Source organism: Streptomyces sp. NPDC092952 (genome assembly GCF_044754785.1).
Lineage (GTDB): Bacteria > Actinomycetota > Actinomycetes > Streptomycetales > Streptomycetaceae > Streptomyces.
Genome location: NZ_JBIVPT010000007.1, coordinates 57,469 through 149,871, shown reverse-complemented (window position 1 = coordinate 149,871; position 92,403 = coordinate 57,469). Strand labels below are relative to the sequence as shown.

The window sequence follows — 92,403 nt, the reverse complement described above, 5'->3', positions numbered from 1 at the left end:
GGCCGCGGGGGCCGGTCCCGGGCCCCCGGGGGGGGGCCCGGGGGGCCCCCCCCCGCCCCCCCCCCGCCCCCGGGGGGGGGGGGGGGGGGGGGGGGCCCGGGCCCCGGGCCCCCCCCCCCCCCGACGGCCCCCTATCGACGGGCGGGTCAGACCCGGGTCGGGCGGACCTGTTCCCCGTCCGGTTCGTCGTCGTCCTCGTCGAAGACGGCGCTGACGTCGAAGCGGCAGACCACCAGCTGCGGGTCGGCGTCGTCGAAGGGCGAGCCGAGCCACTCCCCCGCCTCGGGCAGTTCCTCGGCGGCCGTGACCCAGAGCGTGGAATCGCCTTCCTCCAGGCCGAATTCCGTGTGCCGGGAGGCGATCTCGTCCGGTTCGTACTCCCCGAAGAGCACCCCGAGCGCCGCGTGGACGCTGGAGCCGACCACCGCGGCGGTCCCCCCGCCGTCCCGGTCGGCATCGGCGATCCGCTGCGCCTGTGCGAGCAGCCTCGGCGGCTCCACCACCGCGTAGTCGCGCCGGATCATCACGCTGAGAGCGTTCGGCTCCTCGGGGCCGGTGTACGGCGGCAGCGAATCGTCCGCACCCGGGATCTCGAAGGGGGTGACTTCGTCGTAGCGGTCGTAGAGCAGTTCGTCGTAGAACTCGGCGGCAGCGGCCAGTGCGTTGAACGCGTCGTAGACGGCCGCGTCGTCGTCGCCGGTCCGGCGTTCGACGGCCGCGAGGTGGTGGTCGAGCGCGGCTTTGACCGCCTCGGCGGCGGCGCGTACCTCGGCAGCCGTGGGCTGCGCAGCATCAGACATAGTGCAGACGCTATCCGTACACGGGCTCTGCCCGCACAATAGATGCGATGCCGGAATACGAATTTGTCGATGTGTACGTGCCACGCGGGGTCTCCCGGAAGGAGACGGCCCGCCTGTTGACCGACCATGCCGAGTACGGTCACTGGGAGTTGGACCGGCTGACGCTGCGTCGCGACGGCAGCCGCAGGGTGCGGCTCCGTCGCAGGATCATCCGCCAGATCCGGGCCACCTGGTGAGTCGGGGCGGGCCCGCAGCCGCGGACCCGCCCCTTTCCTTCGTAACGGCGTCGCCGCCCGGCTTCCCGGCCTAGGCGGAGAGCCTCGCGCGGCGGTAGAGCACCGCGCCGGCGCCCGCGAGCAGCAGTCCCGCGCTCGCCGGGACCAGCAGGTCGAGCCCGCCCGCCCCGGTGTGGGCGAGCTGCGGCGCGGTCGGCTTCCCGGGCACCTCGGGAACCGGCGGCTTCTCCGGAACCGGAGGCTTGTGCTCGGTGACCGGGGTGACCGGCGGGTGGACCGGCGGTGCGACCGGCGGCGGGACGGCCTCCGAGTCGTTCCGGCAGTCGTTGCCGAAGGTGGGGTTGAGCAGACCGACGACGTCGACGCTGTTCCCGCAGACGTTCACGGGGACGTCGATGGGCGCGGAGATGGTGTTGCCGGACAGCACGCCCGGCGATCCCCCCGTGACGGCCTGGGCCGTCGAACCGCCGCCGCCGAGCGGAGCGCGGTGCTTGCCGCTCCCCGGCCGGCTCGCCTGGCTCAGGTCGCCGTCGACCTGGCTGCCGGAGGCGTGCTTGCCCTGGGAGTCCTGCGAACCGTTTCCGCAGGTGTTGCCGAACGCCGGGTTGAGCAGCGCCACGACGTCCACGGAGTTGCCGCAGAGGTTGACCGGTACATGGACCGGGATCTGCACCGAATTCCCTGACACCACCCCCGGGGAATTCGCCGCCTCGCCGGACGCTCCCGCGTCGGCGTGCGCGTAGCCGCCGCTCAGCGCGAGTACGCCGCCTGCGGCCGCCACGGTGATCAGGCCTTTACGCGTGACCTGTCGCATAGGTGTTTCCTGCCTTCTAGCCTTCCGGAATACCCCCGGACTCGATCGTGCGGGGGCGGAGCACCAGCGACCCCGGAGCGCATGGAGTGCACTCCGGGGCCGAACTGGCTCAGACCCTTACGGGTTGACGCACAACGTCAGGCGTTGACGCAGGTGTTGCCGAAGGCGGGGTTCAGCAGCCCGATCACGTTGATCGTGTTGCCACACACGTTCAGCGGGACGTGCACGGGCACCTGGATGACGTTGCCCGAGATGACGCCGGGGCTGCCGAAAGCGCCACCCTCGGCACCGGAGTCGGCGACGGCCATGCCCGCGCCCGCGAGCACCAGGCCACCAGTGACAGCCGCAGCAGCGACGACCTTCTTGATCATGATTCCTCCTAGTTTGGCAGTGCGGTCCCAGCCGCGGACCGCACCACCTGTAACGAGGAGGAAGTAATGGGGCTACGAGCACGCAGCCCCTTTCACCCGTTCCGGTCAGATCCGTACACGCTGACGATTGCGGGTGGGCAAAGTCGGCGGAATCAGGCAGGAAGTCAGCTGTTGTCGATGAAGCGGTCGAGCACCCGCACACCGAACTGCAGACCGTCCACCGGTACGCGCTCGTCCACGCCGTGGAACATGCCCGCGAAGTCCAGCTCCGGCGGCAGCTTCAGCGGGGCGAACCCGAAGCAGCGGATACCGAGGTCGTCGAAGGACTTGGCGTCGGTACCGCCGGAGAGCATGTACGGCACCGCACGGGCGATCGGGTCCTCGGCCTGCAGCGCGACCTGCATCGCGTCGACGAGCGCACCGTCGAAGCTCGTCTCCAGGGCCTTGTCGCCGTGCACGTCCTCGCGCTTCACCCGCGGGCCGAGGATACGGTCCAGATCGGCCAGGAACTCGTCCTCGAAGCCGGGCAGGAACCGGCCGTCGACGTGGGCGGTGGCCTGGCCGGGGATGACGTTCACCTTGTAGCCGGCGCCGAGCATGGTGGGCGCGGCGGAGTTGCGGAGCGTGGCGCCGACCATCTTGGCGATGCCGCCCAGCTTGGCGAGGGTCGTCTCCATGTCCTCCGGGTCGAGCGGGGTGCCGAGCGCGTCGGACAGCTCGTCCAGGAAGGACCGCACGGTCTTGGTCACCCGGACCGGCCACTGGTGCCGGCCGAGCCGGCCGACCGCCTCGCAGAGCTCTGTGATCGCGTTGTCGTCGTTGGTCATCGAGCCGTGCCCGGCGGTGCCGTCCACGGTCAGCCGCATCCAGTGCATGCCCTTCTGGGCCGTCTCCACGAGGTAGAGCCGCAGCTTCTCGTTCACCGTGAAGGAGAAACCGCCGACCTCGCCGATCGCCTCGGTGACGCCCTCGAAGAGGCCGGGGTGCTTGTCGACGAGGTAGCGGGCGCCGTACGTGCCGCCCGCCTCCTCGTCGGCGAGGAAGGCCAGCACGATGTCGCGCGGGGGCTTGCGGCCGCTGCGCATCCGGTCGCGGACGACCGCGAGGGTCATCGCGTCCATGTCCTTCATGTCGACCGCGCCCCGGCCCCACACGCAGCCGTCCGCGACCTCGCCCGAGAACGGGTGGTGCGTCCAGTCGTGGGCATTGGCCGGGACCACGTCGGTGTGGCCGTGGATCAGCAGCGCGGGCCGGGACGGGTCCTCGCCCTCGATCCGCGCCACGGTCGAGGCACGACCCTTGTGGGACTCGAAGATCTGCGGTTCCAGCCCGACCTCGGCGAGCTTCTCCGCGACGTACTCGGCCGCGCGCCGCTCCCCCGGTCCCGAGTGGTCCCCGTAGTTGCTGGTGTCGATCCGGATCAGCTCACGACAGAGGTCCACGACCTCGTCCTCGCCGGAGCCGGCCCGAGCCGTGTTGGTCTCGCTCACGCTGCTTCCTTCCACCGTCGCTGTGGTGCTCCCCCTCATCCTCCCGCGCCGCTCCCGGACACCCAAGGGCACCCACCCCTCGTCATGCGCCCTTCACACAGTCCGGGGCGTGATCGAGCACCCCCGGATGTTTGCTATTGTTTTCCACGTCGGAACGGGCACGAGCCCGCGAGACAGACACCTTGTCCGGGTGGCGGAATGGCAGACGCGCTAGCTTGAGGTGCTAGTGCCCTTTATCGGGCGTGGGGGTTCAAGTCCCCCCTCGGACACCAGCAGAAACCCCAGTTGATCTGGGGTTTTTCTGTTTTCCGGCCCCGGAGACGCCTCGGGCCGCCCGGTCCGCCCCCGGGGCGTGAGGGGCCACCCCGTACCATCGGCGCTTTACGCGATCTTGGTATTCGACGGGGGCATGCGGTGGACGGCAGGCGCAGGCGGCGCTGGGTGATGTCGGGCGGGGTGGTCCTCGGGGCGGTGGTCGCCTCCGGGGTCGGGTTGTGGGCGACGGACAGTCCGCCGTTCCGGGACAGCTACTGCTGGGGGGCGTGGCAGCAGGACAGCGGCCCGGACTTCCTGGGCGACGAGGGGCTCGCCAAGTCCGGATCCGGGCGGAGCGCCACCGAGTCCGCCGCGCCCTCGGCCGGCGGCCCTCTCGTCCGCTGCACGGTGACGGTGGGCTCCACCGTCCCGGACGACGACTCCGACGGGCCGCTCACCTTCAAGGAACAGGTCACCGCCGAGTACGGCCCGGTCCCGTCCGGGGCCGGGGAGCGCCACGACTGGATCGCCACGTACTTCGGCGGCTCGGGCGCCCGGCTGCCGGACGGGCTCGACGGGCTGGTGGCCCCCGACCGGGCGATGCTGGTGCTGCCGAAGGGGTGCGACGTGGACGGCAGGCCGTCCGCCGTGACGATCTACAGCGCGAGCACCGGCGACGGGCACCTGGGCAAGGTGGCCATGCCGTTCTCGATCGGTACCCGGTCCGAGGTGGTCCGGATGCTGGTGGACCTGGCCAACACCGGTATGCGGAAGGCCGGTTGTGCCCCGGCCGAGCCGCTGCGCACCTCGTCGCCCGTCGTGACGATCCCGGAGGACGACGAGGGCGCCCGGGACCCGCTGTGCCGGATCCCCGGGGTGCGGGTGAAGCTCGGCAAGGGCTCCGGGTACCAGCAGCAGGTGGGGGTGGTCGACGGCCGGCTCCAGACGTGTTCGGTGGTGTGGCGGGCGCGGGGGGTGCCGGACGAACCGGCGGCGCAGTACGTGATGACGTCCGAGCCCCGGCTGGCCGCGCTCTTCGACGGTCTTCCGGAAGGGGCCGGCGAGGGGCTGACCCGCACCGATTGCGCGGGGCGGCGGACGGTTTTCTACGCGCACCCCGGCACCTCGCTGGAGGGGGCGGGCGTGCCCGACGACCGGACGGTGTTCAGCCGGTTCGCCGCGTCGGTGGGCGACCGCATCGGCTGCGGGTCGGGTGAGGGCGCGTGAACGAGGAGAGCGGTACCGGGGAGGACGGGGTGGCGGCGGTGGAGGACCTGGACACGGCGGCCGCGCGGCAGGGGGCGTCCGCCGAGGGCGGTCCGGAGCGGGTGTCGGGGTTCCGGCGGCTGCTGCGGCACCGTACGGCGCTGGCCGTCACCGCCGCCGGGCTGGTCGGGGCGCTCCTCGGCGCGGGCGCGGTGGCCTGGCGCACGGACACGCTTCCGCTGGTCGGCCCCGCCCCGTGCTGGGACTCGCTGAGCGGCACCACGCTGTCAGGGCTCTTCGGCGACCGCCGGACGGAGGTCGAGGAGCAGGTGCTCCAGGCCGATCCGCGGGGCAACGGCGGCATGTACGGGCAGTGCCGGATCACGAGCTACCGGGACGACAGGGCCCGTCGGCAGGTCACGGTGCGGGTGCACCAGCTGGACGGGCTGCGGGGCACCGACGAGTGGGACTGGCCCCGGGAGTTCCTCACGGCGGGCATGGTGCCGCCGGGCAAGGGGCTGCCCGGCCTGGTCTCGCCCTCGCGCGCCTGGCTGGCGCTGCCGCAGAGCTGTGTCGGGCGCCACGAATTCACCGGGCCCACGGTGGTGGACGTCGCGATGGGCCCGGCCGGTTACGACGGTGCGACCGACTACGACCGGGAGGACCTCGCGGCGCTGACCCGGACCGTGGTGGAGGCCGCCAACGGGGTCGTCCGCGACTTCGGGTGCTCCGGCGCGTACCGGATGCCGGACCCACTGCCGGGCCCGGTGGCGCGGCAGGACACCCGGGCCGACGCCTTCTGCGGCATCGAGGGGTTCACGCTGCCCGCGGCGTACCGCAAGGAGCTGCCCCGGACGCGGGTCGGTGGCGACGGCGGGCCCGCCCGGGTCTGCGAGGCGGGCGGGTCCTACGATCCGGCGGTGCGGCTGACGACGGTGACGGACCCGGTGCTGTCCGAGGTCTTCGCCTCGCGGATGCTGAAGGCCGGGCGGACGGTCAAGGGCACCAAGGGGTCCGGCAGCGTGGACGGCTCCCGGGCGGTCTACCGGGCGCGCTGCCAGACCGGGCCGGTGGTCTTCGTGGTGGACCAGCTGGACCGGATCGAGCACGCCTCCGCGGACCTCGCCGGCCGGCTGCTGCCCGGCTACGTGGCCGCCGAGGCCGAGCGGATCGGCTGCGGTCCGGAGCGCGTGGGCGAGCCGGAGGCGTAGGGCCCGTCCTCGGAGTGCCGGTGGTCCGGTGTGCGCGGTCGCGGGGCGGCTCCGACCGCGCGGCGAGCGCGCCGGACCATCCGGCGGGCGGCGGTTCGCGGGCCGGGGCCACGGTCTTCGCTTCCCGGTCCGGCGTTACGCTGCGGGTCCGGGACGGCGGAGCGAGGGACGGAGAGTCATGGGCGGCGCGGCGGGCGGTGCGGGCCGGTGAGGGGGCGCGGGCGGCCCCCGGCGGCGCCGTTGCCCCAGCGGGCCGGGATCGACCCGGTCCGACTGCGGCTGCCCGAGGACCCGGACGGGGCCTGGGCGACGGTGCGGGACCATCTGGTGGCGCGGTTCGCGGGGGCGATCGGGGCGGCCCGGGTGGACGCCATGGTCGCCGAGGGCCGGTTCGTGTCGCTGCGGGGCCCGGTCGCGGCCGGTGACCGTTACGAGCCGGGCCGGTACGTCTGGTTCCACCGGGACTTCGCGCCGGAGGAGCCGGTGCCGTTCCCGGTCGGGGTGGTCCACCGCGACGAGCACCTCGTCGTCGCCGACAAGCCGCACTTCCTGGCGACGACCCCGCGCGGCCGGCACATCACCGAGACGGCGGTGGCCCGGCTCCGCCGGGAGCTGGACCTGCCGGAGCTCCAGCCCGCGCACCGGCTGGACCGGCTGACGGCGGGGCTCGTCCTGTTCGTGGTGCGGCCCGGGGAGCGGGGCGCGTACCAGACGATGTTCCGGGACCGCCGGGTGCGCAAGGAGTACGAGGCGGTGGCCCCGTACGATCCGGGGCTGGTGCTGCCGCGCACGGTGCGCAGCCGGATCGTCAAGGAGCGCGGGGTCGTCGCCGCCCGCGAGGAGCCCGGCGAGCCGAACAGCGAGAGCCGGATCGAGCTGCTGGAGCACCGGGCGGGCCTCGGCCGCTACCGGCTGCTGCCCGCGACCGGGCGGACCCATCAGCTGCGGGTCCACATGAACGCCCTGGGGCTGCCGCTGGTGAACGACCCGGTCTATCCGGTGGTCGAGGCGGAGGGGGCGCCGGACGACTTCTCGCGCCCGCTCCAACTGCTGGCCCGGGTACTGGAGTTCACCGATCCGGTCACGGGCGGGCCGCGCCGCTTCGAGAGCGGGCTGCGGCTCTCCGCGTGGCCGGACCGGTGAACCCCGGGGACGTGCTCAGTGGCCCCGGGCGATCCACTCGTCCAGGTGCGGGGCCTCCGCGCCGATGGTGGTGGAGTCGCCGTGCCCGGTGCGGACAGTGGTCTCCGGAGGGAGCGTCAGGAGCCGGTCCCGGATCGAGTCGACGATGGTCGGGAAGTGCGAGAAGGACCGTCCGGTGGCGCCGGGGCCGCCCTGGAAGAGGGTGTCCCCGGTGAAGACGGTGGACAGCCCGGGGGCGTAGAGGCAGACGGCGCCCGGGGCGTGGCCCGGGGTGTGCAGGACCTGGAGGGTCGTACCGGCGACCTCCAGCTTCCCGCCGTCGGCCAGTTCGCCGTCCGGGGTGCGGTCCGGGTGGGTCTGCCGCCACAGCGGCAGGTCGTCCGGGTGCAGCAGGACGGGGGCGCCGGTCGCGTCGGCGAGGGCCGGGGCGGCGTCGATGTGGTCGTTGTGCGCGTGGGTGCAGACGATGGCGCGCAGCGTGCGGCCGCCGAGAGCGGCCTCGATGGCGGCGGCGTCGTGGGCGGCGTCGATGACGATCGCCTCGGTGTCGTCGCCGACGATCCAGACGTTGTTGTCGACCTCCCACTCGCCGCCGTCGAGGGCGAAGGTGCCGGAGGTGACCAGGTGGTCGATGCGGGCGGCCATCAGAGGATCACCACCGAGCGCAGCACGTCGCCGTCGTGCATCCGGGCGAACGCCTGCTCGACGTCGCCGATTCCGATGGTCTCGGTGACGAAGGCGCCGAGGTCGAGCCGCCCCTGCTGGTGCAGGTCGATCAGCATCGGGAAGTCGCGCGAGGGCAGGCAGTCGCCGTACCAGGAGGACTTGAGCGAGCCGCCGCGGCCGAAGACGTCGATGAGCGGGAGCTCCAGCTTCATCTCCGGGGTGGGGACGCCGACCAGGACGACGGTGCCGGCGAGGTCACGGGCGTAGAAGGCCTGCTGGTACGTCTCCGGGCGGCCGACCGCGTCGATGACGACATCGGCGCCGTTGCCGCCGGTCAGGGCGCGGATCGCCTCGACCGGGTCGGTGGAGCGGGAGTTGACGGTGTGGGTGGCGCCCATGGTCTTCGCGGTCGCCAGCTTCCGGTCGTCGATGTCGACCGCGATGATCTTCGCCGCGCCGGCCAGCCGGGCCCCGGCGATGGCCGCGTCGCCGACGCCGCCGCAGCCGATCACGGCGACCGAGTCGCCCCGGCCGACCTGGCCGGTGTTGATGGCGGCGCCGATGCCCGCCATGACGCCGCAGCCGAGGAGTCCGGCGACGGCCGGGGAGACCTCGGGGTCGACCTTGGTGCACTGGCCGGCGGCGACCAGGGTCTTCTCGGCGAACGCGCCGATACCGAGGGCCGGGGACAGCTCCGTGCCGTCGAGGAGGGTCATCCGCTGCTTCGCGTTGTGGGTGTCGAAGCAGTACCAGGGGCGGCCGCGCAGACAGGCGCGGCACTGCCCGCACACGGCACGCCAGTTGAGGACGACGAAGTCGCCGGGGGCGACGTCGGTGACGCCCTCGCCGACGGACTCCACGACCCCGGCGGCCTCGTGGCCGAGGAGGAAGGGGAACTCGTCGTTGATGCCGCCCTGCTTGTAGTGGAGGTCCGTGTGGCAGACACCGCATGCCTGGATCTTGACCACGGCCTCGCCGGGCCCGGGATCCGGGATCACGATCGTCTCGACCCGTACCGGCTCGTTCTTCCCCGGTGCGATGACCCCTTGCACCTGCTGCGCCATACCGTGGTCTCCTGTTTCCGTCGTTTCGCGAAGATCGAACGCGAACAACCGTACGCCCCGCGAGGGTGTCACGGCGGCGCGCCGCGTTGGCGGGAAACGACTGCCGCTCCCCCGGCGGGATGTACCGGTTTCAGTCAGATGATGCGCGATGCAGAACCTTGCCGGATTCTCCGTGGTCCTTTGATACGTAGGGGGAGCTCGGCCGATACCTGCGGGGGCAGGGGTCGTTCTCCCCCGCAACAGGGGAATCACTGATCATGGGGGAAGTACCTTGACCGAGATCATCGAGGCCACGGAGAAGATCAGTCAATCGGGGGACGAGCCTGCCGCGCTGGCGGCACCGGTGGGCGGGCTCGTGCCGTACGTCGACGCGCTGCCCGTTCCGCCGGTGCTCCGCCCGCCGGGCGGCGATGTGCTGCGGGAGACCGAGATCGCCGTGTCACCCACCTGGGTGCGGCTGCACGCGCAGCTGCCGCCGACCCTGATGTGGGGGTACGACGGCATGGTGCCCGGACCCACCATCGAGGTGCGGCGGGGCGAACGGGTCAGGATCGCGTGGACCAACCGCGTCCCGAAGGGGAGCGAGTACCCGGTCACGGCGGTGGAGGTCGGCCCGGTCGCGCCGGGCGGGCCCGCCCCGCACAACAGTCCCGGCCGGGACGGGGTGGAGCCGAACCCGGACGTCGCCGCGCTGCCCGCCTGGACGGTGACGCATCTGCACGGCGCCCAGACCGGTGGCGGCAACGACGGCTGGGCGGACAACGCGGTCGGCTTCGGCGACGCGCAGTTGTCGGAGTACCCGAACGACCACCAGGCCGCCCAGTGGTGGTACCACGACCACGCGATGAACATCACCCGGTGGAACGTGTACGCCGGGCTGGTCGGCACGTACCTGGTCCGGGACGACGAGGAGGACGCGCTCGGCCTGCCGTCCGGCGACCGGGAGCTGCCGCTGATCCTCGCCGACCGCAACCTCGACACCGACGAGGACGGCCGGCTCAACGGGCGGCTGCTGCACAAGACGACGGTGCTCACCAAGGCCCACCCGGAGACCGGGAAGCCGGTGTCGCTGCCGTTCCTCGGCCCGTACACGACGGTCAACGGGCGGATCTGGCCGCATCTGGACGTGGACGACGCCTGGTACCGCTTCCGGCTGGTCAACGCGTCCAACGCGCGGATCTACGACCTGGTGCTGGTGGACGACGAGAACAACCCGGTGCCGGGGGTGATCCGGCAGATCGGCAGCGACGGCGGCCTGCTGCCGCGCCCGGTGCCGGTCGACTTCGACGCCTCGCTGCCGCAGTTGACGATCGCGCCGGCCGAGCGGATGGACCTGCTGGTCGACTTCTCGGCGCTGGCGGGCCGCCGGGTCCGGCTGGTCAACCGCGGCAAGCTCGCCCCCGGTGTCGCCGACCCGGCGTCGAACGTGCCGTTCCCGCAGGTGATGGAGTTCCGGGTGCGGGAGACCGGGCGGCGGGACACCTTCGAGCTGCCCGAGGTGCTGTCGGGTTCCTTCCGGCGGTACGAGCACGGCCTGGTGGAGCACGGGCACCGGCTCGTGGTGCTGACGGTGCCGGGGACGGTCGGCGGCGGCGGCCATCCGGAGATCTGGGAGATGGCGGAGGTCGAGGACCCGTCGACGGTGACGGTGCCCTCGGACGGGGTCCTCCAGGTCCGGGGCGAGGACGGCACGGTGCGTACGTACCGCAGGATCGCGCGGACCTTCAACGACGGTCTCGGCTTCACGATCGGCGAGGGCACCTTCGAGCAGTGGTCGTTCCTCAACCTGGGCGGCCCGACCCATCCGATGCACATCCATCTGACCGACTTCCAGGTGATGGGCCGGGAGGCGTACACGCTCGACGGCTTCGACCCGGCGCTCGGCGGGACCCGGTCCCCGGTGGAGTTCGACCACGGCACCAAGATCCCGGCCGCCCCCAACGAGCACGGCTGGAAGGACGTGTTCCGGGTGCCCGCCGGGCAGCTGGTGAAGGTGCTCGGGACGTTCGACGGGGCGTACGGGCGGTTCATGTACCACTGCCATCTGCTGGAGCACGAGGACATGGGCATGATGCGGCCGTTCGTCGTGATGCCGTCCGAGGCGATGAAGTTCGACCACGGCGCCGGGCACGGCGGCGGCCACCAGGGACACGGCGGCTGACCCGGACACGCCCGGCACACACACGGCGGCCCCCGCGGAGAGACTTCCGCGGGGGCCGTCGCACGTACGGGGCGGGGCTCAGGGGGCGAGGACGTCCAGTTCGTGCAGGGCGCCCACGGCGATCTCCCTGGTGAGCCGCTCCGCCGCCGCCGCGTCGCCCTCGCGGACCGCTTCGGCGAGCCGGACGTGCAGGGTGACGGCGGCCGGGTCGGGGTCCTCGAACATGACCTGGTGGTGCGTGCGGCCCGCCAGCACCTCGGCGACCACGTCACCGAGGCGCGCGAACATCTCGTTGCCGGAGGCGTCGAGCACGATCCGGTGGAACGCGGTGTCGTGCTCCAGATAGCCCTCCAGCTGCTGGCCGCGCGAGGTGGCGACCATGCCGAGGGCGCGCTCGGTGAGGGCGGCGCACTGCTCCGGGGTGGCGTTGCGGGCGGCGAGACCGGCCGCCACGGGCTCGATCGCCGAGCGCAGCACGGTCAGCGAGCGCAGCTGGCGCGGGCGGTCCGCCCCGGCCAGCCGCCACCGGATGACCTGCGGGTCGTACACGTTCCACGCCCCGGTCGGCCGTACGGTCACGCCGACCCGGCGCCGGGACTCGACCAGGTGCATGGACTCCAGGACCCGGATCACCTCGCGCACGACGGTGCGCGAGACGTCGAAGCGCCGGGCCAGCTCGTCGGTCCGCAGGACCGCCCCCGGCGGATGCGTGCCGGCGGCGATCTCCAGTCCCAGGGTGTCCAGCACATGGGTATGGAGCCCGGGGCCCTGTGTGGTCATGGACAAAGCCTACGGGGCATCCTTCGGCGACGAAAAGTACGACGTTTACGTCACAACATCTTGAATAAGTCGTACGTATGGGTTTCAGTAGCGCGACGGACCGATGTCGAGGAAGACATCGCGGAAGACTGCGAGGCACCCCCATGAGCACTCCCCACGTCGTCGTGGTGATGGGCGTTGCAGGGACCGGCAAGACCACGATCGGCCCCCTGCTCGCCGCCGGACTCGGCGTTCCGTACGCGGAGGGCGACGACTTCCACCCCGCGGCCAACATCGCCAAGATGTCGGCCGGCGTCCCGCTGGACGACGCGGACCGGTGGCCCTGGCTCGACGCGATCGGCCGCTGGGCACACGGCCGGGCGGGGCTCGGCGGGGTGGTGAGCAGCTCGGCGCTGAAGCGGTCGTACCGCGACCGGCTGCGCGCCGAGGCGCCCGGGGTCCTCTTCCTCCATCTGACCGGCGACCGGGCGCTGATCGAGGCCCGGATGGCGGGGCGTACGGGCCATTTCATGCCCACCGCCCTGCTCGACTCGCAGTTCGCCACCCTGCAGCCCCTGCGGGAGGACGAGGCCGGCGTCTCCGTCGACGTGTCCGGCACCCCTGAAGAAATCACCCAGCGAGCCGTCGCGGCCCTGCGCCGGCTCGACGACTAAGGACCTCCACCGTGACCAGTCTCAGCGTCGAGATGTTGGCAGCGGACGCCGTCGAACCGATCACCTCGGCCGGCAACGCGCAGTTGGGCATCGCCGTCCTGGCGGGCATCGCCGTCATCGTCCTGCTCATCACCAAGTTCAAGATGCACGCGTTCCTCGCGCTGACCATCGGGTCGCTGGCGCTCGGTTCGTTCGCCGGGGCGGCCCCGGCGAAGACGATCGCCAGCTTCACCGCCGGTCTCGGCTCGACCGTCGCGGGCGTCGGTGTGCTGATCGCGCTCGGCGCGATCCTCGGGAAGCTGCTGGCCGACTCCGGCGGCGCGGACCAGATCGTCGACACCATCCTCGCCCGGGCGAGCGGGCGCTCCATGCCGTGGGCGATGGTGCTGATCGCCTCGGTGATCGGCCTGCCGCTCTTCTTCGAGGTCGGCATCGTGCTGCTGATCCCAGTGGTGCTGCTGGTCGCCAAGCGCGGCAACCACTCGCTGATGCGGATCGGCATCCCGGCGCTGGCCGGTCTCTCCGTGATGCACGGGCTGATCCCGCCGCACCCCGGACCGCTGGTGGCGATCGACGCCCTCGGCGCCAATCTCGGGGTCACGCTGGCGCTGGGCGTCCTGGTGGCGATCCCCACCGTGGTCATCGCGGGGCCGCTCTTCTCGCGCTACGCGGCGCGCTGGGTGGACGTCCCGGTGCCGGAGCGGATGGTTCCGCAGCGGCCCTCGGAGGATCTCGACCGCCGTCCCGGCTTCGGCGCCACACTGGCGACGATCCTGCTGCCGGTGGTGCTGATGCTGGTCAAGGCCCTGGTCGACATCGTCGTGGACGATCCGGAACAGGGTCTCCAGAAGATCACCGACGTGATCGGCTCGCCGCTGATCGCGCTGCTGGCGGCGGTCGTGGTCGGCATGTTCACGCTGGGCCGGGCGGCCGGATTCTCCAAGGGCCGGCTCTCCACCACGGTCGAGAAGTCGCTCGCGCCGATCGCCGGTGTGCTGCTGATCGTGGGCGCGGGCGGCGGCTTCAAGCAGACCCTCATCGACGCGGGTGTGGGCCAGATGGTCCTGGACTTCTCCAGGAACTGGTCGATCCCGGCGCTGCTGCTGGGCTGGCTGATCGCGGTGGCGATCCGGCTGGCGACCGGTTCGGCGACGGTGGCCACCATCTCGGCGGCCGGTCTGGTCGCCCCGCTGGCGGCCGACATGTCGACCTCCCACGCCGCGCTGCTGGTGCTGGCGGTCGGCGCGGGCTCGCTCTTCTTCAGCCATGTCAACGACGCCGGGTTCTGGCTGGTGAAGGAGTACTTCGGGATGAGCGTCGGCCAGACGGTGAAGACCTGGTCGGTGATGGAGACGATCATCTCCGTGGTCTCGCTGGCCTTCGTCATGCTGCTGTCGCTGATCGTCTAGGGACCGTCCGGACCGCCTCCGTCGGCGTCCACCGGCCCGGGGTGCACCCGGGCCGGTGGGCGCCGTCGTCGTACCGGCCGGCCCGGTTTCCAACTGCCGCGCGATCGGACCCCGTTGGTGAATCGGTAGCCTTTCGCCCGTTTCGCCGCCGGCCCCGGCGGCGCGTGCCAGACTTGACCGCATGTCGAACCACGAGCCTCTTGACGAAACCCTCAGGGCGCCGCTCGAAGGCCCCGCCGGGGAACCCCTCAAGCCCTTCCTGCTGGCCTTCCCGGGGCCGCTGCGCGACCAGCTGGTCGAGGCGGTCCTCACCGGTGCGAAGGTCTCGACGACCGGGCTGCTCGCCGAGTACGAGGCGGAGGACGAGGAGCTGCCGCCGGTGGGCGAGCGGTCCGCGCTGATCGACTCGGACGGCCGGGAGGTCGCCGTACTGGAGGTGACGGAGGTACGGGTGCTGCGCCTGGGCGACGTCGGTCTCCAGCACGCGGTCGACGAGGGCGAGGGTTATTCCTCGGTGGCCGAGTGGCGTGCGGCGCACGAGCGGTTCTGGCACGGCGACGAGATGCGGGAGGCGCTCGGCGACCCGGGCTTCACCGTCGACGACGACACCATGGTCGTCGCCGAGCGGTTCCGCGTCGTCGAACGGCTGGACCCCGCCGCGGGAGCGCGGTAGCCGGGCGCCTCAGCCGACCGCCTTCGCGGCCGCCCGGCCCGCCGCCCGGCCGGAGAAGATGCAGCCGCCGAGGAAGGTCCCCTCCAGCGAGCGGTAGCCGTGCACCCCGCCGCCGCCGAAGCCGGCCGCCTCGCCCGCCGCGTACACCCCGGCCAGCGGGGTGCCGTCCTCGGTCAGCACCCGGGAGGACAGGTCCGTCTCCAGCCCGCCGAGCGACTTGCGGGTGAGGATGTTCAGCCGTACGGCGATCAGCGGACCGGCCTTGGGGTCGAGGATGCGGTGCGGTGCGGCGGTGCGGATCAGCTTGTCGCCGAGGTAGGCGCGGGCGCCGTGGATCGCGGTGATCTGGAGGTCCTTGGTGAAGGGGTTGGCGATCTCGCGGTCCCGGGCGACGATCTCGCGGCGCAGCTCGGCCTCGTCGATCAGCCCCTCGCCGGTCAGCTTGTTCATGCCCCTCACGAGCGCGGAGAGGTCCTTCTCCACGACGAAGTCGACCCCGTTGTCCATGAACGCCTTCACCGGGGCCGGCACGTCGGCGCGGGCCCGGCCGATCACGTCGCGGATCGACTTGCCGGTGAGGTCCGGGTTCTGCTCCGAGCCGGAGAGCGCGAACTCCTTGCCGATGATCTTCTGGTCGAGGACGAACCAGGTGTACTCGTGGCCGGACCGCATGATGTGTTCGAGGGTGCCGAGGGTGTCGAAGCCCGGGAAGAGCGGGACCGGGAGCCGCTTGCCGCGGGCGTCCAGCCAGAGCGAGGACGGTCCGGGCAGGATGCGGATGGCGTGCTTGGCCCAGATCGGGTTCCAGTTCTCGATGCCCTCGGTGTAGTGCCACATCCGGTCGCGGTTGATGTGGTGGGCGCCCGCCTCCTCGGCGATGCCGAGCATCAGTCCGTCGACGTGGGCGGGGACGCCGGAGAGCAGTTTCGCGGGCGGGGTGCCGAGCCGGGCGGGCCACTGCCGGCGCACCAGGTCGTGGTTGCCGCCGATGCCGCCGGAGGTGACGATCACCGCCTGGGCCCGCAGTTCGAAGGAGCCGGCCACCACCCGGCTGCTCGCGGTGCCCCGGGCCGCGGCACTCGGCTCCAGCACCTCGCCGGTCACGGTGTCGACGGTGCCCCCGGTGCGGCCGAGGCCGGTGACCCGGTGCCGGAACGCGAAGCGCACGAGGCCCTTGGCGACGCCCTCGCGGACCCGGCGCTCGAAGGGGGCGACGACGCCGGGGCCGGTGCCCCAGGTGATGTGGAAGCGGGGTACGGAGTTGCCGTGGCCCGTGGCGTCGTAGCCGCCGCGCTCGGCCCAGCCGACCACGGGGAAGAGCCGCAGCCCCTGGGCGCGCAGCCAGGAGCGCTTCTCACCGGCCGCGAAGTCGACGTACGCCTCGGCCCACTTGCGCGGCCAGTGGTCCTCCTCGCGGTCGAAGCCCGCCGTGCCGAACCAGTCCTGGAGCGCCAGCTCGTGGCTGTCCCTGACCCGCATCCGGCGCTGCTCAGGCGAGTCGACCAGGAAGAGGCCGCCGAAGGACCAGTGCGCCTGGCCGCCGATCGACTGCTCGGGCTCCTGGTCGAGCAGGATCACCGAGCGCCCCGCCTCGGCCAGTTCGGCGGTGGCCACCAGCCCGGCCAGCCCCGCCCCGATCACGATCACATCAGCGTCGTACGCCATGGGTTCCATCCTTGTCGGGGCGGTCCGGTACCGGGGCGTGCGGTCCTGCCGGGGCCGGAAGTTACTCGTGCGTCAGATCTTCTGCACCGGCCGCCACGGCGTCAACCGCCCGGTCGGCCCCGTTCCGGCCGCACCCGGGGCACACCGGCGCTATCGTCGGTACACATCACCCCATTTCCGGCCCTGTACGAGGTAGCGGCATGTCGGTGCTGGTCGTCGCGCTCGCCATGAGTGCCGCCTGCTGCCTGGGATTCGGCTTCGTCCTCCAGCAGGCCGCCGCCTCGCACGCCCCGAGGAGCGACTACCTCTCGCCCCGGCTGCTGCTCGACCTGATGCGGGTGCCGAGCTGGCTGGCCGGGGTCGGGCTGATGGTCTGCGGGATGGTGCTGGGCGCCCTGGCCCTGGCCAACGGCGAGGTCTCCGTCGTCGAACCGCTCCTGGCCACCAATCTGCTCTTCGCGATGACCCTGTCCCGCCACCGCACCGGCCAGCGGCTCGGCCGCCAGGGCTGGGCCGGCCTCTGGCTGCTGGCCGGCGGGGTCGCGGCCTTTCTGCTGGCGGGGCGGCCCGAGGGCGGCGAGGCGGTGACCAGTGCGGCGCGGCACTGGCTGGTGGTCGGGGTGGTGGTGGGGACCGCGCTGCTGCTGACCGCCGTCGCCAAACGCGCCGTCACCGCGGCCTCCCCCGCGCTGCTCGCGGTGGCGGCCGGGCTGCTCTACGGGCTCCAGGACGCGCTCACCCGGGTCAGCGGCCAGCTCATCACGGGCGGCGGGTGGACGGCGCTGCTCACGGCGTGGCAGCCGTACGCCGTCGTACTGCTGGGGGTGACGGGGCTGCTGCTGGTGCAGAGCGCGTTCGAGACCGGGCCGCTCAGGGTCTCGCTGCCCCCGCTGACCGCCGCCCAGCCGCTGGCCGGGATCGCCTGCGGGATCGGCTTCCTCGGCGACCGGCTGCGCACCGACGCCGGGGCGCTGGCCTGGCAGGCCGTCGGGCTCGCCGCGATCGTCGTCGGGATCGTGCTGCTCGGGCTCCATCCGGCGATGCCGGAGGGGCCGGTGGGCGGTCGGCGGGAGAAGAGCCTCCAGCCCAACTGAGCTGCTCGGGACGCCCCTCCACTGGTTTTTAATAATGGCCAGTATTAGAGTGCGGGTATGGCGCGAACGTCCGGTCCCGAGACCCGGGAGAAGCTGATCCGCGCGGCCGAGGAGATCTTCGCCGCCCAGGGTCCGGACGGCGCTCAGCTGCGTGACATCGTCCGGCTCGCCGGGCAGAGCAACCCCTCCGCCGTCCAGTACCACTTCGGCTCCCGGGCCGGGCTGCTGGACGCGGTGATGGCGGGCCGCCAGGACCGCACCGAGCGGGTGATGGCCCGGCTGCTGGACGCGCTGGACGCGGACTGCGGCGTACGGGAGCTGGTCGCCGCGCTGGTGACGGCCGAGGCGAGTCTGCTCGCCGACGACCGGGGCTGCCGCTGCCTGCGGATCTCGGTCCGGCTCACCCATGAGACCGGGCTGCGGACCGGCACCCCTCATCCCGTCCTGGACGACACCCACTACGGGCGGCTGATCGCCCTGCTCAAGGACCGCCTGGACGGTCTGCCCGCCCCGGTCCGCCTGGAGCGCCTGGACCTGGCGCTCACCCTGATCGGCGCGGCGTTCGCCGACCGCGCGCGCCAGCGGCTCGACGGGATCGAGCCGCTGACCGGCGAGGCGCTCTTCCTCGCCGATCTCGTCGAAACCACCACCGCGTTCCTGCGCGCCCCGGTGCCGGGCACCCCCTGAGGGGTCCGTACCGCCGGGGCCACCGCATCACGCACCCTTCCGTACCGCACAGAGGAAACACCATGACTGACACGAGCAACCTCAGCGACAAGACCGTCATCATCACCGGCGGCGCCCGGGGCCTGGGCGCCGAGGCCGCGCGCCTCGCGGTGGCGGGCGGCGCCAACGTGGTGATCACCGACCTGCTCGACGAGGAGGGTGCGGCCACCGCCGCCGAGCTGGGCGGGAAGGCCCGCTTCGTCCACCACGACGTGACCTCCGAGGAGGACTGGCAGCGGGTCGCCGAGTTCGCCGTCGCCGAGTTCGGCCGGATCGACGGTCTGGTCAACAACGCCGGGGTGTCGACCGGGATGCCGCTGGAGACCGAGAGCGTCGAGCACTTCCGCAAGGTCATCGACATCAACCTGACGGCCGTCTTCATCGGCATGAAGACGGTGATCCCGCTGATGAAGGAGAACGGCGGCGGCTCGATCGTCAACATCTCCTCGGCGGCCGGTCTGATGGGCCTCGCCCTGACGTCCAGCTACGGCGCCTCGAAGTGGGCCGTGCGCGGACTGACGAAGGTCGGCGCGGTGGAGCTCGGCACGTCCCGGATCCGGGTCAACTCGGTGCACCCGGGCATGACGTACACCCCGATGACCGCCTCCGTCGGCATCCAGCAGGGCGAGGGCAACTACCCGAACACCCCGATGGGCCGGGTCGGCGAGGCCCCGGAGATCGCCGCCGCGGTCACCTTCCTGCTCTCGGACGCCGCCTCGTACATCACCGGTGCCGAGCTGGCCGTGGACGGCGGCTGGACCACCGGTCCGACCGTCAAGTACGTCATGGGCCAGTGATCCCGCGGCGGTGTCCTGATGTTGGATGGGGAGCATGACTCCTTCTGACGAGATCCTGGACATCGTCGACGAGAACGACCAGGTCGTGGGGCAGGCCCCGCGCGGTGAGGCGACCGCGCGGGGCCTTCGCCATCGCTGCGTCTTCATCGAGGCCCGGGACGCGCAGGGGCGGCTCTTCGTCCACCGCAGGACCCCGGGGAAGCTGGTCTTCCCGTCCCACTACGACATGTTCGTCGGCGGGGTGGTCGGTGCCGGCGAGTCGTACGACGAGGCGGCGCTGCGGGAGGCGGAGGAGGAGCTGGGGGTGTCCGGACTCCCCCGGCCCGAGCCGCTCTTCAAGTTCCTCTACGAGAGCGCCGGGCACTCCTGGTGGTCGTACGTCTACCGGGTGCGGTGCGAACTGCCGGTCAGCCCGCAGGTGGAGGAGGTGGCCTGGCACACCTTCCTCACCGACGACGAGCTGGCCGCGCGGATCGACGACTGGCCGTGGGTGCCGGACGGGCTGGCGGCCTACCGGCGGCTGCGCTCCTTCCGGGCGGACGGGGCGGGCTCCTGAGTCCGGTCGGCGCCCGTCCCGGGGGAAGCGGCGGATAGGGTCCGGACGTGATCGAATTCGTGCGGGGCCTGCGGCTGTGGTTCGCGCCGGAACGCGTCCGCGAGGAGGGCGAGACGCCCGACTACCGGTTCTCGCTCGCCAACGAGCGCACCTTCCTCGCCTGGATCCGGACGGCCCTGGCGCTGATCGGCGGCGGTTTCGCGGTCGACCAGTTCCTGCCGGAGCTGGCCTGGGGCGTGCGCGCGGGGCTGGCGCTGGCCCTGCTGGCGGCCGGGGTGCTGTGCGCGCTGCGGGCCGTCAACCACTGGGTGCGGTGCGAGCGGGCGATGCGGCGCGGGGAGGACCTGCCGGTCTCGCGGTTCCCGGCGCTGCTCGGTCTGGCGGTCGCCGTGGTGGCGGTGGCGATGGTGGTGGTGGTCCTCTTCGGCTGGGAGGGCCGGTGAACGGTGTGGCGCGCGATCCCGGGCTCCAGCCCGAGCGGACCCGGCTGGCCTGGCGGCGTACGACGCTGTCCTGCACGGTGGTGCTGGCGCTGGCGGCGAAGCAGGCGCTGCACGCCGGGGCGGGCCCGGCCGCGGTGGTGGCGGTGTCGCTGAGCGCGCTGGCCTGGCTGGCGATGCTGGTGGTGGCGCACCGGCGGGTGCTCCGGATGGGGAGTGCCCGGCCCCGGCCGCTGACGGTGCGCGGCGCGCTGGCGGTGGCCGGGTGCGCGGTGGTGCTCGCGGGGTGCGCCACGGCCATGCTGTTCTGAGCCGCCGCGCGTACGGGGTGCGGGGCCCGGGCGGGCCGCCGCACTCCTAGGGGGTGTCTGATAAATGAGTGCGGGTGAAGGAGCGGGGGCCGGTGCGTGCGGTCGCAAGGCGCCGGGGCGTCTGCGTGGCGGAGCCACGTGGGCGGTTCGGCAACGCCGCGAGCGTGCGTGCCGGCCCCCGCGACGCCGCAGGCATTTGTCAGACACCCCCTAGCGCGCCGGTCACCAGCGGGGGATCGCCGGGGTCCGCCACTCCGGTTCGGCCTTGCGCATCGCGGCCGCGTCGTCGCGCTCGCGCATCGTGCCGTCGTCGTCGAGCCAGCGCCGGTGCAGCGCGGCGAGCCGCTCGCGGTCGAGTTCGACGCCGAGGCCGGGGGCGTCGGAGACGGTGAGGTGTCCGTTCTCGAAGACATGGCGGGTGGTGATGACGTCCTCGGTCTGCCAGGGGTAGTGGCTGTCGCAGGCGTAGTCGAGGTTGGCGACAGTGGCGGCGACGTGGGTCATCGCGGCGAGGCTGATGCCGAGGTGGGTGTTGGAGTGCATGGAGAGGCCGACGCCGAAGGTGCGGCAGATCGCGGCCAGTTCCCGGGTCCGGTGCAGCCCGCCCCAGTAGTGGTGGTCGGAGAGGACGACCTGCACGGCGCCCCGGGCGAAGGCCTCCGGCACCTCGGCGAGGGTGGTCACGCACATGTTGGTGGCCAGCGGTACGTCGGTGCCCGCGGCGACCTCGGCCATCGGCCCCGTACCGGTCGCCGGGTCCTCCAGGTACTCCAGTACGTCCTTGAGCTGGTCGGCGACGTACAGCGAGGTCTCCACGGACCAGGCACCGTTGGGGTCCAGGCGCAGCGGCCGGCCGGGGAACTCCTCGGCCAGGGCGCGGATCGCGGCGATCTCCCGGTCGGGCTCGAAGACGCCGCCCTTCAGCTTGAAGGACGAGAAGCCGTACTCGCGGGCGAAGCGGCGGGCCTGGGCGACGACGCCGGCCGGGTCGAGGGCGGCGCCCCAGTCGTCCCGTTCGCCGCCCTCGGGGTGGGCGGCCCAGCGGTGGAAGAGGTAGGCGCTGTACTCGACGCGGTCGCGGACCTTTCCGCCGAGCAGGGCGTGCACGGGCAGGCCGAGGGACTTGCCCAGCGCGTCCAGGCAGGCGACCTCGAAGCCGGAGACGACGGAGAGCCGGAGCTTGTCGGCGGTCTGGACGCCGCGCAGGCCGCCCGCCTCGACCCGGTCGTCGGCCGCGCCCGAATCGCCGCACACCGCGTCGGCCAGTGCGAAGAGGCCGTTCAGATCGCTGACCGGGCGGCCCCGGAGCGCCTCGGCGAGCGGCCGGGCGAGCTCCAGGTACTTCCCGTCCCCGTACGTCTCACCGACACCGGTGACCCCACCACGGGTGACGACCTCCACGACGAGCCGCGGGGTGTACGGCTGGTGGACTCCCTGGGTGTTGAGCAGGGGCGGGTCGGCGATCAGGATCGGGGTCAGCCGGACGTCGTCGATCAGCAGCTCTGTATTCATACGTGAACTCTATTCAGGGATACGACTGAGCACCAGACTCCTGAGGGATCGAGAAACGCCGCCCCGCCCCGGGGGGCACGGACGACCCGCCGCCGGACACTGGACGACATACCGACTGGTCGGCATGATGGTTCCCGTCTTTCTTCCCCTCCGGAGGTGCGCACGATGAGCTCAGTCCCCCCGCCGGGCACCGGCCCCGACGTCTCCCCGCCCGGTCTCGACCTCGACCGGCTGCGCGGGCATCTCGACCGGGAGCGGCCGGGGCTGGTGGGCGGACCGCTGCGGGCCCGGCTGATCGAGGGCGGCCGCTCGAACCTCACGTACGCCGTCACGGACGGCACCGGCCGGTGGGTGGTCCGCAGGCCCCCGCTGGGCCATGTGCTGGCCACCGCGCACGACATGCGGCGCGAGCACCGGGTGATCAGCGCCCTGCACCCGACGGGTGTGCCGGTGCCCGAGCCGGTGCTGCTCTGCGAGGACGAGTCGGTGAACGGTGCGCCGTTCTACGTCATGGAGTACGTGGCGGGCACCCCGTACCGCACGGTCGAGCAGCTCGCCCCGCTGGGCCCCGGGCGCACCCGGGAGGCGGTCCTCGGGCTCGTCGACACCCTGGTCGACCTGCACGCGGTGGACCCGCAGGCCGTCGGGCTCGGCGACTTCGGGCGTCCCGAGGGCTTCCTGGAGCGGCAGCTGCGCCGCTGGGGCAAGCAGCTGGACGCCTCGCGCAACCGCGAACTGCCCGGCATCGACGCGCTGCACACCGCGCTCGGCCGCGCGCTGCCCGCCTCGCCCGCGCCCACCGTCGTGCACGGCGACTACCGGCTGGACAACGTGCTGATCGGTGACGACGACCGGATCAAGGCCGTGCTGGACTGGGAGATGTCCACGCTCGGCGACCCGCTCACCGACCTCGGCCTGCTGGTCATGTACAGCTCGGACCTCGGCCTGGCCGAGTCACCGGTCTCCACCACCAGCGGCGCCCCCGGCCACCCCTCCCCCGCCGAGCTGATCGAGCGCTACGCCGCCCGCTCCGGCCGGGACACCTCCGCCCTCTCCTGGTACACCGCGTTCGCCTGGTTCAAGCTGGCCGTGATCCTGGAGGGCATCCACTACCGCTACACCCTGGGCCAGACCGTCGGCGCCGGCTTCGACCGGATCGGCGACCTCGTCCCCGTCTTCATCGAGCACGGCCTCACCACCCTCCAGGAAGGCTGACCCATGGACTTCGCGTTCGACGCCCGCACCGAGGAGCTGCGCGCCCGGCTGCTCGCCTTCATGGACGAGCACGTGTACCCCGCCGAGGCGGCGGCCGAGGAGCAGCGCGCGCTGCTGGCCTCGCCCTGGGACACCCCGCGGGTCGTGGAGGAGCTGAAGGCCGAGGCCCGGCGGCAGGGGCTGTGGAACCTCTTCCTCCCCGATCCGGCGTACGGGGCCGGACTGACCAATCTCCAGTACGCCCCGCTGGCCGAGATCACCGGCCGCTCCCCGCAGCTGGCGCCCACGGCGCTCAACTGCGCCGCCCCGGACACCGGGAACATGGAGGTGCTCCACCAGTTCGGCACCGACGAGCAGAAGAAGCGGTGGCTGGAGCCGCTGCTCGCCGGGGAGATCCGCTCGGCGTTCGCGATGACGGAGCCCGAGGTGGCCTCCTCGGACGCGACGAACATCGAGACCCGGATCGCGCGCGAGGGCGACGAGTACGTCATCAACGGGCGCAAGTGGTACATCTCCGGGGCGATGAACCCGGACTGCGCGGTCTTCATCGTGATGGGCAAGACCGATCCTGCTGGCGCCGACATCCGGCGCCAGCAGTCGATGGTCCTGGTCCCGCGCGACACCCCCGGCGTCGAGGTCCGCCGCGCCATGCGGGTGTACGGGTACGAGGACCACTACCACGGCGGCCACGCCGAGGTGGTCCTCACCGATGTGCGGGTGCCCGTCACGAACCTGGTCGGCGAGGAGGGCGGCGGCTTCGCCATCGCCCAGGCGCGGCTGGGTCCGGGCCGCATCCACCACTGCATGCGGCTGATCGGCATGGCGGAGCGGGCGATCGAGCTGATGTGCCGGCGGGCGGTGTCCCGTACCGCCTTCGGCAAGCCGCTCGCCCAGCAGGGCGTCGTGCAGAACTGGATCGCGGACGCCCGGGTCACGGTGGAGCAGCTGCGGCTGCTGGTGCTGAAGACCGCGTGGCTGATGGACACGGTGGGCAACCGGGGCGCGCACACCGAGATCCAGGCCATCAAGATCGCCACCCCGCGTGCCGTGGTCGCCATCCTCGACCAGGCCGTGCAGCTGCACGGGGCGGGCGGCGTCGGCCAGGACCTCCCGCTGGCCGAGCTGTGGGCGGCGGCCCGGACGCTGCGGCTGGCGGACGGCCCGGACGAGGTGCACCAGCGGTCGCTGGCCCGGCGCGAGATCAAGCGGTACGTGTAAGGCGGATCGGGGCCGTGCCGGGAGCGGCGCCCGGTGCGCCCCGCCGTGTCGGTGGAGGAGCCGTCGTCGCGCGCCCGCCGGGGATCACCGGACGTCTCCCGGCGTACGGGGTCGGCTCCCGCCCGCCCCGATCCGGTCCAGTACGTCGGTGTAGCGGGCGCGCCGGTCGGGGCGGGCGCGGGCGGCCGCGGCGCGCAGGGCGGGGACGGCCGTCGTGCCCAGGGCGGCCAGCCCCTCGGCCGCCGCGTCGCGGACCGCCGGGTGCGGATGGCCGAGCAGCCCGGTCACGGCGGGGAGGGCGGGGGTCCAGGCCGCCCGGCAGAGGGTGCGGACCGCCATGCGCACCACGTCCGGGCTGGGGTCGTCCAGCAGGGTCCGGGTGTGGTCGAGGTGGGCCGGCCGGTCGAGCATCGCCCGTGAGGTGCGGTGGGCGCGCAGCCGGACCCGGGCGCGGGGGTGGGTGAGCAGCCCGGCCAGCAGGCCGGACAGGCGCGGGTCGTCGTCGGGTGCGGGGCCGGGGTGCGCCTCGGCCAGCGCGGTGAGTGCCCGGCAGATCTGTTCCGGTGTGCCGGTGGCGGCCAGCTCCAGCAGCTCCTGGCGGGACGGGCCGGCGCCGGTCGCGGCGGGTGCGGGTTCCCGGCGCTCGCGGAGCGCCGCCAGGGCGGCAGCGTCGTGCCGGGCCGCGTCCGGGCCGCGCAGGGGGCCCTCGACGAGCAGCAGCCGGTCCGCCAGGTCGCCGTGGCCCTCCTCGCGCAGCCGTCGCCGGGCCCGCTCCAGGGCCGGGGTGCGCAGCAGCGGGCGGCCGGCGAGCAGTTCCAGGGAGCCCCGGTCGCCACCGCCCGGCCGGTCGGCGAGGAGCGTGGCGAGGGCGTCGGCCGGGCAGGCGCGCAGGGCGTCGCGGATCGCCCCGGCCTCGGCGGGCGGAGCCGTTCGCCACCACTCCAGCAACAGCGGCACCAGCCGCTCCAGTTCCCGGGGTCCGAGCCGGGCGGCGGTGTGCGCGACCCGGTCGCGCAGGACGTCCCCGGCGCGCAGTTCGGCCGGGTCGAGCAGGGGCAGCGCACGGGCCAGGCCGGTGTCGACGGGCAGGTCGACCCGGCCGCGCAGATACGCGCGGAGCACCGGCAGCCGGGCCTCCGGCTCGGGCCAGCGGGCCAGGGCCAGGGCGGCGGTGCGGCGGCGGTCCTCCCCGGGCCCGTCCAGCAGGGTCAGCAGCCGCTCCCGCTGGGCGGCCGAGCGGGGCTGGTCGAGGTCGTCCCCGCGTACCCGGCGTGGGGGCGGGGCCGGGGTACGGGCGGTCTCGGCGAGGGTCCAGGGCGGTGCGTCGAGGGGCTGGAGGTGTGCCATCCAGTCGACGAGCGCGGTGCGGGCCCCGGGGGCGGCGGTCTCGTGGGCCCCGGCGAGCGCGGCCAGCCGGTCCCTGGAGGGGACCGTTCCGTCGTCCCGGGCGCGGAACCGGGCCAGCGCCTCCGGGGTGCGGGCCGCCTCCTCCAGCGCCCCGCGCCAGGCCCGGGCCCCGGCCGGGAGCGGCGTGCCGTGCTCCGGTACGGCGAAGGCGGCCCGGAGCACGGTGGTCGCGCCCCGCCAGGGGTCGGCGCCGAGCCGGGCGGCGGCGAGGTCCCGGTCGAGGTCTGCGCGGACCGGGACCGCGCCGAGCAGCCGCAGCAGCGGCACCGTGGAGCGGGCGGGGGCGACCGGGGCGGGGCGCAGGGCACGGACGGCGGTGGTGGCGGCGGTCCGGGCGGAGGCCGTCAGCAGCGGGGCGGCGGATTCGAGTACGGCGACGAGGTCGTGCCGGTCCCGGTCGCGGGCGTCGGCCAGCGCGGCCAGCAGGACCGGGGCGGAGCGGGCGTACGCGCCGAGTTCCGCCGCGCTCCGGGGCCCGGGGCAGGTCCGCAGCGCGTACCGCACCACCCGGCTCCGCAGCGCCGGGTCCCGGCGCACCGGTGGCGACGCGGCGAGCCGGAGCCAGTCGGCCAGCAGCGGTCGCAGCGCCTCGGTCCGGTCCGGGGCGGGCATATCGTCCCGCCCGGCCAGGCGCAGCGCGACGGCCGCGTCCCAGCCGTCGGCCAGCAGGGTTCCGGCATCCCGGTCGGCCGCGCGGGGCGCGGGCGGGGGCGGCCCGGCGGAGGGGACGGCGATGCCGTGGCGGGCCAGGGGTGCGGCGAGGTCGTCCAGGGTGCCGGTGGCCGGGCGGACCCGGCCGGACGCCAGCAGGGCGAGCAGCGGGGCCGCCACCGGTGACTCCTGTTCGGCCAGGGCGCGGACCGCGCGGGTGCCGAGGGCGCCGGACAGGCCGAGCAGGAGGCGCTCGCGGACGGCGGTGGGGCGGGCGTGCTCGGCGGCGGCCAGCAGGGTGGCGGCGTGGGCCTCGCCGAGTACCGTGCGCAGGGCTTCGACGAGGGTGTCGCGCAGGGCGGGGTTGTCCTCGCGGCCGAGCCGGTCGAGGAGCCCGGGGACCGCCGCCCGGCCGCCGGTGCGGACCAGGGCCGCGGCCGCCGTCTTGCGGATGTTCGTGTTCGGGTGGTCCAGGCGGTCGGCGATCGCGGCGCTCGCCCAGTGGGCCCGGGCGTGGCCCAGGGCGAGCAGGGCCTGCCGTACGGTCTGGACGTCCCGGGCCCGGGTCAGCGCGATCAGGGTCGCCGAGAGGGCCTGGGCGTCCTCTCCCGCGGCGTCGCGGGCGAGGAGGGCGATGGCGTGCTTGCGGACGTGCCGGTCCCGGTGGCGGGTCAGCCGGTGCACCCGGGCCCGGGTGCCCGTCCAGGGGGCCCTGAGCAGCAGTTCGAGCAGGATCACCCGCTCGTGGTCGAGGAGTCCGGAGCGGTCCAGCAGCTCCAGGGCGAGGCTCGCGACGAGGGCGTGCCCGGCTGCGTCGGCGTCCGTGGCGGTGAGCAGGCAGACCGGTCTGATCGCGCCCCGCCCGTGGAGCCGGCGGCCGAGGCCGTGCAGGGCGTCCAGGATCTCCTGGGGCACCACGGGCTCCCCGGCGGGCTGCCCGTGCTCGCCGGTCCGGTCGGGGGCGCCCGGTTCCCGCGCGGTGGCCAGTGCGGAGACGACGCGCAGCAGCAGGTCGGCGAGGGCCGGGAGGGTGTCCGCGTCGCCGTGGGCCGCCAGCCGGCACAGCGCGGCGTCCGGCCGGTCCGGGTCGAGGTGGGAGCGGAGCAGGGCCAGCTCCCCGGGATCCGGGCGGCCGAGGCCGGCCGCGATGCGCGGGGGCAGGTCGGCGGGGTCGAGCCGGGCGAGCAGGGCGCGGCGGCGCTCCGGGTCACGGTCGAGCCGCCAGAGCAGTTCGAGGGCGCGGTGGCGTACCGGGCGCAGATGGGGCGCCACCTGGTCTCCGGTCGCCGTGCCGAGGCCCAGTCCTTCGCCCAGGGCCAGGACCGTCCGGTCGCCGCCGATCGCCTCCAGGGTCTCCAGGGCCGCGTCCGGCGCCGAGGGCAGCAGGGCGAGCACCGCCTCCTCGGCGTCCGTGTGGCGCAGTTCCCGGATCGCGTCGAGGAACGGGCCGGGTGCGGGGGCGGCGGGCAGCAGCCGGGTGACGGCGGCCCCGACCGGGAGGTCCCCGGCGCCCTGGGCGGCGAGGGCGGTCAGCAGGGCGAGCCGGCGCGGCCAGTCCGGGTCCGCGGCGGGGGCGTCGGTGAGGACCCGGAGCGCGTCCTGGCGGACGGTGAAGAGGACCGTCGCCACGTCGTGGGGTGCGATGGAGTGGTCCGCGAGGGCCAGGCCGACGACGACGGGGACGTCCGGCCCGTCCGGGAAGTGCCCGCGCCGGTGGAGGCCGCGCAGGCAGGCCACGGCCGGGGCGCCGAGCAGCAGCGGATCGCGCGCGGCGAGGGCGGTCAGCCCGCCGATGTCCGCGCGTCCGGCGAGATCTCCGAGGAGTTCCATCGCCCGCCGCCGCAGCACGGGCGCCAGGTCCGGGTCCTCGGCGGCCCCGCGCAGCAGGTCCCGGTGGCCGTGGCGGGCGGCGACCGTGAGCGCGGCACCGGCCACGGAGGCGGGTACGGGCTCCGCGGCGGACCCGGCCGGGCCGGTACGGAGGAACGGGGCGAGGAGGCCGGGCGGCAGCGGGTCGAGCGCCGCCCACGGCTCCGCCAGCCCGTCCAGCGCGGCAGTGACGGCCTCGGTGCCGCCGGTGCCGCCGGTGTCCAGCAGTCCGGTCAGGGCAGCCCGGGCCTGGGCGGGGGCCAGCAGTCCGGCGTACAGCCCCTGCCGGGCCAGCCGTACCGCCTCGGCCCGGAGCACCGGGTCGGCGCCGCCCGCCAGCTCCGCCACCAGCCGGGCCGGGCGGCGGGCGGCGGTGGTGTCCACGCCCCGGACCGCCTGGTACAGCGGCTCGCCCGGGGGTTCCTCGCGCAGCGCCGCCGCCGGGTCGTGCAGCAGATCGGCGCGCAGCCAGGCGGTCCGTACCGAGGCGGGCAGCGTTCCGGCCGTGCGCCACGGCGGGCGGGGGCGGTCGTCCAGGGCGCGGGCGAACCGTTCGTCGTGCCCGGCCCTTCCGTGGAGTCCGGCCAGGAGGAGGTCCGCCTCCGGCGGTCCGGTGAGCGTCGTGGGCAGCAGCGCGGCGAGTCCGGCCGCCTCCGCGTCGTCCGACGGCGGGCGGGCGGCGAGGTGCTCGGTGAGCAGGGCGAGGCCCAGGTGGCGCGAGGCGGGGTCGTGGTGGCGGATCAGCCGCCCCAGCTCCCGGGGCGGGAGCTCCCCGGGGTCCGTGGTGGTGTGGAGCTGTTCGCCGGCCGGGGTCCGCATCGTCGGATGCTAACCGGGCGGGCACCGGCCCGACCAGCGGATTCGGTCCCGGCAGTGGTGCGGGCGCTCAGTAGCCGCCGGAGCCCGCGTGGTCCGCCAGCGCCAGTTCGCGGGCGAAGGCGCGGACCCGCAGCAGGCAGCGGGCGAACAGCCGGACGGCCGCCGGGTGGTGCGGTCCGTGGGCCGCCGTCCACAGCACGGGGACCTGCGCGGGCCGCTGGGGCGCGGACTGCTGGATCTGCGTCATGGGACCAGCTTCGGACCACCCGCGCGATCGGTCCAACAGATGATTCAGCTGGCTCCCATCGTTATCGTGGATGGATGGAGCTTCGCCAACTCCGCCACTTCATGGCGGTGGTCACGCACGGCAGTTTCACCGCCGCCGCCCGTGCCGAGCCGATCGCGCAGTCCGCGCTGAGCACCTCCGTACGGAATCTGGAGCGGGAGCTGGGGGCCGAGCTGTTCGACCGGACCGGCCGCCGGGTGGTGCTGACCGAGGCGGGCCGGGCGCTGCTGCCGTCGGCCCGGTCGGTGCTGGCCGGTACGGAGGCGGCGCGGGACGCGGTGGCGGCCGTGTCGGGGCTGGTGACCGGCCGGGTCAGGGTCGGCACGATCCAGACGCTGACCTGCGTGGACCTGGCGGCCGGACTGGCCGCGTACCACCGCGCCTGGCCGGGGGTGCAGATCTCGCTGCGCGAGGCGACGACGCCGGAGCTGGTGGCGGGGCTGCGCGCCGGCGAGCTGGACCTGGCCTTCCTCGCCCCGGACGCCGCCGAACTCCCGGACGGCATCGCCGCCTTCGCGACCTGGCACGAGGACCTGGTGCTGATCACCGCGCCGGACCACCGGCTGGCGAATGCCGGGCGCACCCTGATCAAGGACCTCGCGGACGAGCCGTTCGTGGACTTCCGGGCGGGTACGGGCCTGGAGACCGCGGTGCGCAGGCTGGCCGCGCACTGCGGTCTGGAACGCCGGATCACCTGCGACGTCACCCAGATCCGGCTGCTCGTCGATCTCGTACGGGCCGGGATCGGGGTGGCGATCGTGCCCCGGCGGATCGGCACGGAGGCGGGGCTGCCGTGCGTGAGCATCCGTCAGCCGGAGCCCGGCCGAACGGTGGTCCTCGCCGGCCGGGCGCCCCGGCCGCGCAACCCGGCCGCCACGGCGCTCCTCGACCGGCTGACGGCCGCTGGGGGTGTCTGATGAATGAGTGCGGGTGAAGGAGCGGGGTCCGGTGCGTGCGATCGCAAGGCGCCGGAGCGTCTGCGGACGGGGTCTCCCCTGCTCGAACGGAGTCGAGAGCTCGGGGAAGGAGCCACCTGGGCGGTTCGGCGACGCCGCGAGCAGTGGGGTGTCCCCTGCTCGGGCGAAGCCGAGAGCCTGGGGACGTGCCGGACCCCGCGACGCCGCAGGCTTGTGTCGGACACCCCCTACGGGCGCAGGGCCCGCAGCAGCAGATCGGCCAGGTGGTCGGCGACCTCCTGCTGGCTGAGCGGGCCGTCCGGCCGGTACCAGGTGGACAGGTGGTGGACCGAGCCGAAGTGGTAGTCGACGATCAGGTCGGCCGGGGTGGCGGTGGAGAACACCCCGCTGCGCTGCCCCTCCTCCACCAGCGCCCGGAAGCGCTCGTGGTAGCGGCGGCGCTCCGCCCGGACCCGCTTGTTCTTCTCCGGGCTGAGGTGGTGCATCGACCGGAAGAAGATCGAGGCGTCGTCCAGGTTCTCGATGGTGGTGACGACCACGTCGGCCGCCGCGTCGCGCAGCCGCTGCTCGACGGGGGCGTCCGCGCCGGCGAAGGCGTCCAGGCGCTCCTGCTGGAGGCGGAGCACCCGGGCGTAGACCTCCTGGAGGAGGTCCTCCTTGGAGCCGAAGTAGTGGTAGAGCGCGCCCTTGGTGACGCCCGCGGCCTCGACGATGTCCTGGACCGAGGTGCGGTCGTAGCCCCGCTCGGCGAAGAGCCGGGTGGCCGCGGCCAGCAGTCGCCGGGGGACGGGGGCCTGCTCCCCGTCCGTCGCCTTGGCCATTGCCGTTACCTGCCTTCCGCATGGATCCGTCATCGGGGGGAACGCAGTTCCCTCCGGAGGATCTTCCCACTCGCCGTCTTCGGCAGTTCCGCGAGGATCTCGACCTCCCGGGGGTATTTGTACGCCGCGAGCCGCTCGGCGCAGTACGCCGTCAACTCCTCGGGCGCCACCGTGGCTCCGGGACGGAGGCTGACGCAGGCGCGGACGGTCTCGCCCCGGTAGGGGTCGGGGACGCCGACGACGGCCGCCTCGCGGACCGCCGGGTGGGTGTAGAGGACGTCCTCCACCTCACGGGGCCAGACCTTGAAGCCGGAGGCGTTGATCATGTCCTTCTTGCGGTCGACGACGTAGAGCCAGCCCGCCTCGTCCATGAATCCGATGTCGCCGGTGCGCAGTTCGCCGTCCGGGAAGGCGGCGGCGGTGGCCTCGGGCAGCCCCCAGTAGCCGGTGACCACCTGCGGGCCCCGCACGGCGATCTCGCCGTGCGTGCCGAAGGGGACCTCCGCGCCGTTCTCGTCGAGGATCCTGACCACCGTGTCCGGGCCGGGGACGCCGACGGACAGCGTCCCGGAGGCCGGGTCCACGGGTGCCTCGCGCTCCGGCGGTACGGCGGCGCAGGGGGCGGTGCACTCGGTGAGCCCGTAGCCGTTGTGGAGGTAGGGGCCGAACTCCGCGCGGAACTTCTCGATCAGGGCGGGCGGTACCGGTGCGCCGCCCGAGGAGATGATCCGGAAGGAGGCGAAGTGCCCGGGGGTGGCGCCGGGGTGGGCGGCCAGCGCCATGAAGGCGGTGGACGGGCCGACGGTGTAGGCGGGGCGGTGCTCGGCGAAGGCGTCGAGGACGACGCCGGGGTGGAAGCGGTGGGCGAGGACGAGGGTGCCCGCGTTGGCGAGGCAGGCGGCGAGCTGGCACACCACGCCGGTGATGTGGAAGAGCGGGGCGAGCGCGAAGTAGGCGGAGCCCTCGGGGACCGGGTGGCCGGTGCGCTGGCGCTCGGCGTTGACCATGATGTTGCGGTGCGCGTTCATGGCGCCCTTGGGGGTGCCGCTGGTCCCGGAGGTGTAGCTGATCAGCGCCACGTCGTCGGCGCCGGGCACCCGCCCCTCGGGGGCCCCGCCGCCCCGGCGGGCGACGGCGACCAGGTCCTCGGTGTCCCGGGGCACCGGCAGCCGTTCGAAGGCGAGGACCCGTTCGTCGTTCCGGGTCTGGAGGTCGAGCTCGCTGGTGGTGAGGACGATCCGTACGGACGGGGCCCCGGCCGCGGTCTCCCGCAGGAACGCCTCCCAGATCCGGTCCGCGCAGATCACCGCCGTGACCCCGGCGTCCTTCAGGACGTGGCCGACCTCGGCCGATTTGTACATCGGGTTGAGCGGGACGACGACGGCCCCGGCCTTCCAGGCGCCGAGCAGCGCGAGGACGAACTGCGGGCTGTTCTGGAGCATGAGCGCGACCCGGTCGCCGGGCTCCAGCCCCTTCGCGGCGAGGTGGCCGGCGACCGCGTCGGAGAGCGCGTCGGTCTCGCGGTAGCCCAGGCGGCCGTCGAAGTAGGCGAGGGCGGCGCGGTCGGGGGTGCGGGCGGCGGACTCCCGGAAGGCGTGGACCAGGGTCGGGGCGGGGTGGACGGGGGCCCGCTGGGCCTCGCCGAGGAGGGCGAGCCAGGGCCGGGCGGCGTAGATCGATCCGGTCATGCGCCGGTCCCCTCCCAGGTGCGCTGGAGGTGGTTCATGCCGTCGAGCCAGTGGTCGGTGTCCTTGGCGCGGGCCCGGTAGTAGCCGGCGACCTCGGGGTGCGGCAGGACCAGGAAGCGGTCCTGGGCCATGGCGTCGAGGAGGGCGTCGGCGACCGCCTCCGGCTCGATGGCGCTGGGGGCGAGGACCAGCTCCCCGGCCGATCCGGCGGCGGTGAGCATGTCCGTACGCACCCCCTGCGGGCAGATGGCGTGCACCTTGATGCCGCGGTGGCGGTAGGTGAGCGAGAGCCACTCGGCGAAGGCGACGGCCCCGTGCTTGGTGACGCTGTACGGGGCGGCGCCGATCATCGTGAGCAGCCCGGCGGCGGAGGCGGTCGAGACGAACCGGCCGCTGCCGCGCTCCAGCCAGCCGGGCAGCAGCTCCCTGGCCGCGCGGACGTGGGCCATCACGTTCACGTCCCAGGCCGCGGCCCAGACCTCTTCGCCGGCGAGGGCGTCGCCGGGCGAGGCCAGTCCGGCGTTGGCGCAGTAGATGTCGACGGTGCCGTCCAGCGCGTCGCGCGCCTCGGCCACGATCCCGGAGGCGTCACCGGCGACGGCGGTGGCACCGATCTCCCCGGCCAGCGCCTCGATCCGCGCCCCGTCGAGGTCGTTGACCACAACCCGGGCGCCCTCGGCGGCGAACCGGCGGGCCAGTGCGGCCCCGATCCCGCCGCCGGCCCCGGTGACCACCACTCCCGCACCCTTGACCACGCCCATCGGTTCCGCCTCTCTCAGCCGACTCCACCGGCAGACTAACCAGTCGGTATGCCGGAGCGGAAGGGACGGGACCCAGGTGGCGGACACTCCTGTCGCACCAGTCCCGTCCGGCTCGTTCCGTACGGCCGGAACCCGCGCTACCGTGCGTGGCCATGACATGCTTCGCGATCATGGAGGTTGCCGGATGAGCCTGTCCAGACGTGGTTTGCTGGCCGCGGGCGGTGCGGTGGGGGCCCTCGCCGCGACGGCCGCCGGGGCCGGGACGGCGGCCGCCTCGCCCGCTCCGGGCAAGGGGCGCAGGGTCCGTACCGGCTTCGACCGGCTGGCGGCGGACGGCTACGCCCTGCTGAAGGGCGAGAAGGTCGGCATCGTCACCAACCCGACCGGGATCACCTCCGACGTACGCCACATCGTCGATGTGATGCACCCGGACGAACGGGTGGACCTGATCGCCGTCTTCGGCCCGGAGCACGGTTTCCGCGGCACCGCGCAGGCGGGCGGCTCGGAGGGCCGGTACGACGACCCGGCGACCGGACTCCCGGTCTACGACACGTATCTGAAGAGCGGTCAACCGCTCGCCGACGTCTTCACCGCCTCCGGCGTCGACACGGTCGTCTTCGACATCCAGGACGCGGGCGCCCGCTTCTACACGTACATCTGGACGCTGTACGACTGCATGGAGGCCGCGGCGCTCGCGGGCAAGCGGTTCGTCGTCCTGGACCGGCCGAACCCGGTGACCGGGCGGGCGGCGCTCGGCCCGGTCCTCGACCCGGCCTTCGGCACCTTCGTGGGCCGCCGGGAGATCGCCCAGGCGCACGGCATGACCGTCACCGAGCTGGCGCTGCTCTTCAACGCGCGCTTCCTGGCCGACCGTCCGGTCGACCTGCGCATCGTGAAGATGTCCGGCTGGAAGCGCACGGACTTCTTCGACGCGACCGGGCTGCCGTGGGTGCCGCCGAGCCCCAACATGCCGACCCCGGACACCGCGCTGGTCTACTCGGGCACCTGCCTGTTCGAGGGCACCAACCTCTCCGAGGGGCGCGGCACCACCCGCCCGTTCGAGCTGCTGGGCGCGGAGGGCATCGGCCCGCGGTGGGCGGAGGCGGCGAACGCGCTCGGCCTGCCCGGGGTCGCGTTCCGGGAGGCGTACTTCGCGCCGACGTTCTCCAAGTTCCAGGGGAGGACGGTCGGCGGGGTGCAGCTGCACGTCCAGGACCGCGAGGTCTTCGACCCGGTGCGCACCGGCATCGGGCTGCTGGTGACGGCGAAGCGGAGCTGGGACGGCTTCGCCTGGCGCTCGGACAACTGGATCGACAAGCTCACCGGCAACACCCGGGTCCGCACCATGATCGACGCGGGCGCGGACACCGACGAGGTGGTCGGGGCGTGGTCGGCCGACCTCGCCGCGTTCCGGGCGGTCCGCAAGCGGTATCTCCAGTACTGACGGAGCCGGGCGGGTCCGCGCGTGCGGACCCGCCCGGTTCGCGGCCTACCGGTGGGCGGAGAACTCCACCACCTGCTGGTAGGTCGGGCGGTTCTGCCAGTGGATCGCCTTCTGGGTGATCCCGCCGAGCGCCCGGTGGATGATCGAGTCGGTGCACCACTGGTCGCCGGCCTTGCACGTGCCGTCGCCCGGGTAGACCGCGGTGGCCGGTTCGGCCACGGCCTGCTTCAGGGCGCCGAGCAGGGCGTCGCGGCAGCCGTCCGCGTCACCGCCGCCGCAGTACGTCCGGGCCAGCGGCCCCTTGACCGACTGGCCCAGGACCTGGCGCAGGTCCTTGTCGACAAAGCCCCACCAGCCGTACTGGAAGGCGGAGCCGCTGTGCGCCCCGCTCGGCCCGTGGCTGGCGGCCGGGGACTCGTCGGTGGCCAGGCTCGTGGTCAGCGCCCCGTACAGGTCGTCGCCGAGCCCCGGCCGGAACTCGGCCTCGACCAGCTTCGGCCACCACGCGTCCATGATCCGCACCGCGTCGGCGTGGGTGTAGGTGTGCGAGCCCGGGCTGGTCTCCTTGCGCTGCGAACCGGCCGCCCGCCAGGAGTCCAGCTGCTGGACGGCGGCGTTCAGCGCGGGGTCGGTGACCGGTTTGGCGCGGATCACCTTCAGCAGTTCGGGCAGCAGCTGCTCGCCCCGCAGATCGGTGACGGCCGCCTCGGCCATGGCACGGGTCAGCGACGCCCGGGTCACCCCGCCGTCCTCGACCAGCTTCGCCACCCGCTGGTCCAGCAGATCGCCCCGGTGCACGGCGCTGAGGCCGAAGCCCGCCGCCGCGTACCCCTTGGCCTGCCGGTTGTTCCAGGAGATGTAGTAGTCCTGGCCGCTGGAGTTCGGGTGCGCGGCGAAGGCGGTGTACGCGGCGGTGTTGGCCGCCGGGTCGAAGTCCTGCCACTCGTAGGCCCGTTCGGCCCTGATCGGCAGTGCCGGGTCGACGTCCGCCGGGCGCACCGGGTTCAGCCCGCTGTTGTAGTACGCGGCGGTGCGGGAGTCGGCGTAGAACCAGTTGAAGGCGTAGTCGATGCTGCTCGCCGCCCGCTGGAAGGAAGCGGCGTCCGTAACGTACGAGGGGTCGTTGAGCATCTGGAAGCCGATGATCGAGTCCGCCTCGTGGCGGTAGGTGGAGCGCAGCGAGGTGTACGCGACGGGCCTGCCGTCCACCGTGGCGCGGTGGGTGACGATGCCGTAGTTCGTGCGCCGCGCCTGCATCCGGTAGGAGCCGGCCGCGGTGGAGTCGGCGACGGTCGGCTTCCAGGAGTTGGTGCGCTCCAGCGTCTCCATGGCGGTGCAGGTGCCCCGGTAGAGGTAGTGCGTGGAGTCCTTGGTGGGCGTGGATCCGTCGGGTTCGCACAGGTCGACGGTGTAGGTGTCGGTGATGTCCTGGGCGGCCGAGGTGGCGCTCCAGGCGTAGTCCTGGCCCCGCCCCATCTGGATGTACATGCCGACCCCGGCGAAGGAGACGCCGCGGGCGCTGATCCCGGGCCCCTGGAGCTCCTGGAGCATCATCAGCTGCGGGGCGAAGTAGCCGGTCTGCGGGCCGAAGACGGCGATCGGGTTGCCGCTCGCGGTGTGCTTGCCGGAGACCAGCAGGGCGTTGGACATGCCGCGCTTCTGGGCGCCGGAGCCGGAGCCGGGCAGCGAGCCCTCGGGGATGACGCCGTCGTCGTAGATGCCCTGGGCCTTCTTGAGCCGGGCCGGGGCCTTGACGGGGGCCTTGCGGTCGGTGCCCGCGGAGCCGGTGCGGTCGTAGATCAGGGGTTCTGCGGTGACGGAGCCGGGGTCGGGCAGTGCGGTGCCGTGCGCCTGGCCGGGCTTGCCGGCGTAGGGGAAGGCGGTGCCGTCGTGGATCGTCAGCACGGCCTCGGGGTCCTCCCGCTGGCGGAAGGACTCCCAGACCTTCGTGCCCTCGGCGACCCCGTACTTCTGCTGGGCGGCCAGCAGCGAGAGCGCCGCCTGCACCTCGCCGCCACCGCCGCCGCCGAACTGGCCGCCGACGACCGAGGCGATGGAGATCAGGTCGGTCAGCTTGAAGGGCTGGATCTCACCGATGTTGGTGATGGCGTCGATCTTTCCGGTGAGCACGTACTCGCCGGGGAAGTAGCGGCCGTTCTTGGACTTCTCGCGGTAGGCGTTGATGCCGTCGACGTACGCCTGCGCGTCCGCCATGGCCTGCTCTCCGCGCTCACCCTCGTGGGTCCGGATGTATTCGACCTGGGCTTCGAGATCAGCCTCGGTGTACGGGGCCTGTGGCCAGAACTGTTGCTCCAGTCCCTGGTTGGCCAGCGCGCCGCCGGCGAACGAGGTCAGCTCGCCGCGCCCGATGTGCCGGAAGAGGTCCATCAGCCAGAGCCGGTCCTGCCCGGCCGCGTATCCGGCGCCGAACTCGGTGCCGTAGCGGGTGGTGCCCTTGATGTGCGGGACGCCGGAGGCCTTGTCGCGGGTGATGGTGACGTCGTCGCGCGGCGAGGTCACGGACTCGACCTGGTCCGCGGGGACCCCGAAGGAGGCGTCGTTGAAGAAGTCGGTCAGCTTCTGGTCGGTGAGGCCGGAGTACCCGGCCACCAGCCCGTTGTAGCGGTCGAGTTGGTCGTCGCTGTGGGCGGGGTGCGTGCCGACCGTCTTGTTGCCGAGGATCTCGACGAGGGTGGCGTTGCCGTTCTCGCCGGGCGGCAGGATGTCGTCGCACTGCCCTTGGCAGTAGTCGGTGACGGGGGCGGGTTCCGCCGCCGCGGCGGTGGACGCCTGCGGCGCGGCCGCCAGCAGGGTGGCGCCGAGCGCGAGGACCGCCGCCGCGGCGGCGGCTCTGGACATGACGGTGCGTGGGGGCATGGATGCTCCTCGGGGAGGCCGATGCGCCGGAGGTTACTGGCGGTACGACCCACCGGTAAGATGAACATCCGTCACTTTTTCCGAATCATCACATGAGCAGGTTCGCGACGGCCGTACCGACCGGCGGACGGTCTAATTCCGGACAACGTCACGCCCCACGGGATCCTCTGGAGGCGGCCGTACGTCCCTTTCATGACGCCGAAGTACGAGCGACGGAGGTGACGGAGCGGTGGCAGGATTCCGGAGTCTTGCGAGACAGGTGCGCGATCCGCGGAACGATCTGGCGCTGCGGCGGTATTCGCTGCGCAAGTGTTTGGAGAGGTTCGCCCCCTACGGCCATCGGGCGACCTGGGACCATCTGTGCGTCCGGCACGGGATGGACCCCGAGGACCGGTCCCCCGACCCGGCGCGCCTGGTGCGCGCACTGGAGGAACTGGAGGCGGGACGGGCGGTCTGGCTCGGTTACGAGGCCGGGTTCGCCGAGCGCCGCAGGCGGGAGAAGCACGGCGGCCGGCGCCGCCCCGGCAGCTTCGACGACTGGCACCGGCTCACCTGGGGCGGCAACGGGGTGGCCCGGTGCGAGGACCCGGCGGTACATCCGTCGGCCCCGCTCGCCGAGGTGCTGCACCGGCTGATCACGGCACTGGAGTCGGCGCCCGGCACGGTCTGCCCGGTGTGCGCGGGCGCCGAGGTCCACTGGCGGCGGGACCTCTCGCACGAACCCTGGACGGGGCCGGTCTGCGCGGAGTGCGGGATCGTGGTGCCCCGCCCGGTGCTCACCCCGGAGGCGCTGGCCAGGGCGCGGGGAGCACGGCGGCGGGACCTCGCCCCGGTGGCCTGAGCGGCGCCGCCCCCGGCGCCGCCCGCGCGGACCGGGCCGCCGCGGCTACGGGCGTCCGGGCCCCGGCCGCTCCGGCATCAGGCGCGAACCGCTGATCCGCCGGCCGGAGACGTCGTCAGGGTTGGAGAGCACGCAGGTCTCCAGCGAGAGGCAGCCGCAGCCGATGCAGTCGGTGAGGTGGTCCCGCAGCCGCCCCAACTGCTCGATGCGCTCGTCGAGTTCGGAGCGCCAGGCGGCGGAGAGCCGCGCCCAGTCCTCCCGGTTCGGGGTGCGTTCCTCGGGCAGTTCCGCGAGGGCCTCCCGGATGGTGGCGAGCGGGATGCCGACCCGCTGCGCCGCACGGACGAAGGCGACCCTGCGCAGCGCGTCCCTGGTGTAGCGGCGCTGGTTGCCGCTGGTGCGACGGCTGCTGATCAGGCCCTTGGCCTCGTAGAAGTGCAGGGCCGAGACCGCGGCGCCACTGCGCGCGGAGAGCTGCCCGACCGTGAGCTCGTGGAGTGTCTGTGGGATCTGGGGCACCTCTCCAACCCTACTGGCCCACGCACCGGCCGATCCATCGTTGACAGGAACCGCACCGCCGACCATCCTGAGCAAGCGCTTAGACAGTGCGCCGAGACGGCCCGGAGCGGAAGGCAGGGACCAGGGACATGGCGGAGCCGAGGATCTTCACGTCCGCGCAGGAGCTGCGCGACGGAGTGGGCGAGCAGCTGGGGCACAGTGACTGGCTGGAGGTCGAGCAGAAGCGGATCGACCTGTTCGCGGAGGCCACCGGCGACCACCAGTGGATCCATGTGGACCCGGAGCGGGCCGCCGCCGGACCCTTCGGCACGACGATCGCGCACGGCTATCTGACGCTCTCGCTGCTGCCCACGTTCGTGCCGCAGATCATGCGGGTCGAGGGCATGCGGATGGGCATCAACTACGGGACGAACAAGGTGCGTTTCCCCGCCACCGTGCCGGTGGGCTCGCGGCTGCGGGCGACGGCCGTGCTGAGGAGCGTCGAGGAGGCCGGGGGCGGCGTGCAGGTCACCGCCGTCGTCACCGTCGAGCGGGAGGGCGGCGACAAGCCGGTGTGCGTGGCGGAGTCGGTGTCGCGCTACTACTTCTGACGGTCAGCGGCTCCCCGGGGCCCGCTACTTCCGCGGGTCCGCCCCGACCATGCGCAGGACGAGGCCGGCGTAGAGCTCGCCGACCTCGTCCGGCGTCCGGCTGCCCCGGGTGTTGAACCAGCGCGCCACGTCGATGCAGAGCGAGAGCACCGCGAGCGTGGTGCCCGGGACGTCGGGCACGTCGAACTCCCCGGCCCGCACCCCTTCGCCGATGATCCGCCGGACCACCGCGTCGCTCCGGCGGCGCAGTTCGACGATCTCGGCGCGGTGCTCCTCGCCGAGGGCGTCGAGCTCGTACTGGACCACGCGGGCGGTGGTGTGCCGCTCGGCGTGCCAGCGGACGAAGGACCGGACGGCCTCGGCCAGCCGCTCCCCCGCCGTGCCGTCGCCGTCGGCGGCCGCCTCCAGGACGGACAGGGCGCGGTCGTGGCCGATCCGGCTGATCCGGTGGAGCAGCTCTTCCTTCGTCTTGTAGTGGATGTAGAGGGCGGCGGGGCTCATGCCCGCCCGGCCCGCGATGTCACGGGTGGTGGTGGCGTGGTAGCCCCGCTCGGCGAAGGCGTCGACGGCGGCGACGAGCAGCCGCCGGGCGGCCTCGGGCGTCACCTCGGCCCACGGCGCGCCGTCGTCGCTCTCCTCCGCCGTGCTCATCGTCGCTCGCCCCTCTCATCGGCAGGACGAACACCATACCCCGAACCTGAGCAAGCGCTTAGGGCGCGTCCGTCGGATCGGGCCGGGGCCGTCAGAGCTTCTGGAAGGGGTCGTGCTCGGCCAGGATCTTCTCCAGTCTGGCCTGGTCGACCCGGCTGACGAGCTGCCCGGCCTCCTGCCGGTCGCGGACGACCTTGGCCAGGGTGAAGCAGGAGGTGACGAGGTAGAGGACGCCGATCGCGAGGAATCCGCGGACCCAGGCGTCGGCGTCCAGGAAGTAGATGCCGAGGGTCACCGCGCCGATCGCCACCCCGAAGGAGGCGACGGCCTGGCCGTAGAAGGCCGCGGTGCCCTGCTGCTTGACCGATGGTGTCTCACTCATGGCGCCCAGCATCGCGGAGACGTGGCGCACGCCACATCCGTTCGCATACTCAGCAGGTACTCATACACCCGTTCGAGCAACACCGCGCCGTCCGGGCTCAGAAGGCGGAGACCCCCGTCAGCGCGCGGCCGATGATCAGCTTCTGGATCTGGCTGGTGCCCTCGTAGAGCGTCATCACCCGGGCGTCCCGCAGCAGCTTGCCGACCGGGTACTCGTCGATGTAGCCGTAGCCGCCGAAGACCTGGAGGGCGTTGTTGGCGGCACGGACGGCGGCCTCGGAGGCGAAGAGCTTCGCCTGGGAGGCGGCGGTGGCGAAGTCCCGGCCCCGGTCGATCAGGTCCGCCACCCGCCAGGTCAGCAGCCGGGCGGCGTCGACGTCCACGGCGATGTCGCTGATCAGCTCCTGGACGAGCTGGTGGCCCGCGATGGGCCTGCCGAACTGTTCGCGCTCGGTCGCGTGGCCCACGGCGGCGTCCAGCGCGGCCTGGGCGATGCCGACACAGCCGGCCGCGACCGACATCCGTCCCTTGGCCAGGGCGGACATGGCGACGGAGAAACCCTTGCCGGGCGGGCCCATGAGGGCCGACGCGGGCACCCGGACGCCCTGGAGGACCAGCTCGGCGGTGGCCTGGCCGCGCAGGCCGAGCTTGCCGTGGATGGCGCGGCGGCCGAGACCGGGAGTGTCGGCGGGGACCAGGAAGGCCGATATGCCCCGGTGGCCCGGGGCCTCGCCGGTGCGGGCGAAGAGGAGCACCACATCGGCCCAGGTGCCGTTGGTGATGAACATCTTGCTGCCGTCGATGACGTACTCATCGCCGTCGCGGACCGCCCTCGTCGTCAGGCTCCCGGCGTCCGAGCCGGTGCCGGGCTCGGTGAGGCCGAAGCAGCCGACCGCCTCACCCGAGGTGAGCGCGGGCAGCCAGCGCCGCTTCTGCCGCTCGTCGCCCCAGGCGGCGATGGTCTTGGCGACCAGGCCGAGGGAGACGGAGACGATGCCTCGGACCGAGGAGTCGCCGCGCCCCAGCTCCTCGGTGACCAGGCAGTACGCGAGGTGGTCGCCGCCCGAGCCGCCGTACTCCTCGTCGACGGTCAGTCCGAGGAACCCGACGGATCCGAGCTTCTTCACGATCGACCGGTCGACGCTCTCCGCCCGGTCCCAGGCCACCACGTGCGGGGCGATCTCCCGGGCGACGAAGTCCCTGGCGAGCCGCCGGACGGCTTCCTGCTCCTCGCCGAGTTCCAGGTTCATCCTTCGACCCCCCACGTTAATTAGCACTGCTAGTTTTCAGTTCGCAGGCCCTACTATGTGCCGCATGGCCCGACCGCGCAAGCCCCTCCTCAGCAGAGACCGCATCGTCGGGGCGGCGGGCGCGCTCGTGGACGCCGAGGGACTCGGCGCCGTCTCCACCCGCCGTCTCGCGGCCGAGCTCGGGGTCAGCGGCCCCTCCCTCTACAACCACTTCCGCAACAAGGACGAGATCCTGGACGCGGTCGCGGACACGGTCTCCGCCCAGGTCGACCTGTCGATGTTCGAGGAGTCGGACACCCGGGACTGGCGGGCCGCCCTGCACGACTGGGCCGTCTCCTACCGTGCGGCACTCACCGAGCACCCGCACATCGTCCCGGTGCTGGCCCAGGGGCCGGGCCGCAGACCGGCCGGGCTCCGGGTCGCCGACGCGGTGTTCGGCGCGATGGTCCGGGCCGGCTGGCCGCCCGCCCAGGCGACGTACATCGGGGCCCTGATGCGGTACTTCATCACCGGTTCGGCGCTGGGCTCCTTCGCCCGCGGCTTCGTGGACGACGAGACGGCGTACAACCCCGCCGACTACCCCCATCTCGGCCAGGCCCATCTGCTGGCCGAGCGCGGGCGGCGGATCGACGACGGGGCCTTCGAGACCGGGCTGCGGGCCCTGGTGGACGGCCTGTCGGCCCAGTACGAGCTGCTGGCGTCCGACCGGACGGTTCGGCGGGGACCGAACCGTCCCTGACGCATCCTGGGTGCATGGCACGCATGGCACATCCCGATCCGGCCGCGCCCCGGCTGGCCGCCCTGGCGGCGCTCCTCGCCGACGAGACCCGCGCCACCTTCTGCCTGGCCCTGCTCGACGGCCGCGCCTGGACCGCCGGGGAGCTGGCCCGGTACGCCTCCGTGGCCCCGTCGACCGCCAGCGAGCATCTGGGCAGGCTCGTCGCCGGCGGGCTGCTCGCCGAGGAGCGGCAGGGCCGCCACCGCTATCTGCGGCTCGCCGACGCACGGGCCGCGCAGCTGGTCGAGGACCTGGCGGCGCACGCCGTCCCCGGCCCCGTACCGGTGCGCCCCCGGAGCCTGGGCGCGTCGGGCGCCGACCGCGCGACGGCCCGCGGCCGCACCTGCTACGACCACCTCGCCGGGCGGCTCGGCCTGGCCGTCACCGACGCGATGACCGCGCGGGGACTGCTCCGCCAGGACACCGGATTCGCCCTGACCGAGGACGGGCTGAGCTGGTTCGCCGGGCTGGGCATCGCCCTGGAGCCGTCGTCCCGGCGTCCGCTGGCGCGGGGCTGCCTGGACTGGACGGAACGCCGGCCGCATCTGGCGGGCACGGCGGGCGCCGCGCTGTGCCGGCACGTGCTGGAGGCGGGGTGGTGCGTGCGGATCGGCTCCGGGCGCGCGGTGAAGGCGACCGGGGAGGGCGAACGGGAGCTGCGCGCGCACCTCGGCATCGAGCCGGAGGCCCTGCGCTGACCGGGACCGTTCGGCGGGCGCCGAACGGTCCCGGCCCTACGGTCGGCGCATGACGACGACACCCGCCCCCGCGGCGCCCCGTGACTGGCGGACACCCGCCGCGGCCTGCACCAGCGTCCTGCTGTGGGCCTCCGCCTTCGTGTCCATCCGCAGTGCCGGGGACGCCTACTCGCCCGGGGCGCTCGCCCTCGGCCGGCTGCTGGCGGGCGGCCTGGCCCTGGGCACCCTGCTGGTGCTGCGGCGCGAGGGGCTGCCGCCGCGGGCCGCGTGGCCGGGCATCCTGTGGTCCGGGCTGCTCTGGTTCGGCCTCTACATGGTGGTCCTCAACTGGGGCGAGCGGGAGGTGGACGCGGGTACGGCCGCGATGGTGGTGAACATCGGCCCCCTGCTGATCGCGCTGCTCGGGGCCCGGGTGCTGGGCGAGGTGCTGCCCGGCCGGCTGGTCGCGGGGATGGCGGTGTCGTTCGCGGGCGCCGTCGTGGTGGGGCTCTCGCTGTCGGGGCACGGGGGCGCCTCGGGGCTCGGGGTGGCGCTGTGCGTGCTGGCCGCGGCAGCGTACGCGGCGGGGGTGGTCGCCCAGAAGCCGGCACTGCGGCACGGCTCGGCCCTCCAGGTCACGGCCTTCGGCTGCCTGATCGGCGCGGCGGCCTGCCTGCCGTTCGCCGGAACGCTGGTCTCCGAGGCCGCCGAGGCACCCCTGTCCGCCACCCTGAACATGGTCTACCTGGGGCTCTTCCCGACCGCGCTGGCCTTCACCACCTGGGCCTACGCGCTCGCCCGGACGACCGCCGGGCGGCTGGGGGCCACCACGTACGCCGTGCCCGCGCTGGTCGTGGTGATGTCCTGGCTGCTCCTGGACGAGGTGCCCGCGCCGCTCGCGGTGGGCGGTGGGCTGCTCTGCCTGGCCGGGGTGGCGGTCTCCCGGTCGGGTGAGCAGACTGGGCGGACACGCGGGGGTCGGGCACAGCCGGTGGAAGGACGCCGAGATGACACGGAGCGCCAGGCGGGCGAGCGGTCGCGGTAGCACGAAGCGGGCGGCGACCGGGGCCGACGCGTCCGGACTCGAAGGGTTCCGCGTGACCGACAGCGGCGACGACGACCCGGTCCTGGTGACGCCCGAGGGGCGGCCCCGGGACGCCTGGCGCGAGGACTACCCGTACTCCGTCAAGCTCGGCCGGCGGTCCTACGAGAAGTCCAAGCGCTCCCTCCAGATCGAGCTGCTCAAGCTCCAGTACTGGGTGAAGGAGCACGGCGAGCGCCTCGTGATCCTCTTCGAGGGGCGCGACGCCGCAGGCAAGGGCGGAACGATCAAGCGGTTCACCGAGCACCTCAACCCCCGTGGCGCGCGGGTGGTGGCCCTGGAGAAGCCCACCGAACGCGAGCGCACCCAGTGGTACTTCCAGCGGTACACGGCCCATCTGCCGTCCGCCGGGGAGATCGTGCTGTTCGACCGGTCCTGGTACAACCGGGCGGGCGTGGAGCGGGTGATGGGCTTCTGCACCACCCGCGAGTACCTCGAATTCATGCACCAGGCGCCGGGGTTCGAGCGGATGCTGGCCCGGGACGGCATCCACCTGGTGAAGTTCTGGTTCTCGGTCTCGCGCAACGAGCAGCGCAACCGGTTCATGATCCGGCAGATCGACCCGGTGCGGCAGTGGAAGCTGAGCCCGGTGGACCTCGCCTCGCTCGACAAGTGGGACGCGTACACCGAGGCCAAGGAGCTGATGCTGTTCCACACCGACACGGCGGACGCGCCCTGGACGGTGGTGAAGAGCAACGACAAGAAGCGGGCCCGGCTGGAGGCGATCCGGCACGTGCTGCACCGCTTCGACTACCCGGACAAGGACATGGACGTGGTGGGCGAGCCCGACCCGCTGATCGTCGGCCCGGCCTCCCGGCTCTTCGAGCAGGGCGAGATGGACGCCCGGCTGCTCACCACGGAGCGGGCGGAGCCGGGGCCGACGACGCGCTGAGGGGCCGTAAGGAGGTCAGTCGAAGACGACGAGCGCGCGGCCGCCCCGGCCCGCGAGCATGGCGTCGAAGGCGGCCGGGATGTCCTCCAGACCGATCCGCCCGGTGACCATCGCGGAGAGGTCGAACGCGCCGGAGCGGATGTGTCCGGCGATGACCGGGAGGTCCCGGGCGGGGTCGCTGTTGCCGTAGACGCAGCCGGTCAGCGAGCGGCCCCAGTGGAAGATCTCCAGGGCGTTGAAGGAGACCGTCTGGTCCTTGCCGCCGATGCCGACGACCGTGGTGCGGCCGCCGCGGCGGGTGGACTCCCAGGCGCCCCGGATGGTGACCGGCCGGCCGACGCACTCGATCGCCACGTCGGCGCCCTGGCCGCCGGTGAGCCTGCGGACCGCGCGCGGGGTGGTGTCGGAGGCGACGACGTAGTCCGTGGCACCGGCCCGCCGGGCCAGCTCCTCCTTCTCCGGCGACACGTCCACCGCGATGACCTTTCCGGCGCCCGCGATCCGGGCCGACTGGAGCACCGCGAGGCCGACGCCCCCGACGCCGAACACGACGACGGACTCCCCGGCGCGCACCCGGGCGCTGTGGTGGACCGCGCCGTATCCGGTGAGGACGGCGCAGCCGAGCAGGGCGGCGTCGGTGAGCGGGATGCCGTCCGGGGCGGGCAGGACGCAGTTCGCGGGGACGACGGTCTCCTCGGCGAAGGCGGCCACGTTCAGCCCGGGGTGGAGCTCGGTGCCGTCGTCCGCGCGCCGGGCGTGCACGGATCCCGCGCCGGTCAGCGCGTTGGCGCACAGCCAGACCTCACCGATCCCGCAGTGGTGGCAACTGCCGCAGGAGGGCGCCCAGTTGAGCACGACCCCGTCGCCGGGTGCGACATGGCCGACGCCCTCGCCGACCGCGAGGACGGTGCCCGCGCCCTCGTGGCCGAGGACGGCCGGTACGGGCACCCGCATGGTGCCGTCGCTGAGCGAGAGGTCGGAGTGGCAGACCCCGGCGGCGGCGAGGGCGACCCGCACCCGGCCGGGGCCGGGCTCGGGAAGCTCGATGCCGGTGATCTCCAGCGGGGCTCCGACGGCGGGCAGTACGGCGGCGCGGACCACGAGCGGACTCCTTGACGGACGACGGCGGGGGCGGGGCGGGGCAGGGCGTGGGGCTTCGGAGGGGGAAGCGGGGTTCAGAACTGGAGGGACTTGGTCTGGAGGTACTCCGCGAGCCCGTGCGCGCCGAGTTCACGGCCGACGCCGGACCGCTTGTAGCCGCCGAACGGGGCGAGCGGGTTGAACCGGCCGCCGTTGATGTCGACCTGGCCGGTCTCCATCCGCCGGGCGAACGCCACCGCCTCCGCCTCGTCGCCCGCCCAGACCGCCCCGGCCAGGCCGTACACGGTGCCGTTGGCGATGCGCAGGGCGTCCTCCTCGTCCTCGTAGCGGAGGATCGAGAGGACCGGGCCGAAGATCTCCTCCTGGGCGACGGTCATCTCCGGGGTGACGTCGGCGAGGACCGTGGGGCTGACGAAGTAGCCGTGTTCGCGCGGGGCCCCGGGGCCGCCCGCGACGAGCCGGGCGCCCTCGGCGATCCCCCGCTCGATGTATCCGCGCACCCGGTCCCGCTGCCTGGCGCTGACCAGCGGGCCGATGCGGTCGGCGTACTTGGCGGCGGCCTCGGCGGCGAGCGCGACCGCCTCGTCGTACCGGGAGGTGTGCACCAGCATCCGGGTCCAGGCGCTGCATGTCTGGCCGGAGTTGCCCATCACGTTGGCCACGCCGACCGCGACGGCCCTGGCCAGGTCCGCGCTCTCCAGGATGACGTTGGCGGACTTGCCGCCCAGTTCGAGGGCGACGCGCTTGACGGCCGCCCCGGCCACGGCGCCGATCCGGCTGCCGACGGCGGTGGAGCCGGTGAACGAGACCAGGTCGACGCCCTCGTGCTCGGCCAGGGCCTGCCCGGCGACCGGCCCGAGACCGGTCACCAGGTTGAAGACGCCCGCGGGGACGCCCGCCGCGTGGACCGCCTCGGCGAAGAGCTGGGCGGTCAGCGGGGTGTCCTCGGCGGGCTTGAGGACGACGGTGCAGCCCGCCGCGAGGGCCGGGGCGACCTTCGCGACGATCTGGTGCAGCGGGTAGTTCCACGGGGTGATCGCGCCGACGACGCCGACCGGCTCGGCGTACACCGTGGAGTTGCCGACCCGCTCCTCGAAGGGGTGGCTCGCGGCCAGTTCGGCGTACGAGCCCGCGACGACGATCGGCATGCCCGTGTGCACCGCCCGGGCGAAGGGCGGCGGCGCGCCGAGCTCGGCGGTGACGGTCCCGGCGATCTCGTCCTCGCGGGCCGCCAGCGCGTCGCGCAGGGCGGCGATCCTGGCCGCCCGCCCGGCGGGGGCGGTGGCGGCCCAGCCGGGGAGGGCGGCGCGGGCGGCCCGTACCGCGGCGTCGACGTCCTCGGCGGTGCCCGCCGGGACCTCGGCGATGACCTGCTCGTCCACCGGGTTCACGACCGCGATCGTGTCCTTCCCGACGGCGGGCCGCCAGGCCCCGTCGAGGTACATGCCGTCGTGCGCCTTCATCGCTGTTCCTCCCGGACGCGGTTGCGGACGGGGTTTCGCCGCCGCCCGCGACCAAACTAGCGCTGTTAGTTTTCGGGCGCCAGGGAGACCCGTCACACCAGGGGCCGCGGGTCGGGTTCCGCCCCCTCCGGGTCCGCGAACTGGGTGCGGTACAGCTCCTCGTACCGGCCGCCGGCGGCGAGGAGTTCGTCGTGGGTGCCGCGCTGGACGATCCGGCCGTCCTCCACCACCAGGATGAGGTCGGCGGTGCGCACCGTGGAGAGCCGGTGGGCGATCACGACCGCGGTGCGTCCGGCGAGGGCCTCGGTGAGGGCTTCCTGGACGGCCGCCTCGGAGGTGTTGTCGAGGTGGGCGGTGGCCTCGTCGAGGATGACGACGCGCTGCCTGGCCAGGAGCAGCCGGGCGATGGTCAGCCGCTGGCGCTCGCCGCCGGAGAGCCGGTAGCCGCGTTCGCCGACGACGGTGTCGAGCCCGTCGGGCAGCGAGGCGACGAGGCCGTCCAGCCGGGAGCGGCGCAGCGCGTCCCAGAGTTCCTCCTCACCGGCCCCGGGGCGGGCGAGGAGCAGGTTGGCGCGGACCGACTCGTGGAAGAGGTGGCCGTCCTGGGTGACCATGCCGAGGGTGTCGCGCAGGGTGTCGGCGGTCAGGTCGCGCACGTCGACGCCGCCGACGCGTACCGCGCCCTCGTCGGCGTCGTACAGCCGGGGCAGGAGCTGGGCGATGGTCGACTTCCCGGCGCCGGAGGAGCCGACGAGGGCGACCGTCTGGCCGGGTTCGGCGCGGAAGGAGATGCCGCGCAGCACCTCGTCGCCGCCCCGGGTGTCCAGGCTCGCGACGTCCTCCAGGGAGGCGAGGGAGACCTTGTCGGCGGACGGGTAGCCGAACCGCACCCCGTCGAACTCGACGGAGACCGGGCCGTCCGGGACGGTCCGCGCGTCCGGCTTCTGGGCGATGAGCGGTTCGAGGTCGAGGACCTCGAAGACCCGCTCGAAGCTGACCAGGGCGCTCATCACCTCGACGCGCGCCCCGGCGAGCGCGGTGAGCGGGGCGTAGAGCCGGGTGAGCAGGAGGGCCAGGGCGACGACCGCGCCCGCGTCCAGCCGCCCGTGCAGCGCGTAGTAGCCGCCGAGCCCGTAGACCAGGGCGAGGGCCAGCGCGGAGACCAGGGTGAGGGCGGTGATGAACGTGGACTGGGCCATGGCGGTGCGGACACCGATGTCGCGCACCCGCCCGGCCCGGACGGCGAATTCGGCGGACTCGTCGGCGGGGCGGCCGAAGAGCTTGATCAGGGTGGCGCCGGGGGCGGAGAAACGTTCGGTCATCCGGTTGCCCATCGCGGCGTTGTGGGCCGCGGCCTCCCGCTGGAGCCGGGCCATCCGGGCGCCCGTGCGCCGGGCGGGCAGGACGAAGACGGGCAGCAGCACCAGGGCGAGCACGGTGATCTGCCAGGAGATGGAGAGCATGACCACGAGGGTCAGCAGCAGGGTCACCACGTTGCTGACGACGCCGGACAGGGTGTTGCTGAAGGCGCGCTGGGCGCCGATCACGTCGTTGTTGAGGCGGCTGACGAGCGCGCCGGTGCGGGTCCGGGTGAAGAAGGCGACCGGCATCCGCTGCACATGGTCGAAAACGGCGGTCCGCAGGTCGAGGATGAGGCCCTCGCCGAGGTTGGCCGAGAGCCAGCGGCCGACCAGCCCGAGGGCGGCCTCCGCGACGGCGATGACGGCGATGAGGAGGGAGAGCCGGGTGACGGTGCCCGGGTCCCGGCCGGCCACGATCGCGTTCACCACCCGTCCGGCGAGGACGGGGGTGGCGACGGCGAGCAGCGCCGTCACCACGCCGACCAGCAGGAAGAGGGCGACCCTGCGGCGGTGCGGGCGGGCGAAGGCGGCGATACGCCGCAGGGTGTTCCGGTCGAAGGGGCGTCTGTCCGCCTGGGCGTTCATGACGTTGTGGAGCTGCGTCCATGCCGTGGTTTCCATGCTCATGCGAGGAACGTACGACCTCCAGTGGGCTTGAGGTCAACGGCCGGTCCGCGCGGTGGCAGGGGGTCCGGGGCGGTGCGGGCTCAGCCCAGGGCGCGGGCCAGGTAGGCGCGGAGCAGGACGCGGGTCTCGTCGACGATGGCCCGGTCGCCGGCCGGGTCGGTGCGGAAGGCGAGCCGCAGAAGGGCGTCGGCGGCCTCGACGCAGACCAGGACGGTGCGGGTCAGGGCCTCGTCGGAGGCGCGGCCGAGGTGGCCGGAGAGCAGTTCGGTGAGCCGGCCCGCGACCCGCTGGTTGGGGTCGTCGTCCTGGTCGTCGGGGGGCGGGGCGCCGAAGTCGACCAGGGCGAAGCCGGCCACGGAGCGCTTCATCGCCAGGTACTCGTCCAGGACGGCGTCGATGGCGCTGCGCCAGTCGTCGGCCGGGATCCCGGCGAGCCGGGCGGTGATGCGCTCGGCGTAGCTGTCCAGGTTGCGCCGGGCCAGGGCGTCGGCCAGGGCGCGCTTGTTGGAGAAGAAGCGGTAGACGGAACCGATGGGCACCCCGGCGCGGAGGGCCACGGCCCGGGTGGACAGCTGGTCGTAGCCGGTCTCGTCGAGGAGTTCGGCGCAGGCGTCGAGTATCCGGGCGAGCCGTTCGGCGCTGCGTTGCTGTACCGGGGCGCGGCGGAGGTTCGTGTTCGCATGGGGCACGGGCTCCATGATGCCGTGGGCCTCCTCCGCGATGGTCGGCCGGTGGTCGTGGCGCGGGTGTCAGGCGATGAGCAGCGACAGCCCGCCGATGGTGTACGTGACCATCAGGACCAGCAGCGGGAGCTGCCCGGCGACGGCGCGGCCGGGCGGGAAGAGCCGTACGGACCGGTCGTGGGCGGCGACGACGCCGAGGACGTGTCCGACGACGATCGAGGCGACCTGGAGGGCGGCGACGCCGCCGGGGCCGAGCAGTGGTTCGGGCGGGGCGGGGCCGTCGGCGCCGGCCGCCACCATGAGGGTGCGGGGGCCCTCGGTGACGAGGAGCGTGAAGTAGTGGGCGACGAGGTAGCCGAGGGCGATCGGGACGAGGGAGTGGGCGAAGGCGGTGAGCGGGTGGTCGATCCGCCCGGAGATCAGCCGGACGGCCCCGGCGCACAGGGCGTAGAGGGCGGCGACGAGCGCGACGGCGCCGAGGAGTCCGAGGGTGGCCGCGGTGGTGCGGCCCAGGGGCGAGGTCTGGACGGTGGTGATCCAGGACGGGGAGTCGGAGAAGCCGTCGTAGGCGGTGGAGCCGAGCATGACGCAGACGGTGGCGACGAGTCCGGGGGCCTGCGGGGTGGCGTCGAGCCCGTTGAACGGCGAGCGGAGCACGAGGCGGCGGTCGGCGGGGCGGCGGCCGAGCGGGGAGAGCCGGGCGAGCAGGGCGGAGTAGGCCTCGAAGGCGTCGGCCCGGTCGAACCATCCGGCGCCGTGGCGGGCGGCGCCCGCGAGGTGGACGGCGGAGTAGAGGGCGAGGAAGAGCAGCAGGTGGCCGGTGGACGCGGGGTCGGGCGAGACGAGTTCGAGCCAGGTGAAGGCGAGGAGTCCGGCGGCCGCGGGCCACAGGCCGAGCCGGGCGGGCAGCGGGCGGCCCTCGGCGGGGTCGCGCCGCAGCGCCCGGCAGGCGAGCAGATGGACGGTGCGCAGCGGGTTGAGCGGCCGCCAGACGGGCCCGAGCAGCAGCGAGGCGGGGACGAGCCCCACCCACAGCAGTACGTAGACGGCTCCGGGCCCCGGGTTGCGGTCCGGGTCGTCGGGGCCGAGGAGGAGGAAGAGCACGACGTACAGGGCGGCGGCGAGCCCGAGGGCGCGCAGCGCGGTCCGGGTGGGGCGGGCGTCGGCGAGGCGCTGGAGGGCGGGCGGCAGCGGGCGTCCGGCCGCGTCGCCGCGGAACCGGGAGGCGGACCAGAGCAGTCCGAGCGCCAGGAAGGAGACGAAGAGTGCCGTGAAGGCCCCGGCGAAGGCGTAGAAGGGGGACAGCGGCAGGTCGTGCTGGGCGCCGATGCCGTGGGCGAGGGCGGTCACCGTACGACGAGCTGGGTCAGGAGCAGGTCGGACTCGTGGGTCTCGACCTCGAAGAGCCCGGTGCGGTCGGCGGTGAAGGTGAGGGTGACGGTCCTTCCGGCGGGGAGCCGGGCCTCCTTGTCGTAGCCGTGGACGTGGAGGGCGTCGGCGCGGTCGCTGCGGACGCGGAGTTCGACGGTGGTGCCCTTGTCGACCTCGGTGCGGCCGGGGCGGGGGCTGACCCTGCCGTCGGCGACCTCGATCGCGACCGTGGTGCCGGGCCGGGGGCTCGGGCTCCGGTCGGGTGCGGGGCCGCCGGACGGGGCGGCGAGGGAGGCGGTGGCCTGGACGGGGGCGGCGTCCACGGCCCAGGCGGTGTGGTCGTCGGCGTAGAGGCGGGCGGTGAGCCGGTCGCCGCCGCCGGTGGCGCGGACGAGGGAGGCGGGGAGGTGGTACCAGGGTCCGTAGAGGCGGGCGAGGGGGCGGCCGTCCAGGAACAGGCGGGCGTGGCCGCGCCCGAGGAGGGCGGCGCCGCCGACGCTGTCCGGGGTGAACCGGAAGTTCCGTACGGTGAGGTGGACGTTCCAGCCGTCCTCCGAGTCGGGGCGCACGGCGAGGGCCAGCGAGGGGGCGCCGTCGGCGTCGACCTGGCGGAGCCGGCTGCCGGAGCCGTCGTCGGCGGTGAGCAGCCGGCCGACGCTGCCGCCGGCCTGTTCGTGGCTGGTGCCGGGCTTGTGGTGGGTGGTGGCCCGCCCGCCGCAGGCGCCCGCGCCGAGGGCGAGGGCGGCCGCGGTGAGCAGGGCGAGGGCGGTCCGGGTGCGGGCGCGGGTCATGCCGTGCCTCCTTGCGGGGCGGCGGGGACGGGGGACGGGGCGGCGGCCGGTGCCGGGTCCTCGCGGTCCCCGTGGCGGGCGGCGGCGATCACCGCCCACACCACCCAGACCACGCCGAGCAGTCCCCGTATCCAGGCCGGGCCGACCGGTATCCACGGGATCATGTACACGGCCTTGTCCATGGCGTCGAGCAGGGTCAGCGCCCCCAGCACCACCGTGGTCCAGCCGAGCCACGGGCGCTCCCCGCGGAGCACGAGCCCGGTGCCGATCCACCACAGCCCCGTCAGCAGCAGCGCCAGCGCGGGCACATAGGTCGGGGTGAGCCCCGTCGTCGCCCCGGCCACGTCGAGCCCGAGTCCGGTCACGCCGAGGAGCGCGGCCGCGGTGGCGAGCCGGCTGCCGCGCAGCCTGCGCCACCACAGCACCCCGCCGACCAGCACGAGCACCACGGCGACGACCAGGGCCGCCTGCACCTCGATCCGTTCGATGCCCGTGGCCCCGTACCAGTCGCAGCCGGCCGGGAGGCGGCGCGCCTGGACGTTGTAGTCGGCGCAGACCAGGAGCTGGGCGAGTTTGACGGGTTCGCCGATCAGCCGGTCGGTGCGGACGGAGACGTCGCCGCGTTCACCGCCGCAGACGGGCAGGGTGCGCGGGGTGGAGGCCTTGGTGTCGCCCTGCCAGCAGTTGGCCTCGCCCTGGCCGTCCCACCAGACGTCCGTGCGGTTGGGGCGGGAGTTGCCGGCCTTGTCGACGCCGAGGTGGTTGCCCGCGTAGCGGTTGTGGTGCGAGGTGTCGGCCTGCTTGGCGAGCGCGCCCTCGCCGCGGATGAAGGCGGGCACGGCGGTCAGGACGAAGGCGGCGCGCTTCTGGCCGTAGATCCAGTTGTTCTCGTACAGGTTCCAGTTGCCGCCCGCGGTGATGATGCCGGAGCCGGGGGGCATGGAGATCTGCGGGCAGACGACGCCCTGTTCGTAGCCCCGGTCCACGGGCGGCTTGGCGCAGGTTCCGTCGGCGACGTTGGGGTAGTAGTCGGCGTTGTTGTCGTGGATCAGGTTGCGTTCGAAGCGGGCGTGGTTCTGCGGCAGTCCGGGGTGGCCGGGGAAGGCGCTGTCCATCGAGGCGCCGCCCATGTTGTGGTCGAACTCGTTGTCGTGGACGTAGACGGAGTCGCCCGCCGTGCCGGAGTAGCCGACCATGCTGTGGTGGCTGCGGCAGCCGGTGATCTCGATGGAGTAGCGCGGTACGTCGTAGCCGTAGCGGTCGTTGATGTTGGAGGCGCTGCCGGGGTAGATGCCGGAGTCGCCGTTGCCGTACGACTCGCAGTTCTTGTACAGCCCGTGGTCGCTGGCGAAGGTCAGGAAGCCGTACTCGTCGTTCCACCGGGTGAGGACGTCGTCGATGACGAAGCCGTCCTGGGCGAGGACGTAGAGGGAGTTGAAGGTGGTGCGCTGGGCGGTGAAGTTCTTGAAGTAGATGCCGTCGGAGCCGTCCGAGCGGATCGCGTTGAGCTTCTGGTACTTGGCGTCGATGATCACGTCGGTGCGTTCGGCGCCGGTGCCCTCGATCTGGAGGTCCTTCTTGCCGAGGATCGCCACCAGGTTCTGGTTGTGCGGGCACCGCTTCTGCTGCGCGTACGACAGGATCTGGTAGCCGAGCTGGGAGTTGGGCGCCTTCAGCCGGGTGCACTCCCCCGCCGGCTTCGGCAGCGAGGGCTCCTCCTCGTACAGGCCGGGCAGGACGGCGATGTTCATGCCGGGCCGGTCGACGGCGTCGACGGCCTGCTGCAGATGGCGGTATCCGGAGGCGCGGCACCGCTCGAAGAGCTTCAGGTTGCGGGCGCGCAGGGGGGCCGGGAAGCCCGACACCCGGCGCTCGAAGTCCGCCCGGTCGGTCTTGCAGACCAGCAGGTCGGGCTCGCCGGTGCGGTACACCGGAACGCTGCCCGTCCCGTCGGGGAGGGTGACCGGGCGCTCCTCGTGCGCCTGGGCGGCCGGTGCCGCGAGAAGGGCGGCCGCGAGCGCAGCCAGAAGCACCAAAAGTCTGCGTGTCCACGACATGGACGCGAGAGTAGAGCAATGTTCATCTTTTTGGACCCCCCGTGCACCGCACTTCCGCGCTTCCGATGCGGCGCGCATCCGGAACCGGCGGGCAAAGCGCACATCCGAAACCGGCGGCGTCCGAATGCCGTTGACTCTCCCCGACTCGATTCCTACGGTTACCCATAGGATTTCTTCGGCACCGGGAGCACACTTGAGTGGCATCGAGCAGGCGAGGAAGACGGCGGAGGCACTGGAGTACTCCGCCGGTTTCGGCAACGAGCACGGCTCGGAGGCGGTCGCGGGGGCGCTGCCGCACGGCCGCAACTCCCCCCAGCGCGCCCCGCTGGGGCTGTACGCGGAGCAGCTGAGCGGCTCGGCCTTCACCGAGCCGCGGGCCCACAACCGCCGCTCCTGGCTCTACCGGATCCGTCCGTCGGCGGCCCATCCGCCGTTCGTCCGGATCGACAACGGCGCCCTGCGCACCGCCCCGTTCACCGAGTCGGTGCCCGACCCCAACCGGCGGCGCTGGGACCCGCTCCCGGACCCCGCCCCCGGCACGGACTTCCTGGCGGGCCTGTGGACCCTCGGCGGCAACGGCGACGCCACCCAGCGCACCGGCATGGCCGTGCACCTCTACCACGCCAACGCCTCCATGACCGACCGGGTCTTCGGCGACTCGGACGGCGAGCTGCTGATCGTCCCGGAACGCGGCGGCCTGCTGCTCCGCACCGAGCTGGGCCTGCTGCGCGCCGAGCCGGGCCATGTCGCACTGATCCCGCGCGGCGTCCGGTTCCGCGTGGAGCTGCTCGACGCCACCGCCCGGGGCTATGTCTGCGAGAACTACGGACAGCCCTTCACCCTCCCCGACCTCGGCCCGATCGGCGCCAACGGCCTGGCCAACGCCCGCGACTTCCTCGCCCCGGTGGCGGCGTACGAGGACGAGGACCGCCCGTTCGAGGTGGTCAACAAGTTCTGCGGGAACCTCTGGTCGGCGACGTACGACCACTCGCCGCTGGACGTGGTCGCCTGGCACGGAAACCACACCCCGTACGTCTACGACCTGCACCGCTTCAACGTCATCGGCTCGATCAGCTACGACCACCCGGACCCGTCGATCTTCACGGTGCTGACCTCGCCGTCCGACACCCCGGGGCTGGCCGGGGTCGACTTCGTGGTCTTCGCGCCGCGCTGGCTGGTCGGCGAGGACACCTTCCGGCCGCCGTACTTCCACCGCAATGTGATGAGCGAGTACATGGGCCTGATCGAGGGCGCGTACGACGCCAAGACGGCCGGAAAGGGCGGCTTCGTCCCCGGCGGCGGCTCGCTCCACAACATGATGTCGGCGCACGGCCCGGACCGGACGACCTTCGACCGGGCGAGCGAGGCCGAGCTGAAGCCGCAGAAGATCGACGACGGTCTCGCCTTCATGTTCGAGACCCGCTGGCCGGTGACGGCGACCGGACAGGCGGCCACCGCCGACCATCTGCAGCACGGCTACGACGACGTGTGGCAGGGTCTGAGCCGCAACTTCCGCCCGTAGCCGACGACGGTCGCGGTCCACCAGAAGACGACGCCCGCTCCCGACGGGGAGCGGGCCGCCCCGGACGAAAGGCCCCAGGTGCCCCAGACGCCCAAGATCCCCCCGGGGCCCGCCTTCGCCCCCGACTCGCTGGTCCTGAACCGCAAGCTCCCGCTGTGGTACCAGGTCTCGCAGTCGCTGCGCGCCTCGATACTGGGCCGCGCCCGGGACGCCTCGGCGCGGCTGCCGACCGAGGAGCAGCTGGCCGCGCACTACGGGGTCAGCGTCCTGACCATGCGCCAGGCGCTCAAGGAACTGGAGACCGAGGGGCTGATCAGCCGGCACCGCAGGCGGGGCACCTTCATCGAGCCGCGCGCCCGCCGGGTCTCCCCGGTCCGGCTGCTGGGATCGATCGACGCGATCGTGGCGCAGCAGTCCGGCGAGCGGACCTCGGTGCTCGGCCACGGCCCGGTCGCCGTGCCGGGCGAGCTCGGCGCGTACTTCCCCGACTGCCCGGAGGTGGTCGGCTACCGCAGGCTGCGCCACGACGGGGAGAGCGACGAGCCCACCAACTGGGCGGAGAACCTGGTGCGCCCCGAGATCGCGGACCGGCTGGACGTCGCCGACCTGGAGCGCTGGCCGATGACGAAGGTGCTGCGCGACCGGGTCGGCGTACGGATCGCACGCATCACCGACACGGTCGAGGCGCGGCTGGCCGACCCGGTCACCGCGGAGCTCCTCCAGGTCCCGCTGCTGAGCCCGATCCTCTTCTACACGGGCGTGACGTACGACGAGAGCGGGCAGGTGATCGACGTGGCCCTGATCCGCTACCGGGGCGACCGGTTCTCCTTCTCGGTCACCGTCGAGGCGCACTGACGGCCCCGCCGGTACCCGGCCGGTGTGCGGCCGCGGGGCCCGGGGCAGCCCTTACGATGCCCACGGACGGGCGGCGGGGCGACGGGGAGGACGACGCGGTGGCAGCACGGCCGGCAGGCGGTTCGGATGACGGCCGGGACGCGGGTGCCCCGCTCCTCGACGACCTCATGCCCTGGTCCGTACGGCCGCTGCGCACCGGCCGCCCCTGGGTGGTCGCCCCGGACGCCGACTGGCTCCGGGCGCGCTGGGAGCGGCTGGCCGGGGCTCCGGCCGAGGAGCGGGAGCGGCTGTTCGGGGCGACCCGGGCCCGCACCACGCGTACGGCGGTGCCCGCGCTGCCCGGACAGGCCACCGGGACCGGCCGGTTCGCCCGCGAGACGGGACCCTGCCCCGAGCCGGTGCGGATCGCGCACGGGCCGTTCGACGAGCAGTGGCTGCTCCCCGACCACCGGCTGATCGACGCCGCCCGCCCCGAGCTGTGGCGGGTCGCCGACGAACACCAGCTCTTCGCCGTGGAGCACGGGTACGTGCCCCAGGAGACCGGGCCCGCCCTGTCCGTGACGGCGCTGCTGCCGGACGGCCACTCCCCCGCGGGCCGGCCCGGCCGGATCCGGCCGCTGTTCCGGCGCCCCGGGGGCGAGGAGCCCAATCTGGCCCCCGGGCTGCTCGCCCTGTTGCGGGCCCGCCACGGGGCGGCGGTGACCGCCCGTTCGGTGCTGGCGTGGGTGCTGGCGGCGGCCCGTCCCTCGCCCGCCGGCTGCGTGGTGCCGCTGCCCGCCGACACCGCGCGCTGGGCGGCCGGGGTGGAGCTGGGCCAGGAGCTGATCCGGCTCCAGCTGCGCGGGGCCCGGGGCGGGGAGCGTCCCCGGCTGCCCGGCGGGCGGCGGCCCTATGTGCGGGCGGCGGTGCCCCCGGCGCCCGACACGATGGAGTACGACGCCGGGACGGAGACGCTCGGCCTGGGCACGGGACGCATCGCGCCGGTTCCGGCCGGGGCGTGGGAGTTCCGGGTGGGCGGGGTCCGGATGCTGGAGCTCTGGTTCGGGCGCCGTTCGGCGGCCGGGGCCGAGGGCGCGGAGGGCCTGGCGGCGCTCCGGCCCGGCAGCTGGCCCCGGGCATGGACCTCGGAGCTGCTGGAGCTGATCACCCTGCTCGCCCTGCTGGACGGGCTCCGGCCCCGGCGGGCGGGCCTCGCCGACGGCCCCAGCATCACCGCCGACGAGCTGCGGGCGGCCGGGGTCCTGCCCGTGCCGGCCCCGGCCCGGCGGCCCGCGTCGGTGCTGGGCCACCGGGAGGAGGGCCCGGACGGGCAGTTCGCCCTGCTCTGAGGCCCGGGGCCGTCAGTCGCCGAAGGAGTCCAGCACCCTGCGCAGCGCCCGCTCGAAGACCCCGTCCAGATCGATCGGCCCGGCGTCCTCGGCGAAGCCCGCCGCCATCCTCGGGTACTTCCCGGTCGCTATCTGGCTGATCAGATAGCCGGTGCGCACGGCCTGTTCCTGCTCCTCGGTCCAGGGGAGCGAGCGGCTGCGTTCCGCCGTGGCGATCTCGTTGGCCACGTAGGTGGTGACCACGCCGTTGACCATGGCGATGAGCTCCATCTTCTCGCCGAACCGCGCGTCGACCCCGTCCAGGCAGCTGAGCGCGTACTCCAGGTACCGCAGCGCGTTGGGGCTGAAGCCGTACACCGGCGACATCAGCCGGGGCACCCAGGTGTGGCGGTGCATCATCGCGCGGGTCTGGTGGGCGAGCGCGACGAGATCGGCGCGCCAGTCGCCGGTCGGCCCGGGGAACTCGTAGCCGGCGCTGACCGCGTCGAGCATCAGCTCGTGCAGGTCCTCCTTGCGCGGCACGTAGTTGTAGAGCGACATCGTGCCGCAGCCGAGCTCGGCCGCGACCTTTCGCATGGAGACCGCGTCGAGCCCCTCCGCGTCGGCGATCCTCACGGCCGCCGCCGCGATGTCCGCCCTGCTGAACGCGGGTCTGGGGCCCCGGCCGGCGCGCTCGGGGCGCGCCCAGATCACTTCGGGTACAGCGGGTCGCCCCACCATCGATCATCACCTCGCCCCCCATCGTAGTTACGTACACCGTACGTAGTGCGCTACGGTGACCGCATGACAACTACGTACGCTGTACTCAGTGAAGGTCTGGAGAAGCGGTACGGCGAGGTCCACGCCCTGCGCGGCCTGGATCTCGCGGTGGCCGAGGGCACCGTCTGCGGGGTGCTGGGGCCGAACGGCGCGGGGAAGACCACCGCCGTCCGGGTGCTCACGACGCTGACGGTGCCGGACGGCGGCAGCGCCCGGGTCGCGGGCCACGACGTGGTGCGCGGGGCGGCCGCCGTGCGCGCGGCGATCGGGGTCACCGGACAGGACGCCTCGGTCGACGGCGAGCTGACCGGCCGGCAGAACCTGCGGCTCTTCGCGAAACTGCAGCGGCTGCGCGGCGCGTCGGCCCGCGCCCGCGCCGACGAGCTGCTGGAGCGCTTCGGGCTGGCCGAGGCGGCGGACCGCCCGGCCCGCACCTACTCGGGCGGGATGCGCCGCCGACTCGACCTGGCCGCCAGCCTGCTGACCACCCCCCGGGTGCTCTTCCTGGACGAGCCGACCACCGGCCTCGACCCGCACAGCCGCAACCGGATCTGGGCGGCGGTACGGGAGCTGGCCGACCGCGGCACCACCGTGCTGCTCACCACGCAGTACCTGGAGGAGGCGGACCGGCTGGCCGACGACATCGTGCTGATCGACCGGGGCCGGGCCGCCCACCGCGGCACCCCCGCCGAGCTGAAGGCCCGGATCGGCAGCTACGCCGAGGTGGTCGTCGCCGACGGCTCCGCCATGGTCCCGGCGGCCGGGGTGCTCGACCAGCTCACCGGCTCCGTGCCGGTGCTGGACCACGAGCACCGCACGGTGGGCGCCGTCACGACCGACACCACGCTCACCCTCCCCCGGCTCGTCCGGGAGCTCGACGCGGCGGGCGTGCCGGTGGTCGACGTCGCCCTGCGCCCGCCGACGCTCGACGAGGTCTTCCTCCGCCTGACCGGCCGCGACGACGGCCGTACCGCCCCCGCACCGAAGGAGACAGCGGCATGAACGGCACCGCGACGGTCCACGCCCCGCCCACCGCGACGGGCGCCCCCGTCGCCGACGCCCTGGCCGTGCTGGGCCGCCACCTCCAGCGCATCAAGGCCGCCCCGGGCCTGACGATCCTGACCCAGACCATGCCGATCACCATGCTGCTCTTCTTCGGCTACGTCTTCGGCAGCGCGCTGGCCGTGCCGGGCCGGGAGTACCGCGCGTTCCTGGTGCCGGGCCTGCTGGCGGCGACGGCGGCGGGCGGCCTGATGGTCGGCATGTTCCAGTCCTCGCAGGACTGCCACCGCGGGGTGATGGACCGGTTCCGCACGCTGCCGATGAGCCGGGCCGCCGTACCGTTCGGGCAGACCGCCGCCGACCTGCTGACCACGGCCGTCGGCATGGTGCCGCTGATCCTGACCGGGCTCGCGGTCGGCTGGCGGATCGAGGGCGGACCGCTCGCCGCCCTGGGCGGCTTCGCGCTGCTGCTGCTCTTCCGGTTCGCCATGGCGTGGCTGGGCTGCTGGCTGGGGCTGCTGATCCGCAACGAGGAGATCGCCGGGCAGCTGGGCAGCGCCACCTTCGTGCTGCCGCTGCTGTCGAGCGCGTACATCCCGACCGGGAACCTGCCGGACTGGCTGCGGACGGTCGCGGAGTGGAACCCGATCAGCGCCATGGCCTCGGCCGCCCGCGACCTGTTCGGCGGCGTGGCCCCCGAGGCCGGCGCCGCCTGGCCGGTCGCCCATCCGGTGGCCGGGACGCTGGGCTGGTCGGCGGTGCTGCTCGCGGTGTTCGTCCCGCTGGCCGTACGGAGTTGCGCGCGCGGCGGGGAGTGACCGCCCGCCCGGCCCGGGGGCCTCGGGTCGCCCCGTTCAGCCGGGCAGCGCGCAGGGCCGGTCCAGGTCGCCGAGCAGCCTGACGAAGCCCGACTCCAGGAACTCCCCGAGCCGCGCCGCCGCGTCCGGCTCCTCGCGCGGCCAGCTGATCACGGCCTCCTCCGCGAACGCCGTCCAGGCGCGGGCGGCGACGGCCAGTCGCGGCGAGTCGGGCAGGCCGAGCCGGCTCCGCCCCTCCGCCACCCGCCGGGCGAGGGCGGCCCTGGCCCCGTCGACGATGTCCTCCACCGCGGGGTGGCCGCCCGCGGCGCCCCGCACCAGGGCGAGGTGGACCTGGCGGTGCTCCAGCACGTACCGCACGAAGCCGGCGATGAACGCCCGGAGCCAGGCGACCGGTCCGAGCGAGGGATCCGGTTCCGTGGCGGCGACGAACGCGTCGCACTCCCGCTGCACCACGGCGCGGTAGAAGTCGCGCTTGGAGTCGAAGTAGTGGAAGAGCAGCCCGCGCGAGATGCCCGCCCGCCGCGCCACCTCGTCCGTGGAGAGCTCGTCCAGCGTCAGTCCGGCGAGCATGTCCCGGCCGATGGCGACCAACTGGGCCCGCCGTTCACCGGGGCTCAGCCGCGCAACTCGCTTTTCGGACATACACACAGTCTAGGAGCGCCTCGGCTCCGCCGTACCGGGCCCCGTGAACACAGCGAAACGCTGCCGTGCGCCCCGGGGATGACGGGAGGGCGGACGGCAGCGCGGCGCCGGGATCGGTGGACCACCGGCAGACGGGCGTGACGGTACGTCGGGTCAGTGGCGGCTGCCGAACAGCGAACGCCGCAGCCGCCGCAGCGGCGCGAAGAGCGAGACCCGCGCGCTCTTGCTCCGGCGGTGGTGGGCGGCGTCGCGCGAGGTGAGCTCGCGCATCAGCAACGTCGCCTCCGCGGACTCCCGCAGCGGCACGGCGGGGCCGCCGAGCACCGCGAGATGGCGGTCGAGGCGCGAACTCGTCGCACCGCTCCCGCAGGTGATGGCAGGCACACGCGGCCTGCTCCGCATCGCTATCTGTTCCATGTCACTCCCCACCCGTACGAGGGCACCCGACCCGGGCAGGTTAACCCTATCGCCCCGCGACGACACCCGCGCATCCCGGTGGCGGGATTACGTACACGCATACGGGGGTTGACCTCCGCTCAGGGATCCACCAGATTTCCGGGCGGTCCGGACGGAACGGAATCGGAGGAGATCATTCCGGCCGCTCGTCCGCACCCGCCCGGGAGCGGCGGACAAGGGCCCGCGACCCACGGGACCCTCGCCCGCCCCGCGGATCAGGCCGCCGACTTGAAGGCGGGCAGGTAGCCGCTGGCCTGGCCGGTGGCGGTGGGGTGGTAGGACTCCCCGATGTTCAGCCAGTTGACGCTGTGCAGCCAGGCGCTCCCGGAGCAGATCTCGTGGCCGCTGAACTTCCCCGCGACGTCGACGAAGGTGAAGCCGTGGTTGGCGGCGCGCTTGGCGGTGGCCGCGTTGAGGTAGTCCGACGCCGAGTTGATCGCGGAGCGCACCTTGTCGCTCAGGCCGACGACGCAACTGCCGCCGATCTGGTAGAAGCGCGGGTAGCCGAGGACGACGACCCGGGCGGACGGCGCCTTGGCGCGGATCGCCGAGTACACCGAGTCGAGGTTGCCGGGCAGGGTGGTGTCGACGAAGCTGCGGGCCGCGTTGACCCGGTTGAGGCAGGTGGCCTCGGACTGGAGCACACAGGTCGTCATGACGTCGGCGAAGCCCGCGTCGTTGCCCCCGATGGAGATCGACACCAGATCGGTCGCGGAGCTGAGCGGTCCGAGCTGACCGGATTTCACATCGCCGGTCCGGGCACCGGAGCAGGCGGCGAAGGAGAACGAGGCGGGCGAGTTGGCCGCGGCCCAGAGGGCGGGGTACGCCTTGCTGCTGCGCTTGCAGTCGCCGCTGGCACTGTCGTAGCTGCCCGAGCCGACACCGGAGGAGTACGAGTCGCCGAGGGCGACGTAGTCGACGCCCTGGACGGACGTCGCGGCACTCGCGGTGGCGGCGCCGGTCAGCGCGAGCACGGCGCCGAGCAGGAGCGAGGACGAGAACGCCGCGAGTCTGGACAGCTTCATGGGACCTCCCAGGGACCGACCGGGAGACAACCGCCCGGTCTACACGAGTACGTGGTAGCAGTCCCGTCCCCCTCACCGGAAGTGTGCATGCCAAGTTCACCCCATCAATTCACATGCGCCGGGCGGCTCTTCGGATCCGCTTCAGCTCCCCGTGCGCCGCCGGACGGGAGGAAACGGCATGAAACCCTGGTGCGCCGGACCCCCCGGTGGCCGATCATGGGGCCATGTCCGCCAACCCCGAGTCCGCGCTGCCGATCCGGCTCACCGTCGACGACAGCGATTCCCCGTTGGACGTGGTCGACGCGCTGTTCCTCGGCCGCTTCGCCAACGGCGAGCAGCCGCACTCGCACAACACCACCCTGGAGCGCGTCAGGAAGGGCGCGAGCCTGCTGCCCCCGGACGCCTCGGTGCTCCGCACCGCCCGAGACGACGACCGCAGTGCCACGCTCGCCGAGGGCGACGGCTGGACCCTGCTCGTCTCGCGGTGGAACCGGGGCGCCGACGTCACGGTCACCGCCACCACCCCTGAGCTGGCCCTGAAGATCCTCGACCAGGCCACCGACAAGGCCGTGGACGAACCCGAACCGCAGCCCGAGAGCGTGACGATGGGCTTCTGGTACGTCTCCCCGCGCCGCGGCCCGCACCGCACCACCCGGCAGATCAACGCCGGCACCTGGGACGAGGTCCGGGGCAACTACACGGCGCCGGTGGCCACCGCCATGGACCGGCTGATGAAGGTCACCCCGGACGACATCTCGGGCCGGCTGCTCCTGCTGCACGGCCCGCCGGGCACCGGCAAGACCTCCGCCCTGCGCACGCTGGCCCGCTCCTGGCAGGACTGGTGCCAGGTCGACTGCGTACTCGATCCGGAGCGGCTCTTCAACGACGTCGGCTATCTGATGGACATCGCGATCGGCGAGGACGACGGCACGGCCAAGGGCCGCTGGCGGCTGCTCCTCCTGGAGGACTGCGACGAGCTGATCCGCGGCGAGGCCAAGCACGCCGCGGGCCAGGCCCTGTCCCGGCTGCTGAACCTCACCGACGGGCTGCTCGGGCAGGGCCGCAACGTCCTGGTGGGCGTCACCACCAACGAGGACCTGGAGCGGCTCCACCCGGCCGTGGTCCGGCCCGGCCGCTGCCTCGCCAGGATCGAGGTGGGCCGGCTGACCCGCGAGGAGGCGGTGGGCTGGCTGGGCGCGGAGGACGAGATCGGCCGCGAGGGCGCGACGCTGGCCGAGCTGTACGCGCGGCGGCGCGGCGGCGGCCCCGCCTCGGTGCCCCGGCAGGACTCAGGGGCGGACGCGGGCCTGTACCTCTGAGCCCGCCCACCCGGGCCGTGCCGGGCACTTCGAGGACAGCGCCCGGCCCGGCTCACTCCGTGTCGTACGCCGCCCGCAGCGCGTCCCGGACCAGGGCCAGCGCCTCCTCGCGGGAGAGGCCGAGCCGCCTCGCCTGTTCCGCGTAGGCCCGGGCGGCGGACGCCGCGTGGCGGTCCGCCGCATCGCCGGCGGCGGCGACGAAGGTGCCGTTGCGGCCCCGGGTCTCGATCACCCCGTCGGCCTCCAGGGCGCGGTACGCCTTGGCGACGGTGTTCGCGGCGAGGCCCAGCTCCTCGGCGAAGCCACGTACCGTCGGCAGTCTGAAGCCGACGGGCAGCTCGCCGGAGCGGGCCAGTTCGGAGATCCGCGTGCGCAGTTGCTCGTACGGGGCGATACCGGCGTCGGGGTCAAGAACGATCTTCAGGGTCACATCCTGATTGTCCCTCACCTCCGCCCCGTCACCCGAAAATTCGGGGGCGCCGGCGGATTCCTCCCCCGTAACGTCCGGCGCATGACTGTCATCGTTCGCGATTTTCTCCCCACCGACGCGGAGGACTGGGTACGGGTCCGGCGGGCCGCGCTCCCCTTCATCGTGACGACGCCCGAGCGCGTCGCCTTCGAACTGGCCTCGGCCCACCCGGACAAGCGCTACCGGCTGCTGGTCGCGGAGGAGGACGGGGAGGTGATCGGGACGGCGCAGACCGGCCTCGCCCACGACAGCCCCGAGCCCGGCCAGGGATTCTGCAACACGTACACGCACCCGGAACGCACCGGGCGCGGGGCGGGCGGGCTGCTGCTGCGCACCGCCGAGGAGCACCTGGCCCGGGAGGGCGCGGTCTCGGTCCACGCCTGGGTGCTCGACACCCCGTCGGACCGGGCCTTCGCAGAGAGACGCGGCTACACGCCGAGCCGTCCGGCGCACTTCCTCCGCCTCGATCTGGCGGGCGGCCCGCTGCCGCCCCGCCGGGAGGTCCCGGCCGGTGTCGAGCTGCGGACCGCCGCGGACTTCGCGGACGATCCCCGTCCGCTCTTCGAGGCGGACGCGGAGACCACGGCCGACGAGCCGTCCGACATCCCGGCCGTGCTGTCGGACTACGAGGACTGGCTGAACCACACCTGGCGCAACCCGGGGCTGGACCGTGGACTGACCTCGGTGGCGGTGGTGGACGGCGAGGTGGCGGCGTTCAGCGCCGCCCATACCGACGGGCTGACCCGGTACATGTCCGGGATGACCGGCACCCGTCGGGCCCACCGCGGCCGGGGCCTGGCCAAGCTCGTCAAGAACGACTCCCTGCACCGGGCCCGCGCCGCCGGCTACACGGACGCGTTCACCGGGAACGACGCGGACAACGGCCCGATGCTGGCGATCAACCGCTGGTTCGGCTACGGGATCTGCGCCACGGAGGTGCGCCATGTCCGCAGACTCGGCTGAGGCCGCGCTGGTCGTCGCCCTGGTGAAGGCCGGGCGGACCAGGATCAGGTATCCGGCGGAGCCGGTCCGCGACGACGGCACCCGGATCACGGTGCGCGCGCCGTGGGCGGCGCCGGGGGTGCGGGACTTCGGCTTCGTGCGCTTCGAGCCGGGCGACGTGTTCACCGAGCACTACTGGCGGGACCGCTGGTTCGCGGTGAAGGAGGTCCGCACCGGCGCGGGCGTGCTCAAGGGCTGGTACTGCGACATCACCCGTCCCGCGGTGCTGCGGGAAGGGGAGCTGCGGGTGGAGGACCTGGACCTCGACCTGTGGGTGTCGGCCGACGGCTCGTCCGTCCTGCGGCTGGACGAGGACGAGTTCGCCGGAAGCGGGCTGGCCGGGCGCGATCCGGAGGCGGCCGGTGCCGCGGTCGCCGCGCTGGACGAGCTGGAGCGGCTGGCCCGCGCCGGGGAGCTCGCGGCGCTGCTGGCCTGAGGACGCGGCGCGGGCCGCCCTCCGGAGCCCGGTCCGGGCCGGTCGATCCCCTTGAGCGCCTCGGGCCCCTTGGACCCCTCGGGCCTCTTGTGCTTCTTGTGCCGGGGCCGCGCCGCGCCGCCCTCCGTCCGGCGCGGGAGGCGATCCGCACCGGTCGCCGCCGCCATCAGAACTCCACCTCCACCCCGGAGTCAACAGCGTTGTCATAACTCTTCCCTTCCCCCGGGGGCCCACCTGCGCGTACACCTCCCGGCCCTTACGACAACACCATTGACGTGTAACGGGGACGGGAGTTTCATGGCCTGCCGACCGGGCTCTCCGGCCACCTCTCCCCCGGGCTCCGTCCCTCGGGCCCGTCCCCGGGCCCGCCCTTCCGCGAGCCCTCCTCCCGAGCAAGGCGACGATCGTTGGCGGCACCAGTGAAGAACGCGAGAATCACGCCAGACCCTGGCGACCAGGCCCCCCGGGCGGCCATGCGCAAGTCCATCGGCGTCGTGGACGGCATCGTCCTCGCCGCGTCGAGCACCGCGGCCACCAGCAGCATCGGAGTCGGCCTCGGCCTGATGGCGACCATCGTCGGCCTCCATCTCCCGGCGATCATGCTGCTCGCCTTCCTGCCCGTGCTCGGTATCGCGGGCGGCTACGGCCGGCTCAACCGCGTCGAGCCGAGCGCGGGCAGCAGCTACCAGTGGGTCGGCCGCGTCCTCAGCCCCTGGCTGGGCTTCCTGGTCGGCTGGGTCAACGTCGTCGGCACCATCGTGTTCATGGCCTACACGACCACGATCACCGGCTCGGCGGTCATCCAACTGCTGGGCCAGGCCGGACTCCACCGCGTCGCCGGACTGGACCTCGACGCGAACTCCACCTTCCAGTCCACCCTGCTCGGCATGGCCGTCCTGATCGCCGCCGCGCTGGTGGCCGTCCGCGGACTGGACCTCGCGGCGCGGCTCCAGAAGTACCTGCTGATCTTCGAGTACGGGGTGTTGCTCGCCTTCTGCGGCTACGGCCTGTTCGCCGGTGACCAGCCCTTCTCGTTGCAGTGGTTCAACCCCTTCGACATCCCCTCGGCGGCGGCCCTCGCCCAGGGCATGGTGCTCGCGGTCTTCTGCTACTGGGGCTTCGAGTCGGTCTTCAGCGTCGGCGAGGAGGTCGGCGACCCGAGGGACGCCTCGCGCGGCGGGTTCATCGCGCTCACCGTCATGCTGCTCCTCTTCCTGCTCGCCGGCACCGCCTTCCAGCGCGTCCTGCCGCTGGACGAACTGGCCGACAACGGCGCGCAGGGGCTGGCCTACTTCGGCATGAAGCTCGCCGAACAGCCGCTGGCCGCCCTCCCGCTCATCGCCCTGATGTTCTCCGCGGTGGCGTCGCTCCAGGCCTCGGTCATCCCGACCGCCCGGGGGATGTACGCGATGGGCCGCGACGGTGTGCTCGGCCCCGTCTGGACCCGGCTGCACCCCAAGCACGGCACGCCCGCCGCCGGCACCCTGCTGATCACCGCGATCGCCCTGGTCCTCGCCTCGCTGGCGCTGATCATCCCCACCGTCAACGACCTGATCTTCGCCTCGGTCAACGCGATCGGCATCGTCGTCGCCCTGTACTACGCCCTCACCGCCGCGGCCGCCGCGGTGCGCTTCCGCCATCTGCTGCGCACCGCACCGCTGGAGGCCCTGCGCGCCGTCGTCGGTCCGGTGCTGGGCGCGCTCGCGCTGCTCGCCACCGGCGGCTACCTCGCCTGGACCTTCTACCGGTCCACCGACCACTTCGAGGTCTCCGCCGACAACGGCTGGTTCGCCCTGCTCGTCCCGGTCCTGATGATCGGCTCCGGGCTGGTGGCGGCCGCGTGGGCCCGCTGGCACCACCGGTCGCCGTACTTCGTGACCGGCCGTACCCCCGCCGCCGCCGACGCCGAGCCCGGCCCCGCCGTGTAACCGGCGCGCCCCGATCCGCCCGCCAGGCCCCGCAATCCCCCGAAGAACTCCCGCAGAACCCCGAAGGACTCCCACATGACCGACCTCACCGACCTCGCCTACCTCCCGGCCACCGAGGCCCTGCGCCGCTTCCGGGACCGCTCCCTCTCCCCCGTCGAGCTGATGTCCGCGCTCGTCGCGCGGGCGGAGGCCGTCGAGCCGAAGGTCAACGCCCTGGCCGAGCGGACCTTCGAGGAGGCGCTCGCCGCCGCCCGCGAGGCCGAGGCACGGTACGGGGGCAGGGGGGACGCGCCCCGCCCGCTGGAGGGCCTCGCCGTCGCGACGAAGGAGGAGCAGCCGATCGCGGGCCGCCTCAGCACGGACGGCTCGCTGGCCTTCCGGGACGAGGTCGCCGAGGAGACGCACCCGGTGATCGAGCGGATCCAGGCCGCCGGCGGCATCGTCCACGCCCGGACCACCACCCCGGAGTTCAGCTGCGCGGGCTACACCCAGTCCCGGCTGTGGGGCGTCACCCGCAACCCGTGGAACACCGCGTTCACCCCGGGCGGCTCCTCGGGCGGTGCGGGCGCCGCGCTCGCGGCGGGCGAGACGACCCTCGCGACCGGCTCCGACATCGGCGGCTCCATCCGCATCCCCGCCTCGAACACCGGCACGGTCGGCTACAAGCCGCCGTACGGGCGCGTACCGGCGATGCCGCCCTTCAACCTGGACACGTACTGCCACGACGGCCCGATGGCGCGGACCGTGGCCGACTGCGTCCTGCTGGAGAACGTCATCGCCGGGCCGCACCCGCTGGACGCCGTGTCGCTGCGGCCCCGGCTGGTCCTGCCCGAGCGGTTCGAGGGGGCCGAGGGCCTGCGCGTGGCGCTCTCGGTCACCCTCGGGGACTGGCCGGTCGACCCCGAGGTCGAGGCCAACACCCGTGCGGTCGCGGAGGCGCTGCGCGCGGCCGGTGCCGTCGTCGAGGAGGTGGAGGTGCCCATCATGCGGGCCGACGTGATGCGCGCCGCGATGATCCACTTCGGTTCGATCTTCGGCCCGTACATCTCCTCGGTCGCCGCCGACCACGGCGACCTGCTCACCACGTACGCGCTCGACTTCGCCCGGCGGGCCGCCGAGGCGGTCCGCGAACCGGGCAGCTTCCTGAAGGGGCTCGAACTGGAGGCCGGGGTGCAGACGACGCTCGGCACCCTGCTGGACCGGTACGACGTGCTGCTGTGCCCGACGACGGCGGTCCCGGCGCTCGCGGCGGACGACGACCACCTCTCGACCCGGGTCGTGATCAACGGCGTCGAGCTGGACTTCTACCTGGAGTCGGCGATGACCACACCGTTCAACATCGCCAGCCGCTGCCCGGTGCTCAGCGTGCCCTCCGGTGTCGCCTCCACCGGTGTCCCGACGGGGGTGCAGATCGTCGGACGCACCTACGACGACGCCACGGTGTTCCGGGTGGCGCGGGCCGTCGAGGCCGCCCGGCCCTGGAACCACGTCCCGTCCCTCTGACACGGCGCTTCGCCCGGTCCCGGCGCCGTTCAGTCCCGGCGCCGGGCCCAGGCGTCGGCGTACGGTGCCGGTTCCTCGGGGGCCGGGCGGGGACTGCGGGCCCCGGCGACCAGCTCGACCTCGTACCCGGCGGCGTCCTCCAGGTAGGCGGCGGTGTGCTCCTCGCCGCCCGCGTGCGGGTAGCGGTCGGCGAAGAGCGGCCGCCAGCCGTGCTCCGGGGCCCCGGCCACCAGGGCGTCGAGGGCGGCCCGGTCCCGGACGTGGAAGGCGAGGTGGTTGAGGCCGGGGCGGTGGCGGTCGTACGGGCCGGGCACCAGGTCGGGCGACCGCTCGACCACCACATAGCTCTCGCCGCGCCGCCAGCTCCGCCCGTTCTCCCAGTGCTGGTACGGGACATGGCCCAGCTCGCCGAGGAGCCAGCCCCAGCTCCGTACGGCCGCCGCCAGGTCGGGCACCCACAGCTCGATGTGGTGCACCGCGCCGCTGCCCGCACCGCCGGCCGGCAGCGGAACGGCCCGGCGGACGCCGTCCGGCCGGTACGCCACGGGGTCGCCGTCCTCGTGCCAGTGGATCAGGAAGTGCTCACCCGCCCGGTAGCCGTCGAGCCCCGCCCGGCAGTAGGCGACCATGTCGTCCGGGAGGGCGTGCAGCGGGAACCAGCCCAGCTCGGAGCACTTGTCCGGCTCACGGTTGTCCGGCGGGCGGGCGGGGTCGTACTCCGCCTCGAAGAACCAGCCGGTGCGGGGCGCGCCGCCGGGTCCCCGGTGCTGCATGACCAGGGCGACCCGCAGCTCCTCGGGCCCGAGCTCCACGCCGATCTCCTCGGCGGCCTCGCGGATCATCGCCTCGCGGACGTCCTCGCCGTCCTCGACGTGCCCGGACGGGGCGTGGAGCAGCCCGTCCGCGTACCCTGTGCCGGCGCGGCGGGCGAGCAGCACCTCGGGGCCCCGGCGCAGGATCAGATGGACGTCGACGACCTCGGTGTGCCGGTGCGGCGGCTGGGCGCGGGCCACCAGGGCGTACCGCTCGTCGTCGACCCGCCTGCCCCACAGGTGCGGGTCGTCGGAGAGCGGCTCGTGGTGGACGCGTTCGGTGCAGGACGCGAGGAGCCCGGTCAGCCGCTCGGCGGAGAGGCCGACCCCGTTCCAGACGCCTTCGATCAGGATCAGGCGGCCGCCGGGCCGCAGCAGGTCGAACCAGTGGCGCAGGGCCGCCACCGGGTCGGGCAGCAGCCACGTCACATGTCTGACCATGACCACGTCGAACCGCTGGCCGCCCACGGGCGGGCGGGCCGCGTCGCCGACGTGCACCGCGGTGTCCGTGCCGGCGAGCTTGGCCCGCGCCAGCTCGGCCATGCGCGGGGAGCGGTCGACGGCGGTGACCCGGTGGCCCTGGTCCGTGGCGAGCAGGGCCAGGCTCCCGGTCCCGCAGCCCAGGTCGAGGATGTCGGAGCGGCCGCCGGGCAGCCAGCTCTCCAGCCGCCGCGCCCAGGCGTCCCGGACCACCGGGTCGAGCAGCCCGTGGTCGGGTTCCTCGTCGAAGGAGTCGGCCGCGGAGTCCCAGTCGATGGTCGTCATGCGTCGATCGTGCCAGTCACCACCGCCTGCCGCGCCCTCCGATGCGGCGCACGCCGGTGCGGGGAAGCCCGTTCCCCCGCACCGGCGTTGCCGTCATCCGACGGCGGAGGCGCAGGTGGTGGGGGTGGCGTGCGCCGGATCGAGGGCGTTGGCGACTTCGTGGTAGGCGATCCGGTCGACGGTGCCGATCGCCACGTGCTCGGAGAGGTCGACCGGGCAGAGGTCCTGGAGCAGGATGTTGCGCACGTCGGGTCCGTCCAGGAACTGGCTGCGGTACGGGGTCACGACCTCGTCGTACCGGGTCGCGATGACGGTGTAGCGCACCCCGGGCACGGTGTCCGGGAGGGAGTTGAGCTTCTTGATGAACGGGGAGCCCGCCACCTGGTCGGCGAGACCGGGGGTGTTGGCGTTCAGCAGGTCCTCGGCGCCGGGGAAGTACGGGAGCAGCTTCGTCAGGCCGAGCAGGGTGGTGCCGTGGTTGTCGGGGGCGATCCCGACCATGGCGTTGACCTTGGCGGCGCCGCCGAGGAACTTCAGGTAGTAGTTCGGCATCATGCCGCCCTGCGAGTGGCCCACCAGGTCCGCCTTGGCCGCGCCGGTGGAGGCGAGCACCTTGTCGACGAAGACGGCGAGCTGTCCGGCCGACCTGTCGACCGGGCCGAGGCCGTTGAAGAGCGGTACGCCGGGCAGTTGTCCGTAGTCCAGCGAGAAGACGCAGTAGCCCCGGTTCACGAGATAGGGGGCGAGGACCAGCCAGTTGTCGACCGAGTTCCCGAAGGTGCCGTGGACGAGGACGACGGGGCGCGGGTGGGCCGCGGAGGGCTTGCAGGAGTAGTCGTTCCAGCCGCGCGAGGGGGCCGCGGCGGTGGGGGTGGCCGCGGCGGCAGCGGCGGTGGGGGTGGCGGCAGCGGCGACGGCGAGGAGCAGTGCGGCGAGGGTCCTTCGCGTACGTGGGGTGCGCGGCGCACGTTTCCGGGGCAGCATCGTGTGGTCTCCTTGCGGCTTTGGGGAGGTTGCGATGTCTGTACGCCCTGCGGCCCGGACCACAAGTTCTGACGCTGGTTCCGTGGTGCTTCCGAGCCAAATTACGCGCGGGTAGGGTGGCGTGGGAAGTTACGCGTCGGTAAAAAATGCGGGCCGCGCGGGGCCCGCCCGTACGACGGCCGGACCGCCCCGGGACCGGCCGCACGGGCCGTTCCGCCGACTCCGGGGGCGGTCCGGCCGCGCGTCACTCGCAGAAGATCCGCACCTTCGCCTCGGGGTCCTCGACGTCCACACTGACCTCGTCGAGCTGGTCGACGAGCTCCTCCAGATCCTTCGGCCCGAGCTCGGCGAGGTCGATCGGCACACCGGACCTGCGCAGTTCCTCGTTGGCCCGGGCGACCGCCCGCGGCGGGAGCAGGCTCGTGAGCCGGACCCCGGCGCGCAGCAGCTGGAGCGGCACCCGTATGTCGACCCGGCTCGGCCCCTCCCCGGCGGTGTCCGCCGTGTCCACCACCATCACGCGCAGATACCTGCGCCGGCCTCCCGGGCGGGAGGCGGCCTCCTGGCGCTCCCGGGGCCGGTCCCGTTCGAGGGCGTCGATCAGCCGCTCGGCCTCGTCCGCGGTGATCTTTCCGTCGGCCAGCATCCGCAGGACCTGGCGGCGTTGCTCGTCCATGACTGCCCCTTCGTTCTTCCGCGTCATCTGATACTCACCAGCAGGGCCGCGCGGCCCTGTTCGATCTCGAACCGGGTGCCGGGGAGCGCCCACAGCAGCCGCCCGGCACCGAGCAGCGCCCCGACCGGGCTCACCCGGAGGACGAGGCAGGCGACCGGCGCGGCCACCGCGGCGAGCAGCAGCAGGGGCGCCAGCAGCAGCGCCACCGGCAGGACGGGTACGTACAGCCGTCGGCGGCGGCCGTCGGAACGGCGCAGACCCACCGTCACCAGCTGCGGGATCACCGGGACCGCTCCAGCTCGTCCAGCGCCTCCTGGGCGCTGATCTCCCCGCGCTGCAGCCGGTCGACGACCTCGGCGGCACCGGTGGGCGCCGGGTCGGTGTCGACGAAGTCGAGCTGCCCGGCGATCCGGTTCAGCCGGGACTTGACCGTCGGATAGCTGACTCCGAAGATCCGCTCCATCTCCTTGATCGAGCCGTGCGCCCGGACGAACGCGGCGACGAACACCTGGTCGTCGACGCCGAGCCGGGCCAACTGGGGCGGCTCGAAGTCCCCCTCGATCGCGACGCCGTTGTCGGCGAGACGGACCCGCTCGACCACGAACGGCCGACCCTGCGTCAGGTCCGTCAGCTCCTGCCAGTCCATCCCGGCTCCCTCACTCCTCCGCACCACGCCGACCACTCATTCATACCTTGAGTTTTCTTATGAGACAACGACAATAACTTGATTTTATGAATTCCACGCTGAATTTCTTCACCTGTGGAGGGGTGTCGCACGGCCTGCGGGCGGATCCGTCCGCGGCCGCCCCGCACCCGGACCGACGGGGCGCTCAGCCGTTCGGCCCCGCCCCGCCTGCACGAACGGACGGCACCCCCCAGCGTGGGGACATGACGTTCGCTGACGAGGTGAAGAACGCCGTCACACCGCGGGCCGCGCTGCTCGTCATCGGTGTGCTCGCGCTGCAACTGCTGTTCATCGCGTCCTACGTCGGCGCCCTGCACCGCCCGACCCCGACGGACGTGCCGTTCGGTGTCGTCGCCCCCCGGCAGATGTCCGCCCGGCTCGTCACAGAACTGAAGGACCTCCCCGGCGGCCCGCTCGATCCCCGCGAGGTCTCCGACGCGGCCGAGGCGCGGGCACGCATCCTCGACCGCGAGATCGACGGCGCCCTGATCGTCGACCCCCGGTCCACCACCGACACCGTGCTGGTCGCCTCCGGCGGCGGCGCCTCGCTGTCGGCCGCCCTGACGAGGATCCTCACCGAGGTCGACCAGAGCCGACAGCGCACCGTGCGGTCCGTGGACGTGGCCCCGGCCTCCCCGCAGGACGCCGGCGGGATCTCGTCGTTCTACCTGGTGGTGGGGTGGTGCGTCGGCGGCTACCTCTGCGCCTCGATCCTGGCGATCAGCGCGGGTGCCAAACCCGCCAACCGGCGGCGCGCGGTGATCCGCACGGGCGTGATGGCGCTCTACGCCGTCCTGGGCGGAATCGGGGGCGCGATCATCGTCGGGCCGGTCCTCGGCGCCCTGCCCGGAAGCTTCTGGGGACTGTCCGGGCTGGGCGCGCTGACCGTCTTCGCCGTCGGCATGATCACCCTCGCCCTCCAGGCCCTCACCGGCATCGTCGGCATCGGCCTGGCCGTCCTGATCGTGGTGATCGCGGGCAACCCGAGCGCCGGCGGCGCCTACCCGCTGCCGATGGTCCCGGACTTCTGGCGGGCGATCGGCCCCGCGCTGCCACCCGGGGCGGGCACCTGGGTCGCCCGCTCGATCGCCTACTTCCGGGGCAACGCGGTCACCGGCCCGCTGCTGGTGCTGTCCGCGTGGGCGGTGGTGGGCACGGCCGTCACCCTGCTGACCGCCATCCGCCGCACCCCGGAGGAACTCAGCGGCGCACGACCGCCGTTCGGCTCGACGGTCGACTGAACCCGGCCGGCCCGCCCGGGACGGCCCCCGGCCCCGCCCCGGGGAGAAAGGGGCTGGCGAACGGGGTGGCCGGAAGCTACGCTGCCCCGCGATGACTACTCACTTCCTCAGCGGATTGGGGGCTCCTACCACACAAGGTGTGTGCTGATGCGCACTCCTGACGTGGAAACGGATCCCCGACTGTCCTTCTGGCGGCGCGTGCGCGAGTTCGCCGTTCCGCCCTCCATGATCGAGACCGCGACCGCCCGCCGCCGCGCCGGTGACTGGGCGGGGGCCTGCGCCGCCGCGGGTATCGACATCGACCTCACCCCGCGCGCCGTGGCACGCGTCCACGGCCGGGAGTTCGCCGCCCGGCTCCGGGACGACCTCCGCCATCTCGCGCCCGACCTGCTCCGCTGGCATCTGCCCAGAATCGCTCCACGCGGACTGCTGCGCCCGGGACTCACCCTCTCCCTGGCCCGGTACGCCACCGGGGGCCCCGGGCCGGTGCGCCCGGTCCATCTGGTGGTCCGGACCCCGCCCGCCTGGGCGGACGCCGGCCAGCGGATCTCCCTCGCGCTGTGGGACTCCGCCGCCCCCGGTACGGACGCCCGCCGCCACCCGCACCACCGCCCGAACCCCCGGTTCCGGCTCGACCTGCACCGCCATCTGTGGGACGCGCGCCGGGCCGGTGAGCTGCGGGCCCGCTCCGGCACCGACGGGACCGAAGCGGTACCGGACCGCGTGCGGGCGGTGGTTCCGGACGAGCTGCACTGCGCGACCGGCCGGTGGGCGGCCGAGGCGGAGATCCTGCTCCGGGCCGGGGGCCGGTCCGCCGGTACGGTCGCCGTGCGGCTCGGGGCACGGCAGCGGCTGCTCCTGGAGCTGGTCGCGGAACGGGACGGCACCGGGCCGCCCGTACCGCGGATCGCCTCCGCCGCCCCGGACCCGGGTGGCGGCACCGGCCGTACGCCGCCGGTGCTGCCCGACGCGGCGACCTGGGTGCTGCCCGACCTCGATCTGCTCCGTACCGGTGCGATCGAGGCCGACCGGCTGCATCCGCTGGTCCTCGCCGCCCTGGTGCCGGGGCGCCCCGCGGCCCCGCCCGCCCGGCCCCCGGACCCGCCCGGGGGGCCGCGCACCGTGGAGTGCCGGGGCGCCCTGCACCGGATCGGGCTGGTCGACGGGGTGCTCTCCCCGCTCGACCACGAACCGGTCGAGCTCCGCCGGGAGGAGCTGCTGGTCGCGCTGACCGGCACCCCGCTCCCCTGCCTCCGCGCCATCGACGAGGCCCACCGCCGGCCCGACTGCCTCCCCGGAGTACGCGAACGCCTGGACCACGGCGACATCACCGGTGCGCTGGCCGTCGTCGAGGGGCTGCTGGGCCCCGGCGCGGTACTGCGCGGCGGCGAGCTGCGGGACGAGCTGGAGGCGGCCGCGCGGCGGCGGATCACGTACGGGCTGTACCGGGCGGGCCTCGCCGACGGCCCCGACCGTGCCCCGTACCACCGCCCCGGCCGCCGTCGCCCGCGCCGCACGACAGCGAACTGACCCCGGCCCCTCCGGCACCACGGCTCCCCGCCGACCCGAAGACCACACACGCGTCACAGACCCCAAAGGTGATCAGCCATGTCCGCACACCCTTCCGTCGCCCCGCCCCGCGCCCCCTCCGGCCCCGCCTCCGGACCGGGCCGCGGCTCCCAGCTCGACATCGCCCGCGCGCTGACGGCCCTGCTCCGCGACACCACCACCGAGCCCCGCCCCGACGACCAGCTGGAGGCGCTGACCCTGGCCGTCGCCGCCGACCTGCCCGTCCTCCTGTGGGGCGAGCCCGGCATCGGCAAGACCGCCGCCCTCACCCAGCTCGCCGAGTCCCTGGACCTCCCGCTGACCACCGTCGTCGCCAGCGTCCACGAACCGTCCGACTTCTCGGGGCTGCCGGTCATCGGCGAGGACCCCGCCGAACAGGGCGTCCCGATGGCCCCGCCGGACTGGGCGGTGCGCCTGGTACGGGCGGGCCGGGGGCTGCTCTTCCTGGACGAACTGTCCACCGCCCCGCCCGCCGTCCAGGCCGCCCTGCTCCGGCTGGTGCTGGAGCGGAGGGTCGGCGCCCTGCGGCTGCCGCCGGGCGTACGGATCGTCGCCGCCGCCAATCCGCGGTCCTCGGCGGCCGACGGCTGGGAGCTGAGCCCGCCGCTGGCCAACCGCTTCGTCCACCTCCAGTGGACCCACGACCACGAGGTCGTGGTGCGCGGTCTCGGCGGCATCTGGCCCCGGGCGGTCTTCCCCCGGCTCGATCCCGAACGGCTACCGCAGGCGGTGGACTTCGCGCGGCGCGCGGTGTGCGGGCTGCTCGCCGCCCGCCCGACGCTCGTGCACCGGCTGCCCAGCGGCGAGACCCGGCGGGGCGGGCCCTGGCCGTCGCCCCGCAGCTGGGACATGACGCTGGCCCTGATCGCGTTCGCCACCGCCGCCGGCTCCTCCCGGGACGTGCTCTCCCTCCTGGTCCGGGGCACCGTGGGGGACGGCCCCGGGCTGGAACTCCTGGCGAGCCTGGACCGGATGGACCTGCCCGACCCCGAGGCGGTGCTCTCCGACCCGGCCAACGCCGTCCTGCCCGAACGCGGCGATCTGCGCCAGGCCGTGCTCGACGGTGTGGTGGCGGCGGTCCGCAACCGCCCGGAGCAGTCCCGCTGGGACGCGGCGTGGGCGCTCCTGGTCCGGGCGCTGGAGACCGGCGCCCCGGACGTGGTGGTCGTCCCCGCGACCACGCTCGCCTCACTGCGCCAGGAGGACTGGGACGTACCGGCCGCGATCGAGCGGCTCGCCGGGGTGGTGTCGCTGTCCCGGCGGGCGGACCGGGCCGCGTCCCGCACCGCGGACCGGGAGGCCGCCGGCGCGAAGGCCGGCCGGTGACCCCCGCCCCGCCCGGTCCGCTGAACCTCGACAAGCTCTTCGCCGCCCGGCTCCAGGCCGTCCGGGCCCGGCCCTATCTCGCGACGGCCCTGTTCGCCCTGCACGTGGTGGAGGACCGGCGGGTGCCGACGATGGCCGTCGACCGGTACTGGCGGGTCTACGTCTCGCCCGGGTTCGTGGACCGGACCCCGGTGGAGGAACTGGCCGGCGTCTGGGTCCACGAGGTGGCACACCTGCTCCGCGACCACCACGGACGCGGCGACCGGATCGCCCGGCTCCACGGGCTGACCGGCCCCGCGGAACGGCTGCGGATGAACATCGCCGCCGACTGCGAGATCAACGACGACGTGTACGGCGACGGGCTGCTCGCGCCGGAGGACGCCGTCGATCCGGGCTTCCTGGGACTCCCCGAGGGCCTGCTCATGGAGGAGTACATCCGCAGGTTCCGGCTCGGGCCGCACACCGCGGGCCTGGCCTGGCTTGACTGCGGCAGCGGTGCGGACGGGCTGGGGCGGGAGTGGGACCTGGGGCCGGACGGGGCGCACGGGCTCAGCGAACAGGAGCGGGACGCGGTGCGGTTCCGGGTGGCACAGGGCATCACCGGCCGCCCCGGAAACACGCCGAAGAGCTGGCAGCGGTGGGCCGAGGAGGCGTTCCACCCGCCGCAGCCGTGGCGGGAGCTGCTGGGCGCGGCGGTCCGCTCGGCGGTCTCCGGTTCGGGCGCGGGCGAGGACTACACGTACGGCCGGCCGTCCCGGCGTTCGGCCGGGGTGCCCGGTGCGGTACTGCCGAGCCTGCGGCGCCGACCGCCCCGGATCACGGTGATCGTCGACACGTCCGGCTCGGTCAGCGACGGCGAACTGGGCAGCGCGCTCCTGGAGATCACCGCGATCTGCCGTGCGGTCGGCGGCCGTCGCGACCTGGTCACGGTCCTGTCGTGCGACGCCGCCGTCGGGGTCGCGCACCCGCTGTGCCAGGCAGCCGGGATCCCGCTGGTCGGCGGCGGGGGCACGGATCTGCGCAGGGGGTTCGCCAGGGCCCTGCGGATGCGGCCGGGGCCCGACGTCGTCGTGGTCCTGACCGACGGCCAGACACCGTGGCCGGACGCCCGGCCCTCGTGCCGGACGGTGGTGGGCCTGTTCCCCCGGAGCTGGGACGAGGACGATCCGCGGGGCCGCGCCCCGAACACCCCGCCCGCGTGGGCGCGCACGGTCGTCATCGGTTCGGCCGCCCCGGCCCGGTGACACCCGGCCCGGGTGCGGCCGGTCCGACCGGCCCGGATACTGTCCGCTCGTTCGATTCGATCCCCCTGGTCAGGGGGTGCCCAGGGGAGGATGTCATGAACGGTGCGGGCAGGGCCGGGGACGGTTGGAGACCGACCGCCGAGGAGGGCGGGGAACTCGCGGGGCGCTGGTGGCGGTGGGCCCTGTCGGCGCCCGACGACCGCAGCCCGGTCGCGGACACGACGGGCGAGCACGCCGCCTGGAAGCAGCCGGACGACCTCTGGTTCCTGGCCGGCACGTACGGCGGCCGGGTGGTCCGGCGGTGCGCGATCCCCTCGGACCGGCCGGCCTTCTTCCCCGTTCTCAACCGGCAGCACGCCCTCCTGTACTCCCGGGTGCCGCTGTCCCTGTCGGTGGTGGAGGCCACCGCCTCGCTCAACGGCGTCCCGCTACCGCTCCACGAGTTCTCCGCGCCGTTCCGCGCGGGACTGCTCAAGCGTCACGCATGGGGTGTGTGGGGCGGTTTCGCCCCGCTGACACCCGGCGAGTACGTGCTGGAGATCAAGGCCAGGGCCACGAGCGGCTTCTGGGTCGACACCACCTACCACCTGGAGTCGAGAGCCGTCTGACCGTCGCCCGGCGCCGCGCTCCCCCTTTACCGCTTCAGCTCCCCGCCTGTCCATGGTTTCCCAACACCCGTCCCCGGTAAGTGCTCTGATGAGCCATCATCGAATCGGGCAGGAAAGTCGGGCACGCCTGTGCCCGCACCATGCGGAGGAGGCGTCAAGTGCGTAGTCGGGTGCGCGCGGCGGACGGGCGGCATCTGGTGGTGGAACGGCTCGGGGACCCGCGGGGCAGACCGGTCTTCCTGATGCACGGAATGCCGGGCAGCCGTCTCGGGCCGGCTCCGCGCGGCATGGTCCTCTACCAGCGCAAGACCCAGCTCATCACCTACGACCGGCCGGGGTACGGCGACTCCGACCGGCTGCCGGGCCGCTGTGTCGCCGACGCCGTCCAGGACGTCCGGGCCATCGCGGACCACCTCGGGCTGGAACGATTCGCCGTGGTGGGCCGGTCCGGCGGCGCCCCGCACGCCCTGGCCTGCGCGGCGCTGATGCCCGAGCGGGTGACGAGGGCCGCCGCGCTGGTCGGGCTGGCGCCGCGCGGCGCCGACGGGCTCGACTGGTTCGAGGGGATGGCCGCCTCCAACGTCCTGGCCTACTCCACCGCGTCCGCCGACCCGGACGGACTCGCGGAATCGTTCATCTCACGGTCCGCGGTGATCCGGAAGAACCCGGTCCGGCTCATCGACGACCTGCGCCAGGAACTGACCGATTCCGACCGGATGGTGGTGAACGACGCGGGCGTCCGCACCATGCTGCTGCGCAACTACCGTGAGGGGCTGCGCACATCCGCCTGGGGCTGGATCGACGACGCGCTCGCGTTCAGCAACCCCTGGGGGTTCGACCCGGCGGACATCCCGGGACCGGTGCTGCTGTGGCACGGCGAGAAGGACGTGTTCTCTCCGGTGGGCCACTCGCGCTGGCTGGCCGAACGCATCCCGAACTCCACCGTGGTGGTGGAGCCCACCGCCGCGCACTTCGACGCGCTGCACGCCCTGCCCAGGATCCTGAACTGGCTGCTGGAGCCCACCGCCTGCTGAGCTGCGGCAGGAAGGGAAGAAGAGAACAGGGAAAGGGGGCGTCCGGCCCACGGCCGGGCGCCCCCTTCTCTCACACCTGCATCGGCTCCAGCTCACGCTCGAACCGGTCGTCGTCCCGGGCGATCCTGGTCATCGGGTGGTCGTCGCCGAGCTGACGGGCCAGCTCCTCGACGGTCTCGGAGCGCACCCGGATGGCCTCGTCCTTGCGTCCCATCGCGTCGAGCGTGACCGCCATGTTCGACGTCATGGCCAGGGTCTCCGGGTGGTGCGCTCCCAGGACCCTCCGGAGCTGCCCGGCCACCTTCTCCTCGGTCTCCAGGACCAGTTCGAGGTCGCCCCGCTCCGCCGTCGCGTTCGCCAGGTTCATCACACAGAGCAGGGTGTTGGGGTGCTCCGGCCCGTACACCTCCCGCATCGAGGCCACCACCCGGGTCAGGACCCGTACCGCCTCGTCCGAGGCACCGATCCCCGACTGGTAGACGCCGAGGTTGTTCAGGGCCGCCAGGGTGTACGGGTGCTTCTCCCCCGGCACGACCACGTACTGGTCGACGACCTCCTGAGCGGCGTCCCTGGCCTCGACCGTCTCACCGGCCGCGTACAGGTCGGCCGCCAGGTTGAGATCGCAGGCCAGCGACTCCGGGTTGGCGGCGGTGTACTTGGCGCGGTACCTGGCGCGGGTGGCCACCGTGAGCCTGCGGGCGTCCTCGAATCTGCCCGCCCGGCGCAGCGAGACCGCGAGGCTCTTGGCCGCGCTCAGGGTGCCCGGGAAGGCCCGGCCGAGCGTGGCCTTGTAGCTGTCGTACGTACGGCTGAGGAGGTTGACCGAATCCTCGTACCGGCCGACGTCCCGCAGGTCACGGGCGAGGTTCATCGCCGAGGAGAGGCTGTAGGGGTGCTCCGCGCCGAGTACCTCGACCCGCTTGTCGAAGACGTCCTGGTCGATCTCCCTGGCCCGCGCGTACTGTCCGACGGACCGCAGGGTGAACGCCAGGTTGTTGGAGGCCGCCAGGGTCCTGGGGTGCTTGTCGTGGAAGATCTGGTTGAACCCGTCGGTGGCCTCGGTCGCCAGCTCGATCGCCCTGACGTAGTCCCCGAGCACACCGAGGTCGGTCGCCAGGCTGCTGACGCTCATGTACGTGTGCGGGTGCTCCGGGCCCAGGACCTCCTGTTGGATCGCCAGGGTGACCTCGTCGAGCTCCTTGGCCTCCACATAGCGGCCGCGCGAGCGGTAGACGTTGGCGAGGTGGAAGCAGAGGTAGAGGTACTGGATGTCCCGCTCGCCCAGCGTCTCCCGCCAGATCTCACGCAGCTCCTCGCCGAGCGTGGTGGCGGTCCGGAAGTCGCCGCGCTTCCAGAGGTAGCGGATGCGGTCGATCAGCAGCCTGCGGGCCTCGGGCTCCTTGCAGTTGCGCGCGTCGGACGGGCCGAGGTGCGGCCAGATCGTGGCGAACTGCTGCCAGGTGTTCGGGTTGTCGACCGGCTCGTCGTCGTCGGGCCGGGCCCCTGCGAGGATGCGGTGCACGGCGTGCCGGGCTTCCCGCTGCTCCTGCTGGGTGAGCTGGGCCCGGATGACGGCCTGGACGAGCCGGTGCACCTGGATGGAGTTGGAGACCTGGTCGACCTTGGCGAGGGCGAACCGGCCGATCTCCCGGATGACCCGGCCCAGCACCAGCTTCTCCTGGAGCGAGGCGTCGTACGGCTTCAGCGCCTCGATCATCTCCTTGCTGTACAGCAGATTCCCGGAGATGGGCTCGGGGGCGAAGAAGGCGCAGAGCTGGAGCAGCCGCACCGCGGCCGGCGACCGCTCCTTGAGCCGTTCGATGGAGATGTTCCAGGTCGCCGCGACCGGCAGCGGGTAACCGGTCGGCTGGTTGAGCGCGAGGACCTCGGGTGCCTGCTGCGCCAACTGCTCCAGATAGGCGTCGATCGGGGTGGCGGTCTCCGCGATCCAGGCCGCCGCCTGTTCGACGGCGAGCGGAAGGTCGCCCACCGCCGTGGCGACCTGGGCCGCGTCCTCCACGGTCAGTCCCGGGGCCCGGCGCTGGAGGTGCTCGATGGACTCCTCCCGCAAGAAGACGTCGACGGGCAGCGCGTCACCGTGCTGGGACCAGGCCTGGTTGCGCGAGGTGACCAGGATGTGTCCGGATCCGCCCTGCGGGAAGTAGCGCCGCAGCCGTTCCGGGTCGTCGGCGTTGTCGAAGACCAGCAGCCAGCGGTCCGACGGCACCCCGCGCCGCAGCAGGTCGACCGCCTCCGCGGAGGACGCCGCCATGTCGTCGCCGCCCTGGGCGCCCAGCCGGACCGCCAACTCGGCCAGCGAGGCCACCACGTCGTCGGTCTGCTCGGAAGATATCCACCAGACCAGGTCGTAGTCGGCCATGAAGCGGTGCACGTACTCCAGGGCCACCTGGGTCTTTCCGACGCCCCCGAGTCCGTACAGGGTCTGCGGCTGCGGCAGCACGACGGCCATGCCGCCGCCGAGCTGGTCGCGCATCCGCTCCAGGACCAGGGAGCGGCCGGTGAAGCCGGGGTTGCGCGGCGGGGCGTTCCAGATCCTGGGGACGGTGCCGGGGAAGCGCGGGCCCGGCGACACCGCGTCGGTCAGCTGGACCGGCCGGTCCAGGGCGCGCAGCAGCGCGGCGGTGGCGTGCACCTCGTCGAGCCGGAAGAGGTCGACGGGGTTGCGGTCGATGTAGTTCGCGGACAGCCGTACGTCACCGACCCTGATCGGCAGCAGATGGCGCCGGCCGCCCCCCGGGTCCTCGGCGACGGCCCGGTCCCAGACGCCCACCGCGCGCTGGGACTTGAGGTAGGCGGAGGAGAGCAGCACGACCGTGCGGGCGGCGTTCTCCCCGGCCGGGGCGGACTCCTCGCTCCGCTCGGCGGACACGTCGCGCGGGACGACGCGGAACCCGGCGCGGGTGAGCACGGACTCGATCCAGTCGGCCCACATCCGGTTCTCCGCCACATAGCTGAGGAAGAGGTCGGCGGGGAGCGCGGGCCGTCGCCGGGTGAAGGCGTCCCGGATCCGCAGCCGGGCCTCCTCGCCGACCGGCGGCATCGCGGTGACCTGCTGGTCGGTGATGACGGAGGTGAGCCGCTCGAAGGCGGAGAGCAGGGAGTTGGTGAGGCCGGCCTCGTCGCCGAAGGTGGCGAGGGTCTCCTCGTAGGCGTAGTAGGGGCGGTACGGAATCTCCACCGCGCCCCAGTAGGCGGTGAGTTCGTCCCCGGACAGGTTGCGCGGCAGGCGGTCGAACTTCAGCCGGGCCAGCGCCCGTCCGGCGTCCGCCTTCTCCTTCTCTCCCTCGTCGATGCGCATCGGGACGGGGTAGATCGAGATGGGGCGGCCGGTGTAGCGCTCGGAGATCTGCCGGGCCACGGAGGCGGCACCGTCGATGGACTGGTCGCTGAGCGTGAAGCAGTCGACGAGGATGTCGGGGAGGTGGACGGTGCAGATGTCGGCGATGTCGCTGAGACCGGTCCGGCTGTCGATGAGGACGTAGTCGTAGTTGGCCTTCATGTCGTCGCGGAGCGCGTCGAAGAAGTGGCCGCCGCCGAGCCGGTCGTAGAAGTTGTCCCAGTCGAAGGTGGAGACGGTCGCGGAGTACTCGCGGTTCTGCCGCCCGGCGGAGACGAAGTCGAGCGTGCCGCCCTGCGGGAACTCCCAGCCGAGCGCCTCGGGGGTGAGCGAGACGGCGTGCGGCTGGATACGCGCGTAGTCGCGGTGCCAGTCGTCGGCGCGCTGGACCGGGCTGGTCGCGGCCCAGGCGTACTCGGTGATCAGGTCGATGACACCGGTGGTGGCACCGAGGGTGGACGGGTCGAGGAACGGGTGGAAGAAGCGGTGGAGCCCCGGCGCCTCCAGGTCCCAGTCGACGGCCAGCACCCGTTTTCCGTTGGCGGCGAGTATCCAGGCAGTGTTGGCCAGGGCCATGGTGCGCCCCGTGCCGCCCTTGTACGAGTAGAAAGTGACGATGCGCCCGTCACGACCGGCCGTCATCCGTGTCCTCCGCATCCGTCGCAGGATCGTGTGTCTCGGGGATGTAGTTCGTCTGCGCCATCGGCCCCATCAGCCGAATCCGTTCGGTGTGCGCGCCACCGCCGCTCGCGGGCGGATAGGCGGTCGCGTGCCGCAGATACTGCTGGGCCGCCACTTCGACGACCTGCGGCAGGATCTGCCCGAACGCCTCCATGCTCGGCACGCCCTTGGCCGCGGAGCGGCAGAAGGCCCGCCCCTGGCTCATCTTGATCGGCATGGTCTCTTCGAGTTTCGCGGTCAGCTCGGCCTCCGCCGCCATGCTCTGGGGGTCCTCGCGGCTCCACGGCACGACCATCGTCACCCAGGGGCGGTCCTCGGCGTCGAAGGCGGCGAGGCGCCTGCGACGGTCCTCGTCCTGGAGGGCCCAGCGGTCGACGAGCAGGATCTCCGGCCTGCTCGGCGGCTGCTTGACCTCGCCGTGTCCGGCCTCCTCGTCGAAGGACGAGATGGTCGGCTGGTAGTTCAGGGAACGCACCAGGTCCTCCGCGACGTAGGCCAACGGGCGGGCCGAGGAGGGGTGGTAGGGGTTCCAGTCCTGCGGGTTGTCGCCGTAGTAGTCGGCACTGCGGCCCGGGGGCAGGTCGTGCCGGGTGGGCGCGGCGACGGTGACCTGCATGGGGCGGGGGCCGCCGGGTGTGCTGTTGCGCGGGCCGAAGGCGCTGGGGGCGAGCCGGTAGTCGACGGGGCGCCCGGTGCCGATCCGCATCGTTCCGGCGACGTTGACGATGCGCTTGGCGAGTTCGTAGACCGCGCGCTCGTACTCCTGGGCGAACAGCTTCAGCTTGATGAGGCCGTAGAGCCCGTCGCTGGCGTAACGGTCCCCGAAGTCACGGTGGTTGAACTGGAGCCGTTCGGCGGGCACCGGGAGCTGGCTCGGCGGGACGGGCACCCAGAGCGCCGGGACGATCGCCTCGGCCGGCTGGTTGGAGCGGGCTCGGTAGTGGATGGCGCGCTGCGCGAAGGCGTACCACTCCTTGCCGCACATCTCACTGGCGAAATAGCGCGGCGAGAACAGCGGAACGAACACCCGGCAGGTGGCGAGCACCTCACCGAGCCGTTCCGACCAGCCCTCGCCGGAGCGTATCTCGCGGTCTATGAACCCCGCGGGCGCGCCCGCGGGCAGATCCGTCATGGCCAGCACGTGGTCACAGAGATCCTTGAAGAGACGCTCGACCCACATGTCCGGGTCCGTTCCGCTGCCGTACCCCGGCGTATGGGCGTAACTCAAGAAGAAGTACGGCCGATGGTCCGCCGCTCGCTGCTGCGTCATCGCGTGAACACGACCCCCGTCCTGTGTGAGCACCCGCATCCGTGAAGTGAATCGAATGCGAGCGAATTCATCATTCCGGAGCGGACCTTGCTCCACCCCCATGGCGTTCGGTCATTCAACGCCGGTTTTCAGTCATAGGTTCCCGCGGTGCGTCGACACTCGTCTTGATCGAATTCGGTCTGGGACCGTTCTTCCCAGTTGTCCCACGCGCCCCCACATCCTCGTTCGAACCGGAATTCGAGACTCAGACTTCTTTTCGCATCAGATCCAGCAATCGTTTTCCACTGACGGTGAGCTCGGCCCCACCTTCCAGCGTGTCGAGAGCCTGTGCCACACCCTCCAGGCAACGTGGCTCGAATGCGCCCAACACCATCCGCTCATAGGTGTCGGCCAGCAACCGGGAAAACGGAACTGTTTCTTCCTGCCAAGGAATCCGATGTTCCCAGGAGCCGTCCGCCGCGTAAAGATCCGTGACGTCGGCGAGGGCCCGCAATTCGGCCCGCCGGAAACCCCGGAGCAGCGCGAACGCCAGTTCCTCGGCGCCTCCGTCCACCGCGACCCCGAGGGCCCCGTACCCGTGCCGCCCGACGGCGGGCTCGGAGGGGGCGAGGCCGGTGAGCGGGGTGAGGGTGGTGAGGCTCCGGACCATCTCCGCGGCCCGCGCGGGCGCCTTCGCCTCGATCAGCACCCAGGCCTCACCGAGCCGGAACACCAGATCCGCGGCGGCCCGGTCTCCGAGGGGCGCGGCAACCGGGGCGGGGAAGCAGTCGCGGTACGGGTCGAGGTCGTCGAGCGCCAGCTCGAAGACCGGGCCGGGCACACCACCCGGCATCGCGAACCGGCGCACCGGCCGCCAGCCGGGGGCGGCCGTCCGGGGCCGGGTGACCCGCCGCTCCGCCGGAGCGGAACCGCGCCCGCCCCACCGGACCAGGAAGCCGTCCTCGACGGCGCGCACCTGCGCCGTCCCGCGCTCCCCCGCGCCCTCGATCCGCAACTCGCCGAGCCCGGGCAGCACCAGTCGGCCGTCCGCGTGACCGACGTCCACGGGGAGGTCGAGACCGGCCCGGACCGCGGCGACCGCGAGGTACCCCGGAAGCCGCCGCGCGACGGACACGTCCCCCTGCTGGAGCCGCTCCAGCGCATGGAGCAGCCAGGTGCGGGTGTACGGATGGGCCAGCACCCCGTCGAGACCGCGGGCCCCCTCGTCGGACGTCTCGATCGCGGCGGCCAGCTCCCAGGCCCGCGCCCACGGCTCGCCGCCGCGCCCTTCCAGGTCGGCGTTGAGCCGGGCCAGCAGCATGCGGGTGAGGTCCCGCTGGGAGCCTGGCAGTTCCTGCCGCTCGGTCACCTCGGGGGCGATCAGGGAGGCAGCCGTCCGCGCCTCGATGCCGCGCACCAGGGCCATCAGGTCGGCGCAGTACACGGACGGGTTGTCGAAGGGGCCCGACGGGCCGGTGGAGCGGTACCGGTGGGTGTAGAGGCCGCCGCCGCAGGAGCGGACGACGGGGCACCGCCGGCAGGCCTCGCCGACCCCGGCGAGCCCGAGCTGCCGGGCCCGTACGCCCGGGTGGGACGCGACCTCGTCGAGGGTGTGGGTGAAGACGTCGAAACCGGTGGCCGCGGCGCCCTCGTAGGCGCTCTTCAGCGAGTCGACCTGTTCGAGCTGGCCGTCGGTCTCGACGACGACGAGATCGGTGGGGGCGAGCCCCAGGGACTCGGTGAGGCTGGGACCGCCGCTCAGCGTGGACAGCACCGAGGAGAACATCCGCACCGGTACCGGACGCCCCCGCTCCTGCCAGCGGTCGAAGACCGCGAGGAGCCAGTCGGCGTAGGCGGTGGGCGCGCCTTCCGGGCGCGGCGGCGGATCGTCCCAGGTGGCGTGCGGGAGCAGGAAGTCGATGAGCGGTGGTTCGAGCTCGGCCAGGGCGTCGAAGACCGCGTGGGGGTCGTTCTCGATGTCGACGGTGCACAGGAGCCCGAGGTAGAGATGGCGGTACCGCTCCTGCCGGAGCAGTTCCACGGCCCTGAGGACCAGCGGGTGGCTGCTGCGCCCGTCGGCGAAGCGGCGGTGCCGGTCGTTGGCGGCCTTGTCTCCGTCGAGGGAGATGCCGACCCTGACGCCGAATTCGTCGAAGAGGTCGAGATACCGGGGACTGAGCTGGAGCCCGTTGGTATGGATGCGGAGATCGAGTTCCGCGACGCCGTCGAGGGCGGAGGTCAGAGCTTCGCAGACCTGCCGCAGCCGGGCGGGCCCCGCCAGTAGGGGCTCCCCTCCGTGCAGGATCACTGACACGGAGGGCAGTGCATGTGCCTTGGCATGCTCGGCCAGACGCTGAGCAGTCCGGAAGATAACGTCTTCAGAGCTTGCTTTGGGTCGGGTTCGCCAACTCTGATCCGCATGTTCATAGACATAGCAATGATCGCAGGCAAGGTCGCACCTGCTGTGCACTTTGAGCACGAATTCACGGAAGGGGACCAGGGGTCCTGTCATTCCTTCAGTGTAGCCAGTGGGCAGTGCGATTCAGAGCGCGGAGCTGAAGGTTGACGCCTGAGAGTGGCGACCGGCCGAGGTGGCGAACACCCGGTCGAGCTTCCTGGTGGCTTCCGCGGTACCGAGGTCGATCCTGGAGAGCGGCACCGTGCTCTTCTTCGCAACAGCGAAGGGGACAGAGGATTCGGAGGTCTTCATGGTTGTCCTTGGAGGGGAGTGTTCCGACTCGATGGAAAGCAGCCGGAACACTTACAGCCACAGTGCCCGGCAGCATGACTGTACTACCCCTGACCAGCTTGGTCACTTCGACCAACTGCCTGTCACACGACTGGATTACAGCCCTATTACCGCAGCCAGACGGAGCAACGCCCCAGGTGCAGGAAATGGCCACAGTACGGGCGGGACGGGCGGCGTCATTCGAACGGAACAGCCCTGTCGGTCCACATCCCCTTCATGCAGTCCGTGATCCGTTCGTGAGTGTCGCCCGCGACATCCGTGACCCTGGCGCGCACGTAGAGCGACTCGACCCTCTGGGCGAAGCCTTCGGAGAAGGCCCCCACCAGCACCGTCTCGTGAGCGCCCACGCCTCCCATCAGGGGGAATCCCGCACCGAACTCGATGAGTCTGAAGTCCGTCCCCGCGGCGAATCCGGCGGCGGACAGCTCCGCCGCGGCACCGGAGACGCTGCTCCACGGTGCGTCGGGGACGTCCTCCTCACCCCTCATGACCACCCTGATGTTCCACGATTCGATCACCGCCGTGTACTGACCACCGTTGAGTATCCCGACACGCCACGCCGGCGCCCCGTCTGCCAGCATTCCCTTTGCCCAGACGCCCCTCCAGCCCAAATGCGGCCGGACAGTGCGGGCGTACTGCGCCCTCGCGAGCACGACCCCCAGCGAGACCGCCAGCAGACTGCCCAGCACCTCCATGCCCATCAGATGCAGCCGCCACGGCCACTGCGCCTGGTCCCCGGGCGCCATGTTCGCCCGCACCGACTCCCAGATCAGCACCACGGTCAACACCGCGAGAAGGACAAGTGGAGCGGTGAACAGCAAGGCGCTCCGCCGCACCCTCACCTGTGCACCGGACACCGGACTCTCGCTCCTGCCAGCACCCTCAGCCATCCGCCGGTCCCCCCGTACACCGATCGCGATGAGGACCTAAGCGGCAACCATCGCCAAGACAAGGACAGTTGAACCACACTGCCACAGCAACCCGGCCCGCACGAGGGCCCTTTCCGGACCGAAAAGCGCCGTCGACAGCACCGGGCCGTTGCCGCGTACGGCACCTCGCCTCTACGCTCTTGCCGCCATCCGGATCACCGATCGAGCCTGCCGACAACCGCGAACGGGAGTGAACATGACGGCGCTTCCCGGGCCGCTCCAGAGCATGGTCTTCAGGAACGCCGACCTTCCGGCGCTCTTCCACCACACGGACGAGATCGCCGTCGCCCGGCAGCGGGAGGCCGTGAACACCACCCGCTTCCAGCTGATCCTACTGGTCGCAGGGGCCGTTCCGGCAGCCCTTCCCTGGCACTTCGCCGTGGCTGACACGTTTCAACTCACTGATTCCGTCAGCGTGTTGGCGTATCTGGGTGTCTTGATATCGACGTACCTCTCGGCCCGGCGCAAGGCGAAGTCGCACTGGCAGCTCAACCGGTCGGCCGCGGAGTTCATCAAGTCGATGTGCTGGCGCTACTCGGTGCACGGCTCCCCGTTCGACACCGGCACCCATCACCCGGAGGCGGTGTTCGCCAACCGGCTGGAGGAGGGGCTCCAGGAGCTCCGCAAGGTGGGATGGGCCGACCCCCGGGACCTGACGGCCGATTCGGGCGGGCTGATCACCGACTCGATGCGCGAACTGCGGGAGAAGGCGTTCACCGTACGCAAGGAGACGTATGTGCGGGACCGGCTGATCGAGCAGCGGAACTGGTACCGCAGGCGGCAGGAGGTGTCCCGGCGGGCCACGCTGGTCTGGTCGACGACGATCGCCATCCTGACCGCGCTGGCCCTGGTGTTCGCGGTGCTGAGGACGTTCTCCGCCGCCCAGTCCTTCGCCCTGACGGGCGCGCTCTCGGCGGCGGCGGCCGCCTGCCTCGCCTGGAGCGAGATGCGCCGCCACCACCCGCTGATCTCGGCGCACTCCCTGGTGGAGGAGGACCTGGAGGCCATGCAGGTGGCGATGGAGACGACCTTGACGGAGCGTCAGTGGCCGGGGGCGGTCTTCGAGACCGAGCGGATCGTCTCCCCGCAGCACACCGACTGGCTGGCCCGCCACCAGATGTGACGGCGGGCCGGGTCCGGCCCGCCGGCCGGACCGTCAGTCGCGCTCGACGCCCTCGCGCCAGATGATCGTGACCGGACGGCCCAGGCTCCGGGCGTACGTCACGATGTCGCCCGTGCCGCCGAGGCCGCGGGCCGGGCGGCCGTCCCAGACCGCCAGGAGGCGGTCGCAGTGGTCGGCGATGTAGGCGCCCGCCGCGTAGTACGCCTCGTCGGTGGAGTGCGGGTAGCCGAGGCGCACCTCGCGGGCGGCCCGGCCCTTGAGGGCCCGGTAGCGGGCGAGCTCGGCCGCGTCCTCGAAGCAGGACTCGTAGTCGCCGCTCGGGATGACCACGGTGAGGTCCGCGCCACGGGCCAGGGCCAGATCGGCGAAGAGCTGATCGGCCCCCACCGCGAGGCTGGAGAGCGCCTCCAGGGACCCCTCCAGACCGCAGAGCGCCGCTCTCAGGCCCGCGAGCACATGGGCCCGGGCCTCTTCCGGGATGGTGCGATGACCGGTCACTCCGATGCGATTCACGGACCCGAACCCCCTGAGGTGTCTGCCGGGGGCCCGGAGGACGTCTCCGGACGGCGACCGCCCGCCCCCGTTGCTCCAGCGTGACCGACCTGCCCCACATCATGCCAAATGCCGCGGGGCGAGCGGGAGCCCCCGCCCGGCATTCGGACGGGGGCTCCGCGTGTGGTCGGCCGCCTGTTCGACGGAGTGGAACCGGAGGTACCGGAGCGTCAGTAGATGCTGACGCCGTAGGCGCTCAGCGCCTCGGTGACCGGCTGGAAGTACGTGGTTCCGCCCGAGGTGCAGTTGCCGCTGCCGCCCGAGGTGAGGCCGATCGCGTTGGAACCGGAGTAGAGCGGGCCGCCGGAGTCGCCGGGCTCCGCGCAGACATTGGTCTTGATCATGCCGTAGACGATGTCGCCGTTGCCGTAGTTGACCGTGGCGTTGAGGCCCGTGACCGAGCCGCTGTGGGTGCCGGTGGTCGAGCCGCGGCGGGTGACCGACATGCCGACCGTGGCGTTGGCCGCGCCGGTGATGTCGACGCTGCCGACGGTGCCCTCGTGGGAGACCGCGGAGTTGTCGTACCGGACCAGGCCGTAGTCGTTGGTCGGGAAGCTGGAGCCGACCGTCGGGCCGATGCTGGTCGAGCCCGACGAGTTGGTGTACCAGG

General features: G+C 73.2%; 84 protein-coding genes and 1 tRNA gene (1 of these 85 only partly in view). 42 read left to right on the top strand and 43 right to left on the bottom strand.

Features of this window, described 5'->3' with window-relative positions; all coding sequences use genetic code 11:
• Nucleotides 1–146: 146 nt before the first annotated feature.
• On the bottom strand, nucleotides 147–800 hold the full coding sequence (locus ACIQGQ_RS19130) for a hypothetical protein (RefSeq protein WP_402397253.1): 654 nt from the start codon (nucleotides 798–800) through the stop codon (nucleotides 147–149).
• Nucleotides 801–847: 47 nt separating this feature from the next.
• Between ACIQGQ_RS19130 and ACIQGQ_RS19125 the strand changes: the two genes are divergently transcribed.
• Entirely contained in the window at nucleotides 848–1,036 is a 189-nt protein-coding gene (locus tag ACIQGQ_RS19125) for a DUF5703 family protein (RefSeq protein ID WP_358863119.1), read from the top strand.
• 70 nt (nucleotides 1,037–1,106) lie between these two features.
• On the opposite strand, the gene ACIQGQ_RS19120 is transcribed toward ACIQGQ_RS19125, so the two are convergent.
• The 3 genes from ACIQGQ_RS19120 to ACIQGQ_RS19110 form a co-directional block, all read right to left on the bottom strand.
• The gene (locus ACIQGQ_RS19120) at nucleotides 1,107–1,850 is read right to left on the bottom strand and encodes a chaplin (RefSeq protein ID WP_402397250.1); all 744 of its coding nucleotides are present in this window, start codon (nucleotides 1,848–1,850) and stop codon (nucleotides 1,107–1,109) included.
• Between the two features lie 137 nt (nucleotides 1,851–1,987).
• A complete protein-coding gene (locus ACIQGQ_RS19115; protein ID WP_366290149.1) occupies nucleotides 1,988–2,221 on the bottom strand; it encodes a chaplin in 234 nt (77 codons plus the stop codon).
• A 164-nt stretch (nucleotides 2,222–2,385) separates the two neighbouring features.
• Nucleotides 2,386–3,711 (bottom strand): M20/M25/M40 family metallo-hydrolase, encoded by a 1,326-nt coding sequence (locus ACIQGQ_RS19110; protein WP_352279187.1) that lies wholly within the window; start codon nucleotides 3,709–3,711, stop codon nucleotides 2,386–2,388.
• A 184-nt stretch (nucleotides 3,712–3,895) separates the two neighbouring features.
• Between ACIQGQ_RS19110 and ACIQGQ_RS19105 the strand changes: the two genes are divergently transcribed.
• From ACIQGQ_RS19105 to ACIQGQ_RS19090, 4 genes are all read left to right on the top strand, one after another.
• Nucleotides 3,896–3,983, top strand: a tRNA-Leu gene (locus ACIQGQ_RS19105).
• 142 nt (nucleotides 3,984–4,125) lie between these two features.
• The gene (locus ACIQGQ_RS19100; protein ID WP_402397245.1) at nucleotides 4,126–5,193 is read left to right on the top strand and encodes a hypothetical protein; all 1,068 of its coding nucleotides are present in this window, start codon (nucleotides 4,126–4,128) and stop codon (nucleotides 5,191–5,193) included.
• A complete protein-coding gene (locus ACIQGQ_RS19095; RefSeq protein ID WP_402397242.1) occupies nucleotides 5,190–6,383 on the top strand; it encodes a hypothetical protein in 1,194 nt (397 codons plus the stop codon). The genes ACIQGQ_RS19100 and ACIQGQ_RS19095 overlap by 4 nt, the downstream gene beginning before the upstream one ends.
• A gap of 207 nt (nucleotides 6,384–6,590) precedes the next feature.
• Entirely contained in the window at nucleotides 6,591–7,526 is a 936-nt protein-coding gene (locus ACIQGQ_RS19090) for an RluA family pseudouridine synthase (RefSeq protein WP_385210569.1), read from the top strand.
• Between the two features lie 15 nt (nucleotides 7,527–7,541).
• On the opposite strand, the gene ACIQGQ_RS19085 is transcribed toward ACIQGQ_RS19090, so the two are convergent.
• Both ACIQGQ_RS19085 and ACIQGQ_RS19080 read right to left on the bottom strand, forming a co-directional pair.
• Nucleotides 7,542–8,171 carry an MBL fold metallo-hydrolase gene (locus ACIQGQ_RS19085; RefSeq protein ID WP_402397239.1) on the bottom strand — a complete coding sequence of 210 codons (630 nt, stop codon included), beginning with the start codon at nucleotides 8,169–8,171 and terminating at the stop codon, nucleotides 7,542–7,544.
• Entirely contained in the window at nucleotides 8,171–9,256 is a 1,086-nt protein-coding gene (locus ACIQGQ_RS19080) for an S-(hydroxymethyl)mycothiol dehydrogenase (RefSeq protein WP_402397236.1), read from the bottom strand. Before ACIQGQ_RS19080 ends, ACIQGQ_RS19085 begins: the two co-directional genes overlap by 1 nt.
• A gap of 271 nt (nucleotides 9,257–9,527) precedes the next feature.
• Between ACIQGQ_RS19080 and phsA the strand changes: the two genes are divergently transcribed.
• On the top strand, nucleotides 9,528–11,417 hold the full coding sequence (phsA, locus tag ACIQGQ_RS19075; RefSeq protein ID WP_402397233.1) for an O-aminophenol oxidase PhsA: 1,890 nt from the start codon (nucleotides 9,528–9,530) through the stop codon (nucleotides 11,415–11,417).
• 78 nt (nucleotides 11,418–11,495) lie between these two features.
• Here phsA and ACIQGQ_RS19070 read toward each other — a convergent pair whose 3' ends face one another.
• Nucleotides 11,496–12,197, bottom strand: a complete 702-nt coding sequence (locus ACIQGQ_RS19070) for a FadR/GntR family transcriptional regulator (RefSeq protein ID WP_402397230.1) — start codon at nucleotides 12,195–12,197, stop codon at nucleotides 11,496–11,498.
• Between the two features lie 143 nt (nucleotides 12,198–12,340).
• On the opposite strand from ACIQGQ_RS19070, the gene ACIQGQ_RS19065 reads away from it, so the two are divergent.
• The 3 genes from ACIQGQ_RS19065 to ACIQGQ_RS19055 all read left to right on the top strand — a co-directional run bounded on the left by ACIQGQ_RS19065 (nucleotide 12,341) and on the right by ACIQGQ_RS19055 (nucleotide 14,932).
• Nucleotides 12,341–12,850, top strand: a complete 510-nt coding sequence (locus ACIQGQ_RS19065) for a gluconokinase (protein ID WP_366290128.1) — start codon at nucleotides 12,341–12,343, stop codon at nucleotides 12,848–12,850.
• Nucleotides 12,851–12,861: 11 nt separating this feature from the next.
• Entirely contained in the window at nucleotides 12,862–14,259 is a 1,398-nt protein-coding gene (locus ACIQGQ_RS19060; protein ID WP_402397226.1) for a GntP family permease, read from the top strand.
• A 181-nt stretch (nucleotides 14,260–14,440) separates the two neighbouring features.
• Nucleotides 14,441–14,932: an ASCH domain-containing protein gene (locus ACIQGQ_RS19055; protein ID WP_402397224.1), complete on the top strand. Its 492-nt coding sequence runs from the start codon at nucleotides 14,441–14,443 to the stop codon at nucleotides 14,930–14,932.
• 9 nt (nucleotides 14,933–14,941) lie between these two features.
• Here the strand turns inward: ACIQGQ_RS19055 and ACIQGQ_RS19050 are convergent, their stop codons facing one another.
• Nucleotides 14,942–16,597, bottom strand: coding sequence for an FAD-binding dehydrogenase (locus tag ACIQGQ_RS19050; RefSeq protein WP_402397221.1), 1,656 nt, complete (start codon nucleotides 16,595–16,597; stop codon nucleotides 14,942–14,944).
• 200 nt (nucleotides 16,598–16,797) lie between these two features.
• Here ACIQGQ_RS19050 and ACIQGQ_RS19045 point away from each other — a divergent pair, with 200 nt between their 5' ends.
• From ACIQGQ_RS19045 to ACIQGQ_RS19020, 6 genes are all read left to right on the top strand, one after another.
• Nucleotides 16,798–17,691: a DMT family transporter gene (locus tag ACIQGQ_RS19045; RefSeq protein WP_402397219.1), complete on the top strand. Its 894-nt coding sequence runs from the start codon at nucleotides 16,798–16,800 to the stop codon at nucleotides 17,689–17,691.
• Between the two features lie 57 nt (nucleotides 17,692–17,748).
• Nucleotides 17,749–18,378: a TetR/AcrR family transcriptional regulator gene (locus ACIQGQ_RS19040; RefSeq protein WP_402397216.1), complete on the top strand. Its 630-nt coding sequence runs from the start codon at nucleotides 17,749–17,751 to the stop codon at nucleotides 18,376–18,378.
• 62 nt (nucleotides 18,379–18,440) lie between these two features.
• Entirely contained in the window at nucleotides 18,441–19,214 is a 774-nt protein-coding gene (locus ACIQGQ_RS19035) for a glucose 1-dehydrogenase (protein ID WP_352279209.1), read from the top strand.
• A gap of 34 nt (nucleotides 19,215–19,248) precedes the next feature.
• Nucleotides 19,249–19,770, top strand: coding sequence for an NUDIX hydrolase (locus tag ACIQGQ_RS19030; RefSeq protein ID WP_402397214.1), 522 nt, complete (start codon nucleotides 19,249–19,251; stop codon nucleotides 19,768–19,770).
• Nucleotides 19,771–19,817: 47 nt separating this feature from the next.
• Nucleotides 19,818–20,213, top strand: coding sequence for a YidH family protein (locus ACIQGQ_RS19025; protein WP_402397211.1), 396 nt, complete (start codon nucleotides 19,818–19,820; stop codon nucleotides 20,211–20,213).
• Nucleotides 20,210–20,521: a DUF202 domain-containing protein gene (locus ACIQGQ_RS19020; protein WP_402397208.1), complete on the top strand. Its 312-nt coding sequence runs from the start codon at nucleotides 20,210–20,212 to the stop codon at nucleotides 20,519–20,521. Before ACIQGQ_RS19025 ends, ACIQGQ_RS19020 begins: the two co-directional genes overlap by 4 nt.
• A gap of 222 nt (nucleotides 20,522–20,743) precedes the next feature.
• Here ACIQGQ_RS19020 and ACIQGQ_RS19015 read toward each other — a convergent pair whose 3' ends face one another.
• Nucleotides 20,744–22,033: a glucarate dehydratase family protein gene (locus tag ACIQGQ_RS19015; RefSeq protein WP_402397205.1), complete on the bottom strand. Its 1,290-nt coding sequence runs from the start codon at nucleotides 22,031–22,033 to the stop codon at nucleotides 20,744–20,746.
• A 165-nt stretch (nucleotides 22,034–22,198) separates the two neighbouring features.
• Between ACIQGQ_RS19015 and ACIQGQ_RS19010 the strand changes: the two genes are divergently transcribed.
• Both ACIQGQ_RS19010 and ACIQGQ_RS19005 read left to right on the top strand, forming a co-directional pair.
• Entirely contained in the window at nucleotides 22,199–23,248 is a 1,050-nt protein-coding gene (locus tag ACIQGQ_RS19010; protein ID WP_402397202.1) for a phosphotransferase family protein, read from the top strand.
• A gap of 3 nt (nucleotides 23,249–23,251) precedes the next feature.
• The gene (locus ACIQGQ_RS19005; RefSeq protein WP_402397200.1) at nucleotides 23,252–24,466 is read left to right on the top strand and encodes an acyl-CoA dehydrogenase family protein; all 1,215 of its coding nucleotides are present in this window, start codon (nucleotides 23,252–23,254) and stop codon (nucleotides 24,464–24,466) included.
• A gap of 84 nt (nucleotides 24,467–24,550) precedes the next feature.
• Here ACIQGQ_RS19005 and ACIQGQ_RS19000 read toward each other — a convergent pair whose 3' ends face one another.
• Nucleotides 24,551–29,212: a HEAT repeat domain-containing protein gene (locus ACIQGQ_RS19000; protein ID WP_402397198.1), complete on the bottom strand. Its 4,662-nt coding sequence runs from the start codon at nucleotides 29,210–29,212 to the stop codon at nucleotides 24,551–24,553.
• A 67-nt stretch (nucleotides 29,213–29,279) separates the two neighbouring features.
• On the bottom strand, nucleotides 29,280–29,459 hold the full coding sequence (locus ACIQGQ_RS18995) for a hypothetical protein (RefSeq protein ID WP_402397196.1): 180 nt from the start codon (nucleotides 29,457–29,459) through the stop codon (nucleotides 29,280–29,282).
• Between the two features lie 74 nt (nucleotides 29,460–29,533).
• On the opposite strand from ACIQGQ_RS18995, the gene ACIQGQ_RS18990 reads away from it, so the two are divergent.
• Nucleotides 29,534–30,415: a LysR family transcriptional regulator gene (locus ACIQGQ_RS18990; RefSeq protein ID WP_402397193.1), complete on the top strand. Its 882-nt coding sequence runs from the start codon at nucleotides 29,534–29,536 to the stop codon at nucleotides 30,413–30,415.
• Nucleotides 30,416–30,642: 227 nt separating this feature from the next.
• Here the strand turns inward: ACIQGQ_RS18990 and ACIQGQ_RS18985 are convergent, their stop codons facing one another.
• From ACIQGQ_RS18985 to ACIQGQ_RS18975, 3 genes are read right to left on the bottom strand one after another with little or no spacing between them, the layout of a single operon-like run.
• Nucleotides 30,643–31,236, bottom strand: a complete 594-nt coding sequence (locus ACIQGQ_RS18985; RefSeq protein WP_366290079.1) for a TetR/AcrR family transcriptional regulator — start codon at nucleotides 31,234–31,236, stop codon at nucleotides 30,643–30,645.
• A gap of 29 nt (nucleotides 31,237–31,265) precedes the next feature.
• Nucleotides 31,266–32,924, bottom strand: a complete 1,659-nt coding sequence (locus tag ACIQGQ_RS18980; RefSeq protein WP_402397190.1) for a class I adenylate-forming enzyme family protein — start codon at nucleotides 32,922–32,924, stop codon at nucleotides 31,266–31,268.
• Nucleotides 32,921–33,685, bottom strand: coding sequence for an SDR family oxidoreductase (locus ACIQGQ_RS18975; RefSeq protein WP_402397188.1), 765 nt, complete (start codon nucleotides 33,683–33,685; stop codon nucleotides 32,921–32,923). Before ACIQGQ_RS18975 ends, ACIQGQ_RS18980 begins: the two co-directional genes overlap by 4 nt.
• A gap of 184 nt (nucleotides 33,686–33,869) precedes the next feature.
• Here ACIQGQ_RS18975 and ACIQGQ_RS18970 point away from each other — a divergent pair, with 184 nt between their 5' ends.
• Complete coding sequence (locus tag ACIQGQ_RS18970) at nucleotides 33,870–35,129, top strand: exo-beta-N-acetylmuramidase NamZ domain-containing protein (RefSeq protein ID WP_402397185.1); 1,260 nt, start codon at nucleotides 33,870–33,872, stop codon at nucleotides 35,127–35,129.
• Nucleotides 35,130–35,174: 45 nt separating this feature from the next.
• Here ACIQGQ_RS18970 and ACIQGQ_RS18965 read toward each other — a convergent pair whose 3' ends face one another.
• Nucleotides 35,175–38,006, bottom strand: a complete 2,832-nt coding sequence (locus ACIQGQ_RS18965) for a penicillin acylase family protein (RefSeq protein ID WP_402397183.1) — start codon at nucleotides 38,004–38,006, stop codon at nucleotides 35,175–35,177.
• Between the two features lie 229 nt (nucleotides 38,007–38,235).
• Between ACIQGQ_RS18965 and ACIQGQ_RS18960 the strand changes: the two genes are divergently transcribed.
• Complete coding sequence (locus ACIQGQ_RS18960; protein WP_402397180.1) at nucleotides 38,236–38,847, top strand: hypothetical protein; 612 nt, start codon at nucleotides 38,236–38,238, stop codon at nucleotides 38,845–38,847.
• 45 nt (nucleotides 38,848–38,892) lie between these two features.
• On the opposite strand, the gene soxR is transcribed toward ACIQGQ_RS18960, so the two are convergent.
• Nucleotides 38,893–39,366 (bottom strand): redox-sensitive transcriptional activator SoxR, encoded by a 474-nt coding sequence (soxR, locus tag ACIQGQ_RS18955; RefSeq protein WP_402397178.1) that lies wholly within the window; start codon nucleotides 39,364–39,366, stop codon nucleotides 38,893–38,895.
• Between the two features lie 128 nt (nucleotides 39,367–39,494).
• On the opposite strand from soxR, the gene ACIQGQ_RS18950 reads away from it, so the two are divergent.
• On the top strand, nucleotides 39,495–39,956 hold the full coding sequence (locus ACIQGQ_RS18950; RefSeq protein WP_402397175.1) for a MaoC family dehydratase: 462 nt from the start codon (nucleotides 39,495–39,497) through the stop codon (nucleotides 39,954–39,956).
• 24 nt (nucleotides 39,957–39,980) lie between these two features.
• Here ACIQGQ_RS18950 and ACIQGQ_RS18945 read toward each other — a convergent pair whose 3' ends face one another.
• The 3 genes from ACIQGQ_RS18945 to ACIQGQ_RS18935 form a co-directional block, all read right to left on the bottom strand.
• Nucleotides 39,981–40,607, bottom strand: coding sequence for a TetR/AcrR family transcriptional regulator (locus ACIQGQ_RS18945; RefSeq protein ID WP_402397172.1), 627 nt, complete (start codon nucleotides 40,605–40,607; stop codon nucleotides 39,981–39,983).
• 91 nt (nucleotides 40,608–40,698) lie between these two features.
• Nucleotides 40,699–40,989 (bottom strand): YiaA/YiaB family inner membrane protein, encoded by a 291-nt coding sequence (locus ACIQGQ_RS18940; protein WP_385210496.1) that lies wholly within the window; start codon nucleotides 40,987–40,989, stop codon nucleotides 40,699–40,701.
• A 97-nt stretch (nucleotides 40,990–41,086) separates the two neighbouring features.
• Complete coding sequence (locus ACIQGQ_RS18935; RefSeq protein WP_402397169.1) at nucleotides 41,087–42,238, bottom strand: acyl-CoA dehydrogenase family protein; 1,152 nt, start codon at nucleotides 42,236–42,238, stop codon at nucleotides 41,087–41,089.
• A gap of 64 nt (nucleotides 42,239–42,302) precedes the next feature.
• Here ACIQGQ_RS18935 and ACIQGQ_RS18930 point away from each other — a divergent pair, with 64 nt between their 5' ends.
• From ACIQGQ_RS18930 to ppk2, 4 genes are read left to right on the top strand one after another with little or no spacing between them, the layout of a single operon-like run.
• Nucleotides 42,303–42,977 (top strand): TetR/AcrR family transcriptional regulator, encoded by a 675-nt coding sequence (locus ACIQGQ_RS18930; RefSeq protein WP_402397167.1) that lies wholly within the window; start codon nucleotides 42,303–42,305, stop codon nucleotides 42,975–42,977.
• A gap of 14 nt (nucleotides 42,978–42,991) precedes the next feature.
• Nucleotides 42,992–43,714, top strand: coding sequence for an ArsR/SmtB family transcription factor (locus tag ACIQGQ_RS18925; RefSeq protein WP_402397165.1), 723 nt, complete (start codon nucleotides 42,992–42,994; stop codon nucleotides 43,712–43,714).
• Between the two features lie 49 nt (nucleotides 43,715–43,763).
• Complete coding sequence (locus tag ACIQGQ_RS18920) at nucleotides 43,764–44,738, top strand: DMT family transporter (RefSeq protein WP_402397163.1); 975 nt, start codon at nucleotides 43,764–43,766, stop codon at nucleotides 44,736–44,738.
• On the top strand, nucleotides 44,701–45,687 hold the full coding sequence (gene ppk2, locus ACIQGQ_RS18915; RefSeq protein ID WP_402397160.1) for a polyphosphate kinase 2: 987 nt from the start codon (nucleotides 44,701–44,703) through the stop codon (nucleotides 45,685–45,687). Before ACIQGQ_RS18920 ends, ppk2 begins: the two co-directional genes overlap by 38 nt.
• A 15-nt stretch (nucleotides 45,688–45,702) precedes the next feature.
• On the opposite strand, the gene ACIQGQ_RS18910 is transcribed toward ppk2, so the two are convergent.
• The 7 genes from ACIQGQ_RS18910 to ACIQGQ_RS18880 all read right to left on the bottom strand — a co-directional run bounded on the left by ACIQGQ_RS18910 (nucleotide 45,703) and on the right by ACIQGQ_RS18880 (nucleotide 55,141).
• Entirely contained in the window at nucleotides 45,703–46,788 is a 1,086-nt protein-coding gene (locus tag ACIQGQ_RS18910) for a Zn-dependent alcohol dehydrogenase (protein ID WP_402397158.1), read from the bottom strand.
• Between the two features lie 74 nt (nucleotides 46,789–46,862).
• Nucleotides 46,863–48,251, bottom strand: a complete 1,389-nt coding sequence (locus ACIQGQ_RS18905; RefSeq protein ID WP_402397155.1) for an aldehyde dehydrogenase family protein — start codon at nucleotides 48,249–48,251, stop codon at nucleotides 46,863–46,865.
• Nucleotides 48,252–48,343: 92 nt separating this feature from the next.
• A complete protein-coding gene (locus ACIQGQ_RS18900; RefSeq protein ID WP_402397152.1) occupies nucleotides 48,344–50,239 on the bottom strand; it encodes an ABC transporter ATP-binding protein in 1,896 nt (631 codons plus the stop codon).
• 80 nt (nucleotides 50,240–50,319) lie between these two features.
• On the bottom strand, nucleotides 50,320–50,937 hold the full coding sequence (locus ACIQGQ_RS18895) for a TetR family transcriptional regulator (protein WP_402397149.1): 618 nt from the start codon (nucleotides 50,935–50,937) through the stop codon (nucleotides 50,320–50,322).
• A 51-nt stretch (nucleotides 50,938–50,988) separates the two neighbouring features.
• Nucleotides 50,989–52,272: a hypothetical protein gene (locus tag ACIQGQ_RS18890; RefSeq protein ID WP_402397147.1), complete on the bottom strand. Its 1,284-nt coding sequence runs from the start codon at nucleotides 52,270–52,272 to the stop codon at nucleotides 50,989–50,991.
• On the bottom strand, nucleotides 52,269–53,084 hold the full coding sequence (locus ACIQGQ_RS18885; RefSeq protein WP_402397144.1) for a hypothetical protein: 816 nt from the start codon (nucleotides 53,082–53,084) through the stop codon (nucleotides 52,269–52,271). Before ACIQGQ_RS18885 ends, ACIQGQ_RS18890 begins: the two co-directional genes overlap by 4 nt.
• On the bottom strand, nucleotides 53,081–55,141 hold the full coding sequence (locus ACIQGQ_RS18880) for a right-handed parallel beta-helix repeat-containing protein (protein ID WP_402397141.1): 2,061 nt from the start codon (nucleotides 55,139–55,141) through the stop codon (nucleotides 53,081–53,083). Before ACIQGQ_RS18880 ends, ACIQGQ_RS18885 begins: the two co-directional genes overlap by 4 nt.
• A 193-nt stretch (nucleotides 55,142–55,334) precedes the next feature.
• Between ACIQGQ_RS18880 and hmgA the strand changes: the two genes are divergently transcribed.
• The 3 genes from hmgA to ACIQGQ_RS18865 all read left to right on the top strand — a co-directional run bounded on the left by hmgA (nucleotide 55,335) and on the right by ACIQGQ_RS18865 (nucleotide 58,846).
• Nucleotides 55,335–56,663 carry a homogentisate 1,2-dioxygenase gene (gene hmgA, locus ACIQGQ_RS18875; protein ID WP_402397139.1) on the top strand — a complete coding sequence of 443 codons (1,329 nt, stop codon included), beginning with the start codon at nucleotides 55,335–55,337 and terminating at the stop codon, nucleotides 56,661–56,663.
• Nucleotides 56,664–56,741: 78 nt separating this feature from the next.
• Complete coding sequence (locus tag ACIQGQ_RS18870) at nucleotides 56,742–57,518, top strand: GntR family transcriptional regulator (RefSeq protein ID WP_402397136.1); 777 nt, start codon at nucleotides 56,742–56,744, stop codon at nucleotides 57,516–57,518.
• Between the two features lie 56 nt (nucleotides 57,519–57,574).
• Nucleotides 57,575–58,846 (top strand): type ISP restriction/modification enzyme, encoded by a 1,272-nt coding sequence (locus ACIQGQ_RS18865; protein ID WP_402397134.1) that lies wholly within the window; start codon nucleotides 57,575–57,577, stop codon nucleotides 58,844–58,846.
• Between the two features lie 12 nt (nucleotides 58,847–58,858).
• On the opposite strand, the gene ACIQGQ_RS18860 is transcribed toward ACIQGQ_RS18865, so the two are convergent.
• Nucleotides 58,859–59,566 carry a TetR/AcrR family transcriptional regulator gene (locus tag ACIQGQ_RS18860; protein ID WP_402397132.1) on the bottom strand — a complete coding sequence of 236 codons (708 nt, stop codon included), beginning with the start codon at nucleotides 59,564–59,566 and terminating at the stop codon, nucleotides 58,859–58,861.
• A 63-nt stretch (nucleotides 59,567–59,629) separates the two neighbouring features.
• Between ACIQGQ_RS18860 and ACIQGQ_RS18855 the strand changes: the two genes are divergently transcribed.
• Nucleotides 59,630–60,607, top strand: coding sequence for an ATP-binding cassette domain-containing protein (locus ACIQGQ_RS18855; protein ID WP_402397130.1), 978 nt, complete (start codon nucleotides 59,630–59,632; stop codon nucleotides 60,605–60,607).
• Entirely contained in the window at nucleotides 60,604–61,425 is an 822-nt protein-coding gene (locus ACIQGQ_RS18850; protein ID WP_402397128.1) for an ABC transporter permease, read from the top strand. The genes ACIQGQ_RS18855 and ACIQGQ_RS18850 overlap by 4 nt, the downstream gene beginning before the upstream one ends.
• A gap of 36 nt (nucleotides 61,426–61,461) precedes the next feature.
• Here the strand turns inward: ACIQGQ_RS18850 and ACIQGQ_RS18845 are convergent, their stop codons facing one another.
• The 3 genes from ACIQGQ_RS18845 to ACIQGQ_RS18835 form a co-directional block, all read right to left on the bottom strand.
• Complete coding sequence (locus ACIQGQ_RS18845) at nucleotides 61,462–62,070, bottom strand: TetR/AcrR family transcriptional regulator (RefSeq protein WP_402397126.1); 609 nt, start codon at nucleotides 62,068–62,070, stop codon at nucleotides 61,462–61,464.
• A 153-nt stretch (nucleotides 62,071–62,223) separates the two neighbouring features.
• A complete protein-coding gene (locus ACIQGQ_RS18840; protein ID WP_402397123.1) occupies nucleotides 62,224–62,487 on the bottom strand; it encodes a hypothetical protein in 264 nt (87 codons plus the stop codon).
• A 254-nt stretch (nucleotides 62,488–62,741) separates the two neighbouring features.
• On the bottom strand, nucleotides 62,742–63,551 hold the full coding sequence (locus ACIQGQ_RS18835) for an SGNH/GDSL hydrolase family protein (protein WP_402397121.1): 810 nt from the start codon (nucleotides 63,549–63,551) through the stop codon (nucleotides 62,742–62,744).
• A gap of 224 nt (nucleotides 63,552–63,775) precedes the next feature.
• Between ACIQGQ_RS18835 and ACIQGQ_RS18830 the strand changes: the two genes are divergently transcribed.
• Complete coding sequence (locus ACIQGQ_RS18830; protein WP_402397118.1) at nucleotides 63,776–64,870, top strand: DUF5925 domain-containing protein; 1,095 nt, start codon at nucleotides 63,776–63,778, stop codon at nucleotides 64,868–64,870.
• A gap of 52 nt (nucleotides 64,871–64,922) precedes the next feature.
• On the opposite strand, the gene ACIQGQ_RS18825 is transcribed toward ACIQGQ_RS18830, so the two are convergent.
• On the bottom strand, nucleotides 64,923–65,300 hold the full coding sequence (locus ACIQGQ_RS18825; protein WP_402397115.1) for a GntR family transcriptional regulator: 378 nt from the start codon (nucleotides 65,298–65,300) through the stop codon (nucleotides 64,923–64,925).
• An 81-nt stretch (nucleotides 65,301–65,381) separates the two neighbouring features.
• On the opposite strand from ACIQGQ_RS18825, the gene ACIQGQ_RS18820 reads away from it, so the two are divergent.
• The 4 genes from ACIQGQ_RS18820 (at nucleotide 65,382) to ACIQGQ_RS18805 (ending at nucleotide 70,208) form a co-directional block, all read left to right on the top strand.
• Nucleotides 65,382–66,302, top strand: coding sequence for a GNAT family N-acetyltransferase (locus tag ACIQGQ_RS18820; RefSeq protein WP_402397112.1), 921 nt, complete (start codon nucleotides 65,382–65,384; stop codon nucleotides 66,300–66,302).
• Nucleotides 66,283–66,777: a DUF402 domain-containing protein gene (locus ACIQGQ_RS18815; protein ID WP_402397110.1), complete on the top strand. Its 495-nt coding sequence runs from the start codon at nucleotides 66,283–66,285 to the stop codon at nucleotides 66,775–66,777. Before ACIQGQ_RS18820 ends, ACIQGQ_RS18815 begins: the two co-directional genes overlap by 20 nt.
• A gap of 473 nt (nucleotides 66,778–67,250) precedes the next feature.
• A complete protein-coding gene (locus ACIQGQ_RS18810) occupies nucleotides 67,251–68,705 on the top strand; it encodes an APC family permease (protein ID WP_402397108.1) in 1,455 nt (484 codons plus the stop codon).
• Nucleotides 68,706–68,780: 75 nt separating this feature from the next.
• Nucleotides 68,781–70,208 (top strand): amidase, encoded by a 1,428-nt coding sequence (locus tag ACIQGQ_RS18805; protein ID WP_402397105.1) that lies wholly within the window; start codon nucleotides 68,781–68,783, stop codon nucleotides 70,206–70,208.
• 29 nt (nucleotides 70,209–70,237) lie between these two features.
• On the opposite strand, the gene ACIQGQ_RS18800 is transcribed toward ACIQGQ_RS18805, so the two are convergent.
• From ACIQGQ_RS18800 to ACIQGQ_RS18780, 5 genes are all read right to left on the bottom strand, one after another.
• Nucleotides 70,238–71,785: a trifunctional class I SAM-dependent methyltransferase/NUDIX hydrolase/VOC family protein gene (locus ACIQGQ_RS18800; protein ID WP_402397103.1), complete on the bottom strand. Its 1,548-nt coding sequence runs from the start codon at nucleotides 71,783–71,785 to the stop codon at nucleotides 70,238–70,240.
• A 93-nt stretch (nucleotides 71,786–71,878) separates the two neighbouring features.
• Entirely contained in the window at nucleotides 71,879–72,769 is an 891-nt protein-coding gene (locus ACIQGQ_RS18795; protein ID WP_402397101.1) for an esterase/lipase family protein, read from the bottom strand.
• Between the two features lie 244 nt (nucleotides 72,770–73,013).
• Nucleotides 73,014–73,445: an SHOCT-like domain-containing protein gene (locus ACIQGQ_RS18790; protein ID WP_402397098.1), complete on the bottom strand. Its 432-nt coding sequence runs from the start codon at nucleotides 73,443–73,445 to the stop codon at nucleotides 73,014–73,016.
• A 23-nt stretch (nucleotides 73,446–73,468) separates the two neighbouring features.
• Nucleotides 73,469–73,729, bottom strand: coding sequence for a hypothetical protein (locus ACIQGQ_RS18785; protein WP_402397096.1), 261 nt, complete (start codon nucleotides 73,727–73,729; stop codon nucleotides 73,469–73,471).
• Entirely contained in the window at nucleotides 73,726–74,091 is a 366-nt protein-coding gene (locus ACIQGQ_RS18780; RefSeq protein WP_402397093.1) for a DUF2089 domain-containing protein, read from the bottom strand. Before ACIQGQ_RS18780 ends, ACIQGQ_RS18785 begins: the two co-directional genes overlap by 4 nt.
• 242 nt (nucleotides 74,092–74,333) lie before the next feature.
• Here ACIQGQ_RS18780 and ACIQGQ_RS18775 point away from each other — a divergent pair, with 242 nt between their 5' ends.
• The 6 genes from ACIQGQ_RS18775 to ACIQGQ_RS18750 all read left to right on the top strand — a co-directional run bounded on the left by ACIQGQ_RS18775 (nucleotide 74,334) and on the right by ACIQGQ_RS18750 (nucleotide 81,152).
• Nucleotides 74,334–75,371, top strand: coding sequence for a DUF3533 domain-containing protein (locus ACIQGQ_RS18775; protein WP_402397090.1), 1,038 nt, complete (start codon nucleotides 74,334–74,336; stop codon nucleotides 75,369–75,371).
• Nucleotides 75,372–75,518: 147 nt separating this feature from the next.
• Nucleotides 75,519–76,901, top strand: coding sequence for a hypothetical protein (locus tag ACIQGQ_RS18770; RefSeq protein ID WP_402397087.1), 1,383 nt, complete (start codon nucleotides 75,519–75,521; stop codon nucleotides 76,899–76,901).
• A 78-nt stretch (nucleotides 76,902–76,979) separates the two neighbouring features.
• Nucleotides 76,980–78,266, top strand: coding sequence for an AAA family ATPase (locus ACIQGQ_RS18765; RefSeq protein ID WP_402397085.1), 1,287 nt, complete (start codon nucleotides 76,980–76,982; stop codon nucleotides 78,264–78,266).
• Nucleotides 78,263–79,510, top strand: a complete 1,248-nt coding sequence (locus ACIQGQ_RS18760) for a VWA-like domain-containing protein (protein WP_402397082.1) — start codon at nucleotides 78,263–78,265, stop codon at nucleotides 79,508–79,510. Before ACIQGQ_RS18765 ends, ACIQGQ_RS18760 begins: the two co-directional genes overlap by 4 nt.
• A 95-nt stretch (nucleotides 79,511–79,605) precedes the next feature.
• The gene (locus ACIQGQ_RS18755; protein WP_402397079.1) at nucleotides 79,606–80,118 is read left to right on the top strand and encodes a hypothetical protein; all 513 of its coding nucleotides are present in this window, start codon (nucleotides 79,606–79,608) and stop codon (nucleotides 80,116–80,118) included.
• A 158-nt stretch (nucleotides 80,119–80,276) separates the two neighbouring features.
• Nucleotides 80,277–81,152: an alpha/beta fold hydrolase gene (locus ACIQGQ_RS18750; protein WP_402397076.1), complete on the top strand. Its 876-nt coding sequence runs from the start codon at nucleotides 80,277–80,279 to the stop codon at nucleotides 81,150–81,152.
• Between the two features lie 70 nt (nucleotides 81,153–81,222).
• Here ACIQGQ_RS18750 and fxsT read toward each other — a convergent pair whose 3' ends face one another.
• The 5 genes from fxsT to ACIQGQ_RS18725 all read right to left on the bottom strand — a co-directional run bounded on the left by fxsT (nucleotide 81,223) and on the right by ACIQGQ_RS18725 (nucleotide 90,079).
• On the bottom strand, nucleotides 81,223–85,152 hold the full coding sequence (fxsT, locus tag ACIQGQ_RS18745) for an FxSxx-COOH system tetratricopeptide repeat protein (protein ID WP_402397073.1): 3,930 nt from the start codon (nucleotides 85,150–85,152) through the stop codon (nucleotides 81,223–81,225).
• Nucleotides 85,136–86,461 carry an FxsC protein gene (gene fsxC / locus ACIQGQ_RS18740; protein ID WP_402397070.1) on the bottom strand — a complete coding sequence of 442 codons (1,326 nt, stop codon included), beginning with the start codon at nucleotides 86,459–86,461 and terminating at the stop codon, nucleotides 85,136–85,138. The genes fxsT and fsxC overlap by 17 nt, the downstream gene beginning before the upstream one ends.
• 244 nt (nucleotides 86,462–86,705) lie before the next feature.
• On the bottom strand, nucleotides 86,706–88,952 hold the full coding sequence (gene fxsBH / locus ACIQGQ_RS18735; RefSeq protein ID WP_402397067.1) for a radical SAM/SPASM protein FxsBH, inactivated beta-hydroxylase extension form: 2,247 nt from the start codon (nucleotides 88,950–88,952) through the stop codon (nucleotides 86,706–86,708).
• A 30-nt stretch (nucleotides 88,953–88,982) separates the two neighbouring features.
• Nucleotides 88,983–89,150, bottom strand: a complete 168-nt coding sequence (locus ACIQGQ_RS18730; protein WP_402397064.1) for an FXSXX-COOH protein — start codon at nucleotides 89,148–89,150, stop codon at nucleotides 88,983–88,985.
• A 215-nt stretch (nucleotides 89,151–89,365) separates the two neighbouring features.
• Nucleotides 89,366–90,079: a hypothetical protein gene (locus tag ACIQGQ_RS18725; protein WP_402397061.1), complete on the bottom strand. Its 714-nt coding sequence runs from the start codon at nucleotides 90,077–90,079 to the stop codon at nucleotides 89,366–89,368.
• 235 nt (nucleotides 90,080–90,314) lie between these two features.
• Here ACIQGQ_RS18725 and ACIQGQ_RS18720 point away from each other — a divergent pair, with 235 nt between their 5' ends.
• A complete protein-coding gene (locus ACIQGQ_RS18720; protein WP_402397058.1) occupies nucleotides 90,315–91,241 on the top strand; it encodes a DUF4231 domain-containing protein in 927 nt (308 codons plus the stop codon).
• 33 nt (nucleotides 91,242–91,274) lie between these two features.
• On the opposite strand, the gene ACIQGQ_RS18715 is transcribed toward ACIQGQ_RS18720, so the two are convergent.
• The gene (locus ACIQGQ_RS18715) at nucleotides 91,275–91,754 is read right to left on the bottom strand and encodes a hypothetical protein (protein WP_402397055.1); all 480 of its coding nucleotides are present in this window, start codon (nucleotides 91,752–91,754) and stop codon (nucleotides 91,275–91,277) included.
• A gap of 209 nt (nucleotides 91,755–91,963) precedes the next feature.
• On the bottom strand, nucleotides 91,964–92,403 hold the 3' portion of the coding sequence (locus tag ACIQGQ_RS18710) for a S1 family peptidase (RefSeq protein ID WP_402397052.1). 460 nt of this gene lie beyond the right edge of the window; only the last 440 of its 900 coding nucleotides appear in the window; its start codon lies beyond the right edge, outside the window; it ends in the stop codon at nucleotides 91,964–91,966.

Coding starts and splice junctions, on each gene's coding strand:
- ACIQGQ_RS18855 (WP_402397130.1), top strand. CDS start 59,630: ATGACAACTACGTACGCTGTACTCAGTGAAGGTCTGGAGAAGCGGTAC.
- ACIQGQ_RS18770 (WP_402397087.1), top strand. CDS start 75,519: ATGCGCACTCCTGACGTGGAAACGGATCCCCGACTGTCCTTCTGGCGG.
- fxsBH (WP_402397067.1), bottom strand. CDS start 88,952: ATGACAGGACCCCTGGTCCCCTTCCGTGAATTCGTGCTCAAAGTGCAC.
- ppk2 (WP_402397160.1), top strand. CDS start 44,701: ATGACACGGAGCGCCAGGCGGGCGAGCGGTCGCGGTAGCACGAAGCGG.
- ACIQGQ_RS19065 (WP_366290128.1), top strand. CDS start 12,341: ATGAGCACTCCCCACGTCGTCGTGGTGATGGGCGTTGCAGGGACCGGC.
- ACIQGQ_RS18970 (WP_402397185.1), top strand. CDS start 33,870: ATGAGCCTGTCCAGACGTGGTTTGCTGGCCGCGGGCGGTGCGGTGGGG.
- ACIQGQ_RS19130 (WP_402397253.1), bottom strand. CDS start 800: ATGTCTGATGCTGCGCAGCCCACGGCTGCCGAGGTACGCGCCGCCGCC.
- ACIQGQ_RS18885 (WP_402397144.1), bottom strand. CDS start 53,084: ATGACCCGCGCCCGCACCCGGACCGCCCTCGCCCTGCTCACCGCGGCC.
- ACIQGQ_RS18765 (WP_402397085.1), top strand. CDS start 76,980: ATGTCCGCACACCCTTCCGTCGCCCCGCCCCGCGCCCCCTCCGGCCCC.
- ACIQGQ_RS19005 (WP_402397200.1), top strand. CDS start 23,252: ATGGACTTCGCGTTCGACGCCCGCACCGAGGAGCTGCGCGCCCGGCTG.
- ACIQGQ_RS19000 (WP_402397198.1), bottom strand. CDS start 29,212: ATGCGGACCCCGGCCGGCGAACAGCTCCACACCACCACGGACCCCGGG.
- ACIQGQ_RS18790 (WP_402397098.1), bottom strand. CDS start 73,445: ATGGACGAGCAACGCCGCCAGGTCCTGCGGATGCTGGCCGACGGAAAG.
- ACIQGQ_RS18865 (WP_402397134.1), top strand. CDS start 57,575: ATGCCCACGGACGGGCGGCGGGGCGACGGGGAGGACGACGCGGTGGCA.
- ACIQGQ_RS18935 (WP_402397169.1), bottom strand. CDS start 42,238: ATGAACCTGGAACTCGGCGAGGAGCAGGAAGCCGTCCGGCGGCTCGCC.
- ACIQGQ_RS18800 (WP_402397103.1), bottom strand. CDS start 71,785: ATGACGACCATCGACTGGGACTCCGCGGCCGACTCCTTCGACGAGGAA.
- ACIQGQ_RS18895 (WP_402397149.1), bottom strand. CDS start 50,937: ATGGAGCCCGTGCCCCATGCGAACACGAACCTCCGCCGCGCCCCGGTA.
- ACIQGQ_RS18925 (WP_402397165.1), top strand. CDS start 42,992: ATGGCACGCATGGCACATCCCGATCCGGCCGCGCCCCGGCTGGCCGCC.
- ACIQGQ_RS19055 (WP_402397224.1), top strand. CDS start 14,441: ATGTCGAACCACGAGCCTCTTGACGAAACCCTCAGGGCGCCGCTCGAA.
- ACIQGQ_RS19115 (WP_366290149.1), bottom strand. CDS start 2,221: ATGATCAAGAAGGTCGTCGCTGCTGCGGCTGTCACTGGTGGCCTGGTG.
- ACIQGQ_RS18795 (WP_402397101.1), bottom strand. CDS start 72,769: ATGCTGCCCCGGAAACGTGCGCCGCGCACCCCACGTACGCGAAGGACC.
- ACIQGQ_RS18930 (WP_402397167.1), top strand. CDS start 42,303: ATGGCCCGACCGCGCAAGCCCCTCCTCAGCAGAGACCGCATCGTCGGG.
- ACIQGQ_RS19010 (WP_402397202.1), top strand. CDS start 22,199: ATGAGCTCAGTCCCCCCGCCGGGCACCGGCCCCGACGTCTCCCCGCCC.
- ACIQGQ_RS19085 (WP_402397239.1), bottom strand. CDS start 8,171: ATGGCCGCCCGCATCGACCACCTGGTCACCTCCGGCACCTTCGCCCTC.
- ACIQGQ_RS18965 (WP_402397183.1), bottom strand. CDS start 38,006: ATGCCCCCACGCACCGTCATGTCCAGAGCCGCCGCCGCGGCGGCGGTC.
- ACIQGQ_RS18815 (WP_402397110.1), top strand. CDS start 66,283: ATGTCCGCAGACTCGGCTGAGGCCGCGCTGGTCGTCGCCCTGGTGAAG.
- ACIQGQ_RS19050 (WP_402397221.1), bottom strand. CDS start 16,597: ATGGCGTACGACGCTGATGTGATCGTGATCGGGGCGGGGCTGGCCGGG.
- ACIQGQ_RS18780 (WP_402397093.1), bottom strand. CDS start 74,091: ATGGACTGGCAGGAGCTGACGGACCTGACGCAGGGTCGGCCGTTCGTG.
- ACIQGQ_RS18905 (WP_402397155.1), bottom strand. CDS start 48,251: ATGAAGGCGCACGACGGCATGTACCTCGACGGGGCCTGGCGGCCCGCC.
- ACIQGQ_RS18810 (WP_402397108.1), top strand. CDS start 67,251: ATGCGCAAGTCCATCGGCGTCGTGGACGGCATCGTCCTCGCCGCGTCG.
- ACIQGQ_RS18990 (WP_402397193.1), top strand. CDS start 29,534: ATGGAGCTTCGCCAACTCCGCCACTTCATGGCGGTGGTCACGCACGGC.
- ACIQGQ_RS19015 (WP_402397205.1), bottom strand. CDS start 22,033: ATGAATACAGAGCTGCTGATCGACGACGTCCGGCTGACCCCGATCCTG.
- ACIQGQ_RS18835 (WP_402397121.1), bottom strand. CDS start 63,551: ATGAAGCTGTCCAGACTCGCGGCGTTCTCGTCCTCGCTCCTGCTCGGC.
- ACIQGQ_RS18900 (WP_402397152.1), bottom strand. CDS start 50,239: ATGAGCATGGAAACCACGGCATGGACGCAGCTCCACAACGTCATGAAC.
- ACIQGQ_RS18995 (WP_402397196.1), bottom strand. CDS start 29,459: ATGACGCAGATCCAGCAGTCCGCGCCCCAGCGGCCCGCGCAGGTCCCC.
- fsxC (WP_402397070.1), bottom strand. CDS start 86,461: ATGACGCAGCAGCGAGCGGCGGACCATCGGCCGTACTTCTTCTTGAGT.
- ACIQGQ_RS19045 (WP_402397219.1), top strand. CDS start 16,798: ATGTCGGTGCTGGTCGTCGCGCTCGCCATGAGTGCCGCCTGCTGCCTG.
- ACIQGQ_RS19040 (WP_402397216.1), top strand. CDS start 17,749: ATGGCGCGAACGTCCGGTCCCGAGACCCGGGAGAAGCTGATCCGCGCG.
- ACIQGQ_RS18975 (WP_402397188.1), bottom strand. CDS start 33,685: ATGGGCGTGGTCAAGGGTGCGGGAGTGGTGGTCACCGGGGCCGGCGGC.
- ACIQGQ_RS18920 (WP_402397163.1), top strand. CDS start 43,764: ATGACGACGACACCCGCCCCCGCGGCGCCCCGTGACTGGCGGACACCC.
- ACIQGQ_RS18840 (WP_402397123.1), bottom strand. CDS start 62,487: ATGGAACAGATAGCGATGCGGAGCAGGCCGCGTGTGCCTGCCATCACC.
- ACIQGQ_RS18940 (WP_385210496.1), bottom strand. CDS start 40,989: ATGAGTGAGACACCATCGGTCAAGCAGCAGGGCACCGCGGCCTTCTAC.
- ACIQGQ_RS18980 (WP_402397190.1), bottom strand. CDS start 32,924: ATGACCGGATCGATCTACGCCGCCCGGCCCTGGCTCGCCCTCCTCGGC.
- ACIQGQ_RS18730 (WP_402397064.1), bottom strand. CDS start 89,150: ATGAAGACCTCCGAATCCTCTGTCCCCTTCGCTGTTGCGAAGAAGAGC.
- ACIQGQ_RS18830 (WP_402397118.1), top strand. CDS start 63,776: ATGTCCGCCAACCCCGAGTCCGCGCTGCCGATCCGGCTCACCGTCGAC.
- ACIQGQ_RS18950 (WP_402397175.1), top strand. CDS start 39,495: ATGGCGGAGCCGAGGATCTTCACGTCCGCGCAGGAGCTGCGCGACGGA.
- ACIQGQ_RS19080 (WP_402397236.1), bottom strand. CDS start 9,256: ATGGCGCAGCAGGTGCAAGGGGTCATCGCACCGGGGAAGAACGAGCCG.
- ACIQGQ_RS18805 (WP_402397105.1), top strand. CDS start 68,781: ATGACCGACCTCACCGACCTCGCCTACCTCCCGGCCACCGAGGCCCTG.
- ACIQGQ_RS19070 (WP_402397230.1), bottom strand. CDS start 12,197: ATGACCACACAGGGCCCCGGGCTCCATACCCATGTGCTGGACACCCTG.
- ACIQGQ_RS18860 (WP_402397132.1), bottom strand. CDS start 59,566: ATGGTGGGGCGACCCGCTGTACCCGAAGTGATCTGGGCGCGCCCCGAG.
- ACIQGQ_RS19125 (WP_358863119.1), top strand. CDS start 848: ATGCCGGAATACGAATTTGTCGATGTGTACGTGCCACGCGGGGTCTCC.
- ACIQGQ_RS18845 (WP_402397126.1), bottom strand. CDS start 62,070: ATGTCCGAAAAGCGAGTTGCGCGGCTGAGCCCCGGTGAACGGCGGGCC.
- fxsT (WP_402397073.1), bottom strand. CDS start 85,152: ATGACGGCCGGTCGTGACGGGCGCATCGTCACTTTCTACTCGTACAAG.
- ACIQGQ_RS18985 (WP_366290079.1), bottom strand. CDS start 31,236: ATGGCCAAGGCGACGGACGGGGAGCAGGCCCCCGTCCCCCGGCGACTG.
- ACIQGQ_RS18720 (WP_402397058.1), top strand. CDS start 90,315: ATGACGGCGCTTCCCGGGCCGCTCCAGAGCATGGTCTTCAGGAACGCC.
- ACIQGQ_RS18820 (WP_402397112.1), top strand. CDS start 65,382: ATGACTGTCATCGTTCGCGATTTTCTCCCCACCGACGCGGAGGACTGG.
- ACIQGQ_RS18775 (WP_402397090.1), top strand. CDS start 74,334: ATGACGTTCGCTGACGAGGTGAAGAACGCCGTCACACCGCGGGCCGCG.
- ACIQGQ_RS18725 (WP_402397061.1), bottom strand. CDS start 90,079: ATGGCTGAGGGTGCTGGCAGGAGCGAGAGTCCGGTGTCCGGTGCACAG.
- ACIQGQ_RS19035 (WP_352279209.1), top strand. CDS start 18,441: ATGACTGACACGAGCAACCTCAGCGACAAGACCGTCATCATCACCGGC.
- ACIQGQ_RS19120 (WP_402397250.1), bottom strand. CDS start 1,850: ATGCGACAGGTCACGCGTAAAGGCCTGATCACCGTGGCGGCCGCAGGC.
- ACIQGQ_RS18850 (WP_402397128.1), top strand. CDS start 60,604: ATGAACGGCACCGCGACGGTCCACGCCCCGCCCACCGCGACGGGCGCC.
- ACIQGQ_RS19030 (WP_402397214.1), top strand. CDS start 19,249: ATGACTCCTTCTGACGAGATCCTGGACATCGTCGACGAGAACGACCAG.
- ACIQGQ_RS18755 (WP_402397079.1), top strand. CDS start 79,606: ATGAACGGTGCGGGCAGGGCCGGGGACGGTTGGAGACCGACCGCCGAG.
- ACIQGQ_RS18945 (WP_402397172.1), bottom strand. CDS start 40,607: ATGAGCACGGCGGAGGAGAGCGACGACGGCGCGCCGTGGGCCGAGGTG.
- ACIQGQ_RS18880 (WP_402397141.1), bottom strand. CDS start 55,141: ATGTCGTGGACACGCAGACTTTTGGTGCTTCTGGCTGCGCTCGCGGCC.